Source organism: Allorhizobium undicola ORS 992 = ATCC 700741 (assembly GCF_000621665.1).
Taxonomy (GTDB): Bacteria; Pseudomonadota; Alphaproteobacteria; order Rhizobiales; family Rhizobiaceae; genus Allorhizobium; species Allorhizobium undicola.
In genome coordinates this window covers 1-107069 of the sequence record NZ_JHXQ01000017.1, presented here as the reverse complement: position 1 = coordinate 107069, position 107069 = coordinate 1, and the positions used below count along the sequence as shown (strand labels likewise).

Genomic DNA, 107069 nt, shown 5'->3' with positions numbered 1-107069 from the left:
CTGGCCGATCACTGTCTCGAAATTGACAAGAACTCACCTCTCTCACTCCAAAAAGTAAGAGCAGTGTCCTTGCTTCAAAACGTGAAAGGCCTTCTGTCTTCAATGTCAGGGCACAAACCCCAACTCGCAGAAACCGCCGTCCACGTTTCTCTTTCTTCTCTATTCAATTGTCAAATAACAGACACATCAACGTGTCAAAACTCATCCGAACCAATCCATCCCTGGACCAGTCATACCAACTCGCGTCAGCCGGAAAAATCAGAGACAAACAATCCCGCCGCCAGAAGCGCCGCTGCCGTCGTCTCGTAAAGCGGCTTATAAGGCCCCAATACGCCAAACGTCAACAGGGTTTTTTCAAGAGATAGCATTATTGATGCAAATCTCTGATTTAACATTGAAAACGACGTTCACCTTTCTTCTTTCCCCTGCTGTGCGAAGGGCTCGCGGGCACCGGTCAGCGTTACGATGTGATTTTCCATCGTAAAAACCTCCGTTGCGGCCTGCGTCAAATTCCTCTCCGTAATGCTATCAGGAAGAGATGGCAGACTAGCAAGATAGCGGGCATCGCCGTAGCGACGGTAGCTTAGCGAAAGACGTCGCATCCAGGAGGCTACATCCTGTCTCCGGCTCTCTTCAGCATATTCAACATCCTCCCGCAGCCTTGTAATATTGGCCGTCCGGACAGATTCAGGCATGGCGCTGAGGACTTTCAATGCTTCGCCCGCCAGTTCGGTTGCCCGTTCGGGCGCGCAGAAAAAGGATAGTGATCCGACAGCACGGTTTGTATCGGGCTCCAACTGGACGTCGAAAGCCAGGGAATAAATTCCGCCCAGTTCCAATCTCAGGCGGTTTTTAAGCGCATCTCTTGCGATGGGATTGAGCGCAGACACCAGAAACGCAGATTCGGGGCTCCAGCCATGTTCTGTGAAGAAACTGATTTCCACGTGCGCCCGGCCCGTCTGCGTAGCGGGCTTTTCAAGCCAGTCGCTTCCCCGCTTTTGCAATCTGGGCGCCGGATCGAGCGTCTTGTTGCGCTGGATGGCACCGATTACCTGACCGAATGCATCCCGCGTGATCTGGTCTGGCGCAGGGCCGACGACAAACCACTGCACGGGCGCGGAGGTCAATCCTTCCGCAGCATCTTGCAGCATCTGGTCGGTGATATGCTCAGCAATGGTGGTTTCCGGCGGCGCCGAGGACACATGATATGGATCGACTTCATCGGAGACGTTAGCCGGCTGCCTGGCCAGATTGCTCCTGAAATCAACGGCCGCCTCCTGCCTTATCATGCCAAACCGCAATTTGGCGGCGTAAATTTCCAGCATTTCTGGCAGGTTGTCAGGCGCGGTTACAATTGTTGCGCTGAGCGTGCTTTCAGAGATCGTCCAATCCCATCGCTGTTTTTGGTGAGCTTGCCAGATGTCATATTGCTCCTTCGTCCAGAAGCGGAAACCGCTCTGGTCGTAAAGCTGGATGGCAGCCTGCGAGATCACGCTGGAAAACGCGCTATTGCGGAAGCCGGGACGGGACTGCGCCAGAACATGGACTTTATTTTCGGCTGTTTCCTTTTTCAGCCAGACAACATGATCGCCATTCGACAAGCTCCACTCGACAATGGATGGATCGTCGCGCTTGACCTCCTGAGTGATGCGTCCGCTTTGGACGGGCGTTGCAAATTCCGGCCATTGCGGGGGAGTGCGGGGCGAAAGCTTTGTCACCGCGTTTTTAGGCTTCGGCAGGGGCGGCAGATTTTTCAGGGACGCCAGTCGCAATCTATATCGTTCAAACACCCTGACATCCGGGTTTTTTTGCGCCGCGTTTCCTGCAAGCTGATAAATGAGAACGCGATCATTGGCCGATAACATCTGCTTGAGGCGTTTATTCACGCTGGCGAGATCGAGTTCAGCAAGCAAGCGCTCGGTTCTTTCCGCCTTCGGCACGGGCGCCTCGACTGTCCCACCCTTTAAAACGGCATTGGTGAGCTTGTCTTCCCAATCTGCGTAAGTCCGGCTGGTTGCGACCTTGATATTGGCCCGATTTATGGCTGCCGCTTTCCTGCGTGCCGTGTCGAATGCCCTCTGCGAAATGCCTTTTCGTCGAAGGCGCTCCACCGTCAAAAGCAGAAGTCGGGCGGCACGGTCATGATCTGCGGTGCGGGCATTGAAGGCCAGTATCAAACGCCTTTCTGTCGGCTCCTGAACAACGAAACCAAGACTTGCAACGTCTGTGACGCAGGCCTTGGCAAGTTCACGGACCTCGTCGCGCAGGATCTGGCCGATAATGTATTTTTCCAGCCAGGCTTTTTGCCCCTGCTCTGTGCCAGGCTCCGGCATGGGAAGCCGCAGGGCATATGTGACCTGCGACGTGGTGCCTTTGGCCTCCTGAATGGTCCCGGCAGTCAACCCGTCATGCAGCGGCAGAACGGTATAGCTACGATCTGGCCGGACTGCTTTTGCAGCGTTACCGAACAGCACCTCTATGGAGCTTTTTACTTCTGCGACATCCACCCGCCCGGAGATAACAAGCGTCATATTCGAAGCGACGTAGTACCGATCACGGAAGGCGCGTATATCTTCTATCGTCGTTTTTTCTATGCCTTGGCGGGTGCCGATGGTTGGTCTGTCAACATAGCGCGAACCGACACGCAGCAGGGCCTTCTTTTTCCGGTTAAGCTGCTCCGCAGTACCGGACGTCAGGCGCAATTCCTCCAGAATGACATGACGCTCTTTTGCCCAATCTTCCGGCGTTAGAGACGCGCCAAAGGCAATTTCGGCCATCAGGTCGAGCGCCCCGGAGAGATCAAGTGCATCGTTTGGGCGCGTCCTGATCATGAACTGCGTCTCGGTTTCGCGCGTCACGGCATTGATTTCGACGCCGGTGCGCCAGCCAATCTTTTGAAAATAGCGGTGGAGGGTTTCGGGATGTTTCCGCGTAGACTGGAAGACCATATGTTCCATTATATGGGCGAGCCCGCTCGGCTCGGCCTCATCGACCGAGCCGGCATGAACGATGAGCCGGATGTTGAACGGATCGGCAGGTTTTCCGCTATCATAAATCAGATAGGAAAGGCCGTTCGGCAGCTGTCCTCGCTCAATGGCTGGGTCCCATCGGGTTTCGTGCGCACCGGCAACGCGACCCGGAAAACATAGCAGCAAGCACAAAAGCAGGAGGAAGCCGGCCGAACCCATCCCGGTCCGACCCCGCGCTGACAAACTCGACATCAAAACGTCGCCCTCGCCCCAACCCAGACGGTGCGTCCAACGATCCATGGATTATCATCACTGGAGGCTGCATTGCCAATTTCATTAAAGACGTTATCAACCTTGAAGGTCAACGAAAGCCCGGCCACGTCATTTTCGACCACCTTGTAACTTGCGGCCAAATCGACTGTCAGCGTCGGATCGAAATCGAAATCCTCGTAAACTTCATGGCTGATACCGTTCACCACGACCGACGTTTCCGTATCTCTGGCCCCCGTATAGCCAAAGTTGTAGTTCGCAGCCACCGACAGTTCCAGCGCGCCGTCCATCCACACGCTGGACAATCCGCTTTGCAGCCGCAGCGGTATGTCCATGTTGCCCGTCACGACATTGAAACCGGCCTTGGTATAGGACTTGTTCCGGTACCAGATGTAATCCTCTTCCAGGCTATCGTCGAAATAGCTGTCGTTTGAAACCTCGCGTTGCGCCCAGGTCACGGAAGCGTTGAAAAACAACTGCTCCATCTTCGGTATGCGAGCGGTATCAAGCTCCTTTGAATATTCTGCGGAAATTGACTGATAGGCTCCGCTTCCGCCATTTGTCAGCACGTTCTTGTCGCCACTGGTTTGCGTGGCGTATTGATCCTTTGCCCGGCGGTCGAGGAAGCGCAGGCGCCAATCTCCGCCGAAAAGTGGCTCCTTGCCATTGATGGCGAGCGACAACTCATCCGTATAGGGCGTTTTGAGACCCGCGGCCTCATTGGTGTAAGTGCTGCGGCTTCTTGCGGTCCATATGTCGGAAACGACGCCGGAGCTGGCTGTTCGTGTATAGGTCTGCGCCTTGGGTTGTTCGGCCCGAATGGCGTAAGCGAGACTTTGGCCGTCATAATAGCGGTTTGCGCCGAAGGTAAAGGCGAGATCCTCGTATGGTTTCAGCGTCGCCACGAAGCGGGGCGCTATATCGAGATTGTTCATGTAATCGTCCCAGGTGGCGCGAGCGCCAGCCCTGACGGTCAGCCATTTCCAGCTCTGCTCCACTTCGCCATAGCTCGCCAGCTGATTGAGCTGGGCAGAAACATCAAAGGCTCGATAGATCGCCTTGGTGCTGGCATATTGCTCGCTGCTACATGCCTCGGAGGTATTGCAGGTGAAGCCGGAGACGCCCGCCTGCGCTTTGGTCGTGTAGGTGGTGTAATAGGTGAAGTCCTCCGGCCGACGGCGATAGGCATCGGTGAACTTGTACTCACTGCCAAGACGAATGGAGCCTGCCGCGAGGTCGGCGCACAGTTCCTCGTTCCAGCCAAAAGTCTGCTGGCCCTGTTCGAGATTGCCGATACCGCCATCGTAGCAATATTGCGTTCCTGTCGTAATGCTGGGGTCGGTCCGGCACCAGTCCAGCTCGCTCGATTCGAAAGTCCGTCTGCCACCGGAATAGCTGGCCTGTTTGAAAACATTGGCGACATTGCTGTTGGAATGATTGAAGTGGTCAGAGGTGCCATAGCTCACTCTGGACTCCAGCTTGACATTTTCGAGCGCCAGCCCGCCAAGGCTGACATTTCCGAAATCATATTGATGTTCGAGCTTCGTCGTAGAACTGTCACTGCCCATATTGATGCGCAGATTGCGCCACATGGCAGATTCCCAATATTGGTCGTAGCTGTTGTAGATACCGTCGAGGGTAAAATCGCCATAATCGGTTTCGGCCTTGATCTGTCCGCGATAGAATTGCTTGAGAGCATCCTGCTCGACGCTGTCCTCTTCCAGATAACGGTAGGCTTTTTGCTTTTCCGTCACGGCGGTTTGACGGCTATACTGTCCGAGAACTGAAATATTATCAGCAAGCGGTCCGGTGACGGTCACGCCAAGCCTGCGCTTCAGATATTCGGGCGCATCGTAACCATTGGGATTTTCGCCGTCCTCGGTGCCGAGCGTATAGCCTGTCCAGCGACTGCTGGAAAAATCCAGCGAGGCGCTGGCGTGCCATCGGTCCCTTTTGGCCTGATTGAGCTGGTAGGAAACAACACCGCCCTGAAAATTTCCGTATTTTGCGGAGGCATTACTATCGATGACTGTTGCCTTTTCCAGGAATTCGGAAGGAATGTAGACCGTCTGGGAGTGCAAGCCATAGATGCGATAGAGGTTGGGCGGGCTCTGACTGTCGTCATCGGGCAATTCTTCGCTTCCCTCGCTTTCCTGCGAGCCGGTCACGTCATTGATCTCCATGCCTTCGACAATCACGTTGTTCTCATAAACGCGAGCGCCGGAAATCGAAACTTCCCGTGGTTTGAGATCGATAACGCTCTGGTTCGTCGCACCGGCATTGTCGTCTATATCATTCTGATACTGGACATTGGGAAGGTTTTTCAGCACGCCATTGGCATCATTGCCGTCTGTACGGGCGGCAAGCTGACCGCCGGAAAGGCTGGTGGTGCCGCTATCGCCTGGATCGCCACTGCCAAGTTCGACAGCACCGGAAGGACCGCTCACCTGAATTGTTGGCAACACCGTGGTACCATCCGCCTGGCCGCCCGAACTTTCGGCAACGAGCGTTGCCATGTCCGCGCCATTCATGCGTATGGAGATACCGCTTCCCGCCAATATGCGTTGCAAGGCCACCTGCGGCGTCAAGTCACCCTGGACGCCATTCGAGCGCTTGTTATCCAGCAGACCGGAGGAGAACGCCACCTGCCAGCCTGTTGCACTGATGAAAGCATTGACCGCTCCTGCCAGATTTTGTGGCGGAATGGAAAAACTTACAGTCTGGTTCGCCCTTATGCTGGCGGCTGCGGTTTCACCACGGCCCGGATGCGCCTGAAGGAATATAATCGCCGTCGATGCGAGAAATATACCGATGCGCTTGTTGATGTTCAGCCCTTTACGCCCACACATTAACATGTCCCCGATGCTCCGGCGTCGATCGCGCCGGAAATGCTGCCTCACTCAGGACATCAGCACCTTTCGAATAAAGCGCCGCTGTCCGCCAGAGGACACCTGCCACCCAGCAGGCTCCGTCACGGACATTGACGATCGGGTTCGGTCAATCTCACAAAAAAGTTGAGTTTTTAGCGAATGATTAAAAAATTGCCCGGAAGATGCGTTACCGTCCCCCCCGCCGCCGCGACGACCCCGGCGATGGCAGCGGCAGCATTATCCGTGCGGAAATTGCCGCTCACCGCATGATCGAGAATTTCCCGGTTGCTCACAAAGACGCTGCCGTCGAAATAGGGCGTAATGGCATGAAGCGCCTCCCGCAATGGCCGACTTTTCAAGACGATGCGCCCGCTTACCCAGGCAAGCGCCTCAGCCTCATCGAACCGGCCCACCGGGGAAAGGGCCTCGGGACTTGCCGTCAACATCTCGCCGGGCTGAAGCAGCACGACAGCCCCGTCGCCCGGACTGTGCCTGGCCTCAATCAATCCCCGTTGCAAAAGAATTTTATCCTGGTCCTCCGTAACCGCCACCGCAAACGCCGTTCCCTTTACAGTAACTTCACTATACCTGCCCCGAACCCGAAAGGGGTGGGCCGGATCATGTTTGACGTCCAGCCAGATACCTCCCTGAAGCACACGGAGACTGCGCCGTCCGTCGGCAAAATCCATCGCCACCGCCGAATTCGTGTCGAGTTGCAACCTTGAGCCGTCCGGCAGGGTTATGGCTTCCGTTTTACCAATATTGCTGCGGAAATCCGCCTGCCAGCGAAGGGTGAGCGTGGAAACCAAAGCGGGAGCGGTGATGAAAATCAGAAGCGCCACGGCCAGCGCCGACAAAACGGCAACAGGCGATAACAGACGGCTCTGACGCATTATGCCAGTTGCGAAACGGGGCAGAGAGGCCACAGGCAGCATGGCTGCATTCCAGCCCAGGCTCAGTCTTCGCGGCTCGTGGCCGGTGGCAGCCGTATTTGCCTCGTCGAGTTGACGGCTTGCCGCAACGATAACGTCATCATTCCACACGCTGGTAACGGCTTGCCATGCAGCTTCGTGACGCTCGTCCTGACGCAGCCAGGACAAAAACCTCGCGTTAAGGCCGGAATCATTGCCCCCTTCAGCCTGCAATCGAACAAACCATTCCAGAGCGCGGTCCATGCACGGGTCCGGGTGCTCATAGGACAAATCGGATGGGTCATGACCGGAGCGCATCATTTACCTGCACCCGTTTGTTCAGCCGGAGCAGTGCACCCATCCGCAAGCGGCGGCGCGTTTCGTGGCAATGGACAGTGAGGCCCGGCCGAAGCAACCGTTCCGCTCAGGGATTGGGTGGCCCTGAAGCTGTGGAGCCAGCCTGCATTCATCGTTCAAGCCTCCTGCGCAGTTCGACCAAATAACCCATGGTCATCTTGATGTCGTTGAAAACCGTATTCGGCGACATGCCCAGATGCTCGGCAATTCTGGGATAGGACCAACCCTCCAGACGGCTGAGAACCCAGATTTCCCTTGCGCGTGGCGGCAGCTTTTCCAGTGCCTCGCGCACCGCCCGCAGATCGTCCCGGTGGATGGCGCGCTCCTCGACGGAAGGCTGGCTATCGGCGGCATTCAACGCCACCTCCGGCAAAACGCCCGGCTTCTCCAATGCGGACCGCAGCTTGTGCCGGCGCAAATGATCGAGAGCCAGATTGCGCGCCGTGCGCCATAAAAAGGGCTCCAGCCGCTCCGGAGTGTTGCTTTCCAGCGCCTTGCGCGCGCGAAGATAGGCTTCCTGCGTCAGTTCCTCGGCAATGGAGGCATCCTGGACGATACGCCGCATAAGCCGGTTCAAGCCCTTCTGGTTTTCCAGAAACACCAGATCGAGCTGGCGAGCGCTATTATCCATAAAACATTCAGGCCTTGGCGCGCATTGCGGCACAAAAGATGATAATTGATTTCATGTTTTCAATAACAGCGCCATCAAGGGAAAGCAAGAAACCACGGGGAGCGGAAACGCGGTTCCTTTCCCGCGCATCGGCGGACGAGCAAGACGCATCAGCCCATCTTCGCAGAAGCCCAGACATTCGACCGGAAAAGACTCGCGAGACCGCCCCATCACAACCTAACCGGGCGCACAATTTGAAAGACTGATAGCTCAAATTGAGAACGCCTCGTCCGCATTGAAAATGACAGCCGATATTTTCAAATTTTTATGTAGGACAATAATATTATTTCTGATAAAATATTTAACATAAAACAAATATTTTACAATACATCACCCTCACCACAACCAAAACGATATTGAAAGTGGCAGAAAATACACGAATTTTGGCAGTAAAAATATTTGTTTTATTCTATTTTTTTCACGATCGCCGCCTTAGGGAGATAAAAGTGTACTTAAATTCTTTGCATAAAAAAAACGATGTCTTTACCAGATATGCGCCCGGATCATGGCAACACATCATTTTCTCGGAATTCACCACCAGCATGGAAAGCGCGACCCGCCCCTTTCCGTGCATATTCGGCGTTCAAGGCTACAAGGCCGACCAGCTTCGCTATGTCTTTCAAGACGAGATCGTGGTTTCCGATCTTGCAAAGGCGCTTGCGGAGTTTATCAAATCCGCGCGCGATTTCGGCCCGAACACGTCGCTCGTCGTCTTCACACGGCCTCAGTCCATCGATAGTCTGGAGGCGTATGAAAACCAGTTCTGGCATATTCTGAAACAATTACGCGCGCATGACACGCAGCCCTGGCCGGCCGGCATTCCGGATGAAATAGACTCCACCCATTGGGAATTCTGCTTTGCCGGCGAGCCCGTTTTCGTTGTCTGCAATACCCCCGCGCATCTCTTGCGCCAAAGCCGCCGCGCAAGCTCCTTTATGCTGACATTCCAGCCACGTTGGGTTTTCGAAAAGATTCTCGGCACGGAACGCGCCGCTCAAAAGGCATTTTCTTCCGTCCGCGACCGTCTGGCCAGCTATGATTTCATCCCCTTGTCACCGGCACTGGGCCGTTATGGCGATCCCGGCGTTCTGGAACATCAGCAATATTTTCTCGACGAGGAAAACCGTCCGGGACGCTGCCCTTTCCACAGCTTGCAGGACAAGGCCGAACCGCCGCAGATCGAAAAAACCTGCGCGCGCGGACTGCAACCCGAAAATGCCTGAAACCAGACAAGCAAAACGCTGATGATGGCAAAAGTCCGCATCCGCTGAGTACGGGCAGGTATTGCTCCAACGCATTGTTTTTACGCATCCACGGGCACAAAGCCGAACACATTTTTGCTGGAACACATCAACAGGAATTCACGAGGAAACGATAATGACAGAAATTTTGAGACAGGTTTCGGCGCGGTTCGAAAGGATCGAGGACATCATCGGCATTCTCCCCGATCAGGGCTGCATCGAGGTTCAGCGCGACGGCCCTGGAAAACTTCACGACTGGCATCGGCATCCCAATGAGGAGACCCTGATTGTTCTTGAAGGCGAGATTACATTTTCCCTGGAATCAGGCGATAACCTGTGCAAACCGGGAGATGTCTTACGCCTTTCGGGAAACGAGCTGCATAAATCGACGGCAGGCCCGCAAGGGGCGATTTATCTCATCGCATTCCGGGATCTGGCGATCTGCTGAAGCAGCGATCTTCTTTTCCCGCTAAAGCGGTTCATTGTTTCACGGAAACATTGAACCGCTCTAACTATTTGTTTTTACGCATTTTCAGACGGAAAACCGGCTTCCACTTTTCCTGAAAATGCTCTAGTTTTTTTGGATAGAGCTGAAATTTTCGCGAAACTCCGACGGCGTCGCACCGAAATGCCTTACGAAGGTGCGGCGCATTCGTTCCTCATCCTTAAAGCCGCATTTTTCGGCAATGCGCTTGATGCTGAGCTGAGGATAGTCCAGCAGCATTCGTTGCGCGGTATCCACGCGCAGATTTTCAATGGCCTTTCGAGGCGTCGTTCCAGTCGCTTCGACATAAAAACGGGCGAAACTGCGCGTTGACATGCCGAGACGTTCAGCCAGCATCTCCACGGACAGCGACTTGTGCATATTATCGGTTATCCAGGCGTGGAGGTCCGAAAGCCGCCCGTCGGGAATTCCCGCCTGCACCTCCAGCACTTTGCTATATTGCGATTGTCCGCCCGTCCGCTTCAGGAAAACGACGAGGCCCCGCGCGACATCGGCCGCCAGCGAATGGCCAAAATCCCGTTCCACGATGGCCAGCGCAAGGTCTATTCCCGCCGTGACTCCTGCGGATGTCCAGATACGCCCATCGCGAATGAAAATCGAATCCGCCCGCACCTGACTTTCCGGAAAATCCGACTGTAGCCGCTTGCAATATTTCCAGTGCGTGACGGCCTGCCGGCCCGACAGAAGCCCTGCATGTCCCAAGAGAAAAGCACCGATGCAAATCGAGGCTATTTCCACCTCGTCAGGCTGGCTCCGCAGATAAGCGGTCACGGAAGCCTGCGTCTGCGTATCCCAGACGCCTGGACCACCCGGCACAAACACCATGCTTCGATTGCCCGTGGACAATTCCTGCCATGACTGGGTTTCCAAAGCCACGCCGACATCGCTGGTGATGCGGCCATTGCCATCGGATACAAGCTTTATGACATAGGGCGCGCTTTTGCCCGACTTGCGCCGAAGCACGTTTGCCGCCTGAAAAACCTGCATTGGCCCGGCAACATCGAGAAATGTCACGTTATCATAGGCAACGAACAGCAGGCTCAATGGCTTGTCTGTTTTCGTGTCCAAATTGGCCGGAAATGCGGGCATCGCCTTAGCTCTCTCTACGCTAGAATTCGATGGTAGAAATAACGCCCTTTAACGCCCAAAAGATAGATGGAATTGCCCATGACCGTGCAAACGGCATCTCGTTCCCCAGACAGAAGCCATTCTGACGGCCCGCTGAAAATCGGCGTGGTGGATCCATCTTCGGGCGGCTACTTCATCGCCCGGCGCATTCTGGAGCGCGGCTTTGAATGTGTGGCAATCTCCTCTTCCGGCGTGACATCTTCAGACTTGAACTTTACGGCCGCTCTTCATGCGGGCGACACCGGCTTTGAGACGGATGTTCTGCGGCATGATTTTCACGCCCTCATTCCCGGCGCGGAAAGCGGGGTCAGACTGTGCGAGTCCCTGGCAAAAAATCTGGGCCTAAAGGGAAACGATCCCACCACGACCGAGCAGCGCCGCAGCAAAACCGTCATGGCGCAGGCGGTGCGGGCCGCAGGCATTGCGTTGTGCCGGCAGGCCCGGTGCAATACCATCGCAGACTGCCTCGCCTGGGCCGATTCCATAGGGTTTCCGATCGTTATCAAGCCGGAAGCGAGCTCCGGCAGCGACCTCGTGAAGGTTTGCCAAACGCAGGACGAACTTCTTGCACACGCCGCGCTCATTCTATCAGGCCGCGACAAATACGGACAAAACACCCAGGGCGTGCTGCTTCAGGAATTCATGGTGGGAGATGAATATACGGTTGACGGCGTCGTCACCGACGGAAAACTGACGATATTTGCGGTGGGCCGGTATCGCAAGATCAATCGCGACGGGTCGATGATCTATGACAAGATCGACTTCTTCCCGCCGAACCACCCTTCGCTGGATCCTCGCCTTATGACCTATTGCGAAGCCGTTACCCACGCCGTCGGCGCAAGGGTCGGCCCCGTCCATATCGAAGTCATGCTGACCGAGGACGGCCCCCTTCTTGTCGAGATTGCCGCACGGGCGCATGGCGGCATCGGCACGTCGGTTATCGATGCCAATTTCAGACCGTCTTTCATCGATGCCATCATCGACGCCTACCTTCCCGGCGAAACCTCCGCATTGTCAGCCGCCATCGAGCAGAAAAAGGCGGCCTCGATCGCATTCCTCATTTCCGACCGGCCAGGCACGCTCAAGTCCATGCCGGGCGCCAGTTTCCTTGCCAGCCTGCCGTCCTTCGTGCGGATGAAGCAGTTTGTTCAGCCGGGCGAAGACATCGCCCGCACCATCGATCTGGCAACCTGCCCCGCCCTGTTGGAACTGGCTCACCCCGATCCAGCCGTGATTGAAGCCGACATTCTGCGCATCCGCGCAACGGAACAGGCCGGCAAGATGCTGGAGGTGGAATAATGCCGAAATTCTCGAAGCTTACTTTGGCGCTCTTTGTTGCCCTACTGTCGCTGACAATGGTTGGCGAGGGCATGATTACCGTCACCTTGCTCTGGACCAGTGCCAGCATTGGTCAGTCGCCGCTTTTCATCGGAACGGTCCTGTTCGTGATGAATCTGGTGCCGTTCGTCGCGCAACTCTTCTTCAAACCGATGCGACGCGCCATTGCGGACCGTCCGGTTGCCATGATCGTGCTGCCGCGAATGTGTGGTGTGCTCATCACCCTGTTTGCCGGTTTTACCTTCAGCGACACCGGCCTGCTGTCATTGATCGTCGTCGCATCCTGCCTCACATTCATAACCTTCATCAGCCAGCAATGCATTGAAACATTGATGGGACAGTTGACCGTATCGGGCGCGCTCGATGCCCAGACATCGGCGAGACTTTCGCAAACGGCCCTGCAAACAGGTGTTTTCATCGGAAACGCCACCGCTGGCCTGCTCATCGCCCATTTCGGCACGGCATATGTCTTTTTCGGGATCGCCGCCAGCTTTGCAAGCAGTGTGCTTTTGCTCTTCGTGGCCCCGGCCTTCCACATCGAGAATACGCCTGCCCCCGTCGCCCAGACGGCGCAGCGGACATCCATCACGGCAACTGCGGATATTGGACTTTGGTTCTTGCTGATCGGCATGGGCATCCTTGCTGTGCAATTAAGCGGCTTCAATTTCTTCGTGCCGCTGATTTATGAGGGACGTGCGGGCGAATCCGCCGCCGTTTATGGAACGGTCAGCGCTGCTGCCGGGGTCGGCGCCCTTTTCGCAACCTTTATCCGTTCCGGCAATAAAACCAGCCTTGGCTATATCGCCTGTATCGCGGTTGTGGCCGGTGATGTCATCGTCACACAGGATCTGCCCTTCCTTTATGTTGTCATCGCCGCCTTCTGCATTGGCTTTGGTTTCAACATGTCTCGTATCCGCCTGCGGCAGGCAATTTTCGAGCGCCTGTCAAGCAAGGAAGAGTCGGCCGCATGGGGTGGGAGAGTCACATTGGTTTTCCGCTCCGTCACAGCTGGCGCACCATTGGCATTTGGATTGCTGATCACGAATACCGCAACATTCCTCGACAATAGCATAGCGTTCGCAGCTATTGGCATATTGGCAATGGGGATTGGCGTACCGGTGACATTGCTGATGTCAAATCAAAAGAAGCGATCGCCAATACACGCCCACTGACTCTATCTGCGTCTTTATTTTTTTCGAAATCGAAATAATGAAACATCTTTGACATAAATATCGACTATCATCTGATATAAATCTTCATAACCTAATTATTTCATTATAAATTTTCACACTTTTTTCGTAATTAGATTATTATTTAGCAAATTTATATATTTGTTTTTGGACTAGTATTTCAATTAAACTATTGCGAATACCAATTATTGAATTCTAAAATTTCAGATTCTATTGTGTTACTCGAAATCCGTGGAATTTCAGGATGCGCAAGGCCCCCCTTTGCGCCCTGCATAGGCAGGGCGCGTTCAGGGTGTGGGCATTCGGCATTGGGCGTTGCGAAAACAGTAATGTTCGGGAACCGGAGCGTGTCTGGTAACACAACCCTGGGCAAGCACGGGACATTACCGTTTGCAGCCTGTTCAAAGGCGAATGTCCACTCCGCCTAAACGATCACGCCACGAACGGGCGCGACATTTTCAGAACCCGGAAATACCGATGCGACAAGTCTCTCAGGCGAGGCGCCGAGAAGATCCACGGAAATGCCCTTGATGATGCCGCGAATATCGGTGGTTGGCGCCAAATCGCGCGCCTCGTAGAGCTGTTTTTCCTTCAATCCCGGCCAGTCGGCAATGACCCGCCCGCCTTTGATTGCGCCACCGGCGAGAAAGGCAGTGGTGGCGGTGCCGTGATCGGTTCCTTCCGTGCCATTTGTGCGGGCCGTTCTGCCGAATTCGGTTACGACCAATATGGCGGTATCCTTCCAAACGGGCCCCATTTCCTGTTCGAAAGCCGCCAGACTGCGGTCTAGGCCCTGAAGCAGTTTTGCAAGGCGCGCCGTCTCCTGGGCGTGCGTATCCCAGCCTTCGAAAGCAAGGGCTGCGATACGCGGTCCTTCCGGGTGGCTTAGCAGGCGCGCCGCGCCGCGCGCCATTTGCTCCATGCCATCGGGATCGCCCGGACCGCCCTTGGAGCGCATACCGAGGCCAGAGGCAATCTTCCCCGTGGCCACACCCTCGGCAAGCAGCGCCGCCAGCACTGGGTCCCGCTCGCCGTAAAGGTCGGCAAGGCGGGGCGCAAGATCGGCATCCGCTGGCCGTAAAACAGCGGGAGACCAGCCGAGAAGCGGCGCCTTGCCGCGAATGACGAGCGGCGCGGTCGCTCCAACCGAAAGCCCGCCAACGCCCCCTTTTCCAAGTCCGGGATTGAGCGCCTCACCGCGGGGAATAACCTCCATCAGCCGGTTCAACCAGCCGGTTTCGACATGCCCAGGCGCGGGAAAGCCCGATTCCAGCACATCCTGTCCATCGAAATGCGATCTGTCGCGATAACTCGTGGCACTGGCATGAACCACAGCTGCCTGTCCGGATTGAAACAAGCGCTGAAAATTTCCCAGCGCCGGGTGCAGGCCGAAATAGCCATCGAGCGGCAGGGCGGCATTTTCGCCCTGGAAGCTCATGGCCATATCGCCGCGCAAGCCTGAATAATCAGGATCACCAATGGGTGGCACGGCCGTCAGGCCATCCAGCGCCCCACGCAGGATGATCGTGATGAAGCGGGGATCGCGCGCCTGTGCCGCCTTGACGAAGCGGGGCGCAAAAGCCCAGGCAAACAAGGCGCCGGAGGCCCCCAGCACAGAACGGCGGGTCGGATTCAGATGTTCACACAGCATGATCAACGCCTTTGAAATTCGGGAGAGAGAAAGGCAATAGCAAGGCCTTGGGGCTTGGTTTCCGCACGCGCTACAGCCTGAAGGGTCTGTGCGGATGCAAGCGGCCCCAACCGGTCGGCCACGAATTGCCGCGGATCGACATTGCCAAGAATTTGATGCGCAAAAAGACTTGCCACATCCATGCGTGTCGCCAGGCCCTCGGATGAGGCCCATGCATCACTGACATCGGCAAAGCCATTTGGTCCGGAAGGGTTCCAGAAGGGCTGGCCAAGCGCCTTGAGCGCGGAAAGCACCTGTTCGGGTTTTGGGCGCAAATCTGCCGTACGCAGAAGCGCCGCCAGATAGTCCAGCGGTTGCCTCAGCTTGGTGAGCTGCGGCTGCCAGGCAAGATCGGACTCGATCATGGCACGGTAGACGGCGGAGAGGTTCCCATCATTCTTCAGGTAAGCGTCGGCCATCGACTTCACCATCTGCGGCGGAGGCTGATCGGCGACGAAATATCGCGCCAGCTTGAACGCAAGGTGATGCGCCGTGGCCGGGTGCGCCGCCAGTGCCATAAGTGCCGTCCGGCCCTGCCCGAAGCCACCATCGGGATAGGTTTTCCCAAGCAGTACTTTCGAACCGGGTTCATGTGCGCCGGCATTGAACTGGAAAGCGCCGGTATTTTGCGGATCGTCCCGGCTCCGGTTAAAACTCCAGCCGGTAATCATGGAGGCAAGCGACGTCACATCCCCTTGGGTATAACCGCCATCCACGCCCAGCGTATGCAGTTCCATGATTTCGCGGGCGAGATTTTCGTTCAAACCGCGTCCCTTTTTTTTGCCCTGCGGCGAATTCGGCCCGATCGACTGCTGATTATCAAGAAACAACAGCATGGCCGGGTGGGTTTCGACCGCCAGCAGCATGTCGGAAAAGCGACCGAACACATGCGGGCGGATCACCTCTCTTTCGAAAGCGCCCGCCAATACGTGAACTTCTCCACTTTTCGTCACCGCCACCGAAAAATGGTTCGTCCAGAACATGGCAAGGCGCTCGCCAAAGCCGATCAACGGTTCGTGGATCGTGCCGGAGAAACGGGCCCCGACCTCCTCCAACAGAATCTGCTGCGGAAAGTAAGGCCGCTTCTCGGCCGGATCGGGCCGCATCATTGGCGCCATTGCAGGGGCAGTACCGGCACCGCCCTCTCCGGCCATGGACATGGCAGCGGTCTTTTGTTGCTCCCGTTCGGCCTTCACCTCAGCCTGATAGGCAAAAAATCCATTCAAAAGCAGGCCGGTAGACTGAAGGTTCTGCCCCTGCGGCACCGGCATGGCCTGGTCACGGATTTCTTGCGCCAGAAGATCACGCGCGCCGGAACCGAGTGCCGTTACGCCTCCCTCCTTTGCCCCAAGGCCAAAACGCCATAATGCAAGGGCGGCATCCATTTCGTTGCTATTGCTCATGGTCCGGCGAAACTCCTCTGCGATTGAAAGTTCAACGCTGGAAAAATCCGGATCCGTCGGCGCGGAAATGTGATTATTTCGCGGCAACGGGCCGGGGCGCCTCCCGCGCGATGAGGCCCTGGGCCAGACGTCTGCGCTGTTCGAGTGTCAGACCTGTAGCAAACTCGAGAGCCTTGCGCTCAAGGGCGGCCCGAACTGCCACTTCAGCCGTTCTTGCCCTTTCAAGGGCCGCAGCCAGAGCAGCCGGATCAAGCTGTGCCTGACCGAGAAGAGCCGCAGCCTCCGTTCTGGCCTGACGGCCCTCAAGGCTGGTTGGGCGCATCGCCTTGCCCTCCTCGGCAAGGGCTGCCTGCAATGCCTTTCTTTCGGCGGCAGGCAGATCCTCCCCCGCAAGAGGCAGGCGGGGCGATGCGGCAGGCGGATCCTGACGGACATAGACGAAACCGGCACCGGCCAGTCCGCAGATCAGAAAGGTATTGAAAAACAGCAGCCCCAACACGAGACGCCGGAACCCGTAATCCGTCATGGTTTCATCTCACTCATCAGTTTGAACCAGACCGAAGGCCGTGGCCCCATTGTCCGCGTAAATTGTCGCCGAAGGCGTGATGACGGCCACTGTAAACGCACCGCAAATGCCGCCCGCCATACCAACGGCCAGCAGCCCCACGCCCCACCACCAGCGGCGATGGCGCCGATTGCGGGCAAGCTCCGTCTGGCCCTCATCCAGAATGCGTCCGACAAGCGCAGCGGATGGCTGGACAGGCGCAATACCATCCAGCAACAGATCCAGCGCCGCGGCACGCCCCGTCAAGGCGCTGACGTCATGGGTTTGCGCAAAAAGGGATGCGGCCTCCCGCTCAGCCACCGGCCAGCATTGCCGCCGGGACCCATAAGCATCGAGCAATTGCCGGAAACGTTGCTCGTCCATTGGTCCGTTCATCCGGTTTTTCCTCCATGCAGGCTTTCACCCTGCTCGTTCAGCAGCAAGTCATGCAGCGCCCGGCGCCCACGCGCCAAAAGGCTTTCAAGGGCATCGACAGTGGTTTCCATAATCTCGGCCGCTTCCCGATTCGACAGGCCCTGGTAGTAAACCAGCGTTATGGCAAGGCGTTGACGCGGCGCAATCCGCCCCAGCGCCAGCTCAAGCCGCAGGGTCTCGCCTTCGGCGCCGTCGGCATCGGGCAATGGCGCCGGATCAACCAGTTCCGGCACATCGTCCGTTGGGCTTTCCTTGCGTCTGCGCAAGCGGTCATAACAGAGATTGACGGCAACACGGTGGATCCAGCTATCGAAGCGCGCCCTGCCCGGTTGCCAATGCTGCGCCTGACGCCATATCCGCAAAAACGTTTCCTGGGCAACATCTTCCGCTTCGGCGGCATCTCCCAGCATGGCACGGGCCAGTGTCAGGATCCGGGGCAATTTTCGCTCCACCATGCGGCGCAGCGCAACGGGATCACCCTCGGCAACCCCTTTCAAAAGCGGTGCATCCGGATCATCCATCACATTGCCGCCATCTGCCGCCAGTCCCCATTCACCACTGCTCATGGGAATGATGACGCGGCTAGAGACAAATTCCGTCGGTCAGGAAAAATTTTTCCATCCGGCACGCCGGACCATGACAAGCTTCAAAGACGGCCTGAAATCACATCAAGGGCGGCTTCCATCACCATGACCTTGCGTTCTGCTTGCAAAAGCGCCTCGCGGGCTGCCGCTTGCTGCTGGCGAGCAAGTTCAACGCGGATTTCCAGAACGGGACGCTCGGCAAGAACGGATTGTTCCGCAGCGTGCAATTGCTGTTGCTGCATGGCGACATTTTGGATCGACTGGCCCGATATGGTGCCGCGTGCCGACAGGAGAGTGCTTGTTGCAAACCTGTCGCTGGCCGCGGCCGCAGCCCGGCGCTCTGCCTCATTGCGTTGCAGCGCGTGCTCGGCAAGAAGAACGGCCTGACCTGCCACCGCACAGGCTCGCTGGCGATTTTCCGCCCGCATTTTCCGGATCTTCAGCAATGCCTGCAATTGGCGGGAATCGCTTTCCATCGGGTCAGCCCTGCATTCCCGGCTTTACAACCTGGGTCCGGCCGCTGCGAATAATCTGGATTTGCTGGTCATGGGGCCTTTCCAGCAAATCCGTAATTGCCCTGACCACAATATCCGGGCCACGCAGAACGATCATGCCGCTTTCCTGATCCTGTTTGATGGCTCCTTCCGGAAGAAGCGGGAAAAGTTCACCCACGACACTGCGGGTGCGGCTCCATCCTTCCTGGCGATTATCCACGATGCGGGTCGCGACGTTTTCGTTGGCCGCAATAATAACCTTCGCGCCATCAAAGGCGACATACAATCCCTGATCATGGCCAAGGGCGGAAAAGGCCTCGACGCCCCGCGCCTCCACCGACCAGTTTTCCACCATCCCGTTCAACGTGCCGACAACCATCACCGGCAGGCCACTCATATAAGAGAGCGTATCCACGACATCGCGCGTGGGAAGCGACATGACATTCAGCTTCACCGGACGGCCGCTCGTGGCAAGCGACACCTCTTGTGCGAGAACCGGGCCCGACGCGATGAGACAGGCGAGAACGGCAAACTTGGACAAAGCGCGGCGCATAAACGGCTCCATGAATGGGAAATACCCCTGACGGTGATTCAAGTGGGGAAGGCACCCACTCTTCTCGCTCCAATCCCTTACACGCCCGCACGGTTGAAAGGAAGAAAATGGTCAACAAATGGTAAACGGTAGTGTCATTTTTATTAGCGCATTCTTATTTTAACAACATCCATTGTTATACATTAAAAACATTTTGCGAATTCCTGGTCCAAAAAACGCATTTACCATTTTTTAACTAGATGATTGAAATGAAAACGATGTTTAGCTAGTCTTCTACTTGCTCAAGCCGAAAGGAGCTACGCAAATGGCAACTACATCGTCAACCTCAACCGGCTCGACCTCCACGTTGGACGCAGGTGTTTCTTCTGCAATTTCGCAGTTCAAGGCTGCCCAGAACGAAGCAACCGCGCAAAGCTTGCAGGTCGCAACCGAAATGACCAAGATCAACGGCGTTGCCAACGCCATCAAGAAGATCAGCCCAGGCTGATCTGAGAATTGGGTGGGATTGTCGCGCAATCCCACCCATTTTCGTTTTCCGGCATCAGCGTTTCGCTGCATCCATCAGAGAGTTTCAAGCTCATGCGTTCACCCTCGCTGCGCGCCATCACGGGCAAATTGCGCCGTTCGGAACGTCCGATCGGCGTCATGCCCCGGCAATCAGGCGTTACCCGGCCGGAATTGACCATTGTCCGTCAGGGGCGCTCTTCGCGTTTTCATCTGGATGCCGGCCGGTTGACCGTTGGCGGCAGCGCCGACTGCGACGCAGTGATTATCGGGGCAGAGCCGCGCCCTGCCTTCACTGTCGAGCGCGATCAGCACGGCCAGGGTTTCCAAATGGAGGCGCTGCGCGAGGGCTGCATTCTCGACGGGAAGACGCTCACCCCCCATGACCTCGTCGCGTGGAAAAGCGGCGTGCTCTGCTTCGATGACATTGAGTGCCGATTGAGCGGCCTTGCCGATAGCCAGGACTTGGCGCGCACACCCGACCGGCGGAAATGGCTGGCAGGCGGCCTGTTTCTCGTTGCCGCCATCCTGCTCGCCGTCGGCGCGCTGCCGGATGGCAACAAGCCTGCCCACCCTGCGATCATGGCGATGACCCCGCTCAGGGAATCCATACCGGCAAGCGCCATTGCATCGGAGCTGCGCCAGACGATACGTATGGCCCGCCTCCCGGACGGTCTGACAGTGGAGGAGACGGCACAAGAGATCCGGGTCAGCCAGCCGCAGGGCGCACTTCGCCTTCAGGACAAGACAAAGCTTGCCGATATTATCAAAAGTCTGTCGCGCCGCAGCCCCCTGCCCATTATCGACAAGACAACCATGACATCCGACCTCTCGGGCTTCATTGCCGCCGCTGCCCTGCAACCGCAACGCTTTGTGATTGGCACGGATGGCAAGCGCTATCGCGAGGGTGATTTGCTGCCGGGCGGCTGGCGGCTGGATTCCATTGAAGGAAATGGCGTGAGCGTTTCGCGCGACGGCACGAGCGAGCGCGTCCAGACCCAGCGCCCCATGCAGCAGGCAAGCCTGAGCATGGGTGCGACGGCCATGATGCGTGGGAGTTTGCCGCGATGAACCTTTCCTCCAGAACCATCCAAGCCATTACGCAGCGTACGGATGTACTGTTTGCGGTATTTTTCGTGGTTATCATTTCGATGATGGTGTTGCCGCTGCCACCGCTTCTCATCGACATCATGATTACCTTCAACCTTTCCTTTGCGCTTGTCGTGCTGGTCACGACGCTCTACCTGCGCAATGTTCTGGAAATCTCGACCTTTCCGGCGGTCATTCTCATCGCCACGGTCTTCCGGCTGGCGCTGACGATTTCATCCACCCGGCTCGTGCTGGCGGAAGGTCATGCCGGCGACATCATTCACGCCTTCGGCTCGGTGGTGGTGGCTGGCAATGTCGTTGTCGGGCTCGTTGTCTTTCTCATCGTCGCGCTTGTGCAGTTCATCGTCGTCACCAAGGGCGCGGAGCGCATTGCGGAAGTGGGCGCACGTTTTACCCTCGATGCCATGCCGGGAAAGCAGCTTGCCATCGACAGCGACCTGCGCAACGGCCACATCACGCCGGAGGCTGCACAAAAGCGCCGCCAGCAGCTTGAACGCGAAAGCCAGTTTTTCGGGGCCATGGACGGTTCGCTGCGTTTTGTCAAAGGCGATGCGATTGCCGGGCTGGTGGTGGTGGCGGTCAACCTGATCGGCGGTCTCGCCATTGGCATTTTCCAACGCGGCCTTTCCTTTTCGGAAGCGGCCCACCTTTATTCGCTCCTGTCGATCGGTGACGGGCTGGTCTCGCAGATCCCATCGATGTTGATGGCTGTTGCCGCAGGCGCCGTCGTGACCCGCGTCTCGGATGAAAGCAGCTCAAGCCTCGGCGCAGATATTGGCCGCCAGCTTGCCGCGCAGCCGCGCGCCATCGCGGTGGCCGCCGTTCTCCTGCTCGGCATTGGCCTTGTTCCCGGCTTTCCGGGCTTCGTGCTGCTTCCCATCGGTCTGCTTCTGGCAGGCGCGGCCTTCCTCGTCGCTTACCGGCAGCGGCGGAACGGCGCGGGCAAGCAGGCAGGTGCGGGCGCAAATGCCAATGAGGCCATTGGCGCCGGCCACTTGCCGCTGGATCGCGCCAAATATGGCGATCCCGTCATGGCCACGCTTTCGCCCGGCGCTTTTGAACGGCTGGATCGCGGCAATCTCGGCAGTCTGATCGAGGCGCGTATCCGCCGCGCCGCCCGCGTTGCCGGTGTCGCGGTGACGGTGCCGACCTTCAACATCGACCCGCGCATGGGCGACGAGCTCATCCATGTTCAGGTTGAGAATGTTCCAGCTGGCCTCATCGATTGCAGCGAGGAACGCGAGATCGAGGCCGTGGCCGACGATCTGGCCCGTATCGTGCGACGCCATGTCGGGGCAATTTTCAGCGTGGACGATGCGGCGCAATGGCTGACAGGGCTGGAACCACGGCTTGGCAAGCTGGCGCAGGATGTGAAGGCGCAGGTGCCCTTGCTGATCGTGGTAGCGGTTGTGCGCCGTTTGCTGGATGCAGGCGTTACCCTTTCACAGCCCCGCGGTCTTCTCGAAGTGCTGCTGCGCGACTTCGCAAGGCTTGAACCCGACGCCCTGGCGGAAAAAGGGCGCAGGGTTCTCGGCAATCAGATTGCCTATGCCCTGCTCGACCAGAACGGTCTCCTTCCTGTCTTTGCGCTGGCAGGGCCATGGGAACGTTTTCTGGCCGATTGCCACGCAAACCCCGAGGGTGGAAACCAGAGCCAGCGTCATCAAAAGGCGCAGCAACTGGCCGACGAGGTCAGGCAGGCACTGGCAGACGCCAACCGCAAGGGCATCGATCCGGTTCTGCTGGTGGCAAGCCATGTCCGCTTCATCACCCAGACCATGCTTGTCAGCAAGGGATGCCTCATTCCCGTGCTGGGCGTCGATGAGGTGGACAAGGAAATCACCTGCCAGGTCACTGGAACGATCGGAAATCTACAGGACAGGGCAGCATAGGAAAGACCTGCGCAAGACAGGAACAGATCAAGCTCCCCGGTCAACGGGGTATCTCGGATAACGGTCAGTAAGGGGCCATTTGGTGGAGTGATGATACAATGTTAAATCTAAATTTGGATATTACCGCCGATCTCAACAGATTAACCAACAATAGAACAACCGACGGCACAAGCGGCAGTGGCGATAACCGCATAACGCTTGACCAGTCGCAGCGAAAGGCTTCGCCTTTTGCCGATAGCGGCAACGACAATGTGCAATTGTCTTCCTACATGCCCTCTTCGGCAACGGGAACTGGCAATAGCGGCAATAGTCTCGAAGGAAAGCTGGCCGAACTGCTTCAGGAATTGATCAGTCTCCTGAAGCAGGGCAATCAGTCGGAAGGCTCCAACCAGTCGCAAGGTACGGGCCAATCCTCCGCCACGGACAACGCCGCCGACAAGACTTCCGACGCAAGCGCCACGGACAAGACCGGGCAGGCCTCTTCCGAGAAGCAACTTCTCGGAATGATCCTCATGCTGCTCCTGATGCAGCTTGGCGGCGACAAGGGCCAGAGCAACGGCGCTGGTGCCGGCAGCGGTGCCGGTGGTGGTGCAAGCGCAGGGACGGGCTCCGGCACGGGCACCAATACCGATAACGGTACCTCCAGCCTCAGCGACATTGCCGACAAGCTCAGCAACAGCGCGCAGAATTCCGGTATGGATTCCGACCTTCTGGCTCTGCTTCAGCAGCTCCTCGAAAAGCTGACCGGACAAAGCACCGACGGCAAAAGCGGATCCGGCGGCAGCGGCAGCACCGGCGGCGGTTCGGGCGACAACCAGACCCAGGGCGGCACCGGCAGCGGCAATCAGACTGACGACATCAGCGCGCTTGTGGACAAACTGTTCAACAGTAACGGCTCCAATGGCGCGAATTCCGACATGGCATCGCTCCTCAAGGAATTGCTGACCCTTCTGCTTGAAAACCTGAAGGGCAACCAGTCCGGCAACGCCTCCGGCAGCGGCAGCGGCAGCCAACCCTCCACCGGCAGTGGAAGCGGTGGCGGCAGCCCGACAAGCGAGGCTTCCGGCACCGGCGCAGGATCCGGCACCAATTCGGCAACGCAAACCGGTTCGAGCGATACGACCAACACCTCGACCGCGCAGCAGGTGTCCGACCTGATCGACAACAGCCCGGCGACGCAGGGTATGGATTCAACCGTAAAATCCCTGCTCAAGGACCTGCTGACCTCCTTGCTTGGCGCCAACAAGGACGGCAATGGCAACCAGATCGCCAGCCCGCTGAACAACGGCCAACGCGATGAGCTTCAGGATCCGTCGGCAAGTTCGGGCTCCAAGTCCTCCGACTTGCGCTCCCTGATCGGCGAATTGCTGGAAGCGCTTCTGGGCAAGACCAACAGCGACAACGGCACGCAGGGTCAGACCGGCTCGGGTTCCGGCGGCACCGGCTCTGGCACCGGCGCAGGCTCCGGCGCGGACAATTCCCGCTCCACCGGCAGCTCCAGCGACACCGGCGGCACCGGGGATACCGGAGGCACGAAGGGTAGCGGAGGCCCGAGCGGCACCGGCGGAACGGAATCTTCTTCCGACAAAACCACCGGCAGCACATCGAAAAGCCAGGACAACAGCTCGACGAAAACAGAAACGCCATCAACCAGCAGCACCACAGTTCCTACGGCCGATACCTCGCAATCGGGCAAGGTTGTCACGGTCGATGAGCCAATCGTCGTCGATGGCGGCGTCTTTGACGGAAAGGGCGCAACCTACACGGCATCCTCCAAGCTTGGCGACGGATCGCAAGCCGAAGGCCAGCAGCCGATCTTTATTCTGAAGAATGGTGCAACGCTCAAAAACGTCAATCTCGGTGAAAACGGCGCGGACGGCATCCATGTCTATGGTGGCGCAACGGTCGAGAACGTGCATTGGCAGGATGTGGGTGAAGACGCACTGACGGTTAAATCCGCCGGGGACGTCAACATCATCGGCGGTTCGGCTGAAGGCGGCGTGGACAAGATCTTCCAGGTCAATGCCGACGCCAATATCTACATCAAGGACTTCTCCGCCGACGGCTTCACCTCGCTGGTTCGCACCAACGGCGGCAAGCAGCTCGACGTCAACGTCACCATCGACGGCGGAAGCTTCGCGAACGGCACGAACCTGTTCCGCACAGACAGCTCTACCGCGAATGTCGATTTCGTTTCCGACATCACGCTCAACAACGTGAAAAACTGGACCCGTAACGGCGACGTGCAGTCCGGCGTCTGATCACCCATCCTCCCATCCATCGCCCTTCGTCGGATGGGAGAAACTGAAAACCGCGCCCCGCCCGGCGCGGTTTTCTTTTGCCTGCGGCACATGACTGTATAATTCCTCAAGCCAGTTTCATCCTGAAGAATACTTCAGCATCTTTTGAGGTTTTACATCGTCATTTATGCGCTTGACAAAACAAATTTCGCTCTAAAAACATTGAATTAAAGCTTTATCAGCAAAAATGTATTTACGGTTTTACTTAGAAATTATCCAGATTGGGTGAGTATTCGACGTTTGGCGAGGCGAAAACGGTGATTTTTGAGAACCGGAGCGGAGTGTACTTAGTGTACATGAGCCCAGGTAAGCCCAGCAAATTACCGTTTGCAGCCCGACTAACGTTGAATACCCACACACCCTAAGCCGAAGGACGATCTGGCGGGCCTGCCTTGCGGGGTGGGGCAGAACGCATTTCCGCACCGATTTGTTTGCGTGCGGATTTGATCTTCGGGTCGCCCTGGGTATCCTTGTGTTCGCGGCGGGCTTCCGTCTTCGTCATGCGATGTTCCCAGCGAAACAGCGCGCGAGAAAGACGTATGTCCAGCCCCGCAAAAAGCAAAAGAATGAAGGCGCCGATAACCAGCAAGGTCGCAATGAAATACACGGCCGTACTGACGGAACAGGCCTCTCCGCACACGGGCGACCAGAACACGGCATTCAGGAAATAAAGGGCCGCCCCGCTGCCGGCCACGGCCAGCAGAAGCAGTTTGAACAGGCCTTTCAGAAATTCCGAGAGGCTGGACAGCGAAAAAATCTTCTTCAAACCCTCGACCGGATTGAGCCGATTGAAATCAGGCGCCATGTTTTTCATGGCCATCGGAAAACCCTGCGCATCGATGATCGACATGATGACCGTGACCACAAGCGCCATCAGCATGGGCGGCCAGATGATCTGAAGCGTCGCCGCCCCTGTCTGCGACAGCGCCACCGCAACCGCCTCACCGGGATCATCCTCGCCTATCGCTGCCAGCATGAAGCCAAAACTGTCGGCCAGCTTGCGCAAGTGTTGCGGAAAGGTCCACAGGATATAGGCCGTGACGGCAAGCAGAGAAATAGCCAGAGGCAGATCTTTGGAGCGCGGCACCTGACCTTCGCGTCGTAGCCGCCGGATTTTTACCTGCGTTGGCGGCAGGCTCTTTTCTTCCGTATCGTCACTCTTTCCCACGCAGCGCTCCATCCATGATGGCGGTCAGCTCGTTGAATCCTCCCACCCAGGCCTGTTTGACATAGCTGCCCATGAACATGACGTAGACGACGAGAATGACCGCCACGGCAAGGTTCTTGAAGGTTGCAAGACTGTCACCCAACGGAAACTGGCGGGCGGAGCGACTGACAAAAGCCACTGAAAGCTCCAGCGCACAGGTTAAGATGATGAAAGGCGAGGCCAGCACCGAACCCAGCAGGAACAGCCGTGAAAAGAGATCAAGGATAAGCGCCAAACCATCGCCTGGAAAATCCGGCTGCATCACCAGCAAGGGCCAGAAGGCGAAGGAGTGATAGAAAATGCCCATGAGATCGACAATCCCGCCCGCCGCCACGAACAGCATCAGCGCCACGGAAAGCAGAAACTGGCCAAGCGGCGTGGTTTCAAGCGCGTTGACCTGATCGAACAGATTGGCGGCATTGGCGCCACGGTAAATATCCGTCATGTCGCCGGCGGCCTGCGCAGCCCAGAAAGGCAGTCCAAGCCCCGTTCCTACCAGCGCGCCTACGCAGAATTCCTTGAAGGAGAGAGCAGCGAAATCGAAATAGCTTGTCTGCCCGGTCGCAAGGCTTGCAAAGGCCAGCGCCACAGAGGGGCCGGAAAGGCCTATGGCAAGACCAAACCGCAATATGCCGGTAATATTGAAAAGCGAAAACAACGGGAAGATCAGCATGATCCCCAAGGCCCGCGCCCCACCCAGCATGGCCGCCGCAGGTCCGGCCATTTCCCCGGTAATCAGTGCCGTGCCCGCGTGCAACATCTGTCCTCAGCGCACCATGGTGGGAAAATCATTCATGATGTGGATAGAATGCTCGATCAGCGGCGATGCCAGCGTGCGCCCAAAGGCCAGAAGACAAAGCGAGATGGCAAAAATCTTGACGATCTGCGAAATTGTCTGTTCCTGAATTTGGGTTGCCGCCTGAAAAATGGCGATCACCACGCCCAGAAGTGCTGCAATGCCAAGCAACGGCCCGGCAAGTGCAAATGTCGATGTGACGGACATGCTGATTTCGGCAGCAACCTGATCTTCCGGCATGTTCACCTTTCCAAAATATCCCGGCGCGCTGTGGCAATTTTCTCAGTAGCTCTCTAAGCTTTTGTTTTCCTAGCCGACATAAGACAGAACCAGTCCCTCCAGCAGCCGCCGCCAGCCGTCAATTGCCACGAACAGCAGCAGTTTCAGCGGCGTGGACACCACGGTCGGCGACATCATCTGCATTCCGAGTGCAACCAGAATGGCCGAAACGGCAAAGTCGATCATCAGAAAGGGCAGATAGATCAGGAATCCGATCTGGAAGGCGCGGGTGAGTTCGGAGACGAGGAAGCTTGGCGTGAGCACCATCACGTCGTCCGGCGTCAGGGTTTGCGCTGCCGAGCCCGCGCGGATCTTCTCGGAGGCCGCGACGAAAAATTCCCGCACCTCAGGCTGCGAAAATTTCAGCATGAATGCTTTCAAGGGCTGGGCAATGGTTGCCATTGCTCCCGTTATGCCCGCCAGCGTGTCGAAACGGTCGCTATTGACCAGCAATAATTGCCAGCATTCCTGCAACACAGGATGCATGACGAAAACAGACAGTACGATGGCGACGGCAAAGACCAGCAGGTTGGGCGGTGTCTGCTGAATGCCGATCGCATTGCGCACGATGAGCAGCACGACGGAAATCTTGGTGAAACAGGTTGCCACAACCGCAATAACCGGCAGAAAGGATATTGCCGCCATCGCGGCAAGGCCCTGAGTGAGAGGAAAGCTCTGATCCATCAGTTGTCCAGCGCTGTAACCCGGACAGCCGTCAAGCCATCCACCGTGACAATTTCCCCGCGCCCGATGCGGCGGCCATTGGCAAGAATATCCACCGCATCGGACAAAGGCCGATCCAGCGGGAAGACATGCCCCTCGCCGATACGTTCCAGCTCCGCCAGCGGCATATCCAGGCGTCCGGCTTCGAAGACCAGGCGGATCGGTATGTCGGACACGGCGGTAAGGGCTTGTCCCTTATCGGTATCGTCACTCTGTTCTTCCATCATGAAGTGCCTCTTCATTCCTGTTGGGGCGCCCAGCAGGGGGCCATCTAGCACTGCGCCTTCCGGGCCTATGCGGCACAAGGCGGCGTAACGATCTGCCGTAACGGCAACGGCCTGTTCGGCTTGACGCAGGCCAAGAACAATCCCCTCGCCAATCCGCAGGGCGCGCAATTCAGCCAGTGTCAGCGTGCAATGTGCCCGGCGAATGGAAACGGGGACATTGATCGCGGTCAGACGGCGGCGTGGCAAAAGGCTGGCCCAGCGCAGGATTGCGGCATGGCTTTCTGCGTCGAGTTGCAGGGCAAGCGGTATATTCAGCCCGTTCCACGCCAGTTCTAGAGCAAAATTCACGCTGGCAGCATCACCTTCCAGCGCCGCGATCCTTTCGAAACTGACCGGAAAACCGCAGCGGTTTTCGAAAGCCTCGATTGCATCGGCGAAGAAATATTCGAGAATGGCAGCTCTGGCCTGCGGGTCTGCCTCGTTCCAGTCAAGCAGCGGTTCAAGCCGCCCGGCCAGCAGCTGCACATTGTCTTGCGCAAGAAGAACATCGATACGGCGGTTGCCGCAGGCCAGCCGCAAAAGCTGCGGCTGCGCCAACTTATCCTTCGCCACCTCGATGTCGATGGGCCGAAAGGAGGCGGCGTATTTGCCAAGGCCGAAGACGGCAGGCTCAAGCCCGCCGTAATCGCAATGGCGGCGCTGAACGGCCCGTGGTCCGGAACGCAAGGTCATGTTCATCGCGCCAACGCCTCCAGTCTGGCCTCAACCTCGGCGATGCCAGAGGGAGCGGCGGCTTCTCCATAAAGAAATCTCAGAATGTCGGGACGCTTCGCCACGGCCTCATCGACGTCGGCATCACGCCCCGCCTGATACTCGCCGACGCGGATCAGAAGTTCGACATCCTTATAGAGCGACAGCATTGAGCGCACCCGGTCGGCGGCAGCGCGATGGGCGGGCGTCACCACGGCATTCATCGTGCGGCTGCGGCTGCGCAGCACATCGATGGCCGGATAATGGCCGGATTGGGCAATGCGGTCGGACAAAATGATATGCCCATCGAGAAGCGAGCGGGTTTCCTCGGCAATCGGGTCTTCCTGCTCCTCGCCCTCGACAAGAACAGTGTAAAATGCCGTCATCGTCCCGCGCTCGCCATTGCCGGAGCGCTCGAAAATACGCGGAAGGGCAGCAAAAACCGAGGGCGGATAGCCCCGCCTGACCGGCGGTTCGCCCGCGGCCAGCCCAATTTCGCGCAAGGCACGCGCCACGCGGGTTACGCTATCCACGACCAGCAAAACCCTTCGGCCCTGATCCCGGAAATATTCTGCCACGGACATGGCCGTGAGAACAGCCTTGTATCGCTCCAGCGAAGGCCGGTCGGAGGTTGCAACAACCAGCACGGCGTTGGAGGCGGCATTGCCGGGCATGACCTCGGCCACAAATTCGCTGACCTCACGCCCGCGTTCGCCAACCAGCGCGCAGACGACAATCTCCGCCGAACTGTTCTTGATAATCTGGGAAATCAATGTGGATTTACCCGCCCCCGGCGACCCGAAGATACCGATGCGCTGGCCTTCGCCACAGGTCAGCATGGCGTCGATGGCGGAGATTCCCGTCAGCAAAGGCCTGTCTATCCCACGTTTCCTCAAGGGCGGCGGCGGATCGGAATGGAGCGGCTGCGCCCTGTTGCCGCCCGCCTTCTCCTGCCGGTCAAAGGCTGGGCGCAGCACATTGCCATGGGCATCGATCACCGCGCCCAGCAGAAATTCACCAACCGCGACGGTCGGCGTCTGTCCTGTCGGCACCACTTCCGTTCTGAGCGACAGTCCGCGTGTATCGCCATGCAAAGACAGAAGCGCGTGATCGCCTTCTATGCCGACCACCTCGCCATATCCGATGCGCCCTTCTCCCGGCTCCCGCAATTCACACAACTCACCGATGCGCACGGCAGGCAATTGCGCCTGCACGAGTGGCCCCGAAACCTTTGTGACGCGGCCGCTTTCCCTGCGCGGAGCAAGCGTCTGCAAGCGCGCCTGCATCCGCCCGAGAGCGTCATGACCGGCCCTTCTGGCAGCATCATTCCTATCCGTTCTCAGTTCATCTTCCATGGCTCAGCGCCTCCAGAAGCTGGCTGATCTGCTCCTTCAACCCGATTTGTCGCCGCATGGACGGGCTTTCCAGCGTCATCTCGCCAGCGACCAGAAAGCGATCCACAACGATTTCAAGCCCCGGCTGAAGCGTTTCCGTCGCGCTGCGAACCAGCTTTTCGTCTTCCGCCGCGACCATCAGGCGAAGGGATCGTTGTTCGTTGACATCTGCAACAGCTCTGGCAACCAGCCTGCGAGTGAGGTCATCATGCTCGATCGCTCCCAGTACGAGCCCGATCGACCGAACCACGACGGCTTCAACTTCGCCCTCCATGCTGCGCAAATCTGCGTGAGCCTCTCGAACGACCGCTTCCGTTCGGGAAAATCCCTCCCGCAGGCCCTGCTCAAGGCCGTCGCGATAGCCTGTGTCACGGGCATCCTTCATCAAGGTGGCAGCCTGTTCACGGGCATCCTCAAGTGTGACGCGCGCCTTCTCGAGAAGGGCGGACGCTTCCAGAAGCTCACCCATCTCAACCGCCGGAATGATACGCTTATCCAAACTCATGACCGGCCCCTTGCATTTTGGACAACCAGCGCCTCGACGATGGCCAGCCCCCGGCCCAGATGAAGCGAGACGGAACCGGCATCATGCCTTGGCCAACGCGACAGCAACGTCCGGGGCAGCGCATGGTGATCTCCCCAGAGGCGCAATAACGCCCATCCGTCGGCGCGCACCATATCGGGAAAATCGGGACCGTCCTTATCCGCCACGCCTTCCTGAGCCATTGGAAAACCGCTGAGCGCCTGCTCGAGCGCAAGCGACACGGCATCCTGGCCCAGATGGACACCAAGCAGTTCAATATCGGCCTTGGCAATCACGCCATGAAAGGCTGGAAGGTGGTAGGCAAGCCCGGCGGCATGGGCAATCACCGTCAAATCGGGCACCGGCATAAGTGCAACGGCACCGGCCGCACCGGCATTGAGCATGAACTCGTCAAGCGACAGTCCAAGCGCTGCATAACCACGCCTCGCCAGGCGCGATGTCGGCGCGAAAATCTCCGCCGCCCGCTTTGCGCCAAGCGTGACCGGCCAGGCATGGGCCGCCGCCCAATCCACCGCAGACAAAAGATCAGCCTTTTGTCTGGCCCTTATCAAGGCCGGTGGCATGGAGCGCCGCGCTGGGGTCATTTCCGGCTCTCCCGGCGCTCCGGCATCAAAAGAACCATGATGCCGGCTATGGCCAGAAAAACCGACGCGACAACAAAGATCAGCTTGCCCCGCAACAAAGAGAAGAGCCCGCTGCCCTGCTCCGCCGCAGGATTGACCTCGACATTCTGGCCGGCACCGGCATCGGGCAACGCCGCAGGGGTGACACCCTCGGCCCAGGGGCTCACCACAACAGAAACATCCTCATAGGCCAGGCCACGTACGCTATTGACCAGCATCGCCCGCGCCTTGACATCTATATCGCCGATGTCCGCGCCGGGACGGTACTGGATGAGGGCTGCCGCGCGCGCCTTTTCCTTGACCAGCCCGCGGCCATTATCTTCCGGCAGCACGACATGCACCCGCGCAGAAGCGACCCCCTCCAGCGTGGACAAGGTTTCGGCCAATTGCTGTTCCGTCGCATAGCCGAGACGAGCCTTCTGCTCATAGGGCGTCACGAGAAAGCCGTCGCCGGGGAAAAGCTTCGGAATATCGCTGCGCTTTTCCCGCGGCAAACCCGCCTCGACCATCAATTGCAGCGCCCGTGCCCGGTCTGCGCCCTCCACCGCAATGGTGAAATTTCCGCCATCGGCCGGGCGCATCTGCGCGTTGATACCCGCACGGGTCAGCAGAATTTGCGCATCCAGCGCATCCTTTTGATCCAGCCCCGTCAACGCATCTTCACTGCACCCCGCCAAAAGCAGCGCTGAGGCAAGAAACAGAACGTGGCGAAAGGAAATACGCGACGGTGAAAACACATTTGCGGGCATCGACCTCTCCATGTCACTGCCCCTGCGTCAAACGCTTGGAGGACGAAAGTACAGACTGGGTGAGCGACGACAAAAGCGCGGTTCCGGTTGCAAAACGCTGCGATTCCTCGAAACGCTCCATGGCCTGATCGAGCTTTTCAGCACCACTCTTTGCCGAAGCCGGATTTCCACCCGAAACCGTGGCATCACCACCGGACACCTTGCCGGTGGAGGAAAGCAGAAAATTCGAAATCTTCTGAAAAAAGCCCCCTGAAGCACCATCGCTTGCGACAACGCGACTGCCCTGACCCACGGCATCGGATACCACCCCGTCGGATGTCGGCGCAATTCGGCTATTGGCGGAAAACTCCGTACGCGAAACAGGCTGACTGTTACGGACATCGGCCACCCCTTGAACATCGCCATTCACGAGGTCCATCATCCGCTGCACGGCGGGATTGGCGACATTGGTCTCATTCGATGACGGCGCAAGTGCCGTGACGGCGGCAGAAAAATGTTCAGCACTCATTGCAATCAACTCCAGACACAATTGCAAGGGACATTTCGGCACGGGACCCAGCCTGAAAAAGCCAGGCCCCGGCAATCAAGAAGCCACGCGCAAAACCCGATACGATTCTGCGGAAAATGCGCTAGAGCACTTTTCGATCAACATCTCGGGAAAAGCACCACACCGACAATCCTTCGCGATGCCTTCTTGAACACAATACCTGACAACCCGCCTCGATCCCCTACGCAAGCGGCACCGGGATGGCGCAGCGAAAGCAAGGGGCGAACGGCTAAGCAAGATCAGTTATCGTTTCCTTCGTCGATCGCTTCCTTGGCGAAGTTGAACACGCTGTTGTTCAACTGCATCATGTTGGACATCATCGACGGAATGAACGACGAGACCGCCGCCTCCAGAACCTGACTTTCCGCGTTCGGATCAATCTTCTTCGACGAACTGGCGGCGGTTTCGGACGCGCTCTGCGTGGAAGACGCCTCCGGCAGGGCGCTGGAAGAAGACAATGCGGAAACCTGATCGACTGCCATGACATTCTCCTTTTTCTATTGCTGAATGAATAGAAAAACAAAGCATTGAAGTCAAGAATACCGGTTAACATAACCCTAACAAAGCGCGGGAAATGCTTAACGTAAATTAGCCGATTCCGAATTTACGATTATTATCCGCGAAAACCGGAAATCAACCGCGATATAAACTATACGAATACATTATCCAGATAACGCATTTTTTAAAAATACGGCACTCGCCTGTACCCATACGCGAAACCAGCAACGAAGCCCTCCCTTGAGAGCGTTTCAAAGGCAGACTACGGCGCCGAACCGGACAGGAACAAGCGCGTCCGAAAAGAAGCATTTTTTGATATACAAAATCTTTTCGTATCTTAATACTGAAGCAACCATGCCGGTGGAATTCCTTGGCTGGGAGGTTCGGTCCCGCCAATCGAAGAGGAAATTTTACCGATACGCCGTAACGTTCAGAAAAATATCGATAGCTTTTTATTTAAAAATGGAACGACCAATATTTATTCAAAACAATAGTTGAAGATCCAAACAATCGATCAAACCATGACATTAATCAATTTCCAGCAACCGAAATATGCCGTTGAACTCCATTTTTCGGGACGCATGACATTGCCAATGAAGCATAATCCGGCGGGAGTCAAACCAGGATCGGCAAGATTATGGTTCAAAAACAAAAGGTTAGAATACCGATCCGAACCAATCGGATCGAACGGCGCGCTGGAGGCGGACATCGTTTGGCAGAAAAAGGGCCAGCAACGCAACGCCCCCGCTCCCTTCCGCCCCTTCCAGTATCGTACGCTTGTCCTGCGACAGCCATGCTGGTGGCGTCTTCGAGCCCGCCATTCCGCTGAGAAGAAGCCCGGGGCTGCCACGGCGCAACTGCCGCCTTCGGCTTCCCTTCTGCCTCAGGCCTTTTTACACAATTTCCGGGATGAGGGGCGTTACGGTTTTTCATCCGGAAACCTGCAAAAACAGAAACTTAGATCGCGTCCGGTGAGCCTCGTTTCACCGGACGCGATCTAGGCTATTGCAGACAGAGCTGAGGAATTGCCATGCAACAGTTGCACAAGCTTCTCATGCAAGACCCGGATAAAGCCGACCATGCTTTATCCAAACCGAAAGCGCAGACGGCGGTGACGGGCAAGGATGCGGACTCGCTCTCATTCACCCTTTCCAGTTCGCAATCACCCGTAAGGGTAGATGCGCAGGCGGGCCCTCTGGATTATCGCTGGAATAGCGTTAGCCTTGGCAGCCATACAATTTCCCTTGCCTCTTACGAAGGAGTGTTCAAGGCAACACGGCAAAACGCCATTGAAAAGCATATCCTGCTGATGCCGCTTTCGGGCACAGCCCTGGTGAAGGATGCGCGGGGAGAGCGTATTTCCTCGCCGGAAAAGGCGACCATCATGGAATGCGATGCGGCGTCCGGTCTTTCGATCTGCGGCGTCCGGCAGCATCTGGCCGTCGTTCTTGATAACAACGCCATTCGCCACACACTGGAAAAGCAATTCGAACGCCCGTTAACGGCAGAGCTTTCCTTCGTGCCGGAGTGGGATATAGCCTCCGGCACCGGCTTTGTCTTGCGCAACTCCATCCAGTCAATTTACGCCGAGCTTTGCCGCAGGCCGGAATTGCTGGACTCCGAAATCAGCCGGCAGGGTTTGAGCGCTACCCTCGCCTCCATGGTTGGCCTGCTTGTTCCGCACAATTTCTCCGATCTTCTTGCAGAGAAGCCCGCTTCAGCAGAACCCAAACAGGTGCGCCGCGCCCTCGATTTCATGCAGGCCCATCTCGACAGACCGATTTCCGTGGAAGATATAGCGGCGGCAAGCGGCGTTGGCGTACGGGCGCTGCAACAAGCCTTCAAGGATTTCAAATCGACCACGCCCATGGCCTGCCTTCAGGACATGCGCATGGCAGCCGTTCGCCGCGAGCTTCTGGAGGCGCGACCGGGCGAATCGGTGTCTTCCATTTCTGCCCGATGGGGTTTCACCCATGCAGGCCGGTTTGCCATTGAATACCGGCGCCGCTTCGGACAATCGCCCTCGGACACATTGAGACGGTAGATCTTTCCCCACCTATTTCGACAGCGGAATTGGGCAGCAAAGGGTTACTGCGACATCTGCCCAGGCAGTTCCGGTTCTGTTTCTCCCGGATGGAAGCCCAGAATGTAAACGCCTCCGACAATGCACGCCAGAATGAATATGGTCGTGACAAAGGTCGCCATGTGCCGCTTGGGCTTTTCACTTGCTTTTTTCATGATAATTGAATGTCCAGTTCTTTCAGTTGTGCCGCTCGGTCTATCGACGGGCATTACTTCATCTGCTGATCCACGATCGATTTGACCTCCTCGAACCGGCGGCGGCGATCACCGTTCTGCTCGTCATTCGAGTAGCAAGTGCTGGAGATGCAGAACCGTTGCAGGCCAAAGGGCTTTCCGGGTTTTTCGAATTGGCAATCGATCACATCGCTCATCTCTGCCGGGTCGGTGGCCGGACGGTCAGAGAAACTCATGCGTGCACCCGCCGGAACGAGATTGGGAAATGTTTGCGAAACGCCGACATTCACGTCAGGCTTCATCAGAAACGTTTTCAAGACGGCGCGGCAGGCATCCTCCAATGGGTCGGCATGGGCAATTGCCGGCGTTACCACGAGGAAAAGAGCAGGAAGAAGATGTTTCAAGGCAGGATCTCCTTTTTGGGACCGGCCGGACAATCCTCGGAAGAGGGATTTGGTTCCATCGCCTCTCGCGAACACCTGTGCGGATGAGGAGGTTTCGGGCGAAAAGCCGAATTTATTTTCCTTCACCTCTGGTTCACGTCGCAAACAGGACAATATGACTATCAGAAAGGTTAAGAGGTGACAGAATGACCAGAATGATCGCGATACTTTTGTCGGCGGCAACTGTCCTCGGTTCCGTCATGCCGGCGGGGGCGGTTTCGTCTGCCAATCCGGCCGTTCCTACCGTGAAGGTTACGCAACAGAATGTTCAGGTCGCGGAAAACATGTGGGCCGATGACCGTCGCACGGCCCAGCAGCAGCGTTATTGGCGCCCGCCACCGCGCCGCGACCACCGTGATTATGACGACCGCTATTATCGCCGCCATCACCACCATGGCGGCAATGCGGGCGCCATTATCGGCGGCCTCGCAGCAGGCGCCATCATTGGCGGCGCACTGGCATCGCAGCCGCGCTATGCGCCGCGCCGTGCGGGCAATGCGCATGTGGAGTGGTGCTACAACCGCTACCGGTCGTACCGCGCCTATGACAACAGCTTCCAGCCGAATTACGGGCCGCGCCAGCAGTGTGTCTCCCCCTATTGATAGAGGGAGTGCGGCGGGTCGCGCTTGCGGCCTGCCATCCCTCTCAGCGAGCAAACATGAGCGCGACCATGCCGGGAGCCTGAAACTCCCGGCATAATCATGTTCGAATGATTTTCAAGCCAGTCCAAATATTCTAGTCTCACTCCGTTCCTGCGTCGCAAGGCGCACCATCGGGCCTTGCCAAAACGGGCCGAAAAGGAGTGACCGTATTGTTGCGTGTGCCTGCCCGCCTTGCTTCGCGCCTTCGACGCGCTATCCGTGCCGTCGCCGCCATTTTCGTGTTCCTTGCATGGGCCTCCCTTGCACCCGCTCAAGGTGTTGCGGGTGTGCCGTCTGCAACGGGGGACGCAACGCAAACCACCACGGCCTCTCCCGCAACGGTACCATCCGATGGCCTTGAGATGCCGGAGAATGCGATCTCCACCTTTCTTGCCGATGCGGGAGAGGCGTTGAACCGTGGCGCAACGGTTGCGCTCACCGGAATTGAGGAATTTCCGGAGGCGCTGGGTAATAGCCTGGCGCTGCTACAGAGCGAAGGCCAGGCCACGCTTCACCTTGGCATTGCCACACCTTCCGCACTGCTCGGCGGCCTTCTGGGTGCAGCGCTGTTCAGGATCGTCTTTCACGTCGCCCTGCAACATTTCAGCACCAGGCCGCATCTTCCACGCTCCGGCTTCGCGCTGCTGCGCCTCACCGGCGATCTGCTTTCGGTACTGATTTTTTTCATCGTTTCACGCAGCGGCCTGATGATGGCCATGGATGCAGGCTCCTTTGCCCGCGTGGTTGCCTTTGGCATGGCCCATGTATTGGTCAGCACAGGTCTGTATGGCGCCTTTGGACGTCTGCTTTTTTCGGACTGTGGCAAGAAAGGCCCGCTATTGCAGGTAGAAAGCCCCAGATGGCACCTCATCATGATGACGATGTTCGGCTTTCTGGTCGGCTTCACCGGCACAACCATACGCATTGCAGATGTTCACGGCCTGGGAAAAATAGCAACCGATGGCTGGCTTTTCCTCAGCTCGACCATGCTGACACTCTATAAGCTGGTCTGGTTCATCTCAAGCCGGCATGACATCGCCCGCGCCTTTGCCGACGCCGATGCCGGCAGGCTGCGCAAGACCGTTGCCGCCTTCATCGCCGATTTCTACAGTTTTTCCGCCTTGTTCATCTGGTTGCTTGGCTTGATGGTCGTGGGCACGACTCAGGATGCAATCTGGAGCAGGGCAAGCGGCTTCAGTCAGCTTCTTTTCATCGTCACGCCGATCATCGATCGCGGATGCTTCGCCTCGCTGCGCGCCCTTGCGCAAAAACGCGGCGAGGCCAACGGCCCCGCGCTGGCCACCGCCTTCTACTGGACACTGCCCATTCCCGTCAGCGGCGCGATCTGGCTGCTTTGCCTGCACGGCACAACGCTGTTATGGGAACCGCTGCTGGTTCAGGCGGGAATGGATCCTGCCATGTGGCTTGGCCATGTGCGCAACTTCGCAGTGGTTCTCATTGCCTGCTGGACCCTGTGCAGCCTTCTGTGGAAATATTTCGAACTCATCACACCCGCACAGAATGTGCTTCTTCCCGGCCAGGACGATGGTCATGGCAACAAGACGGCAAGCAGGCTCGGAACGGCCCTGCCCCTCATGCGCAATCTCATTCTGGGCCTTGTCGCGGCGGTTGCGCTGCTGGCCATTCTCCAGACGGCAGGCGTCAATATCGCGCCCTTGCTGGCAGGCTTCGGCGTTCTCGGTCTGGCGCTTTCCTTTGGCTCCCAGACATTGGTGAAGGATGTCGTGTCCGGCATATTCTTTCTCGCCGAAGATGCCTTCCGCATCGGCGAATATATCGACACCGGCAAACTCAAAGGCACTGTGGAGCAGATTTCGCTGCGTTCCGTGCGCCTTCGCCATCACAATGGCCCGATCCACACGGTTCCCTATGGGCAGATTTCTGCCGTCACCAATTTCAGCCGGGACTGGGGAACGGTGAAATTCGAACTCCGCTTCGACCGCGATGCCGATCTGGAAACAATCCGCAAGACAGCGAAAAAAGTCGGCCTGGCCATGCTGGAAGAGCCGGAATATGGCCATGAATTCCTCATACCCCTTAAAATGCAGGGGATTCAGGAGGTGAACGAAACCTCCATGGTGGTTCGCTTCAAATTCACCTCCCGCCCCGGCAATCCCAGCCTGATCAAGCGAGACGGAATAAAACGCCTGCTGGCCGCATTCAAAGCCGCAGGCCTCAACCTCGCCTCCAATGCCGTGGTTGTACGTGGAAGCAGCGATACTCTCAGTGAAGGCGCAGCCGCCAGCCAGTCAACGGTTCAGGCCGCGAATATAGCCTAGCGCATTTCCAGCAAAAGTGTCGTCGGTTTTGCGTCCGGAAATGCGGAAGATAAAAGCGTGGAGCGCGTCCGGTGCACCTCTGTTCACCGGACGCGCTCCAAGAATAGTTTTACAAAATAACATAATCATCAAAACTATATTAGCGTAACCGCTTATAATTCTGCGATCAGAAATTTGTGACCATTCATCGCTTAACTTGACCGGATCGATCATATTACGTACCAAGCCTGTGTTCAAAGGTTTTAACCCGGGAGACTGAATTGACATTCCTGCGGCGCCGCCGTGCCATCACGGCCATGATTTTCTCTGCATTGCTTGCATCAACCCAATCCGCGCCGGTGCTGGCTGCGGAAAGCGGTGAACTCGTCGTTTACAATGCCCAGCATGAAAGCCTTGGGCGTGAATGGATCGATGCCTTCACCAAGGCCACCGGCATCAAGGTGACGATGCGCCAGGGTTCGGACATGCAATTTGCAAACCAGCTCGTACAGGAGGGAGAAGCCTCCCCGGCAGACATCTTCCTCACCGAAAACTCCCCCGCCATGGCGCTGGTCGATCAGGCCGGCTTGTTCGCGCCGCTCGACAAGGCGACGCTGGAACAGGTGCCCGCCGAGTTTCGCCCGGAGAATGGCCGCTGGATCGGCATTGCCGCCCGTTCAACCGTCTTTGCCTATGACAAGACGAAGCTGAGCGAAGACCAGTTGCCGAAATCGCTGCTCGATCTTGCCGATCCCAGCTGGAAGGGCCGGTGGGCCGCTTCTCCGTCGGGCGCTGATTTTCAGGCCATCGTCAGCGCATTTCTTGAGCTGAAAGGCGAGGCCGAAACCGCCAGGTGGCTGAAAGCCATGAAGGAAAATGCCACCTTCTACAAAGGCAACAGTGTGGCGATGAAAGCCGTGAATGCCGGTGAAGTTCAGGGCGCGGTGATCTACCACTATTACTGGTTCGGCGACCAGGCCAAGACCGGCGAAAATAGCCGGAATGTCGGCCTCCACTATTTCCGTCATGGCGATCCCGGCGCATTCGTCAGCCTTTCGGGCGGTGGCATCATCAAATCGACCCAGCATATGAAGGAAGCGCAGGAATTCATGAAGTTCATCACCGGTAAGGCCGGACAGGACATTCTGAAAAACGGCACGTCTTATGAATATGCGGTCGGCAAGGACGCAGCCTCCAACGATAAGCTCGTGCCGCTGAAGGACCTTGACGCACCAAAGGTTGAACCGTCGAAACTCAACAGCAAGAAGGTGACGGATCTCATGACGGCTGCGGGCCTGCTTTGACAAGAGTTTAACTCTGCGACGGCTGAAACTATTGTCTTTCGCTCAAGAAAGGCATAATCGCCAAATGGAGTGGTCGCTGGCGTTCGCCAGCGATCGCTTCAAGGGCCAATGGGCCTGAAATCGATCAACGACCCCTCTTGGCCACCGTATCGCTGGGCAAGGATGGTAAAGCCGCAGGACCGCCTTCGTGCTGCAAGACAACAGACCCATGCGGCCCGATCATTTTCGCAGGACATCACGATTGCGCCTGCGCAGGGGTGCGATGGCTGCAAGCTGGCCCCTGCTGGCTGTCGCCTCCATTGTCGCTCTGTTCAGCCTTCTGCCCTTCGGCTTTATTCTCTGGGTAACGGTCGATGTGGGCTGGGAAACCGTCAAGGCGCTCGTCTTCCGGCCGCGGGTGGGCGACCTTCTTGTCAACACCGCCCTCCTCGAAATCACCACGCTTCCTGTTACCGTCATTCTCTGCATCGCGCTGGCCTGGATCGTCGAGCGAACGGACCTGCCCATGGCGGGCCTCTGGTCCTGGCTGATGGTGACACCCCTTGCCGTTCCGGCTTTCGTTCACAGCTACGCCTGGATTGGCATCATGCCCGGCATGAAGGGGTTGTGGAGCGCCGTGCTGGTTTCGGTTCTGGCTTATTTTCCCTTTCTCTATCTGCCCATCGCAGCCACCCTGCGCCGTCTCGATCCGGCCATCGAAGATGCCGCAGCCTCGCTGGGTCTTGGGCCGTGGCGGGCTTTTTTCAGGGTTATCCTGCCGCAATTGCGCCTGCCGGTTCTTGGTGGAGCCATGCTGGTGGCTCTGCATCTTCTCTCCGAATACGGTCTCTTCGTGATGATCCGCTTCGACACCTTCGCCACAGCCATCGTCGATGTCTTCCAGTCAGCCTATAACAGCCCGTCTGCCAACATGCTGAGCGGCGTGCTCGTGCTATGCTGCGGGCTGGTGCTGGGGCTGGATTTGTGGCTGCGGGGGCGTGAGCGGTATGCCCGTGTCGGCACAGGCTCGATCCGCCCCCCTGTTCGCCAGAAGCTGGGTGGCTGGCTTCTTCCCGCCCATCTGCTTCTGGCCGCCATCACTGCGCTGGCGCTTGGCGTACCCATGGTGACACTGGCGCACTGGCTGTGGTTCGGCGGGCTTGCCATATGGCAGGGAGACGGTGTCTGGAGCGCCTTTGCGCAATCCATAGGCCTTGCGCTTGCAGGTGGCATCCTTGCCACGATGGTTGCCGCGCCCATGGCGTGGCTATCGGTGCGCGCACCGGGGCGTTATCAGAAACTTCTGGAAAGCTGCCACTATTACGTGGGCTCGTTGCCGGGCGTCGTGGTTGCCCTGGCGCTGGTGACAATTACGGTTCGGGTGGCGCTGCCGCTTTACCAGACCTTCGCGACGCTGATCGCCGCCTATATCCTGCTCTTCCTGCCGCGCGCCATTGTCGGGCTCAGGGCAAGCATCGCCCAGGCCCCGGTGGAGCTGGAACGCGCCGCCATGAGCCTTGGCAAATCACCTGCCCGCGCGGTCTGGGCCACGACAATGCGGCTTGCCGCACCGGGCGCTGGCGCCAGTATCGCCCTTGTCGCCATGGGCATTACCAACGAGCTGACGGCCACGTTGATGCTCTCCCCCAATGGCGTCGAAACGCTTGCCACCCGTTTCTGGTCGCTGACCAGCGAGATCGACTATGCCGCCGCCGCCCCTTATGCGGTAATGATGGTCATTCTTTCGCTGCCGCTGACACTCCTCGTCCAAACTCAATCCAGACGTAGCACCGGCCAATGACAGACCTCTCCCTTCACGCCGTTTCCAAGCATTATGGCGAGGTTTGCGCCCTCGAAAATATCGACCTGACGGTAAAATCGGGAAGCAGGGCCGCCATCGTCGGCCCTTCCGGTTCCGGCAAAACAACCCTGCTGCGGATTGTTGCCGGTTTTGAAGCACCAGATCAGGGCGTTGTGAAACTCGGCGAACAGGAAGTCTGCGGACACGGCTTTTCCATGCCGGCACATCGGCGTGGCATTGGCATCGTTGCGCAGGATGGGGCGCTTTTCCCGCATCTGAGCATTGCGGACAATATCGGCTTCGGCATCGAACGGAACCGCGCGGACCGCGCCGACAGGATCGAGGCGCTGGCAAATATGGTGGAACTGGATGCCTCCATGCTGCGGAGGCGGCCCCACCAGCTCTCCGGCGGCCAGCAGCAGCGCGTTGCACTGGCGCGGGCGCTGGCCCGTGAACCAAAGCTCATGTTGCTGGATGAACCCTTTTCCGCCCTCGATACCGGCTTGCGGGATACCATGCGCAAGGCCGTGTCCCGCGTGCTTGCCAGAGCCGGAGTAACAACCATTCTTGTTACCCACGATCAGGCTGAGGCGCTGTCCTTTGCCGATCAACTCGCGGTGCTGCGGGATGGCAGGCTTATTCAGGCGGGACCACCGCGCACGCTTTATGAGCGCCCCCGCGATGCGGAGACCGCCATTCTTCTCGGCGAAGCCATTTTATTGAAGGCCTCGGTGAATGGGCGGGTGGCCGAATGCGCACTTGGGAGTTTGCCACTTTATGAACCCGGCAACGGCAAGGGGCGGATCATGCTTCGCCCCGAACAGATTGGCCGCACGGGCCTCGACAACAAGAACGGTGTCGCTGCACGGGTTATCGAGGTGGAATTTTCCGGCGCAACGGGCTGTGTCACCGCAATTCTCGATGGCGCAACCGAGGTGCCGCCGTTGCAATTGCGGCTATCGCGCCTTGAGCTGCCCCAGCCGGGAGAGATGATGATGCTTGCCGTCAGCGGCAAGGTTCATGCCATCGATTAGAGCTTTTCAGGAAAACTGGAACCCGGTTTTGCGTCCGGAAAGGCCGCAAAACGTAGTTTTTGCAGCGCCGTGCGTTTGATACAGCGCCGTGCGTTTTAACAAACGCACAAAGGACGCTGTAACACTTTAAATCTGCTGCATAATTTTCACCTTAAATCGATTCCGATTTAAGGAATTATGCAGTAGACCGCACGGCGCTGTATGTCGGGTTTCAATCGCTTTCATCCACTGCAAGGGTCTGACCGGCGCCGGTGGCGCCGCCACCTGCAATGATCTCGCGTTTGCCGACGTGGTTGGCGGCACCGACAAGCCCTTCACGCTCCATGCGCTCGACCAGGGATGCAGCCCGGTTATAGCCGATCGAAAGTCGGCGCTGAATGTAGGATGTCGAGCATTTCTGATCGCGCAACACCACTTTCACTGCCTTTTCGTAAAGATCGTCGCTGTCATCGCTGGTAGACGTTCCGGCGGAAGCAGGAGTGCTGCCGCGTTCCACCACCTCTTCCACGGCCTGCGCGTCACCACCTTCTTCTTCCGTCACGGTGCCCAGATATTCCGGGCGGCCTTGCGTCTTCAGATGGGCAACCACCTGCTCCACCTCCGCGTCGGAAACGAACGGCCCGTGCACACGCTGGATACGCCCGCCGCCAACCATTTGCAGCATGTCGCCCTGCCCCAGAAGATGCTCGGCTCCCTGCTCGCCCAGAATGGTGCGGCTATCGATCTTCGACGTTACCTGGAAGGAAATGCGCGTCGGGAAATTGGCCTTGATCGTGCCGGTGATGACATCGACCGAGGGACGCTGGGTTGCCATGATGAGATGGATACCCGCCGCACGCGCCATCTGCGCCAGTCGCTGGATGGCGCCTTCGATTTCCTTGCCGGCCACCATCATCAGATCGGCCATTTCATCGACGATGATGACGATATAGGGCATGGGCGACAGATCGAGATCCTGATCCTCATAGACCGGCTCGCCGGAATGGCGGTCGAAGCCCGTCTGGATGCTGACCGTGATGATCTCGCCCTTGTCGCGTGCCTGCGCCGCCCGCTCGTTATAGCCGTCGATATTGCGCACGCCGAGCCGCGACATCTTGCGATAACGGTCTTCCATTTCCCGCACGGCCCATTTCAACGCCATGACGGCCTTCTTGGGGTCCGTGACCACGGGTGTCAGCAAATGCGGTATGCCGTCATAAACCGAAAGCTCAAGCATTTTCGGATCGACCATGATCAGGCGGCACTCCTCGGGCTTCAGCCGGTAAAGCAGCGAGAGGATCATGGTGTTGATAGCCACCGACTTGCCCGAACCCGTGGTTCCGGCGACCAGAAGGTGCGGCATTTTCGCCAGTTCGGCAATCACCGGCTCGCCACCAATCGACTTGCCGAGGCACAGGGCAAGCTTGTACTTGCTCTCCCAATAATCCTCGCATTCGATCAATTCCCGCAGATACACGGTCTCGCGCACGGCATTGGGCAATTCGATGCCGATGACATTGCGGCCGGGAACCACGGCGACACGGGCCGAAAGTGCGGACATGGACCGGGCAATATCGTCGGACAGGCCGATGACGCGCGAAGACTTGATACCGGGGGCTGGCTCGAATTCATACAAGGTGACAACCGGACCGGGGCGCACATCGATAACCTCGCCCCGAATGCCGAAATCCTCCAGAACGCTTTCGAGCAGGCCGGCACTCTGTTCCAATGCTTCCGGCAGCATGGCTTCGGCACGCACGGCAGGCGGCTCCTGCAACAGATCGATCGAGGGGAAGGTGAAATCCCCGTCGAACGGATGATTGCGCGCGATTTCGATGCCGCCGCCCAGCGCCCTTTGCAGGCGCGGCGTGGCTTCCACGATCTGGCGGGGACGTTCCTGAACGGTCTCCACCACGGGGTGGATTTCAGCCGCGGGCTGCGCGGTCAGGACCAGCGATGCGGCGGCCGCACTCGGCTCTTCCCACGGCATCGGTTCGCCCTGCACGGCCATTGTTTCGGCCTGCGGCGCGATTTCCGCCACCGGCTGTGCACTCACTTCGAGGCGCAGGGGCGGCTCGGACGATATTTCGACGGTCTGCAAGCCAGGAGCGGCAGGCGGGATGTCTGCAACGCTCGCCACATGGACTGGCTGGACAGGCTGCGGCAGGGATTGGGGCAGAGGCTGGGCCACGCTCTCCGCAGCGGCCCGCTTCGGCTTCACTTCCCTGTAAAGCGCCGCCACCGAACCGACGAGCGGCATGGATTGGCGCTGAGGCAGTGCAGCCGCTTTTACGGCAATTGTCACCTCTGGGGCGGGCTCCGCCATGTCATCCGGCATCATTTCGAAGAATGCAAAATCCGAAATTGCCAGCGCAGGCAGATGAGACGAGGTAACAGGTGCGAAATTTGCCGGCTGAGCGGGCTGGGGTGAATCAGCCTTCCCGTCAGCAATCGCCTCCTCCTCGTGGCGTAGATGCACTTCGATATGCTCCGGCATACGCATGATGGCAGCAGCCTGTCGCAGTTTCTGGGCGTCCACGTCCACCACAATCGGGCTTGCGGCGTCCACGACCGGTTCTGCCGTCATGGCAGGGGTTTCAACCACAGCCTCAACGGCCGGGGCGTCGGATACAGGATCGGTCCTGGGGGCGTCCGCCTGTTTCCTCATGACATTCTTGATCAGCAAGGGGGCTCCGGTTTTTGGCAGGCCGAAAAATGCGGGGCTTTTCACCACCGGCTCGGTTATCGGCATTTCAGTCACGGGCGGCGCGGCAACGGCTTGTTGCTGCGCCGCTTCTGCGGCTTGTGCGGCAGCAGCAGCCTCCGCCTCGCGGCGGCGGAGGATGGCGCTTTCGGGCGTGCGCGTGAAGCGCACATTCGGCCCCAGCACGAAAGCCTTGTGCCAGGGTTCGAGTTGCTCAGGCGGCGTCAGCGGCTGTCCGGCCTGGTCCCGACCCTGCGGCTGGGCAGCCTGATGGACGGACCGCGCGTCTTCGCCGGTCTGGTCTGCATTCGGGTGGGAAGAGTTTGGTGGAAAGCGCATGGTGCCTACGGTTCGGTAAAAGAGACTCGTCTCCTAAGGAAGTAAAAAATAAAGGTTAATCACTCCTTTCCATGCCGCGATCCGACATGCCGGTCCCAGCATCGAAAAAGCGATAAAATTATCCATAACGCCATGTAAATATTGCCTTTTTAGTTATTCGCCATTAGGCAAGAAAACTTTACGCGATGCCATCATCTTGAAAATGCGTCAGAATTTTTTTCACCCTGCCCCTGGGTCATTTTCCTGCCCTGAGATGAGGCAGGGATGGCATCTGGCTTCTGCCGCAAAGGCATGGCAACCTGCCTGCCAATGAGGAGGAGTGCGCAATGAGCCAAGGATTTACCGCCGTCGTCATCGATACCGTGGATGGCCAGCCCAGGGGGCAGTTTCGCGAGTTGCACCTCAATGACCTCGCCGATCATGACGTGCTGGTGGAGGTGGCCTACTCCACCCTGAACTACAAGGACGGGCTTGCCTTTACCGGCAAGGGCCGTATTGCCCGGCATATGCCGGTCATTGCGGGAGCCGACCTTTCCGGCACGGTCGTGGACTCGCGGTCGCCACTCTGGAAAGCCGGTGACAAGGTCATCGTCAATGGTTTCGGCATGAGCGAAACCGAAGGCGGCGGCTATAGCCGCTATCAGAGGGTCAAGCCGGAATGGCTGCTGCGCCTGCCGGAAGCCTTCAGCCTTCAGGAAGCCATGGCAATCGGCACGGCTGGCTATACCGCGGCCCTTGCCGTGCTGGCGTTGGAGGATTGGGGCCGTATCACGCCCGGCCAGGGCGAGGTGCTGGTCACGGGCGCGGCCGGAGGCGTCGGTTCGATCGCCATAAGCCTGCTTGCCGCTGCCGGATACCGTGTCACCGCCGCCACCGGGCGGCCACAGACGCATGATTATCTGGCGGGCCTCGGCGCCAGCCATTTCGTGGAACGCGCCACACTGGCCGAAAAAGGCGGAGCTTTGCAGAAGGAGCGCTGGACAGGCGCAATCGACACGGTCGGCAGCAGCACGCTTGCCAATGTCATTGCCCAGACTGTCTATAACGGCGCAGTGGCGGCCTGCGGCCTCGCGGGTGGTGCCGATCTTCCTGCCACTGTCATGCCTTTCATCCTGCGCGGCGTGACCCTCATCGGCATCGATTCCGTCATGACGCCGATGGCGAAGCGCGAACGCGCCTGGTCCCGGCTTGCCGAAAGCCTCAACCGCGCCCATCTTGCAGACATGACAAAGGTGGAACCCCTTTCCAACCTGCCACAGCTTGCCAATGCAATCATGGCAGGCGAAATCAGGGGCCGGGTCGTGATCGATGTCACGCGGTAAAGGCTGAAAACTGCCATGACGGTGCATTCTTCCCCCGCCATGGCCTCCCCAGGCGTTAGCCGGAGATGAGCTTGATCTGCGGAACCGCGACAGGCTCGGCAACGGCGTATTCGCGCCGCTCCACTTCCGTCATCATGGCAATGTCCAGCACTTTCTGCAAATTAGCAGCGTGGCGGAAGCTCGGTTCACGGTTTTGTTGCTCCCGGATCGCCTCGATGAAACGCTGATAGTTGGTCGCGGTTGTTCCGGCGTCCAGATCCTGCCATTGCCCTTTCTCCACATCATCGCCAAGGCAGGCCCGCAGTGCATTGCCCGTTGGCGTGTGGACCACTTCCAGAGCGCCCTTTTCGCCATGCATCCGCAGGCGAAGCTCATTGAGATGGCCGGTCGCCCAACGTGTGGCATGGATGACCCCCATGGCGCCATTGGAGAATTCGGCCGTCATCGTGAAACTGTCATTGGCGTCGAGGTCATAGTCGCGGATGCGATTTCCCGGCGCTTTTTCAAAGGTCTTCAACCGCGCGAAAATCCGATCCACTTCGGTGGCCGCGCCATAACCTGCGAAATCGAGAATATGAATACCTACGTCGCCCAGGACGCCATTGGAACCATGCTTGGTGGAAAGGCGCCACAGCCATTGATCCTCTGTCGCCCAATCGCCCCATGCCTTGGAAACCAGCCAGCTTTGCAGATAGGAGGCCTCGATATGCCGGATGCGGCCAATTTCGCCAGCCAATACCATCTGCCGTGCACGCTGTACCGGCGCAACATTGCGGTAGGTCAGGTTGACCATGTTGATCAGGCCGCTCTCTTCTGCCCGCCGCGCCATTTCGTCGGCGCGCTCGTAGGTTTCGGCCAGAGGCTTTTCGCAGAACACATGTTTTCCTGCGGCCAGCAATTGCAGTGTCGTGGGATAATGGATCCGGTCGGGCGTGACATTGGCAACGGCGTCGAACTCGCCCCATTCGATGGCCTCGTCCAGCGAGGTAAAACTGGTGGCAATATCATGACGAAGCGCAAAGCCTCTGACCTTGGCAATATCGACATCGACGGCGCCGACCAGCTGCACGTCGCTATTGGTGGCAAACTCCATGGCATGGCGGTTTGCCATGCCGCCAGTGCCGAGAATGAGAAGACGGACAGCAGCGCTCACTTATAGCCCTCCTCTCCGGCCTTATGCAGCTTTGGGCCGCGCTCTGTGATCGGCTCCAGCGCCTGTTCAACCGGCACATTGGGGGCATCGTGAAGGGCCGAAAATGCAGGCGCGGGATTGAAAGCCCATTTGACCGCATTGGCGATAACACGCATCACCGTCGCATCATGATAGGTGGGATAGGTTTCATGACCGGGCCGGAAATAGAAGATATGGCCTGCCCCACGACGCCAGGTGAGACCGGACCGGAAAACCTCGCCACCCGCGAACCAGGAGATAAACACCGTTTCCAGCGGCTCCGGCACCGCGAAAAATTCGCCATACATTTCTTCGTTTTCCAGCACGAAATTCTCAGGGATGCCACGTGCGATGGGATGTCCGGGATTGACCGTCCAAAGCCGTTCCCGTTCGCCCGCCTCGCGCCACTTCGGTGAGCAGGGCGTGCCCATCAAACGCTTGAAGACCTTTGCGAAATGCCCCGAATGCAGGACGATGAGACCCATGCCTTCATGAACACGCGCGCAAACGCGCTCCACCACCTCGTCGCTGACGGCGCCATGGGCCTTATGCCCCCACCACACCAGCACGTCCGTGCTGGCAAGCCGTTGCACTGAGAGACCGTGCCCGGCCTCCTGCAGAGTTGCCGTCTCCGCCAGAATGTCCGGATCGCGATTGAGCGCTTCGGCAATGACCGTGTGCATTCCGTCTGGATAGATTTCGCCTACGACCGGATTTTCATGTTCGTGAATATTCTCGCCCCAGACTATCGTTCTGATCGCCACATGGCTCTCCCTGACTGACAATGGTTTCGAGGTGACAGGCTGATTGCAGGACAAAAGCGGATTACAGCGCCGTGCGTTTTATCAAACGCACGAAGGACGCTGCAACGCCTTAAATCTGCTGCATAATTTTCACCTTAAATCGATTCCGATTTAAGGAATTATGCAGTAGACCTCATAGACGTGCCCTGCCATGCCGGGAAATTTAAAGCCGAACCGGGCTTCGGTACAGGCCAGTCAGACCGCTGTTCCGATCGAAACCCGGATTTCGCTTTTCCTGAACTGCTCTAGCGGGTCAGCCCCCAGACGAAACCGATCAGGCCTGCCGCCGCGACAGCCTGAAGAGGCCAGCTGCGGATCAGGCCGGATAGATCGCCCGTCACGTTCGTCCGGCCCGCCGCGACGGGTCGGGAGCCCTCCAACCGGGCAATTTCTGTGCGAAGATAGCGGATTTCGGACTCCGGATCATCTTCGTTGCGCTGCCGCTGGTTAAGGGCCGAGATCACATGCGGAACGTCATCTTCGGGTGTCGGGTTGGAGGCGGCTTTGTTCATCCGATGCTGGTTTTCAACGTCATCGGCATCCACACGTCCGGTCGGCGTATCCGTTCTCGTCACGGAAACAGGGTCGGAGGCTGGAAATGTTTCCTCAAGGCCACGCTGCAAATTCTTGTCCGGGCTTTCGTGACCGCGTCTGGCATTTTCCTGCTCAAGCGATTCCACTGCGGGGGATGTTTGCTCTGTCATGTGTGACCTCCTTGGTTTCACACTGAACGGACGAGGCCCCTGAGCGGTTCCGGCGGGCATAAATCTTGTCAGGAAAGTTCTCGCTCAGGCCGCCGGATGAATGAAGACGAGAAAAATATCGAAGAAACCGTCAGGCTCGATCTGAAGCACCGCCCCCTCTGCGGGACAAATCAGACAATCGAGAGGTTCAGCCGTGAAAAAATAAGTGTTCCCCGACACCTGCGCCCGCCCGTTGAAGACAATAAAACGAAGGCCGCTTTGCGCCTCCAGTTGGACCGGGCCCTCGACTGGCAAGCGGATCAGCTGATGACGATAAAAGCCACGCCTGCTCATCAGGTTGAGGTCAACCGTCTCGCCCGCGATCAGGCGGGCGTGAACGGGAGAGGCGCCATCGAAAACATGCGGAGCACCGTCTTTCATCAGGGTGGTGGAGTGGCCATCCGTCTCCAGCACCATGCCGTTACCCGCCAGCACTGCAATGCTGCGATCAATCCCCGGAAAAGCCGAAAACGGTCCATCCTCGGCAACCGTCGCGATGCTGACCCGCCACATAAAATCCGGATGCAGGCTTTCATCGCGATGGAGCGCCACCTCGCGGGTGACGCCACCGCCATTTTTCCACGGCACTGTCTTGTAGTTCGCCGATTTCAAAAGCTGCATCCGGCCCCCTCCCTGGGGAACGTGTCTCTCAATCCGAGGTTCAATTACCCAGAATGCCCGGCAAGCGCAGCCCCTTGTCCCGCGCGCAATCCAGCGCAATGTCATAGCCCGCATCGGCATGGCGCATGACACCGGTGGCCGGATCGTTCCACAGCACCCGCTCCAGCCGTCTGGCGGCATCATCGGTGCCATCGGCGCAAATCACCACACCGGAATGCTGCGAGAAGCCCATGCCCACGCCGCCGCCATGATGCAGCGAAACCCATGTGGCGCCGGAAGCGGTATTCAACAATGCATTGAGCAGCGGCCAGTCGGAGACGGCATCGGAGCCATCCTTCATGGCTTCCGTCTCGCGGTTCGGCGAGGCGACCGAGCCGCTATCCAGATGATCACGGCCAATGACCACGGGCGCTTTCAGCTCGCCCTTGCGCACCATCTCGTTGAAGGCCAGCGCCAGTCGATGCCGGTCGCCAAGACCCACCCAGCAGATGCGGGCGGGCAGGCCCTGAAAGGCGATGCGTTCACGCGCCATGTCCAGCCAGTTGTGCAGATGCGTGTTGTCCGGCAAAAGCTCCTTCACCTTGGCATCGGTCTTGTAAATATCTTCAGGATCGCCCGACAGCGCCGCCCAGCGGAAGGGGCCAATGCCCCGGCAAAATAGCGGGCGAATATAGGCTGGCACGAAACCGGGAAATGCAAACGCATTTTCCAGCCCCTCTTCCTTGGCCACCTGCCGGATGTTGTTGCCGTAATCCAGCGTCGGCACGCCCATGTTCCAGAAATCCACCATGGCCTGAACATGGGTTTTCATCGAGGCGCGGGCAGCGGCTTCCACTGCCTTCGGATCGCTTTCCTGCTTTTCGCGCCACTCCCCAACCGTCCAGCCGGAAGGCAGATAGCCATGGATCGGGTCATGGGCCGAGGTCTGATCGGTGACAATGTCGGGACGGATGCCGCGCTTGAGCAGTTCAGGGAAAATTTCCGCCGCATTGCCGATCAGGCCGACGGATTTCGCCTCTCCGGCCTTTGTCCAGGTATCGATCATCGACAGCGCTTCGTCCAGAGAATGCGCCTTGGCATCGAGATAGCGGGTGCGCAGGCGGAAATCCACGCGGGTCTCATCGCATTCCACCGCAAGGCAGCAGGCCCCGGCCATGACAGCGGCCAAAGGCTGCGCACCACCCATGCCGCCAAGCCCGCCCGTCAGTATCCACTTACCCTTGAGATTGCCCTGGTAGTGCTGACGACCGGCCTCCACGAAGGTTTCATAGGTCCCCTGAACAATGCCCTGCGTGCCGATATAGATCCAGGAACCGGCAGTCATCTGGCCGTACATGGCCAGGCCCTTTTTATCCAGTTCGTTGAAATGTTCCCATGTGGCCCAATGCGGCACGAGATTGGAATTGGCAATCAGCACGCGGGGTGCATCCTTGTGGGTTCGGAAAATCCCGACCGGCTTGCCGGATTGCACCAGCAGCGTCTCATCCTCGTTCAGCTCCGTGAGCGAAGCGACGATGCGGTCGAAATCCTCCCAGGTCCGGGCAGCGCGGCCGATACCACCATAGACCACCAGCTCGTGCGGGCGCTCGGCCACGTCGGGGTCGAGATTGTTCATCAGCATCCGCAGCGGCGCTTCCGTCATCCAGCTTTTGGCGGTGAGCTGCGAGCCATGCGGGGCGCGCACGTCGCGGATGTTGTGGCGTGGATTGGTCATGTCATTCCCCCTTGGATGTAAGGGCCATTGCAGCAGTTTCGATGCGCGTCAAAATGGCCTGGAGATAGATACGAAGCTTTTCCGCCTTGGCAGCGTCATAGGCAAAAGGCGGGGTTTCAGTGGCCAGATGCGACTTCTGGCTCAGCTCCATCTGGATTGCATGGACACCCTCCTGCGGGCAGCCGTAATGGCGCGTCGTCCAGCCGCCCTTGAAGCGGCCATTGACGATGGCGCTAAAACCCTCTGCCGTTTGCGCCACGCCGGAAGCCGCGTCTTCGATAGCGCCATCGCAGCTTGCGCCGGAATTGGTGCCGATATTGAAATCCGGCAGCCGCCCTTCGAACAGGAAGGGAATGAGCGAACGAATCGAATGGCAATCATAAACGACAGCCACGCCATGCAGCGCTTTCACACGTTCGATTTCGGCGGCAAGAGCGGCGTGATAAGGCCGGTGAAAAGCCTCCAGCCGGGCGGAAATATCTCCTTCAGCCGGAGCGGCCCCCTCCTTCCAGATCGGCAGGCCATCGAAATCCGTGTTCGGCACAAGATCGGTGGTGTTCTGGCCGGGATAGAGGCTCTTGCCCTCAGGGTCACGATTGGCATCGATCACATAGCGATGAAAGGTGGCGCGCAGCGTGGTGGCATTTGGCAACAGACCGGCATAAAGCGTGTGGATATGCCAATCCGTATCGGCCAGCAGCCTGCCATTGTCGTTCAGCCTTTCCCATATTTCCGGCGGAACCAGCGTTCCGGTGTGTGGAAAGGCGAGAATGACCGGCGAGGAGCCCTGAACCAGTTCGAAAACGGCCATGTCAGCTCTCCAGAACCGGCAGGATGCCCGGTGTTACGGCTGCAACCAGCGCGCCGGAACCGACGAGTTCTGCTGCCGCCTGAAGATCGGGCGCCATATAGCGATCTTCTTCCAGCGTCGGTACGGCCCGGCGCAGCACGGCCATGGCCTTTTGCAATTCGGCACTCGTCGCAAGCGGCCCGCGCAGCTCAACGCCTTGTACGGCGCATAGCGCCTCGATGCCGAGAATGGCGAAGAGATTGTCCGTCATCTGCAACAGCCGCCGCGCCCCGTGGCAGGCCATGGAGACATGGTCTTCCTGATTGGCAGAGGTGGGCGTGGAATCGACAGAGGCCGGATGCGCCATCTGCTTGTTTTCACTCATCAGCGCCGCAGAGGTAACTTCGGCGATCATCAGGCCGGAATTGAGCCCCGGCTTTTTCGAAAGAAAGGCGGGCAGGCCGTAAGACAGCGCCGGATCGACCAGAAGGGCTATGCGCCGCTGCGAAATCGCGCCGATTTCACACACGGCAATTGCAATCTGGTCGGCGGCAAAAGCCACCGGCTCGGCATGGAAGTTACCGCCGGACACCACTGAATTGTCGGAAAGCACCAGCGGATTGTCCGTCACCGCATTGGCTTCGATCTCCAGCGTGCGGGCGGCAAAACGGATGAGATCCAGGCAGGCCCCGTCCACCTGCGGCTGGCAGCGAATGCAATAGGGATCCTGCACCCGCTCATCGCCCTCCACATGGCTTTCGCGAATCTGTGAGCCTTCCAGCAAACGGCGTAGCGCATTGCCTGCATCGATCTGGCCCTTGTGGCCCCGCAGCGTGTGAATATCGGCATGGAAGGGCGCGGAAGAACCCATGGCGGCATCGGTGGAAAGCGCACCAGTCATCAGCGCCGTCTGGGCTGCACGATGGGCACGGAACAGGCCGGCAAGCGCCAGGGCCGTGGAGGTCTGCGTCCCGTTGATCAGCGCCAGCCCCTCCTTGGCCGCCAGCACCACCGGCTGCAATCCGGCCCGCTTCAAGGCTTCGCCGCCGGAAAGACGCTGCCCCTGATAAAATGCCTCGCCCTCCCCCATCATCACCGCGGTCATATGGGCAAGGGGCGCAAGATCGCCGGAGGCGCCGACAGACCCCTTTTCCGGAATGACCGGCGTCACGCTCCTGTCCAGCATGGCCTCGATGAGCCTTATCAGTTCCAGCCGCACACCGGAGGCTCCGCGACCGAGCGACACCAGCTTCAGCGCCATGATCAGGCGCACCACATTTTCAGCCAGCGGCTGCCCCACGCCGCAGCAATGCGACAGGATGAGATTGCGCTGGAGTGTCGCGACATCGGCAGCGTCGATCTTGATGGAGGCGAGCTTGCCGAAGCCGGTATTGATGCCATAGACCGGGACGTTGCCGCGCGCGATTTCAGCGATACGCCCGGCGGCCCGGATAATGGCGGCATCCGCCGAGGCATCCAGCACGGCTGCTTCGCCATCCCAATAGATGGCCATGAGCTGCGACAGCGTTACCTGCCCCGGCATGAGGGTGATCGTCATGATGCAATCCTTTGTCCCTTGAAGACACGCAAATGAAGGGGGTTGAAGCCGATGCGATAGACAAGCTCGGCAAGGCTTTCGACGTCCCAGATGGCAAGATCGGCAGATTTTCCCACCTCGATCGTGCCGGTTTCGGAGAGAAGTCCCAGAGCCCGCGCCGCTTCCCGCGTGGCGCCCGCCAGGCATTCCTCCACCGTCAGGCCAAACAGGGTGGCGGACATGTTCATCGTCAGCAAAAGCGAGGTCAGCGGCGAGGTTCCGGGGTTGCAATCCGTCGCGATAGCCATCGGCACGCCCGCCTTGCGAAGTGCCGCGACCGGGGGCTTTTTCGTTTCGTTGAGGGCGTAGAAAGCGCCGGGCAGCAGTACGGCAACCGTTCCGGCGTCCGCCATGGCCGCCACGCCGTCTTCGTCCAGATATTCCAGATGATCTGCGGAAAGCGCGCCATAAGAGGCGGCAAGGCGTGCGCCTCCGAGGTTCGACAATTGCTCGGCATGAAGCTTCACCGGCAGGCCCAACTCACGGGCGACATCGAAAACCCGTGCGATTTCGGCAGGGGAAAAGGCAATGCCTTCACAAAAGCCATCGACCGCATCCACCAGCCCTTGCGTGTGGGCAAGCCTCAAGCCGGGAATGACCACATCGGTTATATAGTCACCATTGCGGCCCTTGTATTCAGCGGGCGTGGCATGGGCGGCAAGCCAGGAGGTGACGATGCGCACCGGCGCGAAATGCTCGAGCGCCCGCGCGGCCCGCAGCATTTTCAGCTCATTTTCGACCGAAAGCCCGTAACCCGATTTGACTTCAACGGTACTGACACCTTCACTTAGCAGCCTATCGAGACGCGGCAGCGCCTCGCCGACCAGCTCTTCCACCGTCAGCGCATTGGTGGCCGCAACCGAAGAAACGATACCGCCGCCGGCCCGCGCAATCTCTTCATAGCTTGCCCCTTTGAGCCGCATCTCGAATTCCCGCGCGCGATTTCCTCCGTGAACGAGATGCGTGTGGCAATCGATGAGCCCCGGCGTGACCCACCGGCCCTCAAGATCGATGACGCAAGCCCCGGAAGACGATGCCCGCGGCACATCGGCCTGCGGCCCGGCATAAAGGATCCGTCCATCCGAGATGACCACCGCGGCGCGCTCGATCACGCCCAGTCCGGGGTGAGATCGGGCAAGCGTCGCAAGCCGCCCATTGCGCAGGATCGTCAACCCGGCATCCATCTCGTTGCTCCCTTTTTGGCTTCCCTTCGGCAAAAACATGTATATACATAAAAATCACTTGGCAACCGCATTTTTACGATTGTTGCGGCCGGGCATAAGGAGACAAACAGATGCAGACCATCCATGCTGGTGCAGCCTTTCTCGAAAAGGGATGGGTGAAAAATCTGCGCATCGGCATAGAAAACGGCCGGATCGCACAGCTTCTGGCCAATCAGGCGCCGCAGGACACCGACGAGTGCCACGCCGTGATCGTGCCTGGCATGGCCAATCTGCATAGCCACGCCTTCCAGCGCGCCATGGCTGGCCTTGCGGAAATGCGCGGCCCCGGACAGGACAGTTTCTGGAGCTGGCGCACGGTCATGTATGAGATGGCGCAAAGCTTTTCGCCGGAGCATTTGCACGCCGTGGCCTGCCAGCTTTACATGGAAATGCTGGAGGCCGGTTTTACGCGGGTGGGCGAATTCCACTACCTCCACCATGATCGGCAAGGGGCGCACTTTGCCGATATTGGCGAGCTTTCCTACAGAATTGCCGCCGCAGCGGGCCAGACCGGCATTGCGCTTACCCTGCTGCCGGTTTTCTACGCCCATGCGGGATTTGGCGGCATGGAACCCGCCAATGGCCAGCGCCGCTTCATCAATTCGGTGGAAAGCTTTGCCCGGCTCATGGAGCGCTGCCGCCGCCTGCTTGCCCCGCTGCCGGAAGCGCGCCTTGGCATCGCACCCCACAGCCTGCGCGCTGTCACCCCTGAAGAGCTTGCCGAAATCCTGCCGCTGGCTCAAAACGGGCCGGTGCATATTCATGTGGCCGAGCAGCAAAGGGAAGTGGAGGATTGCCTGCAATGGTCTGGCCGCAGGCCGGTGGAATGGCTTCTCGACAACGCACCCGTGGACGCTCGCTGGGCGCTGATCCACGCCACACACATGAACGAGGCGGAAACCACGGCCATGGCCCGCCGCAAGGCCCTTGCCGGACTATGCCCGATCACCGAAGCCAATCTGGGCGATGGCACCTTCCCGGCACCGGATTTCCTGCGGGAAGGCGGCGAATTCGGCATCGGGTCGGATTCGAATATCCTGATTTCCCTGCCGCAGGAATTGCGCCAGCTCGAATATTCGCAGCGCCTGCATCTGCGCTCGCGCAATGTCATTGCCGCGCCCGGCCAGTCAACCGGTGAACGTTTGTTTTCTGAGGCGATCAACGGTGGCAGCCGCGCCCTTCAGGGTGCGGGCCATCTCGCCCCCGGCGCCGCCGCCGACTTTGTTTCGCTTGATTGCACCGCACTTGCCTATCTTGCACCGGAGAGACTTTTCGATCAGTGGATCTTTGCAGAGGGCGTCAGCGTGGATACGGTCTGGGTGCATGGCAAGGCGCAGGTCAGAAAGGGCCGCCACGTTCGCCGCGATTCCATTGCCCGCGACTTCCACAGGGCAATGCAAGACTTGGTGGCCGGTTTGGGATAAACCGGCTGACACCACGCAATGGACCGCCAGATGACAGATAGCCCACAACCCGCCGCCACCCTGCACCAGCAGATCCTGGGCGACATCGAAAAGCGCATTCTCTCCGGTGAATGGCCCCCCGGTTTCCGCCTTCCTTTCGAGGTGGAACTGGCGAAATCCTACGATGTGTCGCGCATGACGGTGAACAAGGTGCTGACACGGCTGGCCGCAGCCGGGCTGGTGGAGCGGCGCAAGAAATCCGGTACCTTCGTGGCCCAGCCAAAGGTCCACTCGGCTGTCCTGGAAATCCATGACATCGAAGCGGAAGTCCGCTCGCTGAACCGTGCCTATGGCCTGCAACTGCTTTCCCGTCGCCTGTGCCTCGGCGGAGAGGCAGAAGATGGCGATTTTGAAGCCAATGGCGAAACAAGGCTTCTCGAACTTTCCTGCCTGCACACGGCTGGCGGAGCACCTTTTTGCCACGAATACCGCCTGATCAATCTCGACATCGTGCCAAAGGCTGAAGAGGCTGATTTCAGCCGCATCGCGCCCGGCCAGTGGCTGCGCATGGAAGTGCCGTGGAGCGCGGCAGAACACAGGATTCGTGCCATTTCTCCCGACAGGACCATGGCGGCCCGCCTCAATCTTGCACGAAACGCGGCCTGCCTTGTGGTGGAACGGCGAACCTGGAACGAGCAGGATGCCGTTACCTTCGTTCGTTTCACCTATCCCGGCGACCAGCACGCCGTCCTCGCCCGGTTCACGCCGCAGTCGGGTTAGTGCAGCGTGCGGCATTTGGTCCGCGAAAGGCGCTTGCACCTTCGTAAAGTGGAGGAATAGAAGCAGCATTTGAAACGGTTTCATTCAGGCTGCCATTCCCACCGGCCGTTGCATTGCAGGAGGAGTTTCCATGTCGCACAGAAAGCTTCACATCGGCATGTCGCTGGCCCCGACATGGCTGAGCGGCGACGGCTGGCGGCGGCAGGACAGCCGTGTGGAACACCTGCTCGACAGCGATTTCTATGTCGATGTCGCCCGCCGCGCCGAAGCTGCCCACCTGGATTTCGTGTTTCGTCCGGATACGCTTTTTCTCTCCGCCGCCGCGCTGGAAAACGGCCCCGGTTTCACCAGCATGGACCCTACCGTGCTTCTGGCCGCGCTGAGCCGTGAAACCAGCCATATTGGCCTGCTTTCTACGGTCTCCACAAGTTTCTTCCCGCCCTATATCGTTGCCCGGCAAATCCAGTCGCTGAACTGGCTGAGCAAGGGGCGAACCGGCTGGAACATCGTGACGGCCCTCGATGGCAATGACAATTTCGGTATCGAGACCATGCCGAGTGCAGAGGAGCGTTATGCCCGCGCCGCCGAATTTACCCAAATCGTCCGGCATTTGTGGCAAAGCTTTCCCGCCGACAGCATTGTCTGCGACCGGACGGGAGGCCGCTACGCCGATAGCCGCCGCGTGCAGCCCATCGATCATCGCGGTTCATTCTTCAACGTCAAGGGGCCGCTCACCCTGCCCGGATATGATCGCGCGCCACTGCCTCTGATCCAGGCTGGCGCGTCGCCCGCCGGGCGCGATTTTGCCGCCTCGGTTGCCGATGCCGTGTTTGCCTCCGCACCGGACATGCAGGCCGCCATCGATCTGCGCCGCGATCTGCGCGCCCGCGCAGAAACCCATGGCCGCTCCGCCGACGATATTCTCGTTCTTCCGGGACTCAGCCTTTACCTCGCCCAAACGCGCCGTCAGGCCGAGGAATTGTTCGCCGAAACCCATCAGCGCACGGCCCGCGTGAAGGCGATGGCCAATCTCAAGGCCATGACCGGCCTTGAGGTCACAGACTGGCCGGATGACCGCCCCGTGACCCTCGCCGACCTGCCGCCACTGCCGTCACAGCCGCGCAGCCGCACGCATCTTGACCTTCTGCTGCGGGCAATCGAGCGGGACACACCACGGCTGGGAGAGTTGTTGAAGCGGCCCGAAGTGATTGGCTCTGCCCATTGGCAGGTGATCGGCACGGTAGACGATGCCTTCGACGCCATTACGGCATGGAGCGAGGCAGACGCGATAGACGGCTTCGTCACCTTGCCCGGCGGGTCGGTGGACTGCCTGCATCGCAGCATGAATGAGCTGATCCCGCGCCTTGCGCAAGCCGGCCACTTCCGCAAGGCCTATGGCAGCGACACCTTCTACGGTCATCTGAAGGAAAAATAGGCCCGTTTTCCGAGACATGTCAGGGGCCCTTCAATGACCCCTGGCATGAGAACGCGATACCCTATTCTTTCAGGCCCGCAGCCGCGAAATCAATTCCGACAGCCCGGCGGATGGCATCGAGCGCCGCCATGGTGTCCAGCGAACCGTTGAGCGGCCTGCATGGCGTTTCGGTCTTGCCGGCGGCAATGCAGCGGGCAACTTCGGCAGCCTCATAGTAAAGGCCGTCGAAATGGCGGCCACAGGGCTCCTCGTAACGCAACACCACATCGCCGTCGCGGGAGCGAAGTTCGAAGGGGCCGGGAAGATTGAATTCGCTGATGAAGCGGATGGTGGCCTTGGAGCCGACGATAGCCGCATTTGTCGGTGTAAATCCATAGGGCGATGTGCCCATGGTGGCGAGGTTGCCCGCCGCATCCGTCATGACAACCGCCAACTGGCCGTTCACGCCGCTGGGATCGGCCTGCCCAAGACCCACCACCTGCGCCGGGGCACCCATCAGCCTGGCGATCATGGCAACCGGATAGGTGCCAAGGTCTAGCAAGGGGCCACCTGCAAGCCGTGGATCGAAAAGCCGGTGATCGGTCGGCAGATATTCGCCATATTCGGTATAGACCGAGCGGATATCTCCCAGCACGCCAGCCTGAATAATCTGCTCGATCACATCGAATTTCGGCAGGAAGAAGGTCCATAGCGCTTCGGCAAAAAACAGCCCTTTCGACCGGGCCAATGCCACCATTTCGTCAGCCTGTGCCTTATTGAGGGCCATGGGCTTTTCCACCAGAACATGCTTGCCGGCGTTGAGCGCAAGCAGAACATGCTCATGATGAAAATTATGCGGCGTCGCCACATAGATCACATCGATCGCCGCGTCATTGACCAGCGCCTCGTAGGAACCATGGGCACCGGCGATTTCATGGGTCTGCGCGAAAGCGGCTGCCGTCTGCGCGTTGCGGGAGCCGACCGCCGCGATGATCTGGCGGGTATGGGCCTTGACGCTGCGAATGAACTGGCTGGCAATCCAGCCGGTTCCGAGAATGCCCCAGCGCAGAGCCGGGGCCTCCATGGGCGAGGGAATGCGGGATGCGGGCAAGGATGCCGGAAAGCTCATGACCCTGTCTCCTCTCAAGCGTTGACTTTTTCCCAGGCGCCGGTTTCAACGCTGCGCTCCATCGCATCGATGATCCGTTCGTTCTGGAGGCCGAAGTCGAAATTCGGATAGCAATCGGCTTCATTGGCAATGCCTTGCAGAAGATCGAAGACCTCGATGACCTTCACATCGAAATAGCCAAGGCCGCCGCCTGCGAAATCGAAACCGAAGAAGCCGGAAAACTGCGGCACCTGCGATCCGGCATAGATGGTCTTGAAACCACGATCCGGCTTGGGATCGCCAAAACGGGAAATCTTCAACTCGTTGAAGCGCTCGCCATCCATGATGATCGTGCCCTCCGTTCCCGAGACTTCCCAGTAAATACCGAAAACCTTGCCAGCCGCAACGCGGCTTGCCTCGATGGTGCCGCCCGCCCCGGAGCGGAAGCGGATCAGCGCCTGGATCTGGTCTTCGTTTTCCACCGTGGCGCGCGGCGCGTCGGCAGCCGCTGCCGCGCCATAACCGGAACCACCCTGTGGAACGGGTCGCGTGGGGAAGAAGGTCTGCGTCTGGGCAATGGTGCTTTCCACATCGCCCATGAGATACTGGGCCACGGAAATCACGTGGCTGCCAAGGTCGCCGAGCGCGCCGGAACCGGCATCCTTGCGGGTGCAACGCCATGAAAACGGCAGATCGGGATCATTGAAAAAGCCCTGATCGAACCAGCCGCGAAAGCGCATCGGCGTTCCAATATCGCCGCGATCGATGATTTGCTTGGCGAGCATTGCCGCAGGCGTCTTGACGTTGTTGAAGGCCACCATGGTCTTCACGCCCCTGGCCTTTGCCGCAGCCGCCATTTCTTCTGCCTGCGGCAGGGTCACGGAAAGCGGCTTTTCGCAATAGACATGCTTACCGGCGGCAATCGCGGCCATGGCCATTTCATAGTGGAAGGAGTTTGGAGACGTGATGTCCACCACGTCCACTGCCGGATCGTTGACCAGCACGCGCCAGTCGCCGGTGGATTTTTCAAAGCCGAAACGGGCTGCCGCATCCGCCGCCAGGCTTTCATTGGCATCGGCCAGCATGTAGAGATGCGGGATGGCGGGAAGGTTGCGATAAAGCAGCCGGGCGCGGGCAAAAGCATCCGCATGGGCCTGCCCCATGAAGCCGGAACCGATCAGGCCGATATTCAAAGTCTTGCTCATGATGTTCCTCAAAACAGCGATGTGATGTGGTTGAAGGCGCGGGCCGTGGCGGCCCTGGGTTCGGCTTCGGGCTTTGTCGGATCCTGCTCGGCCTCGACGATCAGCCAGCCGCGATAACCACTCTTGCGCACGAAATCCGCGACAGGCGCAAAATCAACCGCCCCGTCGCCCGGAACGGTGAACATGCCGGAGCGCACCGCCTCGTTGAAGGTCTTGTCGCCGGAGCGAACCTCGGCCAGCCTTTCGGCCCGCACATCCTTGAGGTGGATATGGGTGACGAGATCGCCGAAACGCTCGAAAAGCAGCTGGTAATCGAAGCCACCGGCATAGGCATGGCCGGTATCCACCAGAAGTCCGCAGCGGGCGCGTTCGATCACCCGCGACACTTCGTCGAAGGTTTCCAGCACCATCATAAGATGGTGATGATAGGCAAGTTTGAGCCCGTATTCGCCCTCAAGCCTCCGGTCAAATTCCTTCAGCCGGTCGGCATAGACATTGGCTTCATCGATCGAAAGCGTAACGCGGTTCGACATGGGAAGATCAAGCGCCGCGCCCGGCGCCATGCGGCCCACCGGGCCGTAAACCATGACATTCGTGCCCATCTCTCTGAGAAGAACCGCATGGTCGCGCACCTCGGCCATCTCGGCATCCACCTCGCGCTCGGCAAGAAAGCCGGAATACCAGCCCGATGCCAGCGAGAGGCCATGCTTGTCCAGAAGCGGCTTCAGCTCTTCGGCCTTGCGTGGAAACTTGCGCCCAAGCTCGATGCCGGAAAAGCCATTCCCGGCTGCCTCGGAAAGGCAGGTTTCCAGCGGAATATGGCCGCCCAGTTCTTCAAGAACGTCATTGGTCCAGGACAGGGGCGAAACGCCAAGGCGCACGCCTGCGGGAAGCTTTGCTGTGTTCACGTTGAAATCTCGCTCAGGGTTTCCAGTCGGCAGACAGGCGCACCGGCGCGCCGGATGCAATCGATACCAGCGCGGCTTCCGCCAGACGCTGCGCCTCAAGGCCATCGCGAATGGTGGCCAGCGGCTTGGCGCCATCGCGGATCATGGCGATGAAATCCACCATCTCGCTGCGATAAGCGGCTTCGAAACGGCTGATGAAATAATCCATCGGCTGGGCGCGCAACTCGCCCGCGCTGCTGGCGATGCGAATATCCGTCTGCGGGCGATTGTCGATGAACAGAACCTCACGGGCACAATGGGCTTCCAGCCGCTGGTCGTAACCAAGCGGGCCGCGACGATTGTTCGACATCTGGATCATCGTGCCGGAAGCCGTAAGCATCGTCACCAGCAGGCTGTCAATATCGCCAGCCGCGCCAATTGCGCTGTCGATCTGGCAATTGCCGACGGCATAGACGGAAACGATCTCTTCGCCGCTCATATAGCGCGCCTGGTCGAAATCATGGATGGCCTGATCGCGCAACATGCCGCCGGAGACTTTCACATAGGACACCGGCGGCGGGCCGGGATCGCGGGTATGCATGACCAATTGTTCCAGCCTGCCGCTGCTTCCGCCAGCGATACGCTCCCGCACGGCGCGGAAATTGGGATCGTAGCGGCGCTGGAAGCCGAGCATGACCGGCACATCCGAGGCTTCGACGCGCTTCGCCACGGTTTCCGCCGTGGTAAAATCAAGGCTGATGGGCTTTTCGCAGAAAATCGCCTTGCGCTCGGCCACGGCCCGCAGCAAGAGATCGGCGTGGCTATCGGTGGAACTTGCCACCACCACACCCGTCAGCGCCGGATCGGCAAAGGCGGTGTCGGCATCGACGAGGCGGGCGCCGATTTTGGCAGCCAGCGCCTCGCAGGCGGCATTGGCGAAAGGATCGATAATATATTTCACCCGCACATCAGGAAGGGCGGCAAGGTTCAGTGCGTGGACCTGGCCGATACGGCCAGCGCCAAACAAGGCAAGTTCGATCATGGATACTCCTCCCGGTATTTAGGGCGCTTTTCGATCTGACTGAAAGAGATCGGCGCCCTACTGCATAATTCCTTAAATCGGAATCGATTTAAGGTGAAAATTATGCAGCAGCTTTAAAGTGTTACAGCGTCCTTTGTGCGTTTGATAAAACGTACGGCGCTGTAAGGTTTTCTTGTAGAAGCATAATCTTGCCGGTCCTCATCTCACTCCGGCCGGATCATGCTTTTACCCTTGCGTGGCAAAATAGGCTGGCCGCAGGGCGGAAAAAACGGCATTCTTGAAGAAATCTCTTCAAATTTTTTCCATGGGATCCGCACATATGGCACGCAAGACTACGGCAAGCGACGTCGCAAGGCTCGCTGGCGTTTCCGCCTCCACGGTCGATCGGGTGCTGAACAATCGCGGCGGCGTGACCGAAGCCCGCGAGAAGGCCGTGCTGGCGGCGGCAAGACAGCTGGGCCTTGACCGCGCCCTCAATCAGCGTGCCGCGCGGACGCTGCGGATCGCCGTGATGACGCAGCCCCCCTCCAATCCCTTTCACGCCGCGATACAGCGCGGCTTCGAACAGGCAAATCGCAGCTATCCGCAGTTCAACATGCAATTTCGCCTGCACCACATCGATCCCGCCCGCGGCGGGCAGACGGCGCGCCGCATTACCGGACTTGCCGCTAATCATGATGGAATTGTCATTGTCAGCGCCTATGACGCCGATATTGCGGCAGCGCTTTCCGTATTCACCGAAGCGGGCAAGCCGGTCATTACGCTGGCGACGGACATGCCGGGCCTTGAAAGCCACCGTTATATCGGCCCCGACAACTACAGCGCCGGACGGCTGGCCGGAACGTTGATGGGACGGTTTCTGGGCCGTGAAGGCGGCGCGGTCATGGCCATTGCCGGCATGTTCAACATGGTGGGCCAACAGGAGCGCGTCAGCGGTTTTCAGGCTGTGCTGCGCGAGCGGCACCCGGCCTGCCATATGGAAGCGGTGCAGGAAAGCCTTGAACAGGGCGAACGCGCTGGGGAACTTGTCTATCAGGCCCTGCGCCGCAATCCGTCGCTGCGCGGCGTCTACAATGCATCGGCAGGCGCACAGCCGGTGGTGGAGGCTCTCAAAGCGCTTGGGCGTCAGGATGTCGTCTTCATCACCCACGAATTGACACCGGAATATCGAAGCCTGCTGAAGGCGGGCCTGATCGACGCCATCATCGATCAGGATCCCGTCCAGGAGGTGCGCACAGCCGTGGAAACGCTGGGCGCGCATTTCGGGCGGGCAGAACAACCGCCCGCCTCCCTGATTACTCCGGTGCATATCCACCTGATCGAAAACTGCTGACTCAAAAGCGGAGCAGACTCTCTTGTCCCGTTGCGGCTCTCGCCGCAGACCCGGCACTCAACCGGCTATCAGGTCGCCGTTTCGGGAATGAGCACCGTCAATTGTATCGCATTCAACCCCCATTGGGCGGCATCATTGGTGGAAATCCCGACGATCTCATCCACCGGCTTCAACACGGAGTTCCCAGCTTTGCGCGAAGCGGGGTTGGAGGCCACGCGGTCGGGCCTGTCACCCTGACTGGCAAATTCCTCCCAGGCGCGTTTCGCCAGATCAGGCCGCTTGCGCATGACCGCCGCATAGGCCGTGAACCGGGCATGACCCTGGCGAAGGCCCCGCGGCTTCCACTCAGCCTTGGTCTTGCGCTGGAAGTCCTCGGCCGAGGCATTGTAATATTCGCAATAATCCAGCCATGCCTCGCGATAGGCAGGCACATCCACAAGCTCCAGCAACTCGGCATGAAGCTCGAACACCCCGAACGCGCCGTTGAGGTGGGCAATATCCACGCCACGCACCTGGCTGCGATAACGACCGCTGGCCAGCTCATAAAACCCCGTGCCCGCAAACCATTGATCCGGCAATGCCGCGATGGACTCCATGCCTGCCACCAGCCTGTCACGCCAGCGTGTGTCCCCCGTTCTTTCCCACTCCGCAAGCCAGGCCGAGGCCAGAGAACCCCAAACCGAGCCGAACGACATTTCCACCTGTCCCGCCGGAGGACGGGGCCGGGTGCCGCCCGGTGCCTCGACATCCGCCGTTTTGCGCTCGATGTCGATGTCGCCCAAGCGCTCCTCGGCCCCCAGCAACTCCCGCATGAGGTCGCCAGCCCGCTCATCTGCGGTCAGGAAATAATAGATACGCCGATAGGCGGCGTTGGAAATGCGCGGCTGCTTGGAGCTGTCAGCCCAATGCTGAACGCCGTGGCGGGTGCCGAGGCCTTTGAAACGGCCGGTATGATAGACATCCACTTCGCCGGTGTGGCGGCCCATGGCTTCGGCCATGCGAAACACATCCGCCCGTCCCGTCCGCAAATAAGAATACCAGAGCCAGAGATCGGTGGACAGCTCGCTGTTATCCCAGGCAAAACCACCAATATCATAGCGCCAGACATGCCGATCATTGTCATAGCTGTGCATGACATCGCCATAATCCCAAAATCCGTACCAGCGGCGCTGCTCGATCTGTCCGAGATAGAAGTCGATCTCGTTGCGGGCGCGGTCCTCGATCTTCGCCAGCGCCGGACTTGCCCTGTCGGGCGCTTTCCAGATGCCGAACACCCCGGCAGCCTGAAGGGAGGCACTGTCTGCAACAAGGCGCGGAGGCTTGGCCACCAGCGCCGACATGTTGGCCAGATCGTCGCGAGAAGGTGTCGCGGCGAGCGCCCAGATGCGAAACTCCGTCGTGCGCGCAATGCCCACCGGCGTGCCCCAGTCGGGCTGGTAATCCTCGTAGGTAATATCCAGCGCCTTGTTCTGAAGGTAATAATTCGTCTCGCCCAGCCCGTCATGATAAAAACGCATGTCCATGGGCGGCGCATCGGGTGCGTGATACCACATGGTAAAATCCGCCATGTCGCTCCCTGCCTTGCGAATGTCCAGACGAACCGGCGCGCGTTGCCAGAAGTCGCCAAGGCCAAAGGCCACGCCCCCTTGCGGCGAACCGCAGTAACCAAGGCCCGGTGCGCGGCCTGCCGTATCTGCCGTGATCCAGCCATGCCCTTCAGCGGTGCGCTTGCGGATCGTAAAGCCCTCGCTATTAGGCTGGGACAGGGTAAAATCACCCCAGGCGGGCACATATTGCAAGACATCGCGCACCTTGGGCGCCATGCTTGCCAGATCGGGCGTTGCCCGACCGGCGATCTGCGCCGCGCGAAACTCCTTGCCGGGGTCACGGCGCAAGCCCGTCAAAGGCCGCACGGCTTCTGCCCACAGGCCACCATTTTCCCCGCCAAACCGGATATGCCGGTCATGCAGGGCGCCCCGCATGGGAACCTGCCCGCGCAGGCCCAATCCGCGAATGAACGATTTGGCCGGATCCCCATCGAAAATCATGCTATGGACAATGCGTACGCATTGCGACCCGGCATGAAAATAAAGCCGAAGAGAGAAAGGAAGCCAGCCTGACCCCTCGCCGTCGCGGTGGTTGCCTTCAAGCCGCAGCACTGCCCGCAGCGGCCCATCCTGTTCTACGACCAGTGTTTCGATATGGCTTTCGTAAGCGGTGCGGCGGCTCACCGCCCCCGCCTCGTCATCAGGCTGATCCTGGGCCGTGGCCACCAGAGCGATCTCCGCCAGAACATGATTGCTGCCGATCGTGGCCGAACGGATCAGCGCAGGTCCACGGCCCGGCACATGCCAAACCACACCTGCACAGTTTACCGTAACACCCTCGCCCTTTTCGACGCGCAAGGAGGCACTGGCTGCTGCGACGTCGGGCTGGACGAGGCCGGGCTGAACAACGCCGCCGATTGCGGGCACCGTGCCTGCCGCAGCCGCATGACCGGTCCACTTGATCGAACCGTCCGGCCACCATCCCAGCGGCCAGCTTTGCAGACCTGCCACCGCACCGCTTTCCGTCACCAGACTATAGCCGTCCTTGGCATAGCGTGTTCCCCTTGGCCATGCCTGCCCCCAGCATTGCCCCTCATCCACAACGGGTGCTGTGCCATCCAGCCAACGGACACGAGCGCCGGGCGATTGAGCTTGCCCGGCCCCGGCCTGACCTGCCGCCTGCGTGGAACCAGAAAGGGAAATGCCGGCGGACAGCGCAGCTGTCGCGGTTGCTGCCAGCAATGTCCGGCGGCGAATGTGCGGTACCATTTTATCCTCCCGAATATGAAAATCAGCCAACTTCGGAGCAAATGGTCTGAGGGCAGACACTCCAATTCCTGCCCTCAACCTCTTCGAAGATGGCTCCTTAAAATCTTTCGTGAACTGTACCACCCATCTCTGGGTGCCCCGGCTCAACCTCCCGATGAATGCGTAAAAATCGGCTCCAGCCATTGCCGTGCCCGGATTGACCGGCCCACGGTTAAACTTACTACTGACATACTAGCATCAGATATGCACTTCGAATAGAGCTTAGCGTGTTTAAAAAACCGGCCGAAGGCAAACGCCGTTTTTTTGCAAGCGCCCAGCCGCTTTTCATCATTAAAGCGCCGAGCGTTTTATCAAACGCACGGCGCTGTAACACTTTAAATCTGCTGCATAATTTTCACCTTAAATCGATTCCGATTTAAGGAATTATGCAGTAGCGAAAACCCCGTGCCCCACTCACTCTGCGCCAGATTTTCGCTTGTTTAGATTCCGAAATAAGGAATTACCCAAGAACGCCCAGCAACCACGGACCGCCGATTTTTTGAAGGCCGGGGAAAAATGCAAAGGAGGCGAGGACGCTTGCGCATCCCCGCCTCCTTTATTTTCCGCCTCAGTAGACAAGCGTCTCAGCTTTACTAGCAAACACTGAGCCGGTCTGACGTTTATATTTGAGGAATATTCCCGGATTTCCCCGATTTTCTCGGATCGGACGACGCCTTAAAATTCCTCCCAGTTATCCATCTTGACCGCCAGTGCAGCCCCGCCACGACTGCTGACAGCCGGAGCACGCATGGGCCTGTTTACCGTTGCTGGCCGCTCGTTCACTGCTCTTGCCGGGGCTTGCGTGGCAAGCGGCGCACCAGCTATTGAGCCTGGTTTCTGATCACCTGTTTTGAAGCTCGCCAGAAGCTCGCCGAGCTTTGCCGATTCCCGCGCCAGACCAGCACTCGCGGCATTCATTTCCTCTACCATGGCGGCGTTCTGCTGTGTGGCCTGATCCATGTGGTTTACGGCGGTGTTCACCTCGCCCAGACCAACGGATTGCTCCTGCGCGGCGGTGGCAATGGCGTCCATATGCTGGTTGATGGCCTGCACAAGGTCGGCAATTTCCGTCAATCCCTTGCCGGTATCGTCCACCAGCTTCACGCCTTCGCCCACAGCCACGGCGGAGTTGGCGATCAGGGCCTTGATCTCCTTGGCGGCATTGGCCGAGCGCTGGGCAAGCTCGCGCACTTCCTGCGCGACAACGGCAAAGCCTTTGCCCGCTTCACCGGCACGCGCGGCTTCCACACCGGCATTCAACGCCAGAAGATTGGTCTGGAAGGCGATTTCGTCGATCACGCCGATGATCTGGCCGATCTGCTGCGAGGCCTGCTCGATGCGGCCCATGGCAGTGACGGCATTGCCGACGACTACGCCGGAATGCTCGGCCTTGGCGCGGGTGTTGCGCACGATGTCGCGGGCCTCGCCGGTGCGGTGGGTTGTCGCCTTTACATTGGCGGTGATTTCCTCAAGGGCGGCCGCCGTTTCTTCAAGCGAAGCGGCCTGCTGCTCCGTGCGCTTGGCAAGATTGTCGGAAGCACTGGAAATCTCGCTGCTGCCGCTCCGCACCACGCTGGCGGAATTGCCGACGGCCACCAATGCATCGCGCAATTGCGCGACAGAGGTGTTGAAGTCGTGACGCAAGGCCTCGAATTGCGGTGCAAACTGCTCCTGGATTTCACACAGCATATCGCCAGCGGCAAGACGCTTCAGACCGCTTGCCAAAGAGCCGGTCGCCTTGTTGAGACGGTCATTGGCCTCTTCTTCGGCCCGGCGCTGCAATTCGACGCGCTCGGCCTCCGAGCGGCGGCGATTGTCCTCGGCCTCTGCTTCAAGCTGGGCGTTGCGGATCGCGGCATCGCGAAACACCTGAACGGCACGGGCCATCTCACCGATTTCGTCCGACTTCTCCGCAAAGGGAATGGCTCGTTGCGTGTTGCCCTCTGCCAGCTGGTTCATCGAGAAGGTCAATGCGCCGATCGGCTTGGTGACACGGCGAACAATGATGGCAAGACCGGCGATGCTGACCGCCAGCACGACGGCAAGCAGACCGATAAAGAACACCAGGCTGGAAACCGCTTCAGCTTCGCGCGTCAGGGCTGCATCCTTCAGTGCGTTCACGGCCGCAACGGCCATGTTTGCAATGGTCACTTGCGCCGCACTATTGCCCGGCATCCACTCCTGCAACTCGACAGGAAGCGGCTGGCGATTGACGATCGCATCGAACACCTTGTTCTGGAGTTCCCACGTCTTGCCGGTGAAATAGGTTTCGGATGCCGTCTGGAAGCTCTTTTTAAGCTCCGGCGTTATCGCCGGATGCCCGATAATCGCCTCGACATTGCTCCAGTGCAGCAGCGATTGAGCACGATAGGAGATGATGTCGGAAATATCCTTGGTTGTAAGTTCCCGCGCCTTGGTGAAGGCAAGGTTCATCACCGTGGCCTCGTTGCCTGCCGATGCGCGGGCGCCCCAGGCAAAAGCACGAATATCGACAAAGGCAGCCATATCGCTGTCCATCGCCATGATCTCACGCTCGGCCGCGGCGGAGGCGCCTTCGAGGAGTGTCAGCGTGGCCTGGCCATTGCTCATCTGCATGGCATTCAGCTGTTTGTCACGGCTTTCCAAGGGCTTGGCAAACTCGGCATCGATCTTTGCCCGGTTTGCCTTGATATTCTGATAATCGAGCAAAGCCTTTTCGATCGGCGTCCGCACGCTCGGGGAGGAAAGATTTTCGAGAGCAGTTCTCAACTCAGCCGCGGCTTCATCGACGGCAGCGCGGAATTTCGGAACATCCTTGCCCACTTCCGGTGTTTTCTCGAGAGTGCTCAAAAACGTGGTGTTGGATCGACCGCGCTCGAGGCGATAATTCACCAGAAAATTGAAAACGGCCCGGTTGGCCTCCGCATAGGAAACGACATTTTGCTGATTTTTCATATGGCCATACGCAGTGTAGACCTCGCTACCGGCCATATAGGCGACCGTTACCCCCAGAAGGAGGAAAAGACTGATCAGAATTCTCTTGATGCTAAACATTTCGGGCCTCGCAATCGATAATTGCCAAGACTTGCTGCATCAATCATAAGAAATGTTTAAATTCCGAAGGTTTTTACATTTTTAAATATATATAGGAAATATATTTTTTAAGATATTCTGCAATCACTATATTATTCGTACTGCATATAAAAGAAAAATGCGCCACTACTTTTCGCAGCGGCGCACCATCTTTCAGCGCTCGCAACCGGCGCTCTCAAGTTCCGAAGGCAAGTTGCACCTTCATGGACCTGTTGCGATCAGCGGCTGTTTCGAAGGCTTCAACGGCATCGGAAAGCGGGAAGGTGGCGGTGAGCAAGGGTTTGAGATCGACACGGCGCTTGTTGATCAGGTCAACGGCCAGTCCGAACTCCTCGTGGAAGCGGAAGGTGCCCTTCATCTCGATTTCCTTGGCGACCACCATGTTCTGAGGAATGGTGACATCGCCGCCGAGGCCAAGCTGCACCAGCGTCGAAGCCGGTCGCAGCACTTCCAGTCCGGATCGTACCGCACGTTCATTGCCCGAGGCCTCGAAATGCACATCGAAATAGCCCTTGCCCTCCGCATAGGCGGCAAGCTGTTCGGGCGCCTCACCCACGTTGATGACGCGGTCGGCGCCCACGGAAAGCGCCATTTTCAGCACGCCATCCATCACATCGGTTGCGACTATCTCGCGCGCGCCATGGGCGCGGGCCGCAATGATTGCCAAGGCGCCGATTGGACCGCAGCCTGTCACCAGAACGCGCTTGTTGGTCAAGGCACCGGCCCGCTTCACAGCATGGAGCGTCACGGCGAAGGGTTCTGCCATGGCCGCCTCGTTTATAGAAACACCGGCATCAACCTTGTGGCACTGCCAGGCGTGGGCTACGAGGCGTTCGCGAAAGGCGCCCTGGATATGCGGCATCGGCATGGCAGAGCCGTAAAACCGCATGTTGAAGCAATGGTTCTGCTGGCCCCGCAGGCAGTATTCGCACTGGCTGCAAGGGCGGCTTGGGGAAACGGCCACCCGGTCGCCAACGGCAAGACCGGACACACCTGCACCGAGCGCCTTGATCGTGCCAGCCACTTCATGGCCAAGGATCATCGGCTCGCGCAGGCGCACCGCACCGAAGCCGCCATGATTGTAGTAATGCAGGTCCGAACCGCAAATGCCGCCGGCTTCTACCGCAACCTCCACTTCGCCGGGGCCGGGACTATCGGCCTCTCGCTCTTCGACACGCAGATCCTTCGCGGCATGAATGACTATGGCTTTCATGACGATCTCCTTAAATCACCGGGGTCGGCAGGGTTGCGCCAGCGAAATGCGCCGCCAGATTGTCGCGCACCAGTTTTCCCATAGCCTTGCGGGTTTCCACCGTGCCAGAGGCGTGATGCGGCTGCACCAGCACATTTTCAAGCGCCAGGAAGCGTGGATTGAGCTTCGGCTCGCCCTCGAACACGTCAAGCGCCGCAGAACCGAGCTTGCCTCCTTCAAGGGCGGCGAGCAACGCGTCCTCATCGATATTGGAAGCGCGGGAAATGTTGATGAGCATACCCTCCGGCCCCAGCGCCTCGATCACTTTGGCATTGACAATGTGGCGCGTGGCAGCGGACGCCGCCAGTGTCACGAAGAGGAAGTCCGCATGGCGGGCAAGCTCCACCGGATCGGCAATATAGGTCATGCCGTCGGCATAGGACTTTTCCGTGACATCGCTATAGGCGATGTCCATATCGAAGCCCTTCAGCCGCTTGGCGACTTCAAAACCAATGCGGCCAAGGCCGAGAACACCGGCCTTGCGGCCCCAGACACGCCGCTTGAGCGGATAAAGCCCCTTGGCCTCCCAACTCCCGTCGCGCACCCAGGTTTCAGCACCGATCATCCCGCGAGACTGAACCAGCATCATGGCGACCCCTAGATCGGCCACGTCATTGGTCAGCACATCCGGCGTGTTGGTCACGCGAATACCACGGTTGCGCGCCGCATCGAGGTTCACCGCATCGAAGCCGACCCCGTAAACCGAAATGATTTCAAGCTTTGGAAGGGCTGCAATAATTTCGGCAGAAGCCCCGAGTTCACCACGGGTGGCGATGGCGCGGATGGTGGCGGCATTGTCGCGGATGAAAGCGTCGCGATCGGCCGCTTCGTAAAGCTTGTGGACCGTATATTGCGCTTCAAGCTCCACCAGATCCCATTCCGGATAGGGGCCGATCAGCAGAATGTCCGGCTTGCTCATGTCAGTCTCCAATTCAGATTTTTACGGCTGCGCGTTCCGCTCAAGCGGGGCGCCGTCTTCAGGAATGGTTTATCGTTTCGCCCGGTTTTTTCTGAGCGCCAGCAGGCTCATGGCCAGGCCGACAATGGATTCGAGCGACTGATTGATGTCGATGGTGACAACGTCGGCCTCGCCATAGGGCAGTTCCAGCGTTGCAAGCTGGCTATCGAGCAGCGAGGCCGGCATATAGTCATGGCTGCGCGCTCCAAGCCTTGCCGAAAGCAAGGCGCGGTCTCCTTGCAGAAACAGAAAGGTGATCGGCAGGCCAGCCAGATCCCGCAGCCGGTCGCGATAGGCGCGCTTCAACGCGGAGCAGGAGATAACCACCGGACGCTGCGCCCCGCCATCGGCAAGTTTTTCGCCAAGCGCGGCAAGCCAGGGCCAGCGGTCTTCATCGGCCAGCGGTGTTCCTGCCCGCATCTTCTCGACATTGGCTGCCGGATGCAGGCTATCGCCCTCGATAAACCTGACATCGAGATATTCGGCGAGGCGCGCACCGACGGAGGATTTGCCGCAACCGGAAACCCCCATCACCACCACTGGCCCCACCGAAAATCCAGCGTCAGAGACTGGTGGTAATTCCGCCATCGACATAGAGCGTGTGTCCGTTCACGAAGGAGGAAGCTTTCGATGCAAGGAACACGGCTGCGCCGACCAGTTCCTCCACATCGCCCCAGCGGCCCGCAGGCGTGCGCTTTTCCAGCCATGCGGAAAATTCAGGATTATCCACCAGCGCCTGATTGAGCGGCGTCTTGAAATATCCCGGTGCAATGGCGTTGATTTGCAGCCCGTATTTCGCCCAATCCGTACACATGCCGCGGGTAAGGTTTTTCACCGCCCCCTTGGTTGCCGTGTAAGGCGCAATGCCCGGACGCGCCAGCTCGCTCTGCACCGACGCGATGTTGACGATCTTGCCGCGTCCGCGCGCAATCATGTGCCGGGCCACGGCCTGACCGACATAAAATACGCTGGAGATATTGGTTTTCAGCAATTGCTCCCAGCGGTCGGCGGGAAAATCCTCAAGCGGCGTGCGAAATTGCATTCCGGCATTGTTGATCAGAATGTCGATGGGGCCGATGTCGCGCTCGATCGCTTCGACACCGGCCTTCACCGCCTCGACTTCCGTAACATCGAAATCAGCCGCCGAAACCGTGGCGCCAGCGGCGCGCAACTGCTCCACGGCCGCCGCAAGCCTGGCCTTGTCGCGACCGTTCAGAACAATTTCAGCGCCGTGAGCGGCAAGTCCTTGCGCCAGCGCAAGGCCAATGCCTTGCGAGGAACCGGTAATCAGGGCGCGCTGTCCCTTCAATGTGAATAATGGAGAGGTCATCGCAACCCTTTTCCTTTATGCTTCGGCCGCAGCCGCTCATTCCTCGACGGTCAGGCCCTTGGCCTTCAGCACGGCTTCGAGCTTCGACACCTCGATGACGGATTTGCCAGCCTTGTAATCGGCTATATATCCGGCCTCGGCATCCTCACGGGCCTGCGACAGACGCGCGACTTCCGCGGCTTCCTCGCGGCGTACGACCACCAGACCATCGGCATCGCCAACGATGAGGTCGCCGGGATGCACCAGTTCGCCACCGATGACGATGCTGTCATTGGTGGAGGTCAGCGTTTCCTTGACGGTGCCCTTGATGCACAGGCTGAGCGAGAAGACCGGAAAGCCAAGGTCACGAAGTTGCAGGCTGTCGCGCACGCCGCTATCGGTCACGAGACCGCCAATGCCCTTGGCAAGGCAGGCATTGGCCAGAACATCGCCAAAGGAACCGGCTTCTTCATATTCACCGGCCGAAACCACGATGATGTCGCCGGGCTGGGCGTAATTGATGGCCAGTTGCAGCATGATATTGTCACGCGGGGCGCATTTCACGGTAAACGCAGGCCCGCACAGCTTCATGCGGTAATCCACCGGCTTGATGCGGGAAGACAGCGCACCCCGGCGCCCCTGGGCTTCGTGAATGGTGGCGGGCGAAAACTTCGAGAGCGCCTCAACGTCGGCCTTGGACGGACGAACGGGAATTTTCTTGATGTGGGCCATGTTTCCTCGCAGGTTATGGTTCGGGCGGGCAAATCTGCCCGCCACGTCAGTCGCGTGATGTTGAAAAGAGAGATAGAAGGACCGATCAGGGGATCGGATCGAACTTCAGTTCGGACAACGGCACGACCTTGTCGGTGCGCGTCATCTTGTATTCGGTGTTCGGGCCAAGCCACTTGTCCCAGATCTGGTTCAGCTCGCCGGAGGTGTCGAGCTTGCGCAGCACCTCGTTGACCTTCGCCGTCAGCGCAGGCTGGTCCTTTGCCATGCCGATGCCGATCGGCTGATAGAGCATGGGATCGGGGATCATCCGCATTTCCTTGCCCTTGGTCTTGGATTCATTGACCAGCTTGGTCGTGGTCATGGTGTTGGCCACCATGCCGCGCGCCTTGCCCTGCTGCACGGCCAGATAGGCGGACGCCGTATCCTGGAAGGTCAGCGGCTCGGACTTGTTGAGCTTGATCGACATTTCGGAGGTCGAGCCCTTGGTGGAGGCAATGCGCTGGCCAACATAATCGGCCTTGGCCTTGCCGGCATCATCAGCCGGAACGATCAGCATTTCCTTGGCGAGATAGTAGGGGTCGGAAAACTGGATCTGCTCGGCGCGGCTCTGGGTATAGGCAAGATTGGCGACGGTAATATCGACGCGGCCAAGCTTGACTTCAGGAACACGGGCTTCGACGGAAACCGGCTTCACTTCGGCCTTCACACCCATTTCGCGGGCAATCGCGTTGCAGAGGTCGACGTCGAATCCGACCATTTCACGGGTTTTCACATCCGGCGAGGCAAAGGGCGGCACGTCGGCAAAGGTTGCGCAACGCAGCGTCTTGTTGGCCTGAATATCGCTGAGGACATCGGCCTTTGCGGCTGGAACGAGAGCTGATGCGGCAAGCAGGCCGGCGATGATGATGGACTTGCACTTCACGACTGTTCTCCTTGATTATTGTTGGTACTTATTCCCGAAGGCGCCCCTGTCCCGGTGACGGACGCCCCCTCCTCGCCGCCCGCTGCCGGGAGGCGCCCTTGGTAATGATCCCTCAGTGACGCAGATCCGACAGGAAACGCTGCGCACGCGGATGCTGGGGATTGGTGAAAAACTCTTCCGGCTTTGCCGTTTCGATAATCTGGCCCGCATCGATGAACCAGATGCGGTCCGCCACTTCGCGGGCAAAGCCCATTTCATGGGTTACGCACATCATCGTCATGCCATCGGCGGCAAGCGATTTCATCACTGCCAGAACCTCGCCAACCATTTCGGGGTCAAGGGCGGAGGTGGGCTCATCGAAAAGCATGACCGGCGGCTCCATGGCCAGCGCACGGGCAATGGCCACGCGCTGTTGCTGACCGCCGGAAAGCTGCCCCGGATAGGCATTGGCCTTTTCGGCCAACCCGACGCGGGCAAGCAGCTTGATTGCCTTGTCATGGGCTTCCGCCGGATTGACGCCCTTCACCTTGACCGGCGACATGGAGACATTTTCCACCACCGAAAGATGCGGAAAGAGATTGAAGTTCTGGAAAACGAAGCCGATGCGGCTGCGCAAATGGTTGAGGTCACGACCCTTCATCGGAGCGTGAATATCCTGCCCTTCGAAGAAAATCGAGCCTTCGCTGATTTCCTCCAGCCGGTTGACGGTGCGGATCAGCGTGGACTTGCCGGAGCCGGACGGGCCACAGATCACCACCACTTCGCCGCGGGCGACCGTTGCATTGATGCCCTTCAGCACCTCGAAATCGCCATAGGTCTTCTTGACGTCGGAAATCTTGATCGCGGGTTCGGTCATGGCTGCGGCTCCGCAACGTGAGTGGTGAAGGACTGGACGCCGCCCCGGCGCTTGGGCCCAAGGCCCGCGCGACGGCGGGTGATGCGCCGCTCGACGAAATGGGTGAACCAGGTCAGCGACCAGCACAGGATGTAATAGGTAAGCGCCAGTATAAGGAAGACCTGAAATGGCTGGGTCAGCAACTGATTATTGACCTGGCTTGCGGCAAAGGTCAGATCCGGCACGTTGATGACATAGCCAAGCGTTGTATCCTTGATGGTTGCCACGAAGGTGGACAGCATACTCGGGATCATGTTGTAGAGCGCCTGCGGCAGGATGACGTAACGCATGGCACTGAAATAGCCATGTCCCAGCGCGCGGGCGGCATCCATCTGGCCCTGCCCGAGAGCAACGATACCGGCCCGGACGATTTCACTGAGAAACGCGCCCTGATAGATCACCAGCGTCACCAGCATGGTGACAAAGCTCGGAACATCGGCGCCCGTCAGCAATGGCACGAGGAAATAGCACCACAGAATAAGCATCAGAAGCGGCACGCCACGGGTCACATAGACCAGCACGGTTGCCGGATAGCGAAGAAGGCGCAGGCGGGACAACCGCGCGAAGGCCAGCAGGATCGACACCGGAAAGGCAAGCGTGATGGCAAGCGCCGAGAGAATGAGCGTATTGGCAAGACCGCCGAGGGGGCCGTTGGGATATTGGCCGATGAGCAGCAGCAGCCAGTACTGGTCGATGATGGAAAGGAGGTCGTGAATCATCGTCTCGCTCCATTCGCCGGATCGGCCCGCCAGGTCAGATAGGCGCCAAGCCCCATGATGATGAGCGACAACAGCAGATAAACCACCGTTCCGACCAGATAGATTTCGAACGTCCGGAAGCTGAGATTTTCGATCTCCTTGATCGCATGGCTCAATTCCGGCGCACCGATGACGATGGCAAGGCTGCTGTTCTTGAAGAGCGATACGCTGTGATTGACCAGCGCAGGCAGGGCATTGCGAATGCCTTGCGGGATCAGCACATAGCGCATGGCCGATATATAGCCATGACCCAGGGCGCGCGCCGCTTCCATCTGTCCCGGCCCGACTGCACGCAGGCCAGAGCGCATGTCTTCACTGAAATAGGCCGCCTGACACAGACCAAGCCCCAGCACGGCAAAGGCCATTTCAGCCGAGTGATTGGCAAGCCAGTCTGCGAATGCTCCCGGCAGAATGGTGTATATGCCGAAATACCACAGCATGAGCTGCACCAGCGTCGGCACGTTGCGGTGATAGGAAACATAACCCGCCACCAGCCGGTTGCCCACCGGCCCCGGCGAAAAGCGCAGGGCCAGAAGCAGGAGAGCCAGCGTCATTGCCAGAAGCCACGAGCCAATGGCGATGATGAAGGTCATCTCAAGCCCATGCACAAGCATGGAAACGTATTCCGGATTGCCCAGAATGACGCCGAGATCGAAACCTTTCACGAGCGCCCCTCCCCGGATGGCGTTTGCGGACGGGCCGTCTGCAAGCCGCCCATCACCTGCAAGGTGGGCGTGATTTCCATGTGCCCGATATTGACGGCAACCGGCGCGGCAATGGCAAAGGCGATGGCATCGGCAATATCGGACGCCTGCGGCAGCTCGAAACCGTCGATGAAGCGCTCGCGCACCGAAGGATCGTCGCCGTGGACATGGTTGAAGATGTCGGTTGCCACCCGGCCGGGGCAAACTTCCGTGACGCGGACACGCTTGCCGAAAGTATCGATGCGAAGCTGGTTGGACAGCATGGCAATCCCGGCCTTGGTGGCATGATAGGTGGAATTGCCGCCGAAATTATAGTTGCCGGCAATGGAGGTGATGTTGATGACGTGGCCGCGATCACGCGCCGCCATGCCCGGCACCACCATGCGGCAAAGATGCAGCACCGCCCGCAGGTTCACATCCACCAGAAGATCGATGTCGCCATCTTCGGCTTCGAGAAATTTTTTCGGCTTATCGACGCCGGCATTGTTGACGAGAATATCGAAATCGACCCGGCTCGTCAGCGCCTGAAGGGCGGCACGATCGGTCACGTCGATGACATGGGGAATGCATCCGGTCCGTTCAGCCAGCTCGTTCAAGGCAGCCCCGCTGCGGGCAATTGCATGAACCTCGATATTCTCCCGGCAAAGCCGTTCGACGATTGCCGCGCCGATCCCGCCGGATGCGCCGGTGACGAGAGCTGTCCTGTAATCTGAGAAAGCCATTTTATTCCCCTTGTCTGTGTAAACAAGATTAGCGGAGCTTAAACGCTCTGCCTAAGACGGATTGAATCTGGATGGATAAGAAACCCCTATGGAGTGCCGATGCAGCGTGCGGCCCGGAAAAGAGAATTTGACCCTTCCGCTATTCAAACCCTGAAAAGATGGAGGTTTTGGCTTGCAAAGGCGCAAGCGACTTGCCAGACTCCGCCGGTAAAAAGGATTGCATGGCATGGATATTCGGCGTCTCAGATCATTCATCGTTATAGTCGATACCGGCAGCATTACCCGCGCGGCAGATGTTCTGCACATCGCCCAGCCCGCGCTCAGCCAGCAATTGGCGCAGCTTGAGGATCATTTCCAGCAAAAGCTTCTCCTGCGCAGCCAGCAAGGCGTGAGCATGACGGAAGCTGGCCGGGCCGTTTACCGCCATGCCCAAACGATCCTGCGGCAGATGGACCTTGCGCAAGCGGCGGTAAAGGCGGCGGGAGAAACGCTTGTCGGGCGTGTTTCGGTGGGCCTTGTGCCGTTCAGCAGCGCCGCCACGCTTTCAGCCGATCTTCTCATCGAAACCCGCAAACGCCATCCCGGCATATTGCTGCATCTGACGGAAAGCGTGGGGCAGACCTATAGCCAGATGATCATGAACGGACGGCTGGAAATGGCCCTCATCCACGGCACCGGCCCCATCAAGGGCGTGCGATTCGAGCCGCTCTTTACCGAGGATTTCTATCTGGTCGCCCACCGAGACTTCGGCATAGAGGAAAGCAGCCAGCCCCTGCCGGTTTCCGCCATCAACGATCTGCCGCTGCTTTTGCCGCCGCCCTACAATTTCGTGCGCCGGGCGGTGGACCTTGCCTTCAGCCGGGCACGCCTGTCGCTGAATGTCGTGGCGGAAGTGGAAATCGTGCGCACGCTGGCGCGCGTCGTCAATACCGGTACGGCCGCGACGATCATGCCGAAAGCGATTGCCGAGCGGGTTCTCAGCGAATCGTCCGAACCGCTGGTCCTCAGGGCCATAACACCCAAGATCGAGGAAACCCTTTCGCTCTGCGTCTCCGACCAGAGCGAGCTTTCAGAGCCCGCCCTCGCCGTCAAATCCATCCTGCTGGAGCTGACGGCAAGATTGAAGGCGTGATGCACGGCCACGTCCAAAATCATTTCGGACACGGCCTTGCTGGTCCTGCTTCAGCTCAAATCCGCGCAGAACTGATGGATACGGTCGCAGGCCTCTTCCAGCCGATCCATGCTGGTCGCGTAGGAAATGCGGAAGTAAGGGCTCATGCCATAGGCGGCACCCTGCACCGTCGTCACATGCTGTTCGTCCAACAGCGCCAGCACGAAATCCGTGTCGGTTTCGATCTTTCGGCCACCCTTCGTTGTTTTGCCAAGCACACCGGCGATATTGGGGAAGACGTAGAAGGCGCCTTCCGGCTTGTGGCAACGAATGCCCGGAATCCGGTTCAGCCGGTCCACCACGAAATCGCGGCGCTGGCGATAGACTTCGGCGCGTTCCTTGAGAAGATCCTGTGGACCATCCAGAACGGCGGCAACGGCAGCCTGGGTAATGGTGGAGGTGCCGCCGCAATTCTGGCCGTTGACATTGCTGACGGCCTGAATGAGATCACGAGGACCACCGCACCAGCCAAGCCGCCAGCCAGTCATGGCATAGGCCTTGGATGCGCCATTCACCGTCAGGGTGCGATCGTAAAGGCGCGGCTCCACCTCGGCAATGGTGCAGAACTCGAAGTCGTCATAGATCAGATGCTCATACATGTCATCGGTCATGATCCAGACATGCGGATGACGCAGCATCACCTCGGCAATCGCCTGCATTTCCGCCCGCGAGCAGGCCGCACCTGTGGGATTGTTGGGGAAGTTCAAAAACAGCCACTTGGTCTTTGGTGTGATGACCTTTTCGAGATCCTCGGCCCGCAGCTTGAAACCGTTATTCTCCGGGCAATCCACGGCGACCGGCACGGCACCGGCAAACTTCACGATGTCAGCATAGCTGATCCACGAGGGAGACGGGATCACCACCTCGTCACCTGGATTGCAGGTGGCCAGCACGGCGTTGAAGATGATCTGCTTGCCGCCGCCTGAAACGACAATCTGATCCACCGCATAATCAAGCTTGTTGTCGCGTTTGAACTTGCGGCAAATGGCCTCGCGCAATTGCACCGTACCGTCGAGCGGCGGATATTTCGTATCGCCTGCCTGGGCTGCGGCGTGCCCTGCCTCGATGGCATTGAGCGGGGTGGGGAAATCCGGCTCGCCGGAAGACAGGCTGATGACCTTGATGCCCTTGGCAGCAAGGTCACGGGCGCGTTGCGTCATGGCGGCTGAAGCGGAAACGGAAACGTTTTTCAGGCGGTCTGCAATGGCAGGCATGGTCAGGGCTTTCGGTTACGAATGTTCAGGGTGAAAATGGATCAGCTCAGAAGCTGCGAAACAGGCACGACCTCGCCACCGGCGGCGGCGATTTCGGCACGCACCAGCCGCGCCAGCTCAAGCGATCCGGGCGTATCGGAATGCACAAGAATGGAGCGCGCAGGCATGGCAATCACCGTGCCGCAAACGGCCGTGACCGTACCGTCACGCAGAAACTGCCTGACGCGGGCCTTGACGCCAGCCTCGTCCTTGACAAGATCGCCGGGCTTGCCGCGCGGCACAAGCGCGCCACTTGCCTGATAGCCACGGTCTGCCAGAAAAAGCGTAAGCGTTTTCAAGCCCGCGGCCTTTGCGCTGCTCTCGATGATGCTGCCAGCCGTGGCAAAGACGATAAGCGATGGATCGACAAGGCGGATCGCCTCCATCATGGCGCCCGAAAGGGCCTCGCTGCGATTGACCATGTTTCCCATCGCCGCATGGAAGCTGACATGCGACAGCCGCACGCCTTCGGCTCTTGCGATCGCCGAAAGCGCGCCAAGCTGATAGAGAAACTGCTGACGCAGCTCCTCATCGCTGAACGGCAGTTCCCGGCGTCCGAAGCCCTCGCGATCCGGCAGGCCGGGATGGGCGCCCACATCCACGCCACGCGCCTTGGCAAGCCGCACCATACGGGTCATGATCGAGGGATCACCGGCATGAAATCCGCAGGCGATATTGGCGGAGGAAACAACCTCCATCATCGCCTCGTCATCGCAAAGACGGTAGGGGCCGAAGCCTTCGCCCATATCGGAGTTCAGATCGACTTTCATCTCTTTCTCTTTCTTCACGCCAACTCTTCTTCAGGCAAAGGCCGAGAGCGCCTGCAAAAGAAGCGCTCGGGTCTGGCAAATGTCATCGAGATAGGCCGTTATCGCCAGCTCTGCCCGGCGGGCATCGGCATGGGTTGCCGGCACAAAACGCAGGCTGGAGCCAATGCGCGCCTGCGCCAGACGCCAGAGATCGGTTTCAAGCACCCCGGCAATCTTCGGGTATCCGCCTGCCGTATTGGCATCGCTCATCTGGACGATCGGCTCTCCGGCGGGCGGAACCTGAACCACGCCGGGCATGACGCCGTGCGAACGCATTTCCACCACTTCCTTCGGACGTATCGGCTCCCCGCTCAAGCGAAAGCCGGTACGGTCACTGCGGGCAGAAACCTTCCAGGCCTGTGTCCAGAACCGCTCGGCATCGGCGGCAAAGAGATCATGCTCCCCCGCCGGGATAGCCCGAACCGGCAGAACACCATCGGCCACGAGCGGGAAAATATCCGCAAGCGCCTCAAGAGGAGGCGTCACGCCAAAGCCGCCTTTCGGGAAGCCCCCCCCGGCCGATGGCGCAACCGCCAGCCTGTCACCCACAGCCAGAAAGCGCCCGTCCAGCCCGCCAAAGGCGCCGCGCAGCGAGGTGCTGCGCGACCCCATGACCGGCGCCACATCGATGCCGCCTTCAAAACCCAGATAGGCCCGCGCACCATCCTTCGGCGGGTTGAGTTCAAGCTCCTGCCCCGCTTCGGCCCACATTGCCCAGAAAGCGGAAAGCTGCTGCCCGTCCAGTCGTGCCGCGCAATCGGCACCCGCCAGCGAAAACACCATGGGCTCTTCAAAGCGAAGGCGGAAGGGAAAGGTCTGCACCTCAATACCGGCCGCCGAAACATCGTTTCCGACCATGAGATTGGCAATGGAATGCGCCAGCGTGTCCATGGCGCCGCAGGCCGTCACGCCGATCTTGCGATAGCCCGGACGGCCCAGATCCTGCACCGTGTTGAGCGGTCCCGTGGCAAGAATTTCAATCACAGCTCGATCCTTTCCGCGCGAAAGCGCACGATGTCGCCGGGCGCCATGATGGCGGGAGAGGCCGCATGGGGATCGAACATGGTCAGCTCAGCATAGCCGATGGAATTCCAGCCATTCGGGCCGGTCAGAACCGCAACCCCTGTCTGCGCGCCGCCAATGGTCACGCAGCCGCGTGACATGTTCAGCGACGGCACGGTCTTGCGCGGCATGTGGATCCTTGGATCGAGCCCGTGCAGATAGCCAAAGCCCGGCGCGCTGCCCAAAGCGAAAACACGATATGTGCCTTCCGCGTGAATGCGCACCACCTCCCGGTCGGAAAGCCCGCTCAAGGCGCACAAGGCCGGAAGATCGGTTGCATGTTCACCGCCATAGGTCACGGCGATTTCGATTTCGCGACCCGAAAGATCGATGCCCTGTGCTGCCCGCCATTTGTCCTGCAAGGCGCTCACCACCGCTTCGGGATCGTCCGGCGTCTGCTTGAGAATGACGAGAAGATTGGTCATGCCGGGGATGATTTCGGCAACCTCTTCACGCCCCTCAAGCTCGCGCGAGAGCGCCCATATCCGCCGCTGGCCAGGCAGATCGAAGGCGCCGGGCGCTTCGACGAGAAAGGAACGCGCGCCCATGAAGGAGATGCGCGCCAGCGCATCGAGGTCGGGGCTGATATGGCCGGGGCTGGCCAGGGCTTTCGGATTTGAAAGGCTCATGCCAGTGGCTCCAGGGTAAAAAGAGGGGCGCCATAGCCGCAGAGTTCATCAGGCTCAGCCGTGCAGGCGGAGATCCGGCCAGCGGCAGGAGCCGTTACCGGCAGGCGCAAAGGGCCGACGACGATATGGCCCAGCATGGCGCTCGCCTGAACATCGCCGGGAAAAACAAGATCGGCCTGCACACGGAAGCGCCCGGCAAAGGGAGCGTTGATGGAAAGGGCTGCGAGCGGTGAACGGACGGCAGCCTGCTGGGCGCCAAGGACAATCGCCACGCTTTGCCCATCTGCCGTTTCGATTTCCAGCTCGCCTGCGCCGGAGGCCTCAAGCCATGAGGTCAATTGGGCAATGAGCGCCGGATCGGCAAGATCGCCCAGTGTATTGCGGGGTCTGGAACGGTCACGCATGGGCGGGAAAGCCTTCCTTCAGCCGTTTTTCAAGGTGGTGAATAGTGACGGCACCGGCCACGAAATCCGGATCGTTGAAGATTTTGACATGCAGCGGCAGATTGGTCGAAATCCCCTCGATACGGGTTTCGGCCAACGCCTTGCGCATCAGCGTGATCGCCTCTTCGCGCGTTGGCGCGTGCACGATCAGCTTGGCAATCAGCGAGTCGTAATAGGCTGGCACCCGGTAGCCGTCATACACATGCGTATCCACCCTGATGCCCGGACCTTCCGGAAAGCGGGCCAGCGTGATGCGCCCCGGAGACGCCGCGAAGCTCTCCGGATCCTCGGCATTGATGCGGCATTCGAAAGCGTGGCCGCTTGCCGTTCCGCTAAAGGCCGCAATGTCGATTGCCTCGCCCTGCGCCACCTTCAATTGCTCATGAACAAGATCAACACCCGCCGTTTCCTCCGTCACGGGATGTTCCACCTGAAGGCGGGTATTCATCTCGATGAAGAAGAAGGCACCGTTTTCATACAGGAATTCAAAGGTGCCGACGCCGCGATAGCCAATCTGGCGGCAGGCTTCGGCGCAGCGTTCGCCGGTTGCCGCCGCCAATGCCGGATCGATGCCGGGGGCCGGAGCCTCTTCGACCACCTTCTGGTGGCGGCGTTGCAGCGAACAATCGCGGTGCCCGACCCAAACCGCATTGCCATGCTCATCGCACAGCACCTGAAACTCCACATGCCGGGGCTTTTCCAGGAATTTCTCCATATAAAGTTCAGGCTTGCCGAAGGCACGGCGCGCTTCCTCGCGCGTCAGAGACACGGCCTCGGCAATTTCCGCCGAAGAGCGCACCACGCGCATTCCCCGACCGCCTCCGCCGCCCGCCGCCTTGATGATAACGGGATAACCGATCTCCTCGGCCAGCGCGGCAATAACGCCCACATCATCCGGCAAGGGTTCGCCCGGCCCCGGCACGCAAGGAACACCCGCTGCCAGCATGGCCCGCTTGGCAGCAATCTTGTCGCCCATGATGCGGATGGCCGAGGCCGGGGGACCGATGAAAACCAGTCCGGCCTTTTCCAGCGCTGCGGCAAAATCGGCGTTTTCCGAGAGGAAGCCATAACCGGGATGGACGGCGCCTGCGCCGCTGACCCGTGCCGCGAGAATAACGGCTGCCTGATTGAGATAGCTCTTGGAAGCCGTTGACGGCCCGATGCACAAGGGCCCACCCTCTGCCAGTGAGGGCGCCTCCGCCGCATCCGCCTGCGAGGCAATCGGCACCGGCGTCAGCCCCATTTCCAGGCAGGCGCGCTTTACGCGAGCGGCAATTTCACCGCGATTGGCGATCAACACCGAGGAAAAGCGGCGCTCCGAAGCAAGGCTTTTGCCGCTCATGTCTCGATCTCCAGAAGAATGTCACCGGCGGCAATATCGGCCCCATCGGCGAAATGACAGCGGCCAATGCGTCCTGAAACGGGGGCGGGAACGGTGGTGAAAACTTTCATCGCCTCCAGCACGCAGAGCCCCTGCCCCGCTTCTACCCTGTCACCGGGCTGGACCAGCGCTGGCGCGCCGGGGCTGGCCGCCTTGTGAACAATGCCGGAAACCGGTGAGCGCACCATGACAGCCTGCTCGGACGGGACCGTCGTCGAGCCGGCCTGCGGCGCAGGAGAAGACGGAAAGGCCGCATCTGCCGAGGGCTTTCTGTTGCGGATAACCACCGTCGTTCCAGCCTGGGCAACCCGCAACTCAGCGAGCTGAGACTGGCCCACATAATCCATTAATATCTTGATCTTGTTCAGATCCATAGCTTTCCCCGAAACCGTGACCGCACCCTGGAGATGCAGTTCCGCGCCGACGCCGGCCGGTCTTGATGGGAAAAGTCTTACACAACGCCGCCGCCAATGGGGGCAAACAAAGTTTATATGTCATGGGCCGTTCTCTCACGCGCTTGCACGCCTTGCGACGCTGGTTATCTGATTTGTGATTTATCAAATTCGGCGTTAGCCCCAAGATTGCTATTGCACTGGGTGCAAAAAAATCCGTTATATGTTCCCTTATGCGGAGGGGCCGCATTTCTGCTCACACCTACCGAATCGCCCAGGGGCATCGCGACCGGAAAATATGCAAACCAATCAACGACACGCAGACATCGCACTGAATGACGGAGAGGATTTCGAGAAGATCCCGGCTCATGTAGGATGCCATATGAAAACGCCGACGGGATTGGCGCTCAGCCTTGACCCGGCATTGAACCAGTTCAAGCTTCGAACAGATTGCACCGTCTGCACCGTCACGCTGCAAAACAAACGCAAGCTGACGCCCGCCTTCAGCGAGGCACAACATGGCTTTCAGGAGCTGCCCGGCAGCATAGGATTACAGCTTGCAACGGCCGATAGCGCCATAAACATCTGCAATCAGGGCAGCAAGGTCGTGGTTCTTTTCCGGCCCCGAAAACTGGAAGAGCTGGCCCAGCAAACGGAACAGAAAACGAGCAAGCTGCTCTGCCCGCCCGTCACGCGCATGATCGACAGGCGGGCACAATGGATAGCGCTCGGCATTCGCGAGGAGCTGGAATCCATCTCGCCCAGCCTGCTGGCGGTTGACGCATCGCTCACCATTCTGGCCTTGCATGTCGTTCGGACCTATTCTGGACCGTCTTGCACCTTCGCAGCGGGGCGTGCTCGGCTCTCCAAGCGTACCATACAGCATTTGCAGGATTTTCTTCTGGAACATCTTGATGAAAATGTCAGTCTCGAGCGACTGGCACGAGAAGCGGACATGTCGGTAAGCCATTTTCTGCGGGCGTTTTCATCCAGCTTCGGCCAGACACCTCATCAATATGTCATCGAGTTGCGGCTGAAAAAGGCGGAGCAACTGCTGACAACAACCTCGATCCCCATCGGGGAAATCGCCTATCTCACCGGTTTTGCCAGTCAGAGCCACCTGACGACAACCATGAAGAGGCGCATGTCGGTGACGCCAAGGGAAATGCGCGGATAGAGCGTCATCAAACCGGAGCGAAACGAAAACCGACAGGATTACGCTTCAGGAATAAAACCTTGGGAGCCCGCTATCTGCGCAGCGCATCCGGCAACATCGCGGCAAGCTGGTCGAGGCAATCGCTGAACCGGCCTTCGCCTTTTCGCGCCGTCCACCGATCCACCGAAAGCCGCAACAGGCCAGCCGTTGACATGGCGCAAAGGATCAGCCGATCGTCGGTTTCGCGGCCGCCCCAGCCCTGCCGCAGGGCGGTCAAAATCGCCTGCTCGAAACGTGAATAATATCCATAGCGCCCGCTCGCCAGAGCGGGATCGCGGCGGAACATCTGCACCATCGCCTGAATATCAGCGGGTCTGGCCGCCTCCGTAACCTGACCAAGAACGGCAATCACCGCTTGAAATGGCGTTTCAACAGCACTTCTTGCCGCGATTTTCGAGGCGATGCCGCTCGCATATTGGTCCATGCGGGCAAAGAGTATTTCGTCCTTGCGGCTGAAATGATTGAAAACACTGCGCCGGGACACATCCGCAGCCTTGGCGATGTCCTCCATCGTGGTTTCGCCATAACCATTCGACAGGAACAGGTTCCAGGCGGCGGTAACGATACGTTCGATCGTTTCCTGCCTTTTTCGCTCGCGTCCATCCGGGGCCGGCGGCGTCGACGCCTCTGCCATATCTCATCCTTCAGCCATACAGTCGCCTGCATGAATTGCAGTTAGTGCAATATTGAAGGTATTTCAATCATGTCGCATTTAATCTCCCGCAAAGGCTGTGATGGTAACGCTATCCTTTCCACAAATTTTCGTTACCATGGCCGATGTGCCACAGACGGCTCCTGCTCCCGCCCATGGCAGCGGAAGGCAATTCACCAGAATGACTATCCCCCGCTTAAACCGTGTCGCGAACTTTCAGCTTCGCCCCTATCGCTTTAAGTCATTGTTTTATCGTATGTCTTTGTTGCAAAGCCGCTGCACAGCTCTGCGCGACATACTTTAGCCGGCTGGGAATATCTTCAGCGTGACAATCTCGAAGCTCTTGAAAACAAGGGGTAGTGGCTGTGATCCATCGCCAAGCGGCACAGGATTTTCTTCCAGCAAATCCACAGCCTCGATCCGCTCTACAGGAAATTCAAAGCGCATTTGCGCCGTTTGCCGCGTGCCGGATACCTCCCAAAGCCGCATGACGATGGCCTGTCCGTCTTCAGCGGGCTTGATCGCCTCAACGGCAATCGCCGGATTATCGACACTGACCATGCTACCGATGCGCTCAAATGCGACAGGCTTAACGCCAAGCGGAAGATTGAAATCCTCCGCCGCCGCATGGACAGCGGCGATGTCGCCGTCATGGACCAGAACGGCATATCCTAGCCTGTGCTCGCCCTGGTCGGCGTCCGGCCAGGGATAGGTGGGCGAGCGCAACAGGGAAAGCCGGATGTCTGCTCCCTTGGCATCATAGCCATATTTGCAGTCATTGAGGAGCGCCACGCCAAAATCGCCCTCGCTTGCACTCACCCAACGCTGCATCACGCATTCATAACGCGCCGCATCCCAGGAGGTATTGCGATGGCTGGCGCGGCGAACATGCCCGAACTGAATTTCAGCCTCGCTGGCCGTGGTGTTGAGCGCCAGCGGAAAGGCTGCCTTCACCAGGCAATGATGTTCGTGCCAGTCGATCCAGGTGTCGAATTCCAGTTGCCGCGCGCCCGCCATCAGTGAAACGATCTGCACGATCCGCGAACTTTCATAGGACCACTCGAAGCGCAGCGCCGCACGCAAGGGACCGCTTTCCACGACCTCGACAGAAACAAGCCGGTCGATTTCGAAGACCTGATCCTCGAAATCATAATCAATGTCCCAGGCATCGAATTCCGCCGGAAAGTCACGGAAAGCCTGCAAGCGGTTGCCGCATTGCCCGCCTTTCAGGGTATTTCGGCCGCTCTTGCGGTCCAGCAGGCCGGTCAGGCGTCCATTTTCGTCGAAATGCGCCTCGATCCAGCCATTGGCGAGCATGGCCGGCGCGGCACGCAATTCGTCCTGCGGCGGCACCGCCTCACCCGGTTGCGGCAGGGCTGAAAATGTGGCCGGAGCGGCATTATCGACCCATGTGAGATCTGCGCGGCGGCCATCCGCCCTCTCGATGGATTGCAGGCCGTGCTGACCGGCAGGCAGTTCCACCACACCGCTGCGCTTGCGCCCCAGAAGGTTGAACACGGATTGGCCCCGTGCCATGCCAGCCAGCAGTTTTTGCTCCAATTCGGCAGCATGTTCGAAAAAGCGTGCATAATCGCGATCGCTATCGTCATAGACCGCGCCGATGGACGAACCGGGCAGAATGTCGTGAAACTGATTGAGCATCACGATGTCCCAAAGCGCGCGCAATTCCTTGAGCGGATAGGCGGCACCGGTCTTCAGCCGCACGAAGACCGCCAAAGCCTCCAGTTCGCGCAGCCGGTTTTCCGCCAGCCGGTTGTTTCTCTTGTTTTTGGCAACGGAGGTAAGCGTACCCCGGTGAAACTCCAGATAAAGTTCGCCGCTCCAGACCGGGAAATTATGCGGTTTCTTCCGCATCTCGTCGATAAGACGCTCGAAGAAAGGCCGCATGAAGCCATGCTCGAGCTTCGGGCAGCCGGGAATGCCCTTCTCCATGCGCCGGATATTGTGCAGCATTTCCCGTGTTGGACCGCCGCCGCCGTCTCCGAAGCCATAAACGAGGAAAAGATCTCCGCCCGCCGTCTGCTGGCCATAGCGTTTCCAGGTGCCCATGACATGGCTCGGCTTGAGGTTCGGGCAGTAAGTGGTGTTGATCCGCTGGCTTTCATAGGGCTGGGTTGTCAGGAAATAGGCGATTGCCTTCGTTCCATCGATGCCCTCCCAGAAAAACTTCTCGTTCGGCAGGCGGTTCGTATCGTTCCACGACAGCTTATGGGTCACGAAACTGTCGAGACCGGCCTTCTCCATGATCTGCGGCAGTGCCGCGCTATAGCCGAACGTGTCGGGCAGCCACAGCATATGCGGACGAATGCCGAAGGTGTCCCGGTGATATTGCACGCCATAAAGCACATGGCGCACCAGGGATTCACCGCTTGCAATATTGACATCCGGCTCAAGCCAGAGGGCGCCCTCGATTTCGAAGCGTCCCGCCTGCACCTCACCGCGAATACGCTCGAAGAGTTCAGGATAGTCCTCGGCCAGATAATCCAGCAACACGCATTGATTATACATGAAGCGGTAATCTGGAAATTCCTGCATCAGCGAGAGAGCCGTCGCCATGGAGCGCGCCATCTTCTGGCGTGTTTCACGCACACGCCACAGCCACGCAACATCGATATGCGTATGTCCGGTTGCGGTTATGACCGGCTTTTCCTCGAAATCCTGCGCCGCATAAATGCGCCCGGCAATGGTGCGCGCCCGCTCAAGCGAATCCAGGAAACGCTCCGGCTGAAGGGGCCGGAAATCCACGCTGTTGATCGCCTCGTCAAGGGTGCGCAGGATAAAATGGCGGCGCGGATCGTCGACAGGCAGCAAGCGTGCCACATCGAGCGGCACCTTCATGTCGAAATAGGCTTCCTCGACGGCGGCGTGATGAAGGTGCAACGTCACGGCAAAGCCGATCTGCCGTCGATTTTCGATCGTGCCCACCTCGATCATCAGGTCGTATTTTCTGCCGCCCGCCGCATCGAAATCAATGGGAAATTCGCGGTGATTGGCATCGCCGCCCTGAATGATCCGCCCATTCAGCCTGACAAGGCATTGCGGATCGCTGCGCCCCATGACATCGCCGAAAGCCGCCTCGATCCGCCCGAAAACCCGCTGACCGGTAGCCTCAACTGGCAGTTCCACGGTCCCGGCGAACCAGTAATAGCCATCCGGCTCTCCCCAGAGATGGTCTTGCGTCACCGGCGTCCAGTCCTGGCGATTGCTTGCCACCATGGCCGCCCGCTCATCATGGCTGGCCGCCTTGTAGACCAGCGGCACGGATAGATCGAGCGGCGTAAAAATCCGCTCCGACAAAACCTTGAGAAGATGGTCAAGCTTGCGGATGAGCTTCATGGAAAAAATCCGGATCGATGAGTGCGGCGGGGAACCGGGCGGCCCCGCAGTCAAAACGAAAAGCAAAGACCACTACAGGTCGCACCTTACGCCTTCTGGGTCAATTGACCTGACAGCCGGTAGCGCAGCCCGGAGACCGCAAAGTCGGTTTCAGCGCTACCCCAGAAATAGGCCGGGACCACCCGCCCCGTCAGACGCGAGCCAAATCCGTTGGAGGAAGGCGCCTCGACGGCAGGGCCACCACTTTCAACCCATTCGAAGCTGAACGCATCCTCCGCATCCACCGCCCAAGCAATGGAAACCAGCCCGTCGGGGCTGGACAAGGCGCCGTATTTGAGAGCGTTGGTCGCCAGTTCGTAAACGGCAAGGCTCAGTCCAAGCGCCTGATTGGCCGAGACATCAAGAGCCGGGCCGTGCATCACCACACGTTCGGGGCGATCCAGATGCGCCTCCAGCGCCGTACGCACCACATCTGCGATCAAGGCCTTTTCCGCAACGCTGAACAGCAGGTCCTGCGCCCGGTTAAGCGCCGACATACGATTGCCGATGGCATCCTGCGCCACCTGCACCGATGATGCGTTGCGCAATGTGGATGTGACGATGGCCTTGGTGACAGCCAGGGAGTTCTTTACCCTATGCACAAGTTCATGCTGCAATTCATCCTGCCGCCGGCGGGCCATGACACCGTGGGTGGCATCGAGCGCCACGTTGATCATGCCCGCAATCTCGCCATTTTCATAGAGAGGGCTATAGGAAAAGGTCCAGAAGGTTTCTTCCGGATAGCCATTTCTTGTCATCACCAGGGGCATTTCCTGCGACCATGTGCCCTCACCGGAAAGCGCCTGATTGACGAAAGGCGTGATGGCCTCCCAAACATCTGCCCAGACAAGGCTGGCCGGGCGTCCGAGCGCCGTGTTTTCCTTTGCGCCCAATATGGGGGCGTAGGCGTCGTTATAGAGGAGTGTAAGGTCCGGGCCCCAGAACAGGCAAATCGCATGTTTCTGCCCCAGCATCATCTCGACATAAGACCGCAGGCTCTGCGACCAGCCCTCAATGCTCCCCAGCGGGGTGGATGCCCAATCGTAGGAGGCGATGAGCTGGCCCATTCGCCCTCGTCCAAACTGGGTAATCTGGCCACCCTTTACCTGCATATAGTGCATCCTGCGTGTTCATATTCGGCCCGAGGACCGATCCGGCAAAGGATGCGGGTGCCTCTTCACCGAAATTTCGACTTGGCACTACAAGATCGTGCGTCGAAACGATGCGTCAACCCCGCACGATCCAATAAGACATTGATGCCTGCCATATCACACAGTAAAGCCGCTTGAAAGCAACCGATTTGGGGGCGGCCCCGTCCCGGCCGCCAACCCGTTCTGCGGGTTGACGCCGAGCCGCAGGATTTTCAATTCGTCTCGCCATCCGAAATTACGGCAAATCTAAAATCTCCACCCAGTTGGCGCCCTGCCCTACCGGATAACGTTGGGCAGGACCAAGCTTGCCGTCGCTGCTGTTGATCGGATAAACGGAAATCATGTCGGACTTCTCGCCCGAAACAACGAGAAAGCGGCCTTTTGGATCGACACGGATGCCGCGGGGTTGCTTTTCAGTCGAAATCGAGCCGAAACGCTCCAGCGAGCCGGTTTCCGGTATAATCCTGAATAGCGCAAGCGTGCTGGTCGTGCGTTCGCTTGCATAGAGAAACCGGCCATCCGGCGTTATCGCAAGATCGGCGGCCCAGATGCGCGGTGGCGCCGCGGCAGGCGCGGGAGAGGTGGCCGCGGGCGCATTGAAGGGCGGCGGGGGTGGCGGCGCCACGCCACGCTCCAGGCCCGAATCCGCCGGAAGAATCGCCGCCTTGTCCACGGCCTTCAACGTTCCGGTGGCCGCATTGAGACTGAAATGCAAAATTTCGCCACTCAACTCCGTCAGCACATAAACCGATCCATTGTCTGGCGAAACGGCAATATGCCGCGGCCCCTGTCCGGGCGATGTTGCGATTGCGGGCGGCGTGTTGGGCTCGAGCATTCCCGTTTGCTCGTTCAAAACGAATTGCAGCACAACATCCGAGCCCAGATTGGTGGCAAAGACATATCGTCCACTGCGATCGCTCACGATAGAGTGGGCGTTCTGGCCCGTCGGAATCATCTGCCGGACGCCATCCTTGACAAGCCCATCCGGACCCACCGGCAAAGTGGCAATCTTGTTACCGCCATAGGAAGAGAAAAACAGCAAACGCCCCTGCTTCTCGACGGAGACATAGGGCATACTATCGGGAAGGGCCGCCACGGCCTGTTCTTGCAGCGCGCCAGTGTCTGCATCGATGCCATAGCTTACGACACGGTAAGGCTGGGAGCGCACGACGGCATAAAGATGCTTGCGATCCGGGCTGGCCGTCATCGGCATCACCGATTTTCCGGGAGCAGCCGTTCCGGCAGCCCGTAGCTGACCGGAGCTTTCATCCATGCTGTAGATATTGATGATGCCATCCGTGGCGGCTGACACATAAATGAAGGTTTTTGCCATGGCCGGTGTCGTCATTCCCAAAACACACAAGCCATATGTCAGGTAAAGCCGTTTTCTGAAAGCCAGTCTGCGCATTCCGGTTCCTCCCCTGCGCCCTGTTGATCCGTGAGGGCAACCACCGCCTCATCGCACAAGTTGCGCACTCATATTACAAGATATTCGTTATTGGATCATCTGTCGAGACAGCAGGCCACGTTCACTCTGCCCGGCAGCCAGATCCCGTCCGCGCCTTCAAACGGACTCTTTTCAGCGAGACGCTCACTATTCCCATTGGTATTTGCGGGAAACTGCGGCATGTCCTGTGATGTCAGGGAGCAAGCGCGCCAAAGCAGAAGGACAAGGCAAGTTTATCTCTCCGCTCTTGCCACATGTCAAAAAAGCGCATATTCATAATATGACATTCCGGCCAATTGAGGAGTTGGCCCCGACAACTGGAGGAATCAATGCGCAGATTTGCCGCCCCCCTCGTCCTGGGAGCCGCCGTTACCTTCGCCTTCAACGCTCCCCTTCCTGCTCATGCAGCAACGCCGAAGGATCAGCTTGTCATCGGCACCTCGCTTGCGCAGGTTCTCTCCCTCGATCCGCAACAGGGAACGGAGGTGAAGACGCAGGAAATTCTGGCCAACACCTATGACCGCCTCGTCTTCGCCGATCAGAACGATCAAAACAAAATCAAGCCGCAACTGGCAGAAAGCTGGACCATCGACGACAAGGCCATCACCTTCAAGCTCAAGCCTGCCAAATTCGCCTCCGGCAACCCGGTGACGGGCAAGGATGTGGTTTTTTCCCTCGTGAGACTATTGAAGCTCGATCAGGCGGCGGCCACCAATTTCAAGAGCGCGGGCTATACCGCCGCCAATATCGAAACGATGATTTCCGCCCCCGATGACACGAGCTTCCGCATCACGCTGACGGATAACGTCATTCCCGAGGCCCTGCTGTACCGGCTGGCCATGGGGGTTTCGAGTATCGTTGACAGCGTCGAAGTGCAAAAGCACGTCAAGAACAACGATTTCGGCAATGAGTGGCTGCGCACCAATACCGCCGGATCAGGCCCTTATAGTCTGCGGCGCTGGTCGCCGAACGACATCGTGCTTCTGGAAGCCAATCCGCAATATCGCGACGGCACGCCGGCCATTCGGCGCATCATCATGCGCCATGTTCCCGAAAGCCAGGCCGCGCGCCTGATGCTGGAGCATGGCGATATCGATATTGCCAATGCCCTGACGGCAGCCGATGTGAAGACATTCGAAAACAAGCCCGGCTTCACGATCGACAGGGTCAAGACCGGCGGCTATTACGTCCTGGCCATGAATGCCGGCAAGGAACCGCTCTCCAAGCCGCAGGTGCGCGAAGCCATTGCCTATGGCATAGACTATAAGGGCATTGCCGATACGATCCTTGGGCCTTATGGCCGCGTGCGCAACGTTCCCGTGCCGCAGGACTGGCCGGGTGCCATTGCCAATCCCGATTGGTCGCTGCAACCTGAAAAGGCCCGGAAGCTTTTGGCCGAAGCGGGCTACCCCAATGGTTTCTCCCTGACATTGAAGACGATTTCACAAACACCGCGCGTGGATATGGCCACCGCCATTCAGGCCAATCTGGCCCAGATCGGCATTACCGTCACCATCCAGCAGGGCAATGGCGCCGACATCGTGGCCGCGCACCGGGCGCGTGATTTCGATCTTCTTCTGCCGCAAAGCAGCGCCTTCATGCCCACACCCCTTGGCGCGCTGGATAATTTCACCAACAATCCCGACAATTCCAGACAGGCCAACAACGCCGGCAATTTCGTCTGGCGCTCCGCCTGGGACATTTCCGAACTCAATGCCCTGCGCGAAAGCGCCAACAAGGAGCGGGACGATACCCGCAGACTTGCGATGGTGAAGGAGCTGCAAGAAAAATTCATTGCGCAAAAGCCAGCCGTTCTGCCGCTTTTCGAACGCTTCGAACCCATCGTCGTCAGCGCCCGCGTGAAGAATTACCATGGGGACTCCGCTTCGCTGACCCGTATCGAAGGGGTCAGCAAGGCCGACAAACCCTGATGCACACCCTGCCGGGCCGCCGGGCGCCCGGATAGGGCATCGATCCTCGACTGACGCCCTGACCGCAGCGACAGGGCGTGATGAAAATGGCATGGTTCACACGGGGCACGACCGCTCCGGCTTTCCATGCCCGAACTCTGGCGGTGTGGATGAAAGAATTTTCCCTTCCCGAACTTGCCACGCGACTGGGGCAGCTGATTGCAAGCCTCTTCGTGCTGCTGGTCGTCACCTTCGTCATCGGGCGCATCCTGCCGCATGACCCGGTGGGCGCCATTGTCGGTGAACTTGCCGATCCCGCCGCCTATCAGGCCATGCGCGCCCGGCTGGGGCTCGATCTGCCGCTCTACCAGCAATTCTGGATTTATATGACGTCGCTTGCCCGTGGCGATCTCGGCACCGCCATTCTCACCGGCAATCCGGTAGCGCAGGATCTGGGACAGGCCTTTCCGGCAACGCTTGAGCTTGCCACCTTCGCCGTCATTCTCTCCACGCTGGTCGGCGTGCCGCTCGGCATGAGTGCCGCCTTCTTCCGGGACAGCCTGCTCGACAAATTCACCCGCGTCATTGCCCTTGTGGGGCATTCCATTCCCGTTTTCTGGTTCGGCATTGTCGGGCTGGTGATTTTCTATGCATGGCTGGCATGGGTAGGCAGTCCGGGCCGGGTGGATGTCTATCTGGAAGGTCTGGTGGAGCCGCGCACCGGCCTGCTTCTGGTCGATAGCCTGCTGGCGGGCGATCACGAAGTCTTCTGGAATGCCGTATCCCACATCATCCTGCCAGCCTGCATTCTGGCCTATTCGGCCATGGCTTACATTACCCGCATGACCCGAAGCTTCACGCTGGAACAGCTTAATCAGGATTATGTCACTGCCGCGCGCGCCAAGGGCGCCTCAAGCCTGCGGATCGTGTTGCGTCATATCCTGCCCAACATCGCCGTCCAGCTCATCACCGTGCTGGCGATTTCCTATGGCGGCCTTCTTGAGGGGGCCGTGGTGACAGAAATCGTCTTTTCCTGGCCGGGGATCGGCCAATACATGACCAACGCGCTGATGACCGGCGACATGAATGCCATTCTGGCCTGCACGCTGGTCATCGGCCTGGTGTTCATGGTTTTGAATTTTCTCTCCGATCTCGCCTATCTCATCTTCGATCCCCGCACACGGGAGGTCTCGCCATGAACCACGCCGATGCCGTTGCGGCAAACACAGGCAAGCCAGTCTTTGCCGCCCGCGCCAGAACAGCGCTTGCCGCTTTCCTGGGCAAACTCATGCACGAGCCGCTGGGCCTGTTCGGCTTTGCCGTGCTGGCTCTGTTGATTATTATCGCCATTCTCGCTCCCTTCATTGCCCCACATGACCCGCTGCGGCAAAATCTGGCTGAGGCGCTGCAAGCGCCAAGCCTGAGCCATTGGGCCGGAACGGATGAATTCGGGCGCGACATTCTCTCCCGGCTGATCCTCGGCACGCGCATCACAATTCAGACCGTGCTTTCGGTGTCGCTGATCATCGGCCCCTTGGGACTGCTGATCGGCATCATCGCCGGCTTTGCGGGCGGACGCACCGATGCCATATTGATGCGTATCACGGATATTGTCCTCAGCTTTCCCTCCCTCATTCTGGCGCTGGCCTTCGCAGCCGCGCTTGGACCAGGCCTGAACACCGCCGTCATTGCGATCTCGTTGACCGGCTGGCCGCCCATCGCGCGGTTGGCAAGGGCTGAAACACTGATCGTGCGAAATACCGATTATGTCGCCGCCGCACGGCTTTACGGCGCCTCGCCCGCGCGTCTTCTGTTTCTCTATATCGCGCCGATGTGCATACCGTCAGTGGTGGTGCGCCTCACATTGAACATGGCGGGCATCATCCTCACGGCCGCGGCTCTCGGCTTTCTCGGCCTTGGCGCCCAGCCGCCCGCACCCGAATGGGGCGCGATGATTTCCAACGGACGCAAATTCATGCTGGATCACTGGTGGGTAGCGGTCATGCCGGGCATCGCCATTCTCATCACCAGCCTTGCTTTCAACCTTGTCGGCGACACGCTGCGCGATATTCTGGACCCACGCCATGCCCGATAAGGACATCATACTCAGCGTCCGCAACCTTTCCGTACAGTTTGGACGCGGCGCCATCCCGGCCGTCAGTCATGCAAGCTTCGATCTCGGCGCGGAAAGACTGGGCATTGTCGGCGAATCCGGCTCAGGCAAATCCACGCTTGGCCGCACCATCATGCGCCTTCTGCCGCCAGCGGCGCGGATCGAGGCAGATACACTGGATTTCGAGGGCGAGCCGCTTTTGCAGCTTCGCGAAAGACAGTTGCGCCGGATGCGCGGAAACCGCATGGCGCTGATCATGCAGGATCCGCGCTATTCGCTCAATCCCGTGCTGACGGTTGGCCAGCAGGTTGCCGAAGCCGTGATCCTGCACCAGGAGACCAGCGGGAAAGCTGCGCGCGAGCAGGCTGCGGCCATGCTGGAACGGGTGCGTATTTCCGATCCGCAACGCACCATGCAGCTTTATCCGCACCAGATCTCCGGCGGCATGGGGCAAAGGGTGATGATCGCCATGATGCTGCTGTCGCGGCCACGCCTGGTGATTGCCGACGAACCGACCTCGGCACTGGATGTCGGTGTCAGGGCGGAGGTGCTGAACCTGCTGGACGAACTGGTGCGCGAAAACAACTGCGCCCTCATGCTCATCAGCCATGATATTCGTATGGTCGCCACCTTCTGCCAGCGCATACTGGTCATGTATCAAGGCCAGATCATCGAAACACTGGAACGGCTGGAGGAGGCACGACATCCCTATACCCGCGGCCTTATTGCCGCCATGCCGGATCCGACAAGGCCAGTTTCCCGCTTGCAGGTTCTGAACCGGCAAGCCATTCGAGACTGGGGGAGGCCGGCATGATTGACGTTAGAAACCTTTCGGTGGCCTTTGGCCGCGGTGCGCAACGCCGCGAGGTGGTGAAATCCGTTTCCTTTGCCGTCGCCAAGGGCGAAACGCTTGGCATTGTCGGGGAATCCGGCTGCGGTAAATCCACTGTGCTGCGCTCGCTGGCAGGCCTCGACAGGCATTGGCAGGGTGAAATCCAATTGGCTGGCCAGAACGTTGGCCAGGAGCGCACACGCGCCGAACTCATGCTGGCGCAAATGGTGTTTCAGGATCCCTATGGCTCCATTCATCCGCGCCATCGCATAGAGCGCGTGCTGGCCGAGCCGATCCGCGCCATGGGGAAAGGAACGGGTTTCGAGCTTGTGGGCCAGGCCCTGCAACAGGTTGGACTGCCAGCCGCCTTTGGTGAGCGCTTTCCCCACCAGCTTTCCGGCGGACAGCGCCAGCGCGTGGCGATTGCAAGGGCGCTTATGCTCGAGCCACAAATTCTGCTGCTGGACGAACCGACCTCGGCGCTCGATGTTTCGGTGCAGGCGGAAGTTCTCAACCTGCTTTGCGACCTGCGCGGGGAGCGCGCACTGACCTATGTTCTGGTCAGCCACGATCTCGCTGTCATCGCCCACATGTGCGACCGGGTTCTGGTGATGCAGAACGGCGCCTTCGTCGATGAACTGACACGAACGGAGCTTGAGCGCGGAATAACCCATCACCCCTATTCACGGCTGCTTTTTCAATCCGCACTGCTGTGGGAAAAGCCGCACAACGCCGGGTCGATAGAAGCCCTGCCCTGAGGTAGCGAAGGTCAAATTCCATGCTGTTGCGATGGAAAAACAAAAGCCTGAAACGCAGGCCGCCCTACTGCATAATTCCTTAAATCGGAATCGATTTAAGGTGAAAATTATGCAGCATCTTCAAAGTGTTACAGCATCCTTTGTGCGTTTGTTAAAACGCACGGCGCTGTAACTTCATAAACCGCTTAAAAATAATTTCCCTATATTATATCGGGGCCTCGGCTTCTTCCGCTCCCGCGCGACACCACGGGTACAACGCAAGCAGTTTGGGCAAGGCAGGCCTGTGAAACCAATCTTGCCGCCATGGCGTGTCTTTCATGATGGACCGCCAAGGCTGCAAGCAGAGCCCCGAAGAGATAAGAATTGTCCGAGCCCCGTATTCTGCTCATCGAAGATTCGCCTGCCATGTCGGCGCTGCTCATGAGCCATCTGCAAAAGTCGGTCTCTGCCGAGATTGTGCATTGCCGCAGCCATTCAGAGGCAGAAAGCGCCCTGCAAAGCCAGGACTTCACCGTGGCCATCACCGGCATGAACCTGCCGGATGCCCCGAACGGAGAGATCCTCAATCTGCTTTGCTCGAAAAACATCCCCACCGTGCTGTTCTCGGCCTCGGTTATCGACGATCTGGTCAAGAATTACGCCTCGCGTCGGCTGGTTGATTATATCGTCAAGGACGGGGTGACGTCGGTTGAAAAGGTCGCAACCTGCGTGGTTCGCGTCATCAACAATCGGTCCACCGCCATTCTTGTCGTCGATGACATGAAGACGTCGCGGTCGGAACTTTCGAGCTTTTTGAAAGGCCAGAATTTCCTTGTTTTCGAAGCCTCAACGGGAAAGGAAGCATTGAGAATTCTCGGCGGCAATCCGGCCATAGAGCTCGTCGTGACCGATTACTTCATGCCGGATATGGACGGTTACGAACTGACCCAAACAATCAAAACGATCTATGGCTCTGACCGGCTGCGCATCATCGGCGTTTCCGCATCCACGGACCGGCGGCTGTCGGCCTCCTTTCTGAAAGCAGGCGCATCGGATTTCATCTACCGGCCATTCCTGCCCGAGGAATTGCAATGCCGGATCAACAACAACGTCGAAACCCTTCTGCAACTGAAACGCCTGCGTTACATGGCGGAGCGGGATTTTCTGACTTCGCTCTATAACAGGCGCCTGTTTTTCGAACGCGCCGAAAATTTTCTCGCCAGCGGCACGAAGGGCGCCATCGCCATTCTCGATATTGACCACTTCAAATCGCTCAACGACACCTACGGCCATGAAACGGGCGACAGGGTGCTGAAAGCGGTCGCCAGCCTTCTGGCAAAAGGCCAAAGCGAAGGCCGCTATCTGGCCGCCCGAATTGGCGGCGAGGAATTCGCGCTGCTCTTCATGAAAACCGACCGCGACGGCGCGATTGCCATCGCCCAGGCACTCCTGAGCGACATTCAGGGAATGGCTCTGGACCATGCCAAAGGTCCGATCAGGATTACCGCTTCGATCGGCGTGGTGAAACTCGCACCGGATGAGCCACTCGATAACCAGCTCAACGCCGCGGACCAGATGCTCTATCTGGCAAAGAGCCGTGGCCGCAACAGACTGTGCAGCGATCAGCCCTTCGACGAAGCCTGATGCGGTGAGATTTTCCCAAGGTTGCAGCACTCTTTGCGCCTTTGACAAAAGGCACGGCGCATAAAAGCCCCCGGTGAAGGCCGGGGGCATGAAACATCAATTACGGCGTGGGAAGCGCTGCCGGACTATCCGACTGATTATGCAGATAAACCAGAAGGTTGGCGCGATCCTCGTCCTTCGGCAGACCTGCAAAGCCCATGGCCGTACCCGGCACGAATTTCTTCGGCCCATGCAGGAAGTGGTTCAGGTTTTCGAAGGTCCACTTCTCGGCGCCGCCCTTGGAAAAATCCTTGAGGGCTGCCGAATAGGAGAAGCCTTCATGGCTGGCAACCGGTCTTTCGACAACGCCCCAAAGGTTCGGTCCGACCTTGTTTGGACCGCCCTTCTCGGCGTTATGACAGCTCGTGCATTTCTTGAACACGGCTTCGCCAGCCTTTGCATCGCCCTTGGCCAGAAGCTGCGCCACCGGCACTTCGGCCGCAGGCGCCGCAGCCCCGCCACCGCCAGCCGCAGGCGCCTCGGCAGCGGCGATTGCGTAACCTTCCTTTTCAGGCTTTGGCGCATGAAAAATGCTTTCCGACGCCAGCGATACGGTCATCAGCACCAGGATCGTGCCCAGCAACGCGCCCGCGCCCATATTCATGTATGAATTCATTGGTGATTGCTCCCCATGCAGTCCGCAAACATCATAATCGGACAAGCCTCCTCCACAGCGTTACAGCATTCCAGGCCCCTTGACGCTGCGACATTCTGCCCTCGAGCCGTTTTCAAGGAAGCGCAGGCGAAGAAAAACAAATTCCCCCTGAAAAGAGCGCCATCAACGGCCGCTGCCCCTTCCATCAAAAGGCCTCCAACAGAATCTGCTGATGAAAAGGCTAAGACTTTTACTTGACAGTTGCAACCGGATTATGTTCCCCCACTTGCAGCGCATTTGCCGTTTACAGACCCTGCTTTCAAAGGCGAATTCATGCCCGATAAAACCCTGTCGCATACGCTCGTTCTCATTCCCGCCCGCATGGCATCCACCCGGCTGCCGGGCAAGCCGCTGGCCGACATTGCCGGCCTGCCGATGATCGTACAGGTGGCGCGGCGCGCAGCCGAAGCGCAAATCGGGCGCGTCATCGTGGCCGTGGACGATCAGCAGGTATTCGATACCGTCCGCGACGCCGGTTTCGACGTGGTGATGACCTCCCCGGACCACCAGTCCGGGTCGGACCGCATCTTCGAGGCCCTGACCAGGGCGGATCCGCAGGCAGAGGCGCAAATCATCGTCAATGTTCAGGGCGATCTGCCGACAATCGATCCGCAAATTATCCGCGCGGCCCTCAATCCGCTTGAGGATCCTGCGGTGGACATTGCAACGCTGACCGTGGAAATCGAGGACGAGGCGGAAAAGACCAACCCCAATGTCGTGAAGGTCGTGGGCTCTCCACTCTCCGACTCCCGCCTGAGGGCGCTTTATTTCACCCGCGCCACCGCACCGCACGGCCACGGGCCGCTTTACCACCATATCGGACTTTATGCTTATCGCCGCGCCGCCCTGGAGCGTTTCGTCAAGCTGGCACCTTCCGTGCTGGAAAAGCGGGAATCCCTCGAACAACTCCGGGCTCTGGAGGCAGGAATGCGCATCGACGCGGAGATCGTGAAAACGGTTCCGCTCGGCGTCGATACGGCCGCCGATCTCGAAAAGGCCCGCACCCTGCTCTCCGGTTGCTGAGGACACACTATGACCATGCAGAAGATTTCCTTTCAGGGCGACCACGGCGCCAATTCCGACATGGCCTGCCGGGACATGTTTCCCGCGATGGAGCCGCTGCCCTGCCCGACTTTCGAGGATGCCTTTACCGCACTGGAAAACGGCGATGCCGATCTGGCGATGATCCCGATTGAAAACACGCTTGCCGGGCGGGTCGCCGATATTCACTATCTGCTTCCGCTGTCACGCCTGCATATCGTGGGCGAATATTTCATGCCGATCCGTTTTCAGCTCATGGTGCTGCCGGGCGTCAAGACCGATGAAATCAAGACGGTTCACAGCCATATCCACGCGCTTGGACAATGCCGGAAGATTATCCGCAGCCATGGCTGGAAGGCCGTGGTGGCAGGCGATACGGCGGGAGCCGCAAGGCAGGTTGCCGAAAAGGGCGACCGCAGCATGGCAGCACTTGCCCCGCGCCTTGCCGCCTCGCTTTACGGGCTGGACATCCTGGCGGAAAATGTCGAGGATTCGGAAAACAACATAACGCGCTTCGTCATCCTGTCTCGCGATGAGGTTGAACTGAAACGCCAGTCCGAAGAAGAGCGGTTCATCACCACCTTCGTGTTCAACGTGCGCAATATTCCAGCCGCACTTTACAAAGCCATGGGCGGTTTTGCCACCAATGGCGTGAACATGACGAAACTGGAAAGCTATCAGATCGGCGGGCGCTTCGTGGCAACGCAATTCTATGCCGATATCGAAGGTCATCCGGAAGACGCCCCGGTGAAGCGCGCGCTGGAGGAGCTCCGCTTCTTCTCGGAAAAAGTCCGTATCCTTGGCGTTTACAAGGCCCATGCCATGCGTGGAAGGCTTTAGAATGTGTGGACATTCATTTTGAATTGATGAGTGAGGCACATAGATTGATCATAGCCGCACAGGATGTGTCTCTCTTGTCGGACCGCATAGCTATGCTTTTGAAAGTAGTTTTCAATCAGGTGCCGCCACTTGTACATTTCTTCGTCGATATCGAGTGGAGCAACGCGCTGCGGTCGTTGTGAGATTACGATCTTTACGTTAAGCGGCAAGGAACCCCCATCTGGCGTGAGTTATGCAGGGCAGGGTATTACGGAGGTACGAGTTCTCTGAATGTGAGGATCTATGTCTAGGCCTGCGGCTAGCCTTGGGTTGATGCGAATGATCGAGGCTGTGCCCGATCGCCTTGACGGGTCGCCGCGCCAGTTGCGGCGGTTCTGGTCCGGCGAATTCAAGGCCACAGCGGTTGAGCAGGCCTGTCAGCCCGGTGTGAACATATCGGCAATCGCGCGGCAGATTGGGATCCTGCCGTCTCAACTCTACCGCTGGCGCAGAGAACTGTTGGCGAGTGAGGAGCCTGGACAGACAGCGCCGGCAGTTGAACCGCAGAGCGCCGCACCTGGCCCCGCCTCCGGCGTCGAAATCGTCATTGGCGATGTCGTCGTGCGCGCTCCCGTCGATGCTGACGAGGCTCATCTGCAGCGCGTGATCCGGGCGGTTCGCTCCGCATGATCCCCGCAGGTGTAAAGGTCTTCCTCGCCAGCCATCCCATCGACTTCCGCAAGGGACCGGACAGCTTGCTGTCGCTGGTGCGTGATGCCGGCAGTGATCCGTTCAACGGCTCGCTCTACTGCATAATTCCTTAAATCGGAATCGATTTAAGGTGAAAATTATGCAGCAGATTTAAAGTGTTACAGCGTCTTTTGTGCGTTTGATAAAACGCACGGCGCTGTATGTCTTCCGGGCGAAGCGGGCCGACCGGGTCAAGATCGTCTGGTGGGATGGATCGGGTGTCTGTCTCTATTCCAAGCGGCTGGAAAAGGCGCAGTTCTGCTGGCCGCGGATCGGGCATAACCGGGTGCAGCTCAACCATGCCCAGCTCATGGCGCTGGTTGATGGCATGGACTGGAAACGGGTCCGCCCGGTGGCGGTAAAGCCGCCGGAGATTGTTGGGTAAAGGCCTGCGGCGAAATGAATCAGCCGCATGAAAGGGCAGGAAAACCGGAGCAAAATGTGCTCAGGTCAGCCTCATGACGCCGCCGGATTTGCAGCTCCCGGATGATGTAGAGACCCTGAAGGCCATGGTCCTTGCCATGGCCGACAAGGCGGCGCGGGCCGATGCTCTCGAGAGCGAGGTTGCAGATCTCAAGGAACGAAACGCCGATGCCGATGAGCGCATCGAACGACTGACGCAGATCCTGAAAGCCTTCGATCGCGCCCGCTTTGGCCGGCGATCGGAAAAGCTAGGGCCTTCAGGCATGGATGATGAGCAGCAGGCTTTTGTCTTCGAGGAGATCGAGACCGGGATTGCTGCAATCCGAGCCCAGGTGAACAAGAGCGTCACCCATCCCGATGGGAAACGTGCACCCCGGCCACGCAAGGGCTTTGCACCTCATCTGGAACGGGTCGAAGTCGTGATCGAGCCAGACGAACTGTCCGAGCATGTCGGCAAACAGAAGGTGCTGATCGGAGAGGACGTCTCGGAGCGGCTGGACGTCGTGCCGGCGAAGTTCCGCGTCATCGTCACCCGCCGGCCAAAGTATGCCTTCAAAAACGAAGACGGCGTCATTCAGGCAGCCGCGCCCGCGCATATCATCGAGGGCGGCATTCCGACGGAAGCGCTTCTCGCCCAGATTGCGGTCTCGAAGTATGCCGATGGCCTTCCGCTCTATCGGCAGGAGGCAATCTATGCCCGTGACAAAGTCGAGCTTGACCGGAAGCTGATGGCCCAATGGATGGGCAAGCTCGGCTTTGAGCTCGACATCCTGGCCGACTACATCCTCGCCGAGATCAAGTAGGCGGAGCGCATCTTCGCTGACGAGACGACGTTGCCAACACTCGCGCCCGGATCCGGATCGGCCAAGACGGCCTGGCTATGGGCTTATGCCCGGGATGACAGACCCTTCGGTGGCAGTGGTCCGCCGATGGTCGCCTATCGGTTCGAAGATAGCCGCGCTGGCGATCGTGTCGCCCGGCATATGAGTGGCTATCGCGGTATCCTTCAGGTGGACGGGCATGGTGCCTATAACAAGCTGGCCCGATCCGCCGGCGGCAATGATGGCGTGATACTGGCCGGCTGCTGGTCCCATAGCAGGCGCAAGTTCTACGAGCTGTATGCTTCGGACAGCTCCAGGATCGCCACCGAGACGGTGGAACTGATGGCAAAGCTCTGGGAGGTGGAAGCAGCGGCCCGCGGTCAAAGCCCTGACGTCCGTGTCGCGGCGCGCCAGGCGACATCTGCTGCGGTCGTCAACGAGCTCTTCGCCCTCTGGCAGAAGACCCTACCGCGGATCTCCGGCAAGTCGAAGCTCGCCGAGGCGATCCGCTATGTCACCTCGCGTCGCTCCATCTTCGAGCACTTCCTCACCGACGGCCACATCGAGCTCGACTCCAACATCGTCGAGCGTGCAATCCGGCCCCAGACAATTACCAGAAAGAATAGCCTCTTCGCCGGCAGCGATGGCGGTGGAAGGACATGGGCAACAATCGCCACGCTCCTTCAGACCGCAAAGATGAACAACGTCGATCCGCAGGCCTGGCTCACCCTGACCCTCGAGCGCATCGCCAACGGCTGGCCGAGCTGCAATCTCGATGCACTCATGCCGTGGAGTTATACGTAAGCCCCCGGTGATGGCCGTCTTGCGATGTTGATGGGAACATCGGAAGTCCTAGTGCAAACACTAGGAGTAGTCCTATGACGAAGCATCCGA

95 protein-coding genes and 2 pseudogenes are annotated in these 107069 nt (G+C 58.9%); 34 read left to right on the top strand and 63 right to left on the bottom strand.

Translation table 11 applies throughout. The features are described 5' to 3' along the window. Positions 1–407 precede the first annotated feature (407 nt). From T424_RS0114885 to T424_RS0114870, 4 genes are all read right to left on the bottom strand, one after another. A complete protein-coding gene (locus T424_RS0114885) occupies positions 408–3269 on the bottom strand; it encodes a M16 family metallopeptidase (RefSeq protein WP_084268525.1) in 2862 nt (953 codons plus the stop codon). Continuing rightward, positions 3221–6088: a TonB-dependent receptor gene (locus tag T424_RS0114880; RefSeq protein ID WP_027488440.1), complete on the bottom strand. Its 2868-nt coding sequence runs from the start codon at positions 6086–6088 to the stop codon at positions 3221–3223. Before T424_RS0114880 ends, T424_RS0114885 begins: the two co-directional genes overlap by 49 nt. A gap of 173 nt (positions 6089–6261) precedes the next feature. Then, the gene (locus tag T424_RS21815; RefSeq protein WP_051559013.1) at positions 6262–7284 is read right to left on the bottom strand and encodes a FecR family protein; all 1023 of its coding nucleotides are present in this window, start codon (positions 7282–7284) and stop codon (positions 6262–6264) included. 202 nt (positions 7285–7486) lie between these two features. Further along, positions 7487–8008, bottom strand: coding sequence for an RNA polymerase sigma factor (locus tag T424_RS0114870; protein ID WP_027488439.1), 522 nt, complete (start codon positions 8006–8008; stop codon positions 7487–7489). A 401-nt stretch (positions 8009–8409) separates the two neighbouring features. Between T424_RS0114870 and T424_RS21130 the strand changes: the two genes are divergently transcribed. Beyond that, positions 8410–9270 (top strand): YqcI/YcgG family protein, encoded by an 861-nt coding sequence (locus T424_RS21130; protein WP_245269574.1) that lies wholly within the window; start codon positions 8410–8412, stop codon positions 9268–9270. Positions 9271–9424: 154 nt separating this feature from the next. Continuing rightward, positions 9425–9736, top strand: coding sequence for a cupin domain-containing protein (locus tag T424_RS0114855; protein ID WP_027488438.1), 312 nt, complete (start codon positions 9425–9427; stop codon positions 9734–9736). 123 nt (positions 9737–9859) lie between these two features. On the opposite strand, the gene T424_RS0114850 is transcribed toward T424_RS0114855, so the two are convergent. After that, a complete protein-coding gene (locus tag T424_RS0114850; RefSeq protein WP_027488437.1) occupies positions 9860–10837 on the bottom strand; it encodes a GlxA family transcriptional regulator in 978 nt (325 codons plus the stop codon). 123 nt (positions 10838–10960) lie between these two features. Here T424_RS0114850 and T424_RS0114845 point away from each other — a divergent pair, with 123 nt between their 5' ends. After that, positions 10961–12220 (top strand): ATP-grasp domain-containing protein, encoded by a 1260-nt coding sequence (locus T424_RS0114845; protein WP_084268528.1) that lies wholly within the window; start codon positions 10961–10963, stop codon positions 12218–12220. Next, entirely contained in the window at positions 12220–13431 is a 1212-nt protein-coding gene (locus tag T424_RS0114840) for an MFS transporter (protein WP_037067821.1), read from the top strand. The genes T424_RS0114845 and T424_RS0114840 overlap by 1 nt, the downstream gene beginning before the upstream one ends. A gap of 442 nt (positions 13432–13873) precedes the next feature. Here the strand turns inward: T424_RS0114840 and T424_RS0114835 are convergent, their stop codons facing one another. The 7 genes from T424_RS0114835 to T424_RS0114805 all read right to left on the bottom strand — a co-directional run bounded on the left by T424_RS0114835 (position 13874) and on the right by T424_RS0114805 (position 19152). Continuing rightward, entirely contained in the window at positions 13874–15100 is a 1227-nt protein-coding gene (locus tag T424_RS0114835; protein ID WP_027488434.1) for a DUF1501 domain-containing protein, read from the bottom strand. A 2-nt stretch (positions 15101–15102) separates the two neighbouring features. Beyond that, entirely contained in the window at positions 15103–16542 is a 1440-nt protein-coding gene (locus tag T424_RS0114830) for a DUF1800 domain-containing protein (RefSeq protein ID WP_027488433.1), read from the bottom strand. A gap of 73 nt (positions 16543–16615) precedes the next feature. Then, the gene (locus tag T424_RS0114825) at positions 16616–17068 is read right to left on the bottom strand and encodes a periplasmic heavy metal sensor (RefSeq protein WP_027488432.1); all 453 of its coding nucleotides are present in this window, start codon (positions 17066–17068) and stop codon (positions 16616–16618) included. A 9-nt stretch (positions 17069–17077) separates the two neighbouring features. Further along, positions 17078–17482 (bottom strand): hypothetical protein, encoded by a 405-nt coding sequence (locus tag T424_RS21125; protein ID WP_051559011.1) that lies wholly within the window; start codon positions 17480–17482, stop codon positions 17078–17080. Continuing rightward, positions 17479–18087, bottom strand: a complete 609-nt coding sequence (locus T424_RS0114815; protein ID WP_210164399.1) for an RNA polymerase sigma factor — start codon at positions 18085–18087, stop codon at positions 17479–17481. Before T424_RS0114815 ends, T424_RS21125 begins: the two co-directional genes overlap by 4 nt. Positions 18088–18167: 80 nt before the next feature. After that, positions 18168–18581 carry a hypothetical protein gene (locus tag T424_RS0114810; RefSeq protein ID WP_027488430.1) on the bottom strand — a complete coding sequence of 138 codons (414 nt, stop codon included), beginning with the start codon at positions 18579–18581 and terminating at the stop codon, positions 18168–18170. A 4-nt stretch (positions 18582–18585) separates the two neighbouring features. Further along, the gene (locus T424_RS0114805; protein ID WP_027488429.1) at positions 18586–19152 is read right to left on the bottom strand and encodes a hypothetical protein; all 567 of its coding nucleotides are present in this window, start codon (positions 19150–19152) and stop codon (positions 18586–18588) included. Between the two features lie 304 nt (positions 19153–19456). Here T424_RS0114805 and T424_RS0114800 point away from each other — a divergent pair, with 304 nt between their 5' ends. The 4 genes from T424_RS0114800 to T424_RS23090 all read left to right on the top strand — a co-directional run bounded on the left by T424_RS0114800 (position 19457) and on the right by T424_RS23090 (position 24919). Further along, entirely contained in the window at positions 19457–19639 is a 183-nt protein-coding gene (locus T424_RS0114800; RefSeq protein WP_027488428.1) for a hypothetical protein, read from the top strand. 92 nt (positions 19640–19731) lie between these two features. Further along, complete coding sequence (locus T424_RS21120) at positions 19732–20727, top strand: SctD/MshK family protein (protein ID WP_154664934.1); 996 nt, start codon at positions 19732–19734, stop codon at positions 20725–20727. Then, entirely contained in the window at positions 20724–22658 is a 1935-nt protein-coding gene (locus T424_RS0114790) for a flagellar biosynthesis protein FlhA (RefSeq protein WP_027488427.1), read from the top strand. Before T424_RS21120 ends, T424_RS0114790 begins: the two co-directional genes overlap by 4 nt. Before the next feature lie 98 nt (positions 22659–22756). Then, positions 22757–24919, top strand: coding sequence for a pectate lyase (locus T424_RS23090; RefSeq protein ID WP_245269571.1), 2163 nt, complete (start codon positions 22757–22759; stop codon positions 24917–24919). Between the two features lie 400 nt (positions 24920–25319). Here the strand turns inward: T424_RS23090 and T424_RS0114780 are convergent, their stop codons facing one another. From T424_RS0114780 to T424_RS0114730, 11 genes are all read right to left on the bottom strand, one after another. After that, positions 25320–26126 carry an EscU/YscU/HrcU family type III secretion system export apparatus switch protein gene (locus tag T424_RS0114780; RefSeq protein ID WP_027488426.1) on the bottom strand — a complete coding sequence of 269 codons (807 nt, stop codon included), beginning with the start codon at positions 26124–26126 and terminating at the stop codon, positions 25320–25322. Then, the gene (locus T424_RS0114775; RefSeq protein WP_027488425.1) at positions 26113–26925 is read right to left on the bottom strand and encodes an EscT/YscT/HrcT family type III secretion system export apparatus protein; all 813 of its coding nucleotides are present in this window, start codon (positions 26923–26925) and stop codon (positions 26113–26115) included. The genes T424_RS0114780 and T424_RS0114775 overlap by 14 nt, the downstream gene beginning before the upstream one ends. Positions 26926–26931: 6 nt before the next feature. Next, entirely contained in the window at positions 26932–27201 is a 270-nt protein-coding gene (locus T424_RS0114770; protein ID WP_027488424.1) for a flagellar biosynthetic protein FliQ, read from the bottom strand. A 69-nt stretch (positions 27202–27270) separates the two neighbouring features. Next, positions 27271–27924: a type III secretion system export apparatus subunit SctR gene (gene sctR / locus T424_RS0114765; protein ID WP_027488423.1), complete on the bottom strand. Its 654-nt coding sequence runs from the start codon at positions 27922–27924 to the stop codon at positions 27271–27273. Next, on the bottom strand, positions 27924–28928 hold the full coding sequence (gene sctQ / locus T424_RS21110; RefSeq protein ID WP_051559008.1) for a type III secretion system cytoplasmic ring protein SctQ: 1005 nt from the start codon (positions 28926–28928) through the stop codon (positions 27924–27926). The genes sctR and sctQ overlap by 1 nt, the downstream gene beginning before the upstream one ends. Next, positions 28925–30295, bottom strand: a complete 1371-nt coding sequence (locus T424_RS0114755) for a FliI/YscN family ATPase (protein ID WP_051559007.1) — start codon at positions 30293–30295, stop codon at positions 28925–28927. Before T424_RS0114755 ends, sctQ begins: the two co-directional genes overlap by 4 nt. Continuing rightward, on the bottom strand, positions 30285–30839 hold the full coding sequence (locus tag T424_RS0114750) for a hypothetical protein (RefSeq protein WP_027488421.1): 555 nt from the start codon (positions 30837–30839) through the stop codon (positions 30285–30287). The genes T424_RS0114755 and T424_RS0114750 overlap by 11 nt, the downstream gene beginning before the upstream one ends. Then, complete coding sequence (locus tag T424_RS0114745; RefSeq protein ID WP_027488420.1) at positions 30836–31462, bottom strand: hypothetical protein; 627 nt, start codon at positions 31460–31462, stop codon at positions 30836–30838. Before T424_RS0114745 ends, T424_RS0114750 begins: the two co-directional genes overlap by 4 nt. Continuing rightward, positions 31459–32250 (bottom strand): type III secretion system inner membrane ring lipoprotein SctJ, encoded by a 792-nt coding sequence (gene sctJ, locus T424_RS0114740; RefSeq protein ID WP_027488419.1) that lies wholly within the window; start codon positions 32248–32250, stop codon positions 31459–31461. Before sctJ ends, T424_RS0114745 begins: the two co-directional genes overlap by 4 nt. A 13-nt stretch (positions 32251–32263) precedes the next feature. Continuing rightward, a complete protein-coding gene (locus T424_RS22910; protein WP_027488418.1) occupies positions 32264–32758 on the bottom strand; it encodes a hypothetical protein in 495 nt (164 codons plus the stop codon). Positions 32759–33036: 278 nt separating this feature from the next. Then, the gene (locus T424_RS0114730) at positions 33037–33279 is read right to left on the bottom strand and encodes a hypothetical protein (protein WP_027488417.1); all 243 of its coding nucleotides are present in this window, start codon (positions 33277–33279) and stop codon (positions 33037–33039) included. Between the two features lie 510 nt (positions 33280–33789). On the opposite strand from T424_RS0114730, the gene T424_RS0114725 reads away from it, so the two are divergent. Then, positions 33790–34296, top strand: a complete 507-nt coding sequence (locus tag T424_RS0114725; protein ID WP_027488416.1) for a hypothetical protein — start codon at positions 33790–33792, stop codon at positions 34294–34296. Positions 34297–34325: 29 nt separating this feature from the next. After that, a complete protein-coding gene (locus T424_RS21105; RefSeq protein ID WP_051559006.1) occupies positions 34326–35339 on the top strand; it encodes an AraC family transcriptional regulator in 1014 nt (337 codons plus the stop codon). 44 nt (positions 35340–35383) lie between these two features. On the opposite strand, the gene T424_RS22905 is transcribed toward T424_RS21105, so the two are convergent. Together T424_RS22905 and T424_RS0114710 are read right to left on the bottom strand one after the other, a co-directional pair. Further along, entirely contained in the window at positions 35384–35533 is a 150-nt protein-coding gene (locus T424_RS22905) for a hypothetical protein (protein ID WP_169737302.1), read from the bottom strand. A gap of 53 nt (positions 35534–35586) precedes the next feature. Continuing rightward, a complete protein-coding gene (locus T424_RS0114710; protein WP_027488415.1) occupies positions 35587–35955 on the bottom strand; it encodes a hypothetical protein in 369 nt (122 codons plus the stop codon). Between the two features lie 185 nt (positions 35956–36140). On the opposite strand from T424_RS0114710, the gene T424_RS0114705 reads away from it, so the two are divergent. Together T424_RS0114705 and T424_RS21810 are read left to right on the top strand one after the other, a co-directional pair. After that, positions 36141–36596 (top strand): BA14K family protein, encoded by a 456-nt coding sequence (locus T424_RS0114705; RefSeq protein WP_027488414.1) that lies wholly within the window; start codon positions 36141–36143, stop codon positions 36594–36596. A gap of 200 nt (positions 36597–36796) precedes the next feature. Further along, a complete protein-coding gene (locus tag T424_RS21810) occupies positions 36797–38935 on the top strand; it encodes a mechanosensitive ion channel family protein (RefSeq protein WP_154664933.1) in 2139 nt (712 codons plus the stop codon). Here the strand turns inward: T424_RS21810 and T424_RS22615 are convergent. Then, positions 38906–39148 (bottom strand): hypothetical protein, encoded by a 243-nt coding sequence (locus T424_RS22615; protein WP_154664932.1) that lies wholly within the window; start codon positions 39146–39148, stop codon positions 38906–38908. The two genes, T424_RS21810 and T424_RS22615, sit on opposite strands and share 30 nt — an antisense overlap. 83 nt (positions 39149–39231) lie before the next feature. On the opposite strand from T424_RS22615, the gene T424_RS0114695 reads away from it, so the two are divergent. From T424_RS0114695 to T424_RS0114685, 3 genes are all read left to right on the top strand, one after another. Beyond that, entirely contained in the window at positions 39232–40218 is a 987-nt protein-coding gene (locus T424_RS0114695; protein WP_051559018.1) for an iron ABC transporter substrate-binding protein, read from the top strand. Positions 40219–40426: 208 nt separating this feature from the next. After that, on the top strand, positions 40427–41998 hold the full coding sequence (locus T424_RS0114690) for an ABC transporter permease (protein ID WP_084268521.1): 1572 nt from the start codon (positions 40427–40429) through the stop codon (positions 41996–41998). Further along, positions 41995–43032, top strand: coding sequence for an ABC transporter ATP-binding protein (locus T424_RS0114685; protein WP_027488410.1), 1038 nt, complete (start codon positions 41995–41997; stop codon positions 43030–43032). The genes T424_RS0114690 and T424_RS0114685 overlap by 4 nt, the downstream gene beginning before the upstream one ends. Positions 43033–43243: 211 nt before the next feature. Here T424_RS0114685 and T424_RS21090 read toward each other — a convergent pair whose 3' ends face one another. Continuing rightward, positions 43244–46054 carry a DNA translocase FtsK gene (locus T424_RS21090; protein WP_051559003.1) on the bottom strand — a complete coding sequence of 937 codons (2811 nt, stop codon included), beginning with the start codon at positions 46052–46054 and terminating at the stop codon, positions 43244–43246. Between the two features lie 326 nt (positions 46055–46380). On the opposite strand from T424_RS21090, the gene T424_RS0114675 reads away from it, so the two are divergent. Next, positions 46381–47376, top strand: a complete 996-nt coding sequence (locus T424_RS0114675; protein WP_027488409.1) for an MDR family oxidoreductase — start codon at positions 46381–46383, stop codon at positions 47374–47376. A 55-nt stretch (positions 47377–47431) separates the two neighbouring features. Here the strand turns inward: T424_RS0114675 and T424_RS0114670 are convergent, their stop codons facing one another. The 8 genes from T424_RS0114670 to hutI form a co-directional block, all read right to left on the bottom strand. Further along, positions 47432–48529 (bottom strand): Gfo/Idh/MocA family protein, encoded by a 1098-nt coding sequence (locus T424_RS0114670; protein ID WP_027488408.1) that lies wholly within the window; start codon positions 48527–48529, stop codon positions 47432–47434. Beyond that, the gene (locus T424_RS0114665) at positions 48526–49311 is read right to left on the bottom strand and encodes a ThuA domain-containing protein (RefSeq protein ID WP_027488407.1); all 786 of its coding nucleotides are present in this window, start codon (positions 49309–49311) and stop codon (positions 48526–48528) included. Before T424_RS0114665 ends, T424_RS0114670 begins: the two co-directional genes overlap by 4 nt. Before the next feature lie 284 nt (positions 49312–49595). After that, the gene (locus T424_RS0114660) at positions 49596–50054 is read right to left on the bottom strand and encodes a hypothetical protein (RefSeq protein ID WP_154664931.1); all 459 of its coding nucleotides are present in this window, start codon (positions 50052–50054) and stop codon (positions 49596–49598) included. Between the two features lie 84 nt (positions 50055–50138). Next, a complete protein-coding gene (locus tag T424_RS0114655) occupies positions 50139–50714 on the bottom strand; it encodes a HutD/Ves family protein (RefSeq protein ID WP_027488405.1) in 576 nt (191 codons plus the stop codon). A gap of 40 nt (positions 50715–50754) precedes the next feature. Continuing rightward, positions 50755–52428, bottom strand: a complete 1674-nt coding sequence (gene hutU, locus T424_RS0114650) for a urocanate hydratase (RefSeq protein WP_027488404.1) — start codon at positions 52426–52428, stop codon at positions 50755–50757. Position 52429: 1 nt separating this feature from the next. After that, positions 52430–53239: an N-formylglutamate deformylase gene (hutG, locus tag T424_RS0114645; RefSeq protein WP_027488403.1), complete on the bottom strand. Its 810-nt coding sequence runs from the start codon at positions 53237–53239 to the stop codon at positions 52430–52432. A 1-nt stretch (position 53240) separates the two neighbouring features. Beyond that, complete coding sequence (gene hutH / locus T424_RS0114640) at positions 53241–54776, bottom strand: histidine ammonia-lyase (RefSeq protein ID WP_027488402.1); 1536 nt, start codon at positions 54774–54776, stop codon at positions 53241–53243. Further along, a complete protein-coding gene (gene hutI / locus T424_RS0114635; protein WP_154664929.1) occupies positions 54773–55999 on the bottom strand; it encodes an imidazolonepropionase in 1227 nt (408 codons plus the stop codon). Before hutI ends, hutH begins: the two co-directional genes overlap by 4 nt. A 110-nt stretch (positions 56000–56109) precedes the next feature. Between hutI and T424_RS0114630 the strand changes: the two genes are divergently transcribed. From T424_RS0114630 to T424_RS0114620, 3 genes are all read left to right on the top strand, one after another. Then, the gene (locus tag T424_RS0114630; RefSeq protein WP_027488400.1) at positions 56110–57462 is read left to right on the top strand and encodes a formimidoylglutamate deiminase; all 1353 of its coding nucleotides are present in this window, start codon (positions 56110–56112) and stop codon (positions 57460–57462) included. Positions 57463–57492: 30 nt separating this feature from the next. Continuing rightward, the gene (gene hutC / locus T424_RS0114625; RefSeq protein ID WP_027488399.1) at positions 57493–58221 is read left to right on the top strand and encodes a histidine utilization repressor; all 729 of its coding nucleotides are present in this window, start codon (positions 57493–57495) and stop codon (positions 58219–58221) included. Between the two features lie 130 nt (positions 58222–58351). Continuing rightward, positions 58352–59656, top strand: coding sequence for an NtaA/DmoA family FMN-dependent monooxygenase (locus T424_RS0114620; protein WP_027488398.1), 1305 nt, complete (start codon positions 58352–58354; stop codon positions 59654–59656). 61 nt (positions 59657–59717) lie between these two features. On the opposite strand, the gene T424_RS0114615 is transcribed toward T424_RS0114620, so the two are convergent. From T424_RS0114615 to T424_RS0114600, 4 genes are read right to left on the bottom strand one after another with little or no spacing between them, the layout of a single operon-like run. Next, complete coding sequence (locus T424_RS0114615) at positions 59718–60764, bottom strand: Gfo/Idh/MocA family protein (RefSeq protein WP_027488397.1); 1047 nt, start codon at positions 60762–60764, stop codon at positions 59718–59720. 14 nt (positions 60765–60778) lie between these two features. Beyond that, positions 60779–61948, bottom strand: coding sequence for a Gfo/Idh/MocA family protein (locus T424_RS0114610; RefSeq protein WP_027488396.1), 1170 nt, complete (start codon positions 61946–61948; stop codon positions 60779–60781). Between the two features lie 8 nt (positions 61949–61956). Further along, positions 61957–62856, bottom strand: coding sequence for a myo-inosose-2 dehydratase (iolE, locus tag T424_RS0114605; RefSeq protein WP_027488395.1), 900 nt, complete (start codon positions 62854–62856; stop codon positions 61957–61959). Between the two features lie 13 nt (positions 62857–62869). Beyond that, the gene (locus T424_RS0114600) at positions 62870–63877 is read right to left on the bottom strand and encodes a Gfo/Idh/MocA family protein (protein ID WP_027488394.1); all 1008 of its coding nucleotides are present in this window, start codon (positions 63875–63877) and stop codon (positions 62870–62872) included. 319 nt (positions 63878–64196) lie between these two features. On the opposite strand from T424_RS0114600, the gene T424_RS0114595 reads away from it, so the two are divergent. Continuing rightward, the gene (locus tag T424_RS0114595; protein WP_037067837.1) at positions 64197–65210 is read left to right on the top strand and encodes a LacI family DNA-binding transcriptional regulator; all 1014 of its coding nucleotides are present in this window, start codon (positions 64197–64199) and stop codon (positions 65208–65210) included. Positions 65211–65278: 68 nt separating this feature from the next. Here the strand turns inward: T424_RS0114595 and T424_RS0114590 are convergent, their stop codons facing one another. The 12 genes from T424_RS0114590 to T424_RS0114535 form a co-directional block, all read right to left on the bottom strand. Then, on the bottom strand, positions 65279–68026 hold the full coding sequence (locus T424_RS0114590) for an exo-rhamnogalacturonan lyase family protein (protein WP_027488392.1): 2748 nt from the start codon (positions 68024–68026) through the stop codon (positions 65279–65281). A gap of 714 nt (positions 68027–68740) precedes the next feature. Beyond that, positions 68741–71098: a methyl-accepting chemotaxis protein gene (locus T424_RS0114585; RefSeq protein ID WP_027488391.1), complete on the bottom strand. Its 2358-nt coding sequence runs from the start codon at positions 71096–71098 to the stop codon at positions 68741–68743. Positions 71099–71312: 214 nt separating this feature from the next. Continuing rightward, positions 71313–72350: an L-idonate 5-dehydrogenase gene (locus T424_RS0114580; RefSeq protein WP_027488390.1), complete on the bottom strand. Its 1038-nt coding sequence runs from the start codon at positions 72348–72350 to the stop codon at positions 71313–71315. Positions 72351–72360: 10 nt separating this feature from the next. Next, on the bottom strand, positions 72361–73308 hold the full coding sequence (locus T424_RS0114575) for a 2-hydroxyacid dehydrogenase (protein ID WP_027488389.1): 948 nt from the start codon (positions 73306–73308) through the stop codon (positions 72361–72363). Positions 73309–73377: 69 nt separating this feature from the next. Beyond that, on the bottom strand, positions 73378–73935 hold the full coding sequence (locus tag T424_RS0114570; protein ID WP_051559002.1) for a gluconokinase: 558 nt from the start codon (positions 73933–73935) through the stop codon (positions 73378–73380). Further along, positions 73910–74677: an SDR family oxidoreductase gene (locus T424_RS0114565; protein ID WP_027488387.1), complete on the bottom strand. Its 768-nt coding sequence runs from the start codon at positions 74675–74677 to the stop codon at positions 73910–73912. Before T424_RS0114565 ends, T424_RS0114570 begins: the two co-directional genes overlap by 26 nt. 36 nt (positions 74678–74713) lie before the next feature. Further along, complete coding sequence (locus tag T424_RS0114560; RefSeq protein ID WP_027488386.1) at positions 74714–75388, bottom strand: 4-carboxy-4-hydroxy-2-oxoadipate aldolase/oxaloacetate decarboxylase; 675 nt, start codon at positions 75386–75388, stop codon at positions 74714–74716. 85 nt (positions 75389–75473) lie between these two features. Then, a complete protein-coding gene (locus T424_RS0114555; protein WP_051559001.1) occupies positions 75474–76310 on the bottom strand; it encodes an ABC transporter substrate-binding protein in 837 nt (278 codons plus the stop codon). Between the two features lie 112 nt (positions 76311–76422). Then, complete coding sequence (locus T424_RS0114550; RefSeq protein ID WP_027488384.1) at positions 76423–77166, bottom strand: amino acid ABC transporter ATP-binding protein; 744 nt, start codon at positions 77164–77166, stop codon at positions 76423–76425. Next, on the bottom strand, positions 77163–77924 hold the full coding sequence (locus tag T424_RS0114545) for an amino acid ABC transporter permease (RefSeq protein ID WP_027488383.1): 762 nt from the start codon (positions 77922–77924) through the stop codon (positions 77163–77165). Before T424_RS0114545 ends, T424_RS0114550 begins: the two co-directional genes overlap by 4 nt. After that, positions 77921–78628, bottom strand: a complete 708-nt coding sequence (locus tag T424_RS0114540) for an amino acid ABC transporter permease (RefSeq protein WP_027488382.1) — start codon at positions 78626–78628, stop codon at positions 77921–77923. Before T424_RS0114540 ends, T424_RS0114545 begins: the two co-directional genes overlap by 4 nt. After that, the gene (locus T424_RS0114535; RefSeq protein ID WP_027488381.1) at positions 78625–79389 is read right to left on the bottom strand and encodes an SDR family oxidoreductase; all 765 of its coding nucleotides are present in this window, start codon (positions 79387–79389) and stop codon (positions 78625–78627) included. The genes T424_RS0114540 and T424_RS0114535 overlap by 4 nt, the downstream gene beginning before the upstream one ends. Positions 79390–79615: 226 nt before the next feature. On the opposite strand from T424_RS0114535, the gene nac reads away from it, so the two are divergent. Beyond that, positions 79616–80521 carry a nitrogen assimilation transcriptional regulator NAC gene (gene nac, locus T424_RS0114530; protein ID WP_027488380.1) on the top strand — a complete coding sequence of 302 codons (906 nt, stop codon included), beginning with the start codon at positions 79616–79618 and terminating at the stop codon, positions 80519–80521. Positions 80522–80571: 50 nt separating this feature from the next. Here nac and T424_RS0114525 read toward each other — a convergent pair whose 3' ends face one another. Genes T424_RS0114525 through T424_RS0114495 form a run of 7 tightly spaced genes read right to left on the bottom strand, consistent with a single transcriptional unit; the run spans position 80572 to position 86511 of the window. Then, entirely contained in the window at positions 80572–81774 is a 1203-nt protein-coding gene (locus T424_RS0114525) for a pyridoxal phosphate-dependent aminotransferase (protein ID WP_027488379.1), read from the bottom strand. Positions 81775–81815: 41 nt separating this feature from the next. Further along, positions 81816–82583, bottom strand: coding sequence for a 5-oxoprolinase subunit PxpA (locus T424_RS0114520; protein WP_027488378.1), 768 nt, complete (start codon positions 82581–82583; stop codon positions 81816–81818). Positions 82584–82613: 30 nt separating this feature from the next. Then, a complete protein-coding gene (locus T424_RS0114515) occupies positions 82614–83606 on the bottom strand; it encodes a 5-oxoprolinase subunit C family protein (RefSeq protein WP_027488377.1) in 993 nt (330 codons plus the stop codon). Then, a complete protein-coding gene (gene pxpB, locus T424_RS0114510; RefSeq protein ID WP_027488376.1) occupies positions 83603–84313 on the bottom strand; it encodes a 5-oxoprolinase subunit PxpB in 711 nt (236 codons plus the stop codon). Before pxpB ends, T424_RS0114515 begins: the two co-directional genes overlap by 4 nt. After that, positions 84310–84717 (bottom strand): hypothetical protein, encoded by a 408-nt coding sequence (locus tag T424_RS0114505; RefSeq protein WP_027488375.1) that lies wholly within the window; start codon positions 84715–84717, stop codon positions 84310–84312. The genes pxpB and T424_RS0114505 overlap by 4 nt, the downstream gene beginning before the upstream one ends. After that, positions 84710–86098 carry an acetyl-CoA carboxylase biotin carboxylase subunit gene (locus T424_RS0114500; RefSeq protein ID WP_027488374.1) on the bottom strand — a complete coding sequence of 463 codons (1389 nt, stop codon included), beginning with the start codon at positions 86096–86098 and terminating at the stop codon, positions 84710–84712. The genes T424_RS0114505 and T424_RS0114500 overlap by 8 nt, the downstream gene beginning before the upstream one ends. Continuing rightward, positions 86095–86511 (bottom strand): acetyl-CoA carboxylase biotin carboxyl carrier protein, encoded by a 417-nt coding sequence (locus tag T424_RS0114495; protein ID WP_027488373.1) that lies wholly within the window; start codon positions 86509–86511, stop codon positions 86095–86097. The genes T424_RS0114500 and T424_RS0114495 overlap by 4 nt, the downstream gene beginning before the upstream one ends. A 400-nt stretch (positions 86512–86911) precedes the next feature. On the opposite strand from T424_RS0114495, the gene T424_RS21805 reads away from it, so the two are divergent. Beyond that, the gene (locus tag T424_RS21805) at positions 86912–87706 is read left to right on the top strand and encodes a helix-turn-helix domain-containing protein (protein WP_161712588.1); all 795 of its coding nucleotides are present in this window, start codon (positions 86912–86914) and stop codon (positions 87704–87706) included. Between the two features lie 70 nt (positions 87707–87776). On the opposite strand, the gene T424_RS21080 is transcribed toward T424_RS21805, so the two are convergent. The 4 genes from T424_RS21080 to T424_RS0114470 all read right to left on the bottom strand — a co-directional run bounded on the left by T424_RS21080 (position 87777) and on the right by T424_RS0114470 (position 94352). Then, positions 87777–88379, bottom strand: a complete 603-nt coding sequence (locus T424_RS21080) for a TetR/AcrR family transcriptional regulator (RefSeq protein WP_051558999.1) — start codon at positions 88377–88379, stop codon at positions 87777–87779. 318 nt (positions 88380–88697) lie between these two features. After that, entirely contained in the window at positions 88698–91754 is a 3057-nt protein-coding gene (locus T424_RS0114480; protein ID WP_027488372.1) for an alpha-mannosidase, read from the bottom strand. Positions 91755–91840: 86 nt separating this feature from the next. Then, complete coding sequence (locus tag T424_RS0114475) at positions 91841–92905, bottom strand: PAS domain-containing sensor histidine kinase (protein ID WP_037067829.1); 1065 nt, start codon at positions 92903–92905, stop codon at positions 91841–91843. A gap of 274 nt (positions 92906–93179) precedes the next feature. Further along, positions 93180–94352, bottom strand: a complete 1173-nt coding sequence (locus T424_RS0114470) for a lactonase family protein (RefSeq protein ID WP_051558997.1) — start codon at positions 94350–94352, stop codon at positions 93180–93182. A gap of 368 nt (positions 94353–94720) precedes the next feature. On the opposite strand from T424_RS0114470, the gene T424_RS0114465 reads away from it, so the two are divergent. The 6 genes and pseudogenes from T424_RS0114465 (at position 94721) to T424_RS0114440 (ending at position 101627) form a co-directional block, all read left to right on the top strand. Then, entirely contained in the window at positions 94721–96322 is a 1602-nt protein-coding gene (locus T424_RS0114465) for an ABC transporter substrate-binding protein (protein WP_027488369.1), read from the top strand. Positions 96323–96471: 149 nt separating this feature from the next. After that, complete coding sequence (locus T424_RS0114460) at positions 96472–97500, top strand: ABC transporter permease (RefSeq protein WP_027488368.1); 1029 nt, start codon at positions 96472–96474, stop codon at positions 97498–97500. An 83-nt stretch (positions 97501–97583) separates the two neighbouring features. After that, positions 97584–98396: pseudogene (locus tag T424_RS0114455) on the top strand (ABC transporter permease); the annotation flags it as partial. After that, positions 98386–99228, top strand: coding sequence for an ABC transporter ATP-binding protein (locus tag T424_RS0114450; protein ID WP_027488366.1), 843 nt, complete (start codon positions 98386–98388; stop codon positions 99226–99228). The pseudogene T424_RS0114455 and the gene T424_RS0114450, both read left to right, overlap by 11 nt. Further along, positions 99225–100004: an ABC transporter ATP-binding protein gene (locus tag T424_RS21075; RefSeq protein ID WP_051558995.1), complete on the top strand. Its 780-nt coding sequence runs from the start codon at positions 99225–99227 to the stop codon at positions 100002–100004. Before T424_RS0114450 ends, T424_RS21075 begins: the two co-directional genes overlap by 4 nt. A gap of 363 nt (positions 100005–100367) precedes the next feature. Then, complete coding sequence (locus T424_RS0114440; RefSeq protein ID WP_027488365.1) at positions 100368–101627, top strand: GGDEF domain-containing response regulator; 1260 nt, start codon at positions 100368–100370, stop codon at positions 101625–101627. Between the two features lie 100 nt (positions 101628–101727). Here T424_RS0114440 and T424_RS0114435 read toward each other — a convergent pair whose 3' ends face one another. Beyond that, positions 101728–102282 carry a c-type cytochrome gene (locus tag T424_RS0114435; RefSeq protein WP_027488364.1) on the bottom strand — a complete coding sequence of 185 codons (555 nt, stop codon included), beginning with the start codon at positions 102280–102282 and terminating at the stop codon, positions 101728–101730. 312 nt (positions 102283–102594) lie between these two features. Here T424_RS0114435 and T424_RS0114425 point away from each other — a divergent pair, with 312 nt between their 5' ends. The 6 genes and pseudogenes from T424_RS0114425 (at position 102595) to tnpC (ending at position 106979) form a co-directional block, all read left to right on the top strand. Next, the gene (locus T424_RS0114425) at positions 102595–103344 is read left to right on the top strand and encodes a 3-deoxy-manno-octulosonate cytidylyltransferase (protein WP_027488362.1); all 750 of its coding nucleotides are present in this window, start codon (positions 102595–102597) and stop codon (positions 103342–103344) included. A 9-nt stretch (positions 103345–103353) separates the two neighbouring features. Further along, on the top strand, positions 103354–104202 hold the full coding sequence (locus T424_RS0114420) for a prephenate dehydratase (RefSeq protein ID WP_027488361.1): 849 nt from the start codon (positions 103354–103356) through the stop codon (positions 104200–104202). Positions 104203–104520: 318 nt separating this feature from the next. Continuing rightward, positions 104521–104871, top strand: coding sequence for a transposase (locus tag T424_RS0114410; protein ID WP_161712586.1), 351 nt, complete (start codon positions 104521–104523; stop codon positions 104869–104871). Next, complete coding sequence (gene tnpB / locus T424_RS22610) at positions 104868–105005, top strand: IS66 family insertion sequence element accessory protein TnpB (protein ID WP_154664927.1); 138 nt, start codon at positions 104868–104870, stop codon at positions 105003–105005. Before T424_RS0114410 ends, tnpB (T424_RS22610) begins: the two co-directional genes overlap by 4 nt. 59 nt (positions 105006–105064) lie before the next feature. Beyond that, entirely contained in the window at positions 105065–105316 is a 252-nt protein-coding gene (gene tnpB / locus T424_RS21070) for an IS66 family insertion sequence element accessory protein TnpB (RefSeq protein ID WP_037067798.1), read from the top strand. A 73-nt stretch (positions 105317–105389) separates the two neighbouring features. After that, positions 105390–106979, top strand: a pseudogene (tnpC, locus tag T424_RS21065) (IS66 family transposase). Positions 106980–107069 lie beyond the last annotated feature (90 nt).

Excerpts from the sequence above, each read along its gene's own strand:
- T424_RS0114885 (WP_084268525.1), bottom strand. The coding sequence starts at position 3,269 with ATGGATCGTTGGACGCACCGTCTGGGTTGGGGCGAGGGCGACGTTTTG.
- T424_RS0114880 (WP_027488440.1), bottom strand. The coding sequence starts at position 6,088 with ATGTGTGGGCGTAAAGGGCTGAACATCAACAAGCGCATCGGTATATTT.
- T424_RS21815 (WP_051559013.1), bottom strand. The coding sequence starts at position 7,284 with ATGGACCGCGCTCTGGAATGGTTTGTTCGATTGCAGGCTGAAGGGGGC.
- T424_RS0114870 (WP_027488439.1), bottom strand. The coding sequence starts at position 8,008 with ATGGATAATAGCGCTCGCCAGCTCGATCTGGTGTTTCTGGAAAACCAG.
- T424_RS0114855 (WP_027488438.1), top strand. The coding sequence starts at position 9,425 with ATGACAGAAATTTTGAGACAGGTTTCGGCGCGGTTCGAAAGGATCGAG.
- T424_RS0114845 (WP_084268528.1), top strand. The coding sequence starts at position 10,961 with ATGACCGTGCAAACGGCATCTCGTTCCCCAGACAGAAGCCATTCTGAC.
- T424_RS0114840 (WP_037067821.1), top strand. The coding sequence starts at position 12,220 with ATGCCGAAATTCTCGAAGCTTACTTTGGCGCTCTTTGTTGCCCTACTG.
- T424_RS0114835 (WP_027488434.1), bottom strand. The coding sequence starts at position 15,100 with ATGCTGTGTGAACATCTGAATCCGACCCGCCGTTCTGTGCTGGGGGCC.
- T424_RS0114830 (WP_027488433.1), bottom strand. The coding sequence starts at position 16,542 with ATGAGCAATAGCAACGAAATGGATGCCGCCCTTGCATTATGGCGTTTT.
- T424_RS0114825 (WP_027488432.1), bottom strand. The coding sequence starts at position 17,068 with ATGACGGATTACGGGTTCCGGCGTCTCGTGTTGGGGCTGCTGTTTTTC.
- T424_RS21125 (WP_051559011.1), bottom strand. The coding sequence starts at position 17,482 with ATGAACGGACCAATGGACGAGCAACGTTTCCGGCAATTGCTCGATGCT.
- T424_RS0114815 (WP_210164399.1), bottom strand. The coding sequence starts at position 18,087 with ATGAGCAGTGGTGAATGGGGACTGGCGGCAGATGGCGGCAATGTGATG.
- T424_RS0114810 (WP_027488430.1), bottom strand. The coding sequence starts at position 18,581 with ATGGAAAGCGATTCCCGCCAATTGCAGGCATTGCTGAAGATCCGGAAA.
- T424_RS0114805 (WP_027488429.1), bottom strand. The coding sequence starts at position 19,152 with ATGCGCCGCGCTTTGTCCAAGTTTGCCGTTCTCGCCTGTCTCATCGCG.
- T424_RS0114800 (WP_027488428.1), top strand. The coding sequence starts at position 19,457 with ATGGCAACTACATCGTCAACCTCAACCGGCTCGACCTCCACGTTGGAC.
- T424_RS21120 (WP_154664934.1), top strand. The coding sequence starts at position 19,732 with ATGCGTTCACCCTCGCTGCGCGCCATCACGGGCAAATTGCGCCGTTCG.
- T424_RS0114790 (WP_027488427.1), top strand. The coding sequence starts at position 20,724 with ATGAACCTTTCCTCCAGAACCATCCAAGCCATTACGCAGCGTACGGAT.
- T424_RS23090 (WP_245269571.1), top strand. The coding sequence starts at position 22,757 with ATGTTAAATCTAAATTTGGATATTACCGCCGATCTCAACAGATTAACC.
- T424_RS0114775 (WP_027488425.1), bottom strand. The coding sequence starts at position 26,925 with ATGTTGCACGCGGGCACGGCACTGATTACCGGGGAAATGGCCGGACCT.
- T424_RS0114770 (WP_027488424.1), bottom strand. The coding sequence starts at position 27,201 with ATGCCGGAAGATCAGGTTGCTGCCGAAATCAGCATGTCCGTCACATCG.
- sctR (WP_027488423.1), bottom strand. The coding sequence starts at position 27,924 with ATGGATCAGAGCTTTCCTCTCACTCAGGGCCTTGCCGCGATGGCGGCA.
- sctQ (WP_051559008.1), bottom strand. The coding sequence starts at position 28,928 with ATGAACATGACCTTGCGTTCCGGACCACGGGCCGTTCAGCGCCGCCAT.
- T424_RS0114755 (WP_051559007.1), bottom strand. The coding sequence starts at position 30,295 with ATGGAAGATGAACTGAGAACGGATAGGAATGATGCTGCCAGAAGGGCC.
- T424_RS0114750 (WP_027488421.1), bottom strand. The coding sequence starts at position 30,839 with ATGAGTTTGGATAAGCGTATCATTCCGGCGGTTGAGATGGGTGAGCTT.
- T424_RS0114745 (WP_027488420.1), bottom strand. The coding sequence starts at position 31,462 with ATGACCCCAGCGCGGCGCTCCATGCCACCGGCCTTGATAAGGGCCAGA.
- sctJ (WP_027488419.1), bottom strand. The coding sequence starts at position 32,250 with ATGCCCGCAAATGTGTTTTCACCGTCGCGTATTTCCTTTCGCCACGTT.
- T424_RS22910 (WP_027488418.1), bottom strand. The coding sequence starts at position 32,758 with ATGAGTGCTGAACATTTTTCTGCCGCCGTCACGGCACTTGCGCCGTCA.
- T424_RS0114730 (WP_027488417.1), bottom strand. The coding sequence starts at position 33,279 with ATGGCAGTCGATCAGGTTTCCGCATTGTCTTCTTCCAGCGCCCTGCCG.
- T424_RS21105 (WP_051559006.1), top strand. The coding sequence starts at position 34,326 with ATGCAACAGTTGCACAAGCTTCTCATGCAAGACCCGGATAAAGCCGAC.
- T424_RS22905 (WP_169737302.1), bottom strand. The coding sequence starts at position 35,533 with ATGAAAAAAGCAAGTGAAAAGCCCAAGCGGCACATGGCGACCTTTGTC.
- T424_RS0114705 (WP_027488414.1), top strand. The coding sequence starts at position 36,141 with ATGACCAGAATGATCGCGATACTTTTGTCGGCGGCAACTGTCCTCGGT.
- T424_RS22615 (WP_154664932.1), bottom strand. The coding sequence starts at position 39,148 with ATGATCGATCCGGTCAAGTTAAGCGATGAATGGTCACAAATTTCTGAT.
- T424_RS0114695 (WP_051559018.1), top strand. The coding sequence starts at position 39,232 with ATGATTTTCTCTGCATTGCTTGCATCAACCCAATCCGCGCCGGTGCTG.
- T424_RS0114690 (WP_084268521.1), top strand. The coding sequence starts at position 40,427 with ATGCGGCCCGATCATTTTCGCAGGACATCACGATTGCGCCTGCGCAGG.
- T424_RS0114685 (WP_027488410.1), top strand. The coding sequence starts at position 41,995 with ATGACAGACCTCTCCCTTCACGCCGTTTCCAAGCATTATGGCGAGGTT.
- T424_RS21090 (WP_051559003.1), bottom strand. The coding sequence starts at position 46,054 with ATGCGCTTTCCACCAAACTCTTCCCACCCGAATGCAGACCAGACCGGC.
- T424_RS0114675 (WP_027488409.1), top strand. The coding sequence starts at position 46,381 with ATGAGCCAAGGATTTACCGCCGTCGTCATCGATACCGTGGATGGCCAG.
- T424_RS0114660 (WP_154664931.1), bottom strand. The coding sequence starts at position 50,054 with ATGACAGAGCAAACATCCCCCGCAGTGGAATCGCTTGAGCAGGAAAAT.
- T424_RS0114655 (WP_027488405.1), bottom strand. The coding sequence starts at position 50,714 with ATGCAGCTTTTGAAATCGGCGAACTACAAGACAGTGCCGTGGAAAAAT.
- hutU (WP_027488404.1), bottom strand. The coding sequence starts at position 52,428 with ATGACCAATCCACGCCACAACATCCGCGACGTGCGCGCCCCGCATGGC.
- hutG (WP_027488403.1), bottom strand. The coding sequence starts at position 53,239 with ATGGCCGTTTTCGAACTGGTTCAGGGCTCCTCGCCGGTCATTCTCGCC.
- hutH (WP_027488402.1), bottom strand. The coding sequence starts at position 54,776 with ATGACGATCACCCTCATGCCGGGGCAGGTAACGCTGTCGCAGCTCATG.
- hutI (WP_154664929.1), bottom strand. The coding sequence starts at position 55,999 with ATGGATGCCGGGTTGACGATCCTGCGCAATGGGCGGCTTGCGACGCTT.
- T424_RS0114630 (WP_027488400.1), top strand. The coding sequence starts at position 56,110 with ATGCAGACCATCCATGCTGGTGCAGCCTTTCTCGAAAAGGGATGGGTG.
- hutC (WP_027488399.1), top strand. The coding sequence starts at position 57,493 with ATGACAGATAGCCCACAACCCGCCGCCACCCTGCACCAGCAGATCCTG.
- T424_RS0114620 (WP_027488398.1), top strand. The coding sequence starts at position 58,352 with ATGTCGCACAGAAAGCTTCACATCGGCATGTCGCTGGCCCCGACATGG.
- T424_RS0114615 (WP_027488397.1), bottom strand. The coding sequence starts at position 60,764 with ATGAGCTTTCCGGCATCCTTGCCCGCATCCCGCATTCCCTCGCCCATG.
- T424_RS0114610 (WP_027488396.1), bottom strand. The coding sequence starts at position 61,948 with ATGAGCAAGACTTTGAATATCGGCCTGATCGGTTCCGGCTTCATGGGG.
- T424_RS0114600 (WP_027488394.1), bottom strand. The coding sequence starts at position 63,877 with ATGATCGAACTTGCCTTGTTTGGCGCTGGCCGTATCGGCCAGGTCCAC.
- T424_RS0114595 (WP_037067837.1), top strand. The coding sequence starts at position 64,197 with ATGGCACGCAAGACTACGGCAAGCGACGTCGCAAGGCTCGCTGGCGTT.
- T424_RS0114590 (WP_027488392.1), bottom strand. The coding sequence starts at position 68,026 with ATGGTACCGCACATTCGCCGCCGGACATTGCTGGCAGCAACCGCGACA.
- T424_RS0114585 (WP_027488391.1), bottom strand. The coding sequence starts at position 71,098 with ATGTTTAGCATCAAGAGAATTCTGATCAGTCTTTTCCTCCTTCTGGGG.
- T424_RS0114580 (WP_027488390.1), bottom strand. The coding sequence starts at position 72,350 with ATGAAAGCCATAGTCATTCATGCCGCGAAGGATCTGCGTGTCGAAGAG.
- T424_RS0114575 (WP_027488389.1), bottom strand. The coding sequence starts at position 73,308 with ATGAGCAAGCCGGACATTCTGCTGATCGGCCCCTATCCGGAATGGGAT.
- T424_RS0114570 (WP_051559002.1), bottom strand. The coding sequence starts at position 73,935 with ATGGCGGAATTACCACCAGTCTCTGACGCTGGATTTTCGGTGGGGCCA.
- T424_RS0114565 (WP_027488387.1), bottom strand. The coding sequence starts at position 74,677 with ATGACCTCTCCATTATTCACATTGAAGGGACAGCGCGCCCTGATTACC.
- T424_RS0114560 (WP_027488386.1), bottom strand. The coding sequence starts at position 75,388 with ATGGCCCACATCAAGAAAATTCCCGTTCGTCCGTCCAAGGCCGACGTT.
- T424_RS0114550 (WP_027488384.1), bottom strand. The coding sequence starts at position 77,166 with ATGACCGAACCCGCGATCAAGATTTCCGACGTCAAGAAGACCTATGGC.
- T424_RS0114545 (WP_027488383.1), bottom strand. The coding sequence starts at position 77,924 with ATGATTCACGACCTCCTTTCCATCATCGACCAGTACTGGCTGCTGCTG.
- T424_RS0114535 (WP_027488381.1), bottom strand. The coding sequence starts at position 79,389 with ATGGCTTTCTCAGATTACAGGACAGCTCTCGTCACCGGCGCATCCGGC.
- nac (WP_027488380.1), top strand. The coding sequence starts at position 79,616 with ATGGATATTCGGCGTCTCAGATCATTCATCGTTATAGTCGATACCGGC.
- T424_RS0114525 (WP_027488379.1), bottom strand. The coding sequence starts at position 81,774 with ATGCCTGCCATTGCAGACCGCCTGAAAAACGTTTCCGTTTCCGCTTCA.
- T424_RS0114520 (WP_027488378.1), bottom strand. The coding sequence starts at position 82,583 with ATGAAAGTCGATCTGAACTCCGATATGGGCGAAGGCTTCGGCCCCTAC.
- pxpB (WP_027488376.1), bottom strand. The coding sequence starts at position 84,313 with ATGAGCCTTTCAAATCCGAAAGCCCTGGCCAGCCCCGGCCATATCAGC.
- T424_RS0114505 (WP_027488375.1), bottom strand. The coding sequence starts at position 84,717 with ATGCGTGACCGTTCCAGACCCCGCAATACACTGGGCGATCTTGCCGAT.
- T424_RS0114500 (WP_027488374.1), bottom strand. The coding sequence starts at position 86,098 with ATGAGCGGCAAAAGCCTTGCTTCGGAGCGCCGCTTTTCCTCGGTGTTG.
- T424_RS0114495 (WP_027488373.1), bottom strand. The coding sequence starts at position 86,511 with ATGGATCTGAACAAGATCAAGATATTAATGGATTATGTGGGCCAGTCT.
- T424_RS21805 (WP_161712588.1), top strand. The coding sequence starts at position 86,912 with ATGAAAACGCCGACGGGATTGGCGCTCAGCCTTGACCCGGCATTGAAC.
- T424_RS21080 (WP_051558999.1), bottom strand. The coding sequence starts at position 88,379 with ATGGCAGAGGCGTCGACGCCGCCGGCCCCGGATGGACGCGAGCGAAAA.
- T424_RS0114480 (WP_027488372.1), bottom strand. The coding sequence starts at position 91,754 with ATGAAGCTCATCCGCAAGCTTGACCATCTTCTCAAGGTTTTGTCGGAG.
- T424_RS0114475 (WP_037067829.1), bottom strand. The coding sequence starts at position 92,905 with ATGCAGGTAAAGGGTGGCCAGATTACCCAGTTTGGACGAGGGCGAATG.
- T424_RS0114470 (WP_051558997.1), bottom strand. The coding sequence starts at position 94,352 with ATGCGCAGACTGGCTTTCAGAAAACGGCTTTACCTGACATATGGCTTG.
- T424_RS0114465 (WP_027488369.1), top strand. The coding sequence starts at position 94,721 with ATGCGCAGATTTGCCGCCCCCCTCGTCCTGGGAGCCGCCGTTACCTTC.
- T424_RS0114460 (WP_027488368.1), top strand. The coding sequence starts at position 96,472 with ATGAAAGAATTTTCCCTTCCCGAACTTGCCACGCGACTGGGGCAGCTG.
- T424_RS0114450 (WP_027488366.1), top strand. The coding sequence starts at position 98,386 with ATGCCCGATAAGGACATCATACTCAGCGTCCGCAACCTTTCCGTACAG.
- T424_RS21075 (WP_051558995.1), top strand. The coding sequence starts at position 99,225 with ATGATTGACGTTAGAAACCTTTCGGTGGCCTTTGGCCGCGGTGCGCAA.
- T424_RS0114435 (WP_027488364.1), bottom strand. The coding sequence starts at position 102,282 with ATGAATTCATACATGAATATGGGCGCGGGCGCGTTGCTGGGCACGATC.
- T424_RS0114425 (WP_027488362.1), top strand. The coding sequence starts at position 102,595 with ATGCCCGATAAAACCCTGTCGCATACGCTCGTTCTCATTCCCGCCCGC.
- T424_RS0114420 (WP_027488361.1), top strand. The coding sequence starts at position 103,354 with ATGACCATGCAGAAGATTTCCTTTCAGGGCGACCACGGCGCCAATTCC.
- T424_RS0114410 (WP_161712586.1), top strand. The coding sequence starts at position 104,521 with ATGATCGAGGCTGTGCCCGATCGCCTTGACGGGTCGCCGCGCCAGTTG.
- tnpB (WP_154664927.1), top strand. The coding sequence starts at position 104,868 with ATGATCCCCGCAGGTGTAAAGGTCTTCCTCGCCAGCCATCCCATCGAC.